The sequence below is a fragment of the Commensalibacter oyaizuii genome (genome assembly GCF_029953265.1).
Lineage (GTDB): Bacteria > Pseudomonadota > Alphaproteobacteria > Acetobacterales > Acetobacteraceae > Commensalibacter > Commensalibacter oyaizuii.
The window spans coordinates 576,715-692,057 of sequence record NZ_JASBAO010000001.1 but is presented as its reverse complement, the minus strand read 5'-3'; the positions used below and the strand labels follow the sequence as shown (position 1 = coordinate 692,057).

Here is a 115,343-nt window from a genome sequence, read left to right as displayed (position 1 = left end):
AAATGTTATGATGCCTCAGCTTATTGAAAATAAAACTCGTAAAGAGGCAGCATTACGAGCCAAATCATGGTTAGAAAAGTTTAATTTAGAACATCGCATTGATCATCAGCCAGGTAAACTATCAGGAGGTGAGAAACAACGGGTTGCAATCGCCCGGGCGTTGGCCAATTCTCCACACATATTATTGGCTGATGAACCGACGGGGAATCTGGATGAAAAAACAGCCGACCATGTTTTTGATTTATTGTTACAAGTGGTGCGTGAAGAGGGATTGTCTGCTCTGATTGTTACTCATAACAACGAGCTTGCGGCAAAAATGGATCGTGTCGTAACGCTGCATGAAGGAAAAATTGTTCCTTGTAATCTTTAATGGATAAAATATTCTATGGCCTTATCTCCGTTCATACATCTTCGCAATCACTCAGCTTACTCTCTTAGTCAAGGGGCATTGCGAATACCTAAAATGGTAGCATTAGCCAAAGAAATGCAAATGCCAGCCTTGGCCATTACTGATACAGGGAATTTGTTTGGGGCTTTAGAATTCTCTAAAACATGCGTTGATGCAGGAATACAGCCGATTATTGGCGCACAAATTGGTATACCTGCCATTGGCGAAAATACCGAATACACCCCCAGCTGGCCAATTGTTTTGTTGGCACAAAATGAAGCTGGGTTGTTGAATTTACAGTTTCTTTCTTCAGAAGGATTTTTGAAGAGTGACCCTGCAGATCCTGCGGTCAGTGTTGAAACATTGTGCCAGCATTCAGAAGGGTTGATCTTACTGACTGGGGGAACGCGAGGGCCAATTTTTAAGTTACTGGCAGATGGTCAGGAAAAGCACGCCACAGATTTATTAGAGCAATGGGCCAAGGCATTTCCCAATCGATTGGTTGTAGAATTAAATCGTCACAATTTACCTGACGAGCGATCCGTTGAACCGGGGGTAATTAGCTTGGCGGATCGTTTTGGTTTGCCATTGGTGGCAACGAACGAATGTTTTTTTCCAACCCCTGAATTGTACGAGGCCCACGATGCACTAATCTGTATTGCCCAAGGGTGTACCGTGGACATGCAGGATCGCTGGAAAGTGACACCCGAACATTGGTTTAAGCCGCCTCAAATGATGGCAGAGCTGTTTGCAGATGTTCCAGAAGCCATTTCAAATACGTTGGAAATTGCCAAGCGTTGTGCGGTTAAGGTTGAAACACGTAAACCAATGTTACCCCAAAGTCGAAAAATCAAGGATGGGATGACCGCAGATGAAACATTGCAACAAATGGCACAGGCAGGGTTGGAGGATCGTTTTAAAACCATTTCTGATTTAACAGAGGATCGTAAAAAAGAATACCAAGAACGGTTGGAATATGAAATTTCAGTCATTCAAAAAATGGGATTTCCGGGATATTTCCTTATCGTTGCTGATTTTATTCAATGGGCCAAAGAACATAATATTCCCGTGGGTCCTGGACGTGGGTCAGGCGCTGGTTCCTTGGTGGCGTGGGCTTTAACGATTACGGATTTGGACCCTCTGCGGTTTCAGCTGCTGTTTGAGCGTTTTTTAAATCCAGAGCGTGTATCCATGCCCGATTTTGATATTGATTTTTGTCAGGATCGACGTGATGAAGTTATAGAATACGTAAGGCATGCCTATGGATTGAATCAGGTTGCGCAAATTATTACCTTTGGTAAGCTACAGGCTCGTGCTGCGGTGCGTGATGTGGGGCGTGTTTTGGGATTACCTTTTGGAATGGTAAACAAGGTTGCTGAATTAATCCCCAATAATCCAGCCAGTCCCGTAACATTAGGGCAAGCGATTGCCACCGAACCCCGTTTGCAAGAAATGCGAGATAGTGATGAAAACATCAAGCGTCTATTGGAAGTGGCTTTGCAATTAGAGGGGTTGTATCGTCATGCGGGAACCCATGCCGCGGGGGTTGTTATCGGTGACAGGCCATTAGTTGAGTTGGTCCCTCTGTACCGAGATCCGCGCAGCGATATGTTGGTCACCCAATATAACATGAAATTTGTTGAACAAGTTGGATTAGTTAAATTCGACTTTTTGGGATTAACGACCTTAACCATATTACAACGTGCTGTAAACATGTTGGAAAAGCTGGGGCAGCATATCGATTTATCTACTATTCCTTTGGATGATAAGCTGACTTATGAAATGTTAAGTCGTGGTGAATCTGGCGGGGTGTTCCAGTTCGAAGGTGCGGGGATGCGTGATGTTTTGCGTCAAATGCAGCCCAGTCGAATTGAGGATCTAATTGCTGCGGTGGCGTTATACCGTCCTGGTCCTATGGCGAATATTCCTGATTATTGTCGCAGAAAGCATGGTGAAAAATGGGAACCCCCGCACGAGATGATCCGAGATGTTCTGGAAGAAACCTATGGCATTATGGTTTATCAAGAACAGGTGATGCAAATCGCCCAGAAAATGGCCAAATACAGTTTGGGAAGTGCTGATTTACTACGTCGCGCGATGGGTAAAAAAATTCGATCAGAGATGGATACACAGCGCGAAATTTTTACAAAAGGTGCTGTTGAAAACGGTATTGAACAAAAAAAAGCTATCGAAATTTTTGATTTGATGGCTAAATTTGCTGATTATGGATTTAATAAATCTCATGCTGCTGCATATGCATTGGTTTCTTACCAAACAGCGTGGATGAAAGCAAATTATCCAGTAGCATTTTTTGCTGCGTGTATGTCATTGGCTATTGAAAAGACCGATAAATTGGCTGTACTGCGTCAAGAGGCAAAGCGGATTAATATAGAGGTGCTACCTCCAGATATTAATAAATCTGGGGCAGATTTTGAAATTGAACAACAAGCTGATGGCAGTTATGCTATTCGTTATGCTCTGGCTGCGATAAAGCGAGCAGGATACAATGCCATGGAAGCTTTGGTAACTTCACGTGGACGCCGACCCTTTAAGGATTTAGTGGATTTTGCTGAGCGGATTGATTGTCAGAATTTAAATAAAGGACAGCTGGAAAATTTGGCCAAGTCAGGGGCATTTGATTCCATCGAACCTAATCGTCACAAAGTTTTTGCAGCGGCCGAGGTTATTTTACGTAGAGCCCATGCCCGTAAGGATGAAAAATCTAGTGGGCAGATTGGATTATTTCAGGTTGGGGGAGAAAAAACTGTAGAACCGTTAAAATTACCAGCCGTTTCTGAATGGCCTGAAATAGAACGATTAACGATGGAAGCCGAGGCCATTGGATACCACATGACCGCACATCCATTGGATTCATTTCGATCTTTGCTTAGCAAGATGGGAATACAGCCAGGCACAAACCTGGAACAATTAGCACGTTCAGGTGTTGGGCGTGTTAAAATTGCAGGTTGTATCTTAAATTGTAAAGAACGCCCCACGCGCAAAGGGACAAAAATGGCTTGGGTGGGATTATCTGATAAAACGGGTGCATGTGAAGTAACTTTTTTTTCAGAAAGTTTGGCTCGTTATCGGGATTTATTGGTTGCTGGACGAATGGTGATTATTACCGTTGATATGCGTATGGATGAAGAAAACTTACGGATTACCGCCCAACATGTTGAAGATCTAGAGGACGCAATTGCAGGACTGGTCAAAGAACTTAAAATTTGGGTAAAGGATTTAAAAGCAGTTGAGCAAATTTCAAACGTCTTGGAAAATACACAAAAGGGGCGAGGGCGGATCGTTTTAGTTCCTCAATGTGCTGATCAACAAGAAGTCGAGGTAATCTTACCCGATTTATATAATGTTTCTCCGATTTTGGCACAACATATTAAAGTCATTCACGGGGTCGAAAAGGTTGAGCAATATTAATTTTTAACAAGTCACAGCAATTGTTATTTGTACCGGTATTTAATAGCATGATTTTCAAATAAAAAGTTATTGAAAATAGAAAGGGTTAAGGAAATGTTTCCAAGTTTTCCTTAGTCCCTTATAATTATTCCAATGTTTTTAACCATTCTTGATGTGAAACTACATGCGAAAACAAGGGTAAATCATGGGTTAGGGCAGTACGATGGGCAGTCATATCTATTGTAGCACAACATGTATTCAGTGTTGTAACATCGTATCCTTTTTCGTATGCAGTTCTGACTGTAGATTCAACGCAGCAATTGGTTAAAAAGCCACAAATTACGGTATGTTTAATATTTAATTGACGTAAAATAAAATCCAAATTGGTGCTGTAAAAAGCATCTAACCCTCGTTTACCTTCAATAATAATATCATTAGGTTCTGGTTTGACATCATCAACGATTTCAGCCCCCCAGCTACCTTGGCGAAAAGCTTTATTATTAACAACATTTTGTAAGACACCATAAGTTGGTTTTCTGATTTCACGGTAATCTTCAGAAAACGTAATAGGTGAATAAATAATATGAACCCCTTTTTGACGGGCTTGTTGCAGGGCTTCTTTGGAATTGGCCAACATATTTGTTTGTTGCATACATGATTGTACCCCTTCGTGCAGGGCACCCCCCTTCGAAGTAAAATCATGTTGAAATTCGATTAAGATTAATGCTGTTTGGGAAGATATCATATTAAATTACTCTGTTTATAAGTTGAGATAAAGACGTTAACTTTAATGTTAAAAGTATATTATTGTATTAAAAGAATGAAGAAAAAATATTGTTCTTGTAGATCAAGTTGATAAGAGGCTTAATAAGGATAATTCCTAATTATTAAGAGAATTATAATAAGATTAAAGTGAAAAGATTGTTTTATGGATAATAATGATACGGTAAAAAGATTAACAGTTCCAGATATTATGGCGAAAAAAGGGAAAGATCCTGTTGTATCTTTGACAGCATATACAACACCAGTGGCACAATTAATGGATTCCTATGTCGATTTGGTTTTGGTTGGGGATTCCCTTGGGATGGTAATTTACGGATTACCGACCACTTTATCCGTTACAACTGAAATGATGATTGCTCATGGTCAGGCAGTTATGCGTGGTACAAAAAGAGCCTGTGTTATGGTAGATTTACCATTTGCCTCTTATCATGAAAGTCCACAGCAAGCGTTTCGTACGGCCGCCCGTATATTGCAAGAAACAGGGGCGGCGGCTGTTAAACTAGAGGGAGGTGAGGAAATGGCTGAAACAGTCGAATTTCTTACCAAGAGGGGGATACCCGTATGTGGTCACGTTGGTTTAATGCCTCAAGCTGTACAAATGATGGGTGGTTTTAAAGTTGCTGGTAAAAATGACATCCAAATACAAAAGGTTATTCAAGACAGCCATGCCATTGCCAATGCAGGGGCTTTTGCCATCGTTTTAGAAGGAATTATTGAACCTGTCGCACAAACAATTACACAGCAACTCTCTATTCCGACCATTGGCATAGGGGCATCCCCAACATGTGATGGTCAAGTTTTGGTTTGTGATGATATTTTTGGTGTTTTTCAGGGATTTAAGCCAAAATTTGTTAAACGTTATGCACAAGTTGGCCAAATAATGGAAGAAGCAGTTAAACAATATGCATCAGAGGTAAGATCTAGAAGCTTCCCAAGTATGGAATATTGTTTCCAACCTAAAAAATCCTAAGGCATAATAATTACGATTATTATCAGATATAAGTGTATGATTATAATCGTAATTCTTTTTTATAGAAATATTGCTTCTGAATTATTATTAAGAAAAGCTTTCGTTTGGTATTACCAGTAGATATGAAGCAATATAGCAGAGATATAGGTTATAGTTACGGATAATCTTTATTATGGCTTTTCATCTATTATAATTAAGTTTATATCATAATATCATATTGTACAAAGTAGAGAAAAGATCAAAAAATAGGATGCCAGTAGGATTAACCCAAACTGAATTAATCGCCGTATTAGTAGCAGTAATTGATTATCAGCCCTGTGTCATGACGATACGTCATGGCATGATGTTACCTTCTGGTCCGTTTGAGCTAAGCCATCCCAGTTTACAATCTGGTTTACGTGATTGGATTCATAAACAAACTCGCCATCCAGTTGGATTTTTGGAACAATTATACACATTTGCTGACCGTGATCGTATTCCTAACCGGCCCGATGTTCGAACGATTTCTATCAGTTATTTGGGATTGGTACGTCAACAACATTCGGCTGTGGATGATCTTGTTTGGCATAAATGGTATCAACATTTCCCGTGGGAGGACTGGCGAAATGGGAAACCAGACTCTTTTGACGATATTATTCGTGCATTACAAGAATGGTCAGTTCAAGACCGTGTTCAACGTTCGAAACGTGAGCGTCGTATCGCTTTTTTGTTTGGGTTAGATGAAAATGGATGGGATGAAGATCTAATCTTGCAACGTTATGAACTGTTGTACGAAGCTGGTTTGTTACAAGAAACAGGAAATTCTTCAACATTGGGTTTAGCAATGTATGCAGACCATCGACGTATTTTAGCCACAGCTATTGCGCGATTACGGGCTAAAATCAAGTACAAAGCCGTTGTTTTTGAATTAATGCCACAATGTTTTACCTTGTTACATTTACAAAAAAATGTTGAGGCAATCATTGGGCAACCTCTGCATAAACCTAATTTTCGCCGTATGATTGAACAACAAGGATTAATCGAAGAAACAGGGGAAAGCGAAAGTGAAACGGGGGGCAGGCCGGCAAAACTGTTTCGATATCGTCGTTCTATATTGGATGCAAGGGCATTATCAGGATCGAAATTACCGCTATCACGCAATTAAGTGAATTGACTTAATCTCAAATCGAGATTAAGCTGCATATTGAATATACTCAACATGAGTATAAATGGAGGCAAATATGCATGCTAATCAAGCTCAGTTGTTAACAGATAAAATTGAAAAGATCGTCCCTCGTTCTGAGCGGATGAGTTTGACACGAAAAATTCAACGCATTAATCAATTAAAACAAGAAAGAAATGCGGTAATTTTAGTCCACAATTATCAAATGCCTAAAATCTTTCATACAGTTTCTGATATTGTTGGTGACAGCCTTGCCCTGGCTAGAGAGGCTGAAAAAGTCGATGCAGACGTAATCGTGATGGCGGGCGTGCATTTTATGGCTGAAACTGCAAAATTATTAAATCCCAATAAAACAGTTCTTATTCCTGATACAGAGGCAGGATGTTCGCTGGCTGAATCTATTACTCCTCAAGATGTTTTAACATTGCGAAATAAATATCCTGGCGTGCCTGTCATTACTTATGTGAATACCTCAGCTGCGGTTAAGGCTGTGTCAGATATTTGCTGTACGTCAGGAAATGCTAAAAAAGTTGTAGAGGCCTTGGGTGTTCCGCGCGTTATTATGATTCCAGATGAATATTTGGCACAAAATATTGCACAGCAAACGAATGTAGAAATTTTAACATGGAAAGGGCATTGTCAAGTTCATGAGTTAATCGCCCCAGAGGATGTTGAACAAATGCGTCAAGATCATCCAAATGCCGCAATTCTTGCCCATCCAGAATGTCCACCCGAAGTAACGGCCGCTGCTGATTTTTCAGGATCAACAGCAGAAATGTCAGATTTTATGGATCAGAAAAGAGCACAAAATGTTATTTTATTAACTGAGTGTTCAATGAGTGACAACCTAGCAATCAATCATCCTGATATTAATTTTATTCGTTTGTGTAATTTATGTCCACATATGCAACGTATTACAATTGATAATATTCTAGATGCATTAGAAAACAACCGATATGAAGTCAACGTGGACCCGTCGATTGCTGAACCTGCGCGTTTGTCAATTAAACGGATGTTGGAAATATGATTACTTCCTTAAAAACCCAAATTGTTGTAGTTGGCAGCGGCCTAGCGGGGATGATTACGGCTCTGCAATGTGCCCCTAATTCTGTGATACTGATTACCCAAGGTAAACTGGGTCAACACACGTCCAGTGCTTTGGCACAAGGCGGGATTGCTGCAGCTTGTTGGGGTGATGATAGTTGTGATAATCACGAGCAAGATACAATGGCAGCTGGCGCGGGATTGTGTGATCCCAAAGTGGTGCATGATATTTTATCTATGGGTGGGGACGCGATAAGCTTATTGCAACAATATGGTGTTATTTTTGACCACGATGGGCAAGGTAATCCAACTTTAGGGTTAGAGGGTGCACATAGTCATCGTCGTATTTTTCACATAAACGGCGACGCTACAGGAAAAGGGATCATTCATGCGTTATGTGATGCTGTATTAAAAGCTTCTCACATTACGGTTATGTCTGATTCTTTGGTTACGCAGCTTATATTGGTTGACGGCGAAGTATCAGGGGTTTGCGTTCAGCATGGTGACCAACCGATTAAGATTTCAGCATCCCACGTTGTTTTAGCAACAGGAGGTATTGGGGGATTATATGGGGATAGTACAAATCCGTTAAGTAACTTTGGACAAGGAATTGCGTTGGCAGCAAATGCAGGAGCAACGCTGGCCGATTTAGAGTTTGTTCAATTTCATCCCACTGCTTTAGATACCCCCCGATTTCCAGAAGCATTGATTAGTGAAGCTGTGAGGGGGGAAGGCGCTATATTGCTTAATGAAAAGCAAGAGCGTTTTTTAAAAGATTATAAAGGGCAAGAATTAGCCCCCAGAGATGTGATTGCACGTGCAATCACCCGCGAAATCCAACGTGGTGGGCGTGTCTACCTAGACGCAACGAAAGCTTTAGGAGATCATTTTAAAGATCGTTTTCCTTCAATTGATGCTTTATGTAAAGAAGCAGGGATCAACCCAGCACAGGATTTAATCCCTGTAAAACCTGTTGAACATTTTCATATGGGGGGTGTGGCTACAAATAGCGATGGGCAAACTTCTGTAACAGGTTTATGGGCGGTGGGAGAGTGCGCTGCGACGGGATTACATGGTGCCAACCGATTGGCTAGTAATTCTTTGTTAGAGGCAACCGTGATGGGTATACGCGTTGCACGTTCTATATTGGCGCAGGGGGATAAAAACATTAAAGAGGATAGAGTGGTAAAGAATATCAGCCCCTTTGTTTTTGATTTATCACCAGTGCAAGGCGTTATGAATAACTTGTTAGGAATTATTCGTTATGAGGACGGATTAATTAAAGCCGTTCAAAAGTTATTAAGGATCATTCAATGTTCAAAAAATCACCATTATCCAGCCCAAGTTGCATTGATGATTTCGGTCAGTGCCTTTTTGCGCAAGGAATCAATTGGTTCTCATTTTCGGACAGATTATCCTGAAACCTTGCCCAAATCCCAGCGTTCCTTTGCAACTTATCAACAATGTTTATCGATTGCCCAGCAATTTATTTAATTTTTATGAAGAAAAGAGGTTTACCATGTCTCTTCCTCGTTTGTTAATTGAACCTATCATTCGTAACGCACTAACAGAAGATTTAGGATTAGCAGGGGACATTACCAGTCAAGCTGTTATTCCTGTTGAACATCAGTCAACTGTTGCTATGATATCCCGAGAAAGTGGTGTATTGGCCGGAATTGATGTCGCAGCTTTGTCTTTTGAACTGGTAGATAATTCTATTATATTTGAAAAGCACAAACAAGATGGGGATATCTTATTCCCAGGAACGGTAATTGCAACGGTTAAAGGGCCCTCACGTTCCTTATTAACGGGCGAGCGCACTGCATTAAATTTTATTAGCCATTTGTCAGGTATTGCCTCTGTTACCCATCAGATCGTAACGTCAATCAAAGAAACCAAAGCCCAAGTCGTATGCACTCGTAAAACAACCCCAGGGTTGAGAGTTATGGAAAAATATGCCGTTAAATGCGGTGGGGGTAGAAATCATCGTTTTGCACTTTATGATGGTATTTTAATTAAAGATAATCATATTGCAATTGCGGGCAGTGTAAGCAAAGCCTTGATGGATGCTAAAAGTTATGCTGGACATATGGTTAAAATCGAAATTGAAGTCGATACGTTGGAACAATTACAAGAGGCTTTGTCTGTAGGGGTTGATGTTGTGTTGTTGGACAATATGTCTCCTGATACATTGCGCAAGGCTGTTTCAATGGTTAATGGTCAAGCCATTACTGAAGCCTCTGGTAGGATTACCCCTCAAACTGCCCCAGCTATTGCAGCCAGTGGGGTTGATATGATTTCAGTGGGATGGATTACCCATAGTGCATCTATTTTAGATATTGGTTTAGATTTTATATAAAAAATTGAATTATGTATTCGCAAACTTCGTAACGCGTGTTTGCAAGTTTATTATATAACCTTGGATTATGTTTGATCAAGACATTGTTAGTGGGATCAGAAGAACAAAGCTGGTCGATAAATCATTGAATGAAATATTGATATAAAGCCATTCAATGCCTTACTCTTTGATCCCAAAAATATGAATCGTTTATGAAGGGCACTATATAAAAAAGTCGTTCTTATGATTATCAGCTGTCTTCATTACGTTCAAATATTGTATTAAATATTATTAATGAGACATTACAGTAAAAACTCTATTTCTTGAGTAAATTTCTGCAAAGATTCTTCAGACACCAGCATATCTCCTTCATAGGTCAAGTTTCTACCATAATAATAGATAAATTTAAAATCAATGACGTAACCTAAACCATTTTTATTTGTAGTAAAATCCAAAGCAATATCATCATCACGAGGACTCAAAAGCAACCACAATCTCCATTTTTTAATAAGCTTTTTAACTTATTATGAAACTCTTTTAACAAATCAAAACCAAGACTTATATTTCTGGACGTAAATACAATGTCAGCATTTCTGTAATAAAAATTACATTCGATATAATCACCATACCCCCACCATTTTTTGCTAGTTATAAATCGAAGAATATTAATCTGTATAAAGGCTGCGTTTCCTGCAATTTCAATTATTTCTATAATCGTTTTTTTATTCGTGAACCGTATAATACCTGGGGGGGCGTGTGAGATAAGAAATAGAATATGAACTGGAAGTTATCATTCACATACTCTATTCCTAAATAGGAGTTTTAGTAACAGTTAGTCTTTTTTGTTATATTTTGGTAAAGAAATGAGTCAATTCAGGACTGTAGATTATGAAATCTTTACTAGTTTTATGACATAATCATCAATTGGCATGACATTATTTTTAGTAATACGTTAAGAGTAGTTTAAGGAAATAGCGTGCTGATATTATGATTTTTTTGAACCTATAAAAGGTGAAGTTGCCAAGTGTTAATATTGTTGTGGCAAATCTAATGATGTATTAGGAATAATGCACATTCGTAATATGAAAAGACAATTTTAATGATACACCGTTATATGAATGATCAGTTAGCAACCCGTATTGTGTTTTTTATTACAGGGTTAATAACAGCAACTTGGGCTGTGATAGTACCTTTTGCAAAAGTGAATACTGGTATTGACGATGCTGTATTAGGGTTTTTATTATTATCATTGGGTATCGGGGCTATTATTGCGATGCCTTTGGCTGGACCATTGTCATCACGTTATGGATGTAGAAGACTGATTATCGCCTCATTTATTATTATGTTAATTTCCGCACCTTTTTTATCCTTTATTTCGCATGTTATTCTTTTGGCGGTGGTTTTGCTTATTTTCGGGGTGGGGGTAGGTATGACGGATTGTGCCATGAATATTCAGGCCATATTGGTTGAAAAGAAAGCTGGCAAGGCATTGATGTCAGGGTTTCATGGGATGTATAGTGTTGGTGGAATAGTTGGTGCTGGTTTAATGACTGGAATGCTTGCTTTGGGAATAAATGTTATTCCTTCCACTTTTATAATTTTAATGTTGATTACCTTTCTCTTTATCAGCAGTTTTTCACATTTATTGCCTTATGCCAATCCAGTAGAAGGTCCAGCATTTGCCATTCCAAAGGGAACAGTGCTGATATTAGGTATTATATGTTTTGTTGTTTTTTTGGTTGAAGGTACTGTTCTTGATTGGAGTGCTGTTTATTTGGTTGATGCCAAAAAGATTGATGACGCATTGGGGGGATTAGGATTTACTGTATTTGCAGTTGCAATGACCATTGGACGGTTAACGGGGGATTTTATCATTAATCGGTTCGGGGCTTTTCATGTTGTAATTTTGGGGACAATGATGGCTCTAGTAGGATTTTATTTTGTTATTACTGGACATGCGTTATCTGTGCTTTTGATTGGATATTTTTTAATTGGTGGTGGGTGTGCCAATATTGTCCCTGTAATGTTTAACCAAATAGGACGGCAGCAATCAATGCCTCAGATGGTTGCCGTACCTGCAGTCACAACGCTTGGTTATATTGGTGTTTTAGCTGGACCAGCAATCGTTGGATTTATTGCTCATCTCAGTTCATTGCCGTCTGCTTTTGTAATGATAGCTACATTATTGCTTGTAGTTCTATGTTTGACGTTCGTTTTACGTAAAAGAATAAATATGAGCTAGATTATTAGAGTTATTTATAAACAGCTAGTATTAAGTAATGTATAATAAATTAATATAGTAATTGATGGCTGTTAAGGTAAGTTGCCCCGAAAGAAACCAAATCTCTTCGAAAGTCGTTGTTTAGGGTTTGTTCACACTCTGATGCAACAGGTTTGGTTGCATCACTTATAATAAAAGTTTTCAATCCTGCTTTAATAGCATCTTTGGCAGAATAGGCAACGCAAACGTCCTCGGCAAGGCCCGTAAGAAAAATGCGTGTTATTCCCAGATTCTGCAGCCACCCCATAAGTCCTGTTGATGTTTTTTTGTCGTTTTCATAGAAGGCAGAATAGCTATCGATATTTTTGTGCATGCCCTTACGGATAATCAATTGAAAATATTGTTGATGCAAAGATGGGGCAAGGGCTGCCCCGTTTGTATTTTGAACAGCATGGGTGGGCCATAATCGTTGTTTGCCATAAGGTAAAATAATTTTATTGTTGCTGTGATTGGGATGATTACACTTAAAAGAGATATGATCTTGTGGATGCCAATCTTGTGTTGCAAAAGCTCGATGAAATTTTGAGGAAAGTAAATTGTTAATCACAGGAATAATTTGATCCCCATTTTCAACGCCCAAAAGCCCACCCGGTAAAAAGTCATTTTGCACATCAATGACAGCCAAAATATCGGTTTGTTGATTGATGTGCAATTTCGTCATAATTCTTCTATTCGTTTGTTAATGCGGTCGCAATACGACGGGCAAAAAGGGTTGGATCAAGGGGCATTTCACCATCTTGCACGCGGGCAAGATCTAGTAAAATAGCGGCTTCATCATCGATATTGGTGCCTGCTTTAACCTTAGAGATTAAAGACTTAATCCAAGGATGTTTTATATTAACCTCTAAGATAGGAGGAGTAGAGGGCATGCTTTTATCATTACGGCGCATTAAACGTTGCATTTGCAAGTCTGGGCCGTTTTCTGATGCAGCAAGGATCACTGGGCTATCAACCAAACGTTGGGTAGTACGTGCTTCGACGATTTTGTCTTTTAAAATTTCTTGTAAAGATTTTAAAAGATTTTCTTCCTCTTCACTATTGGTATGTTGAGTTTCCCCCATTAACTTTTCAAGGTCTTCCTTGGCTCGGGTTATGCTGCGCAAAGGTTTATCGTTGAATTTACCAACACGATCGGGCCAAAATGCATCTACTGCATCAGTGAATAATAATACCTCTATTCCTTGGGCTTTAAAACCTTCCAATTGAGGAGAAGATGTTAAGATTTCTTTTGAGTCCCCTGCTAGATAATAGATAGCTTTCTGATCTTCTTTCATACGGGATACGTAATCAGATAGGGTTGTGAACCCTTCTTGTGTAGAAGAATAGAATCTGGATAATTTTGCAATGGTTTCTGTATGTTCCCCATTTTCCCAAAGACCTTCTTTGAAAATTGCGCCAAATAGATTCCAGAATTTTTCGTATGTTTCCTTGTCTTCGGATAATTTTTGTAATTCAGAAATGACACGATTGGTTAATGCCTTGCGAATACGTGCCAACACGGGGGTGTTTTGCAACATTTCACGTGATACGTTTAAGGGCAGATCTTCGGTATCAACGATCCCTTGGATAAAGCGTAACCATGCAGGCAGCATTTCTGCTTCATCGGTGATAAACATACGGCGCACATGTAAGCGAACCTTGCTCTTTCTTTCTTGATCGACGGGTTCGAATGGGGAAATCATACCAGGCAGGAAGAGCAATGCTGTAAACTCAATAACTCCTTCTGCATGCCATAACAACGTTGCCAAAGGCTTATCAAATAAATGGGTTACGTGACGATAAAATTCTTCCATTTGTTCGTCAGTAATTTCACTGCGTGGTTTGCGCCAAATGGCTGTCCCTGTATTGGCGTTTGTTTCTTTGTCATCTTGTTTAATAACAATTGGCCATGCGATGTGATCTGCCCATTTGCGGATAATATTTTCTAGTCGCATACTTTCAAGATATTCATCAGCATCGCTTTTAATATGAAGAATAATATCTGTGCCAGCAGTGTCGCGTGTGGTTTGGATCATGCTATATTGACCCTTACCTTCTGATGTCCAAATCCATGCTTCGTCAGTTCCTGCACGGCGTGAAATGACCTCTACTTTGTCTGAAACCATAAATGCAGAATAAAATCCAACCCCAAATTGACCGATAAGGTTGGGACGATCTTCTGGTTTTGTATCTTTTAATTGTTTTTCAAAAGCACGGGTTCCAGAGCGTGCAATGGTTCCAAGGTTTTGGATCATTTCATCTTTGGTCATTCCCAGTCCATCATCACTGATGGTTAACAAGCGTGCTTCTTTGTCAATCGTAAGACGAATTTGAGGGGTTGCAGGGAGGGCACAAGCCTCGTTGGTTAGGGCTTCGAACCGTCTTCTGTCTGTAGCGTCAGCGGAATTTGCAATTAATTCGCGTAGAAATATTTCCCTTTCTGAATAAAGTGCATGTACCACCAAATCCATTAGGCGTTCAACTTCAGCACTAAATTGATGCTGTTCTTCTTGATGTGTCTCTGTGCTCATAAATTGGAAATCCTATTATTCTAGGTTAAAATATCACTATGAATATAAACTATTCGTTAAGTATGATTATAATTAATTTTTTAATTTTGTTGTAGTCCTATAGAAGGATTTTTTATTACATTAGTAGTATTCGCCAATATCTGATGGGTTAAAAATACATGGCACAGATTCTTATTCAAAATGCCGATATCATTCGTGCTTTGACACAGGTAAAAACCATTGCTTTGATAGGTGCATCCGCAAAACCTGATCGTCCAAGCTATCAAGTAATGGGTGAGTTACTTAATTATGGGTTCAAAGTCATTCCCGTAAATCCTGGCTGTGTAGGCGAGTTGATTTTACAGCAAAAAACAGTGGCCAGATTATCTGATATTAACGTTGCTATAGATATGGTGGATATTTTTCGTCAGTCCACGGCTGTGCCAAATATTGTAGATGAGGTTTTAACTTTACCTAATCGTCCAAGAATTTTGTGGATGCAGTTGGGGATTGTGCATGAGCAAGCTGCGACAAAAGCTATTAATCACGATATTGATGTCGTTATGGATCGGTGTCCAGTCATTGAGCTGGGATTGCATTAATAGTTTAACATCGACCTAAAATAGTATGTATTTGCGTTGAAAGCCATTGTAAATATCGATTTATTATAGTGATTAATGGTGAAAACCCAGAGTGAGTTTCAAGCGTCTCTTCATTCATATAAAGACTTTTGTTAATTTCGATTTGCATTGTATGAATATTTTTTCGTGGATTACCATAGTGGCGGGTAATATATCCACCTGCATAAGGCATATTTTTTAAGGTTTTTAGTCCTTGATTTTCAAAAAATTGCTGGCTGTTATTGATCAGTAAAGGCGAACAGGTTTGGGAAAAACCATCGCCTAACACAATATCGGCATAATACGGGGTATATTTATTGGGGGAAGGCATGGAATGAACATCCAATATAATGCATCCTTGATGAGATTGAGTAGAATAATAAATAAAATCTTGAATTTTCTGATGATATGGGAACCAGTATGTTTGTATTCTTTGTTGAATTTTTTTAAAAGATAAATAATATTTATAGATGGCCTTACGATTGCTGCCGATTTTATGAATAGTACCCAATCCTCTTTTTACTTGTGCAGTTTGCGAATTGCACCATGATGGTAAGGGGTCTTTATACATATCTGGGTCTAATTCCCAAGCTTCACGATTCAAATCACAAAAAATCCTAGGCAAGTCAGTTCGTAACAATGAGCCTCCAGCTTTTGTTGTTTGATTGAATAATTGATGAACGTAACAATCTTCACTTTTGCGTAATTCCGATAATGGTAATCGACATAGTGACAGTAAATCTTGGGTATAATGGGCCCCAGAGTGTGGAGAGCTGACTAAAATAGGATAAGAATTGGAAATATTGGGCTGGTGCAAAATAAAAGGTGCAGGTGGTAGAGAAAGGGATAAATTAAACAGTGACATTCCTGACCTAATAATCATAAATAATTTCGGTTAATTTAATAAATATTGTATTTTTTTTAATTTGACTACTTGCACTTTTAAAAGAACCTCGCTATTAACAATTATCAACTAAGATGGGTGTATAGCTCAGCGGGAGAGCACTACCTTGACATGGTAGGGGGCACAGGTTCAATCCCTGTTACACCCACCATCTTATATTTCCTAATAAATAAAAATATACAAAATCATATTGATTTTATTATCAATATATTTAGTATTTTGTGACAGTTATCAGTTTTATTAAACGTTTAGGTGTCACATGACCGAATTGCAGGTTAGTCGAAGGACAATTGCTGAATTATTAGGGACAATGAAGGATACGCAATTTATCGTACCTGATTATCAGCGTCCTTATCAATAGGATTATGAAAGATGCTCAACCCTATGGAATGATATTATTGAGTTTCATTCAAATGAGGGGAAAGATAGTAAGAACCAATACTTTCTTGGAACAATTGTTACCTGTAAGAATAGGGATAATGGTATAGAAATTATAGACGGACAACAAAGGTTAACTTCAATTTTGTTGCTGTTAAGAAGTTTTTATCGCCATTTAGAAAGCATGAGTAGCAGTAATATTGTTGTTAATCTTAAAAACAAAATTGCACCCTGTATTTGGGATTTAAACGATCTTACTGGAGAAGTTATTGAGGAAAGAATAAGGTTAAGGTCTTTAGTTGCTGCCGATGACGATGCCGATATTTTACATTTGCTTTTGCAAAAAGGTTTTTTTGAACCAGTTAACGAAGTCGTAGAAAGATCAATCTATTACAAAAACTATATGTACTTTTTAGAACAATGTCGTGAATATGCAAAAGATAACCCTACTGATTGGGAATATTTATGTTTAAGAATTCCAAATAGATGTATCTTATTACCAATAGAGTGTGAAGATATTGATTCTGCTTTGACAATTTTTTCGACTTTAAATAATAGAGGGATGCCCTTATCCGACGCAGATATTTTTAAGTCAGAGATTTATAAAACTTTGATTACTGATCATGAAAAGAGCAATTTTGTAAAAAAATGGAAAGATCTAATAGAAATTACAGAACTAGGTGGTTTTTCACTGAATGATATTTTTAGATATTATACTCATATCGAACGTGCTAAAAGAAAAATTACCGACAAAGAAATTGGTCTGAGACGTTTCTATACTGCTGTTGATAAAAATAATAACAAGATATTATCCTTTTCCTTGGTTGATAAATTAATTGATCTTGCGAAATTTTGGCAAGATATACTACTTAATAGTAATGATAATATTTTTTTGGATATAGATGGTGCAAAGTGGTTGCAATGTTTGAAATTGTATCCCAATGAATTTTGGAGATATATTGTTAGTGTTTATTATGCAGCCAATAAGAAAGATTTTAATTCCTCTAAATTTACGTTGTTTTTAAAGGAGCTTTTAGCTTTTTTGTACGCGAAATTTTTAATTTCGCCAACCAGTTCTGCAATCAAAACTGATATTTACAAAGCATGTGTGGAAATTTACCATAATAATTTTAAAAGTTTTAATCAGCTTGTTCCAGAAAAAATTCATTTTAAGAATAACTCTTCTGGTAAGTTAACAAAGGGCATCTTGTTATTGTATGCCTATATGTATTCCGATAAGCAAGAGCTTTTGCCTGATAATATTGAAGTTGAGCATATTTGCCCCAAAAAATGGCAAAATACGAATTATAACGGATGGTCTTATGAAAATGCGCAAAAATATTTAGAGGCCTTAGGTAATAAAATTGTTTTGGAGAAAAAACTTAATATACAATGTGGTAATAATTATTTTGGTAAAAAGAAAGAGAAGTATGCAGAATCAATTGTAATTGAGGCGAAAGAATTTTTAGCTAATTATCAAGACAATATGGATTGGAATGAAGAATCTATTATTTTACGTGAGCAGAAAATGATCGAGAAATTACAATATTTTTTCGAGAGTTATCAAAAGAAGCAAAAGTGAGTAATTTTTTGCAATTTCTAAAGCAACAATGAAGGTCTAAAGTCTGATACTGTTGCTTTAATTTCAGACCTTTAATAAATAATTTTATTTAAAAAGCATAGATTTCATAACAGTATCTTTATCAATAAAATGATGTTTTAGGGCGGTCAAAATGTGTCCAACAATCATTAAACCAACAAACCAAGATAGATAAATATGAATAGGTTTCAGAATTGAGGCGAGTTGTGTATTTTTATTTATAAATGCGGGGATATCAAATAAATACAATACTGGGGCAGTTCGTCCAGCACTCCAACTTAATAAGCAGCCTGTCAGTGGCATCAATAACAAGACGATGTATAGAAATACGTGCATTATATGTGCTAATATTTTCATAATATTTGGCATTGTTTTTGGTAATTTTGGTGCTGGATGTGTATATCGCCAAAATAAACGAATAAAGAAAAGAAAGAGAATGGTTGTTGCAATATTTTTATGCAACATAATCAAATTTAATTTCAAAGATGATTGATTAGGTGAAAAAATAAAATGATCTCTGTAAAATGCAAGGCACCACACAAAAATAAAAAGAGTCGCCATAAGCCAGTGTAAAATCTTGGCAGTGTTTGTATATGAGTGGTTCATTAATATATCCTGTAGATGCAAGAAATTATTAATATTATGTATTATTTTCTTTCTTAAGAAAATCAAATAATATTCACCAACATAATAAACAAAAGGGAGAGAGAAATGATCAATAATATCTATTGTGTGGGCAGAAATTATACAGAACATGCAAAAGAATTAGGAAATAATGTCGAGGCAGAACCCATTATTTTTAGTAAACCAAATTCTTCTTTGATCACCGATGGGATGGCTACATTGCCAAATTTTTCGGATGATATACATTTTGAAACGGAAATTGTCGTTAAAATTAACAAAGATGGCTTTCAAATCGATCAACAAGATGCACCGTCATATTACGATGAAATTGCAGTTGGATTAGATTTAACTGCTAGGGATTTACAAACGAAATTAAAAGATAAGAAACTGCCTTGGTTTTTATCAAAAGGGTTCAAGGATTCTTGTTACGTCTCACCCTTTGTTTTAAAATCAAGTTTGCCCAAAGATATAATGTTTCATATGACAATTAATAACAAGGAACGTCAACGCGGATCGACCAAAGATATGATATTTAGTATTGATCAGATCATCGTTTATTTAAGTCGTTTTATTACTTTGAAAAAAAATGATTTAATTTATACAGGAACTCCCAAGGGGGTCGGGAAATTATATCGTGGTGATGAAATAACACTATTCTTGGAAAATAAGGAAATAGGAAAATTAAAGATTACGATATAACTCGATATCATTTATGATATGCAATGGTAAATATCTGGGTTGTAAGAAAAAACCGTTTGGATATAGCAAGATTATATGATCAATGTTAGGGTGTAATTTATTATATAAAGTTACTATCAGATAAGGATTTTGAATGTTAGAGCGTCGACAGTTTTTAATGGGTGCAGGGGCGGTTACAACCTCTTTGATTTTGTCTGATTCCCTGCTGCCTCAAGCGGTTGCTCAAAGTTCTGCAGGATATTCAGGATTTTTAAAACAAATTTACCAACAAGCAGTTCAGCAAGGTATGGATGCTTCTATTATGAAGCGTGCTTTACTTAGTCTCTCTACCCCTAATGCCAAAGTCATTCAATTGGATCGTAAACAACCAGAATTTACATTGACATGGGATCAATATTTTCAAAAAGTAATTACCCCTACAAAGATTCAACAGGGTAAAGCCGCATATCGATCTTTACAGGGAACATTATCCAAGATTTGGAAACAATATCAGGTCGATCCAAGAATAGTTTTAGGGATCTGGGGGCTTGAATCGGCTTATGGAAAACATACTGGTAAATTTAACGTTATTGATTCATTGGCAACTTTGGCCTTTGAAGGTAGACGAGCCAAATTTTTTAAATCAGAGTTAATGAACGCTCTAAAAATTCTTAATAACAGAGATATAGCTCCAGAACAAATGCTGGGAAGTTACGCAGGGGCGATGGGACAACCGCAATTTATGCCCAGCGCTTATTTACGATATGCAGTCGATTTCTCTGGAACTGGTCAAAGAAACATTTGGACGAATGTTCCTGACGTTTTGGCTTCAATAGCAAATTATTTGGCAAAGTGCGGGTGGAAGGCCTCTGAACCTTGGGGACAAGAAATCACTATTCAGGGGAATATACCACAAAGTATGATCGGTCGTAAAAATGTTAAAACCCTTGGACAATGGGAGGCATTAGGGGTGCGTCGTAAAAACGGTACTGAATTTTCTAATCGTTCCGTTTCTGGGGCAGTCATCAGACCTGATGGTGTTGGGGGACGGGCATTTATGGTTTATCATAACTTTAACGTTATTCGTCGTTACAATCCTTCGGACTATTATGCTTTGGGTGTCGGATTATTAGGGGATGCAGTTGCTTAAACAAAGTCAATTGTATTTTTTTAAATAGAGGCGTAAAGCTAAAATTATTGTATATTAATTTATGAATGGCTGCATATCTTGATGAATAACAATATTTTAAAAAGATGTGGTTTCTTAATTGTAGCACTAGTCTTAGCTTCTTGCTCAAAAGATAACCATCAGCCTGAACACAAGGCTGAAATTCATTATATAATTGGACAACCTTACCAGTTGGGTGAACGCTGGATGTATCCAGAGGAAAATTTTGCCTATAAAGGGACTGGTATTGCGGTTGTTTCAAAAGAAAAAGTTGGCAAGATAACTGCTGATGGTGAAATTTATAATCCTCAATTAATGACAGGTGCGCACCCTACGTTACAATTGCCTGCAATTGTTAAGGTGCGTAATCTTGATAATGGTCGTGAAGTCGTTATTCGGTTAAATGATCGTACGACGTCTGCCCCACCTAGGGAATTGGAAGTGACACCAAAAGTTGCAGAATTGCTTGGATTTACGGTGCAATCCCCTGCAAAAGTTGAAATTATCGAGGACGAAGCTCAAAGTCAAAAAATAGCTCTTGAAATGCCTAATGGTCCACAAACGCAAATGCAGGTTGAAACGGCCCCCTTAGACACGATAAAGGTTGAAAATTTAGATGGATCATCTTCTATACAAAATCATTCTCTTGAACAACCAAAAGATAATGGTATAAAAACACCTATGTCTTTACCCGAATTCCCTGCTGTCTATACCCAAGGTGTTGCGACAGGGGGGCAGTTATGGATTGATGGTGGATCGTTTACCTCTAAGATTTATGCAGATCGCTTAGCTGCAAAAATGGGGGGGCATTTGGCTTATACCTATACTGGTGGAAGACGTGTGATTAGGGTTCGTTCTGGGCCTTATTCTACTGTGGAACAGGCAGATCAGAATTTAGATTATTTGTTAAAATCTGGCATTAAAGGTGCCAAAATTATCGTTGAATAGGATTGGGCGTGCATACTCGTAGATCATTATTAGCTGGTGCCAGTGGCCTTGCTGTCTCTTTGGCTGTATTACCTTTCTCATCTGCTGATGCTGTGCGCCGTAAAGCACACCGTCAAGCAGCATCTCAAACTGCTGCGCAAACAGCTGTATCAAATGGCCCCCCAGCAATGACGCCAATCGGACCTTTTGATACGTCTGCTCAATATGCCTTTGTCATGGATTATAATACCGGAACGGTGTTATTGGATAAATTGGCTGACCAACCAATGCACCCATCTTCTTTAACCAAGATTATGACCTGCTATATTGTTTTTGGAATGTTACGCAGTGGTCGTTTAAGGTTGGATCAATTATTACCTGTCAGTGAAAAAGCATGGCGTATGCAGGGTTCAAAAATGTTTGTGCCTTTGAATGGTCAGGTTTCTGTTCAGGATTTAATCCAGGGTGTTATTATCCAATCCGGAAATGATGCGTGTATTGTTCTAGCCGAGGCGATTGCAGGATCAGAACAGCAATTTGCGAATATGATGAACGAGCTTGCCCCTAAAATGGGATTGCGTAATTCCCATTTTGTGAATTGCACGGGATGGCCTGACGATAATCATTTAATGTCTGCGCGTGATGTGGCTTTGGTTGCCTATCATCTTATCCATGATTATCCAGAATATTATCACTTTTTTTCTGAGAAAGAATTTACTTTCAATAAGATTACTCAGGGTAACCGTAACGTATTAGTCGACAAAGGACTGGCGGACGGATTAAAAACGGGGCATACTTCTGCTGGGGGATATGGGCTATGTGCCAGTTCAGAGCGAAATGGCCGTCGTGTCATTATGGTGGCCAATGGGATGAGCTCTATGAACGTACGTGCCCACGAAAGTGAACGGTTATTACAATGGGCTTTTAATCAGTTCGAAAATGTAACATTGTTCCATAAGGGAGAGGTCGTGGAAACGGCACCTGTATGGATGGGGGTTGCACCGACTGTGCCTTTGGTAGCTGGCGCAGATCTTGTAATGACATTACCAATGGGATGGCAAAACAAAATACAGGTTACCTTGGATTATAATGCCCCTATTCCTGCGCCTGTTGTTAAGGGACAAACTGTACAAGCTTCGTTATCGATTCAAAACGGGGGTAATGCTATCCAAGTGCCTATTATCGCTGGCGAATCTGTTGCAAAATCAGGGTTCATCTCGCGTGCATTTAAGAATGTCGGTTATCGATTTGGTAAATAATGCTGACCCTCAACAATTTCAAAGATTGAATTTATATATCATTCTTTGAAATTGTAAGAAAGATTTATAAGAAAGATATGATGATAATATGACAGGATACATGATTACCTTCGAAGGGGGCGAAGGAGCTGGTAAATCAACCCAAGCAAGACTTTTATACAATACATTAAAAGAGCAAAATAAAAAGGTTCTGTTAACCAGAGAGCCTGGTGGTACCAAAGGTGCTGAAGCTATTCGAGAAATGTTATTGTTTGGGGGGCATCAATTCTCATTGCGTGCCGAAATTATGGCGCATTTTACGGCTCGTTGTGATCATGTTGATAATGTTATCAAACCAGCCCTAGATCAGGGATATATTGTTATTTGTGATCGTTATATTGACTCTACCTTAGCATATCAAGGATATGGACTGGGGCAAGGAGACAACAGTCTGATTGCCTATATCCAACAATTGTCAGGTCTGATAGGGGTTAAACCTGATCTTACTTTAATTTTTGAAGCCCCTTACGACGTTATGCTAGCACGTTGCAAAGCCCGTCAGGGTAAAGTTGATCGATATGAACGTTTGGATGACGCATTTCATTATCGGGTTTTAAATGGATTTCAACAAATTTTGCAAGATAATCCAGATCGTTGTATATTAGTTGACGCCAACAAAGATTTAGACAGTATCCATCAAGATGTCTGTACTATTATAGTTAATAAATTACCTGAATGAAGCCAATGCTACCCAGAGAAAATAATCACTTATGGGGCCATCAAAAAGAATACGCATATTTCAAACAAGCGGTTGCACAAAACAAGTTGCATCATGCGTGGTTGATCAGTGGTGAAGAGGGCATAGGTAAAGCAACATTCGTTTATCATTTAATTCGCTTGATTTTAGGTACAGATGATAAAGCAATCAGCCGGATTAAGGCAGGCAGCCATGCTGATTTATTAGTAATTGGTCGGCGATTTGATGATAAGAAAAATCGTTTGCGTGCTGAAATTTTAATTGAAGATATTAGATCAGTAGCCGAGTTTTTACGTCTGACCCCAGCAGAAGGGGGGTGGCGTGTCGTTGTTATCGAAGACGCCGATAAAATGAATCGAAATGCAGCAAATAGCTTATTAAAATTATTAGAAGAACCGCCTCAAGCTGCATTATTGTTTTTAATTACAACCCATCCCAATCGATTGTTACCAACAATTTTAAGTCGTTGCCGAAAAATGCCTTTGCACGGATTATCGGATCAGGAAATGATTGCTGGATTATCAGTTTTATCCCCAAATTTACCGTTTATCGAGCAACAAACAGCTATTGATTTGGCTGATGGATCATTGGGTAAAGCATTACAATTATTAGAAAGTGGTTATTTAAATATAAAAGATATTATTGATACATTGCTAAACAATCCCATCACAGGGAAAGAGATATACGCACAAGTTGAGATGATATTACAAAAAGAAAATGGTTTTTCTTTGTTTCTAAATTTGCTAACGGATGCTATTTCTGATCGCATTCGTCATGCTGTAAGAGAGGGCAAAACCCAATTTGGTAACCCGTCCAGAACCATTCCGCAGTGGATCGATCTGTGGCAAAAACTTTTAAAGTGGCACAAAGATACAGAATCCTTTAATTTAGACAAAAAACAGACCCTAATTTCTGAATTTAACCTTGTAAGTGAACTATGAAACCTCATTATATGATTACTACCCCAATTTACTATGTGAATGGGGCCCCTCATGTTGGTCATGCTTATACCTCTATTGCTGCGGATGTCATGGCGCGCTTTAAACGGTTGGATGGGTATGATGTGTTCTTTTTAACAGGCACAGATGAACATGGACAAAAAGTCGAACAGGCTGCACAAAACCAAGGACAGACACCACAAAAATTCGTGGATATGGTTTCTGCTCAGTTTAAGAATATGGCTGATCGCTTAGAAATTACTTATGATGATTTTATTCGTACAACAGAAGATCGTCATAAAAAAAGTTGCCAGGCATTATGGAAAAAAATTGCTGATGCAGGTTATATCTATCTTGGAGCGTATGAAGGGTGGTATTCGCTGCGTGATGAATGTTATTATGGTGAGGATGAATTAGAAACAACTCCTGATGGACGCAAAATTGCCCCTACAGGTGCCGAAGTAAAGTGGTTGAAAGAACCCTCTTACTTTTTCAAGCTTTCAGCTTGGCAAGATAAATTGTTGGAATTTTATGAACAAAATCCACAATTTGTCGGCCCAGAAAGCCGTAGGAACGAATTATTAAGCTTTATTAAATCAGGATTACGAGATTTATCGATCAGTCGCACCAGTTTTAAATGGGGTATTCCCGTTCCTGGTGACGATGATCACGTTATGTATGTTTGGTTTGATGCCTTAACGAATTATATTTCTGCATTGGGGTATCCTGATGTTGAACAATCGGATCTATGGCGTTTTTGGCCTGCTGATTTGCATCTTGTTGGTAAAGAAATTGCCCGTTTTCATGCGCTATATTGGCCAGCTTTTTTAATGGCTGCGGGGCTCGATGTAACAAAACGTATATACTCCCATGGGTGGTGGACTGTTGAGGGTGAAAAAATGAGCAAATCCGTTGGCAATGTTATCGAACCTTTAAAATTGGTTGAAGAATTTGGATTGGACCCTGTTCGCTTCTTTTTATTACGTGAAGTTCCCTTTGGTGGGGATGGCGATTACAGCAGGCAGTCTTTGATTAATCGTATGAACAACGAATTGGCCAATGATTTAGGGAACCTAGCACAGCGTACGCTAACACAAGTAACGCGTAATTGTGATGGTAAAGTTCCAGAAATCGGTAAACGTAATGCAGATGACGAGGCACTGTTATCCAAAGCTGTGTTATTGCCTATTTTATTAAGAGAACAAATTGATCGTCAGGCACTGCACGAGGCTTTGGAAACAATTTGGAAGATTATCCGAGCTTCGAATGCTTATATTGATCACCAAGCCCCTTGGACGTTGAAAAAGACAGATCCTGAACGAATGGTTGTTGTTTTAAGAGTTTTGGTTGACGTAATCCGTATTGTTGCAACATGTTTACAACCCTTTATGCCTGGGGCTATGGACAAATTGCTAACTCAACTTGGGGTATTAGAAACAGAACGCCAATTTGCTGATTTAGAGAATGTTATCCCTAGTGGCCGTGATCTTCCCAAACCTGCTGGTATTTTTCCACGTTTTGTAGAGGCTGAATAAGTTCTATGTATTTAGTTGATACCCATTGTCATCTAGACTTTTTTTCAGACGAAGAAATTTTGCAATTATTGGATCATGCCAAAGATGCAGGGTTGGGGGAGGTTGTAACAATTGGCACGCGATTATCCAAAGCAGATCAGCAAAAACATATTGCGACTTTCTCTAGATCTGATTTAAAATTATGGTGCACGGTGGGGACGCATCCTGAATATGTTAAAGATGAGATTCCAATGCCTGTCGATCAGATCGTTGCCTTGACCAAAGATCCCAGCATTATTGGTATTGGCGAAACGGGCTTGGATTATTTTTATGGTGAACCCCACGTTTTTATTCGACAGCAAGAATTTTTCAGAACGCATATTCAGGCTGCTCAACAAGTGCAGTTGCCAGTTTGTATTCATGCCCGTGAAGCAGATGATGATGTTGCTAGAATTTTGCAAGAAGAAACCCAGCAGGGTGGCAGTTTTCCATTTTTAATTCATTGTTTCACGTCCAGTTGGGAATTAGCACAGGCTGCGTTGGATTTAGGCGGATATATCAGCATTTCTGGAATTGCAACCTTTAAAAATGCCAAAGAATTACGCGATGTAATAGTTAAATTGCCAAGAGATCGGATTTTGGTAGAAACTGATGCACCTTATTTGGCCCCTGTTCCTTATCGTGGAAAGCGTAATGAACCTGCTTATGTTGCACATACGGCGCGCTATGTGGCAGAATTAATTGGGATGAATGAAGCAGCGTTTATTGATCAAACAACTGAAAATTTCCATCGTTTGTTTAAAAAGGCCCAATGGTCATGAAAGTTACTTTTCTTGGGTGTGGTGCTTCTGCTGGTGTTCCAATGGTGGGGGGTGAGAACGGACAGGGGATTTGGGGTGCATGTGATCCTTTAGAACCCAAAAATTATCGAACTCGATCTTCTGTCTTAATTGAATTGAAAAGTCATCAGCGTATTTTAATCGATACTAGCCCCGATATCAGAACGCAATTACTAAGAGAACAAATTAGTAAAGTTGATGCGGTTATTTATACTCATGCTCATGCTGATCATATTGCTGGCTTGGATGAATTACGTTCTATTAATCGAATGATTGGGAAACCTATTCCTATTTATGGTACGCTTGAAACCATCGAAGAAATCAAAAGTCGCTTTTCTTATGCTTTTAAACCCTGGACAACAGCACCGCATTTTTTTCGTCCTGCATTAAAGGTTAATATTCTTCAATATGGCGATGATATTGAGGTCGTGGGAGAGCATATTCAGACCCTTGAACAATATCATGGATTTGGCAAGACTTTGGGAATACGCTTTGATCAGGTTGCATATTGTACTGATGTAATGGATATCGATCAGAAAGGATTAGATATTTTAACAGGGGTTGATACTTGGATTGTCGGATGCTTACAACGTCGACCTCATCCTGCACATGCTTGGCTGGATAAAGTGATGGAATGGCGAGAAATTATTCGTCCGCGTCGAACTATACTGACCCATATGGGGCAAGATTTGGATTGGAAATGGTTATATCATAACTTGCCTGACGCGGTAGAAGCAGCTTATGATGGCTTAAAAGTATTTATTTGATAATGATTTTATTTTGATTAAATAATAAATATTGTAGTCATAACTAATAATTCCTAATAAAAATACAATTAGATTCCCTATCTCTAATTGAAGTAGAGCTATATCTTTCGCGGATATAAAATTATTGATATTTGTAACATTTCAATAAGATATGTCGTATTGCTTAGAGAATAATTCTTTCAATTTTTTGTAAAGTTTTCTATGTTTTTTCAAGATAATTTTGCTTTATAAATTTTTTTGATCAATTAGATTTTAGCTAATTATAGCATTGAATATAAATGAAAATTCAAAAAATTTTCAAAAACATAAGAGAAATTATTTATGATTTCAGTAAATTTAACAACGACTTCTTCAAGGTTAGGCCTTTGTAGCGCAACAATATGGTCGTTGATTCATCAAACCAAGAAACCAGATAAAATTGTCTTATGGATATCACAAGAAGCATATTTAGCAGACGAAGGTATAAAAGCAATACCGAGTTGGATTGATGAGCTGAATAGTATATTAAATATAATAGAAGTTAAATTTGTAGAAAACACAGGGCCATATAGAAAAATAATTAATGCCATAAGATCTGCAAATCAATCTGATATATTATTTTATGTTGATGATGATGTTATTTATGGCGACAAGTGGTTAGAGACATTATTACAAGATTTTTATGAAAATGGATCTAAATTAGCCATAGCATCAAGAGTTCGAATAATTAGAAGAAATATTTTTGGACGTTTGCAATCATATAGTCGGTATAGAATTTGTAAAAAACCAATTAAATTTAGTCGTGATTATATAATTACAGGTGTTGGTGGTTGTGTTTTAACCAAAAGCATGATCAGTCAAGCATTGATAAATAATGATGATTATATTTTACTTGCCCCCAAAACAGATGATATATGGATAAGCAAAATATTGGAGTTGTCTGGTACAATGGTAAGGGCATGTCCCAAAGCCTTGGCTTACGTTGATGAAATAGATCATAAAAATAATGCGCTTAATTTATTAAATACTTATCAGATAAAAGGATCAAATTTAATTGCTAAATTAATGAATGGATTGGTGCAAAAGGTTTTGTCCTACCTTGGTTTGCAAAAAACAAACAATGATATATCAATTAAAAAAATATCATCTTATTTTAAAAATAAATAACTTTCAATTATTGGATTTCAATGAACTTATTTCATAACGTAAAATGGCTCTCATTTTCCCAAATTATCAAAGTAGCTTGTCAGTTATTGGGATTGGTCATTTTTGCAAGATACCTAACACCAAAAGATATTGGTGTAATGTCACTGACGATGATTGTCGTAAGTTTCGTAAATATCTTAAGAGACATGGGATCTTCTGCGGCGATAATTCAAAAAGAAGAAATTGATAGTAAATTGATAAGCTCGGTGTTCATATTAAACACGATAATGGGCTTTTCTTTGGCTATAACTTTTTATTTTCTATCTTATTATATTGCCCACTTTTTTAAGCTGGAATTATTAAATTATACTATCAAGTTAATAAGCATTACGTTTATATTAAACAGCATAACGTCCGTTCATTTGGCGATTTTAGAAAGGAAATCGCAATTCAAAACGGTGGCACTTACGGAAATAGTATCTTCGATAAGTGCATTGGGAACGGGTATATATTTTGCAGTTCATGGTTATGGTGTATATAGCCTTGTTTTTCAAACACTGGCCTTTTCACTTTTAACTTCTATCGCTTTTTGCTTTTTTTCAGGCTGGAAAATAACATTTATATTTGATCTGGATAAAATTAAATCCATTTTTAAATTTAGTTCAAATTTGGTTTTATTTAACTTTGTTAATTATTTTTCAAGAAATAGTGACGAAATGATTATAGGTCGATTTTTCACCGCAGCAATATTGGGTGAATATTCCCTAGCATACAAAGTAATGTTGTTTCCTGTTCAAAATATGAGGTCAATATTAACCCGATCTTTATATCCAATTTTAAGCCGATTACAAACATCGTCTGATGAGGCTGTTGAGGTTTATTTTAAATCTATCAAAGCCATTGCCATGATTGTTCCACCAGTTATGTTAGGTTTATCAGCGGTAAGTCATGAATTCACACTTTTGGTTTTTGGTCCCCAATGGTTGCTTTTACCAAGGTTGTTAGTTTGGTTATCAATTGTAGGTGCCATGCAAGCAATAGTAAGTACAACGGGTGCAGTTTTTATGTCCAGAGGTAAAACAGATTTATTGTTGTATATTTCAATTTTTAATTCTGTTTTACAAGTCGGTTCATTTATTATTGGAGGGTTTTATAATATCGAAGTGCTGGTTAAATTATATTTACTGGCAAACGTTATTATGTTTTTTCCAAATACCATGTTGGCTGTAAAGTTGTTGGGTGGACGTTTTTTTGACTTTATGTTGTGTATATATAAACCAGTATTATGCTCTGTTTTAATGTTTTTCTTTGTTAAATTGATAGGATTTTATCTTGAAGGTTTTAATATTTCATCCTTAGAAGCTTTTGTTATTAAAGTTTTCCTAATTTTTGTAATATATACTTCGTTATTATTAGCAACACATCACGATTTGTATTATTCACTAAAGAGAAAATTGTTAATCGCATCTTAAATCTTGCGTAAGGGCTGACCATATCTTCTATGGCATTATCTAAAGTAACACTCGGTAATGAATTAAGCTCTAATATTCCAATTTATTCATAGTTGGATTTTAAACTGAAAGAACTTTGCCTTCAGATTATCATGGATACAAATGTGATGTAACATGTGTGAATATTGATTTAGAGATATTGCCTAAAGAACTACAAGGTTAATGTTTATTACATTTTTTATTCATCTGAATCATGTTAAATATAATGTTAATTATTTGTATGATTCCTTACTATTAAAAGCATAAAATTTGTAATAAATACATACATATCTAACTGAAAAAAACGTGTAATAATCTCCCTTATTATAAAAATATATTTTTGTAACTGAATAACAAGAGCTTGGATAATGACGATCGAAACCGAAGGCTTAATTAAAGAAACCCCATTGGCAACAGCGTTAAGTGAGCGTTACTTGGCTTATGCGTTGTCAACCATTATGTCTCGATCTTTGCCTGATGTTAGGGATGGATTAAAACCCGTTCATCGTCGTTTGGTTTTTGCCATGCGTCAGTTAAAGCTAGATCCAAAGTCAGGGTTTAAGAAATGTGCGCGCATTGTTGGCGATGTTATTGGTAAATATCACCCCCATGGAGATGCTGCAGTTTATGAAGCATTGGTGCGTTTGGCACAAGATTTCGCAGTAAGATACCCTTTGGTAGAAGGGCAGGGCAATTTCGGATCAATTGATGGCGATAATGCTGCGGCCATGCGATACACAGAATCCCGTATGACCATGATTGCCCAGGCGTTATTGGAGGGAATAGACGAAGATGCCGTTGATTTTCGCGATACTTATGATGGTGAGGAAGAGGAACCTATCGTTTTACCAGGGGCATTTCCAAATTTATTAGCCAATGGTGCCAGTGGGATCGCCGTTGGAATGGCTACTAATATCCCCCCCCATAATGCAGGCGAGATATATGCGGCTGCTATGCATTTGATTAAACATCCCAATGCTACCACTAAAGAATTGCTGCAATTTATTCAAGGGCCTGACTTCCCCACAGGAGGGGAGATTGTAGAAAGTCATGACACTATTTTACAAACCTATGAAAGTGGCCGTGGTTCATTGCGGTTACGTGCAAGGTGGGAGGTCGAGCAAGGTCGGTTTGGAACATGGCAGATTATTGTTACAGAAATTCCTTATCAGGTTCAAAAATCAAAATTGATCGAGCAAATTGCTTCTTTGATGGATCAAAAGAAACTAACTTTATTAGCTGATATTCGTGATGAAAGTACAGATGAAGTTCGGTTGGTGTTAGAGCCTAAAAACAGAACGATAGAACCCGAAGTATTAATGGAGTCATTGTTTAGAGCCACAGCATTAGAGGGACGTTTTGCTTATAATATGAATGTTTTGGATGCCAAGGCCGTCCCTGGTGTTATGGGGGTTAAGGCAATATTACGTTCGTGGTTGGATCATCGTTACGAAGTTTTAGTCAGGCGCAGCCAACATCGTTTAGGTGTATTAGATCGCCGTTTAGAAATTTTACAAGGCTTATTGGCAGTTTATCTTAATCTTGACGAAGTGATCCGTATCATTCGTGAAGAGGATGAGGTCAAGCCCGTATTAATTAAGACGTTTGAGTTAACGGATTTACAGGCTGAATCTATTCTGAATATGCGTTTGCGCAGTTTGCGCCGTTTAGAAGAAGAAGCTATTCGTCACGAGTTTGATGAGCTATCATCTGAGCGTAACGATTTAATGGCTTTGTTAAACAATGAATCTCTATGTTGGAAAAAAATTACTCAACAATTAAAAGAGGGTCATAAGTTATTTGGATCTGGGCCATTGGGAAAACGTAGAACCATAATCTCTGGTGAACCAGCGCCCGTTGATGTTGTTGAGGTTTTAGAAGAAGTTGAACGTGAACCTTTGACTGTTATTTTATCAAACAAAGGATGGATCAAAGCGTTAAAAGGTCATAATTTGGATTTAACGACGCAAAAATTCAAAGAGGGCGATCATTTACACATGTTTTTGGAATGTCAAAGCAACGATCGGCTTTGTATTTTTGGTAGTGACGGAAAGAGTTTTAATATCAAGGCGTCTGATCTACCAAAGGGGCGAGGGGATGGTCAACCTATTCGCTTATTAATTGATTTGGCTAATGATGCGATGATGCTTGCGTTATTTGTATTGGATGAAACAGCGAAATATTTGTTGGCGTCAGACAGTGGACGAGGCTTTATTATAGAAGGGAATAATCTTTCAACTGATAGAAAAGTTGGTAAACAATTATTAAATCTGAAAGATAATGAAAAAGCAGCCTATTGTTTACCTGTTCAAGGGGATTATGTTGCTATTGCCAGTACTTTAGGTAAGTTTTTAATTTTTCCAGTAGAACAAATTCCAGAGCTTAAAAAAGGAGCTGGAGTAATATTACAAAAATTAGGAAAAGCAAAACCAAAATTTATGACCATCTTTGCATCCGAAGAAGGATTAATGATTTCTGATAAAAGTCGTAAACGTCGTTTTGAAGAGTTGCAAGATTTTGTTGGAAATCGAGCAGGCGTCGGAAAGAAATCCCCTAATTGGTTAAGAGGTTAATTAATATAACGTAAATATAAGAATGATAAAAAATTACTTTATTATCATTCTTAATTTTTTATCGAGGTAAAAAGGTATCTGATGGAATCAATATTAGCTACAGTAATTCTTGCATTTTTTCCATTTTTACTTATTGCTTTGATTATACGTTTGTTTTTTAGCCAACATAAAAGAAAGATCATACTGGCAATCAGTATGATTATTTTCGGTAGCGTAATTGCTACTATTGGTTTTTTCTTATTTATAAGTAATGTTGCTCGTGTCACTGGGGGCGGAACGCATGGAAAAGACTATGTTTTTCTCCCTTATTTGTTTGTAGATGGAATAATATTAGTTCTTTCAATTCCTTACGCTTTTTTTGCTTTGTTTAAAAAAAAATACAGTGTCATAAAGTTGTCTGCCAATAGCTATTAATGAAGTATTCAGCGGGTTGGTACCTGATTTTATAAGCCATTTGAGGGCTATTTTTAATCCAATATCCTAGATATAAGTATGGATATTTACAGTCTTTTGTTAATTCTATTTGGTACAAGATTGTAAATGTTCCCAACGAACGTTTGGTTAATAAAGCATCATAGAACGTATAAACAGCGGAAAAACCATTATTTAATTCGTCCATCAAACTAACGGCTACCAAGCGGTTAGATAGCCTATATTCGATCAAATAAGTCAAAACAGGACTATGTTCAATCATGTGTTGATAATCGACAAAATTCATTTGTCGCATTTTGCTTTGTTCGTGTCTTTGCTTAAGATAATCATGAAATAATATATATTGTTCCATCGTTGCTTGAAGAGGGACTAAATACATTTGTATATCTTGATTTAATTTTAATATTCGTTTTTGCGTTTTATTTAATGAGAAATCATTAACCAGTAAACGTATGGGGACGCATGCTTTACAAGATATACAACGATGAATATAGGCAATATTGTGTGATCGTCTAAATCCCATATTTGCCAGATGGTTGTGCAAGTAATTGGCGTTTTCACCGGTCAAACAGGTCATGATCCGTTGTTCTGTTTGACCTGATAGATATGGGCAACGGTTTCCTGGAGTGGTATAAAATTTTAGTGTTTTAAAAGAATAATGAAATACCATAATGATATAAAAATAAATGTATTATTTTTATATCTTATAGTAGTTCTCATAAAAAACAAATATTAAATATGCCTATTTTTGAGTCAAGAATACCCAACCAATAGACATCTTTTAATATCTTTCATCATTAGTTTTGCAAAATTTTTGCTGCTTCAATAGCAAAATACGTCATAATAGCGTTTGCGCCTGCACGCTTAAAACATAGTAAAGTTTCAAGAATCGTTTCCTCGTGTTTTAGAAAGCCACTTTGAATTGCCCCCATTAGCATCGCGTATTCACCAGAAACTTGATAACTGACAATCGGTATATCAAATTTATCCCGAACTGAACGAATAATATCAAGATATGGCATGCCTGGTTTAATGATGATAGAGTCAGCTCCTTCTTTGATATCCATTTCTACCTCTGACAAGGCTTCTGCTCGATTAGCAGGATCCATTTGATACGTTTTTTTATCTCCCTTTAATAACCCACCAGACTCTAATGCATCTCGGAAGGGGCCGTAATAAACACTTGCGTATTTGGCGGCATATGACATTAATTGCGTATTAATGAAACCATATTGATCTAATGCCTGCCGAATAGTACCAATACGACCATCCATCATGTCCGATGGGGCGATAATATCAATACCTGCTAGGGCTTGATTAATGGATTGTTTAACTAAAACTTCAACCGTTTCATCATTAATCACATATCCGTCTTTTACAATACCGTCGTGACCATGGCTTGTATAAGGGTCAAGGGCAACATCACCAATTAATAAAAGATCTGGAAATTGATTTTTTAGTTCTCTAGCTGCACGACAAATCAAGTTGTCAGGGTTATAGGATTCACTGCCAGTAGGATCTCTTTTTTCTTTGGCGGTGACAGGAAATAGTGCAACAGCAGGCACCCCTAGTCGGGCGGCTGGCTCTACATATGCTCCTAAGCGATCAATTGAAACCCGTTTAGTACCAGGCATTGATGAAACTTCGGTTTCGATATTATTACCTTCAACGATAAAAATGGGCCAGATGAGATCATCAACACTTAATTTATTTTCGGAAAATAACCTTCTTGTCGTATGATTAATACGATTGCGACGCATACGGGTTGAGGGAAAGTTACCAATCATGAAATATTTACCTTAACTGTTGAGTTGTTTTGAAAATTCAGAACTATTATTCATTATATTGCGATTAAGTTTACTGTGAGAATATCCATAGAAATAGTAAATCATTAAACCGACCCCAACCCATGACAACATCACAATCCATGTTAGTCCATTTAGTGAATACATCAAGATTAAACTGGTCAATGTGCCAATGGTTGGAATAATAAACTTGCCAGGAATTTTAAAGGTTCTTGGATAATCCTTATAAGTTTTACGTAAAATCATTACACTGATGCAAACGAATGTAAATGCAAATAATGCCCCAATTGAACACATATTCCCTAGTACACCCATTGGGAAAAATGCGGATAAAATGCATATAATCACCATAAAAAATATGTGTGAATAACAAGGCGTTTTATATTTTTTATGAGTTTTTGCAAAAAATTTCGGAATTAAGCCGTCCTGAGCCAAAGAAAAGAAAATACGTGTTTGGCCAATCAGTAATAAGAAAATAATAGGAATATAGCCAAAAATAATACTAAATTTAACAATTGGTTGTAACCATTTAAATGGCGTATGGTCAATCGCTGTGGCGACAGGCGCAGCGTCATTAACCAGATCAGTATAATAAACCAATCCAACAATAACAAAAGCAAAAGCAACGTAAATAATGGCACAAATACTGATAATGATTAAAATTGCCCGAGGAATATTTTTTGATGGGTTTTTCACTTCTTGTGCAGTAGATGAGACGCTGTCAAAACCTATATAGGCAAAAATAATCATTCCCGCAGCTTGCATGATGCCTGAAAAGCCAAAATGCCCAAATTCACCGCTTGTATTTTCAGGAATAAAAGGAACGAAGTTATGGGGATTAATATATGGGATACCAAAAGCAATCAAGACGAGTATGACAAGAATTTTAATAACAACTACCACGTTATTTAATGTCATTGATTCTTTCATACCTTTCATCAATAATAATGATAAAATAATGACAATAAATGTTGAAGGGATGTTAATAATGCCATTTACGTAAGATCCATCAGATAGTTTAACCATTTCAAAGGGCGATGCTATAAACCTAGGATCAAGATGAATGTTGAATCCTTCTAATAGTGACAACATGTATTTTGACCAACTGACGGCAACGGCCCCAGCACCCACAGCGTATTCTAATACTAAATTCCAACCAACCATCCAGGCAATAAGTTCACCGAACGCAATATAGCTGTAACTATATGAACTGCCAGCAACTGTTATCATTCCTGCCAATTCGCTGTAACATAAGCCAATAAAGCCACAGGCTATGGCCCCAATCAAAAATGAGACAATGACAGCTGGCCCAGCATGAACGGATGCTGCGATACCTGTGATGGAAAATAAACCTGTTCCAACAATTCCGCCAACCCCAAAGAAAATCAAAGTTGGCATGCCCAAAACACGAGCTAGTTGTTCTTCTTTATTTGTATCATCAATGTCAATGGATTTCTTTCTGAATAAAGAATTACAGGTAAATTTTCCCATAAATTCGCGTCCTTGTGATTTTGTGTTGAAAAGTAGCCACCAAAAACTGCTTTTAAATAAGTAAATACAATATGAAAATCAATTTTTTAAATTTTAAGTATTTTAAAAACAATTAATATATTTTATTTATAAGGAACGTAAAATATATAAAAATCCCTTTGGTTTGTTATAGCAGGAATTTATTAATGCCCGATACACAAATTTATGATCAGTTTTTTCATTCTGATTTATCAAGTACTGATCCTGAAGTTAATGCAGCTATCCATAGCGAACTTGTTCGTCAACAAGATGGAATTGAATTAATTGCCAGTGAAAATATTGTCTCTAAGGCAGTTTTAGAAGCACAGGGGAGCGTATTAACCAATAAATATGCCGAAGGGTATTCTGGACGTCGTTATTATGGGGGATGTAGCGAAGTCGATAAGGTTGAAGTTCTTGCTATTGAACGTTTAAAGAAAATTTTTGGTGCTGAATTTGCTAATGTTCAACCTCATTCAGGCGCGAACGCAAATTTAGCCGCTTTCATGGCTACTGTTAAACCTGGTGATAAGGTTTTGGGAATGAATTTGGCGTCTGGTGGGCATTTAACCCATGGTGCAGCCCCTAATTTTTCAGGGAAATGGTTTCATGCTTTACATTATGGTATTCGTCGTCAAGATGGATATCTAGATTATGACGAGATGGAGGCAGTTGCTCGCGCCGAAAAACCAAAATTAATTATTGCTGGAGGATCTGCTTATCCACGGTTTATTGATTTTGAACGTTTCCGAAAAATCGCTGATGAAGTTGGTGCTTATTTAATGGTTGATATGGCCCATTTCGCAGGATTAGTTGCAGCAGGTTTATTCCCTAATCCAGTTCCATATGCTGATATTGTAACGAGCACAACCCACAAGACATTGCGGGGACCACGGGGTGGGATCATTTTAACCAACAATGCTGATTTAGCTAAAAAGATAAATTCTGCTGTGTTCCCAGGTTTGCAAGGCGGGCCTTTAATGCATGTCATTGCTGCAAAAGCCGTGGCTTTTGGTGAGGCTTTGCGTCCAGAATTTAAAGAATATCAAAAATCTGTTGCTAAAAATGCTAAGGTTTTGGCTGAAACTTTGATTGAATGTGGTTTTGATATTGTTACCGAAGGGACAGATTGTCACTTATTATTGGTCGATCTACGTCCTAAAAAAGTAACGGGAAAACAAGCTGAAGAGAGCTTAGAAAGAGCAGGGATCACAGCTAATAAAAACGCCATTCCTTTTGATCCAGAAAAACCTGCAATCACTTCAGGGATTCGCTTGGGAAGCCCTGCTGGCACCTCTCGTGGTTTTGGGGAAGTTGAATTTCGAGAAATTGGGTTACTAATCAACGAAGTCTTGACAGCACTTTCGAATGCTTCTGATGGGGATAATAGTAAAACAGAGCAGGAAGTACATAAAAAAGTTATTGCACTTTGTAAACGCTTTCCCATTTACGCATAATCAAGTCTGTTTTAATGGAGATTTCTCCTGATTAAGCCATTACATCAGTTATGGCGTTTACTGCCCCCACACACTCGCCGTTATGGATTGGCTAGAGTGGGGGCTTTTTTTGCGCCCTCACTTTCTTCAAATCCTTTGATAGACCCCCATGTAATTATTGGCGGTGAAGTGTCTAGGGCTTCTGGTCTGGGGGAAGGAGCAAGAGTGATGTTCCAAGCCTTACAAAAACATCATATTTCTTCCTCTTTGCTTGATATTTCACCATATTCTTTGTCATTACGTCATTATCAAAGAGCGTATAGAGTGTTATCGACCCATCGATACGCACCATTGATTTTACATATCAATGCACCCCAGATACCTTTTGCTTTATTATCGTTGCCGCGTTCCTTATTAAAAAAACGTAAGATCATTGGATATTGGGCATGGGAATTGTCAGTGCTTCCTAAAGATTGGGAGGCTGGGTTTAGGTATGTTCATGAGATTTGGGTACCATCCCTTTTCGTAGCCGAGGCGGTGAAACCTTTGGCGACGAAATATCATAAAATTGTAAGAATTATTCCTCATCCAATTGCAGATCGAATTAATTATCCAGTCGAGCATATTACGCGCGCGCAATTGGGTTTGCCTAAAGATAAATTAGTCATTTTAGTTTCTTTTAGTTTATCTTCCAGTTTTGCTAGAAAAAATCCTATCGCTTCAATTTTGGCGTTCAGAAAAGCATGTGGTAATGATCCAAATATTTGTTTGATCTTAAAAATAACCTATGGTGATGAATATCAAGAAGATTTAAAATTAATTAAAAAAGCCATTCAAGGTTATGATAATATTATCATAAATAAAAATATTTTATCCCCTCAAGAGAATCAAGCTTTGATTTATCATTCCGATATTGTAATGTCATTGCATCGAAGTGAAGGTTTTGGATTGGTTCCCGCTGAAGCAATGTTGGTTGGAAAAGCTGTTATTGTGACAAATTGGTCTGCGACCTTTGAATTTATAGACCAAACTTGTGGTATGCCAGTTGATTACCAGTTGGTCCCTGTAAAAGATTCTCGTCAAGTTTATGAACTAAAAGGAGCATATTGGGCGGAACCAGATAGTGATATGGCTGCACAGGCAATTAAGAAATTAATTCAAAACCCTTATTATCGCCTTGCTTTAGGAAGAGCCGCATGTCAAAAGACATTACAAACATTTAACTCACAGTCTTTATTAGAGGGGTTATCCGCAATTGGCGTGATAACGGATCAGGGATGAAAAAAACCGACAATATTTTGGTTTGGCAATGGGGGCGTCGGGGTGCTGGACCAAAAATTGCTGTTGAATTTTCAAATGCTTTGCGCTCTGTTGTGAATTCAAATGTCTATCTATCTTTATCAACTCATGCAGAAATTATTGCTCAAAATTCATCATTTAAAAATGATATTCCAGTCAAGACATACCAATCCATTGGCGGATATCTAAAACGTGTGGTTCAATCTCCTTTGTTGATGATTTACTTATACAAAAAGATAAAAAATCTAAAAATTAGTTTAGCGATTTGTACGATGCCTGGCCCACTAGATTTACTAATGGTTGCTACTTTAAAATTATTGCGAATTCCCTGTGTTGTTATAATTCACGATGTTTATCCCCATCCTGGCGACGGATACATAGGTCAGCATTTTTTGCAAAATCAGCTAATTAAACAGTCAAGTTTAGTTGTAACTTTTTCGCAATATATTTATGAAAAAATATTATCTGAAAATATAGTGAATCAAAATAAGGTTATTGCTGGCTGGCATCCTGCTTTTTCATATTCAGCGCAAAAAAATTATGAGAAATCTAGGGGAAAAGAAGTTCGTTTATTAAATTTCGGCCGTTTACTATTTTATAAAGGCCTAGATTTATTGGATGAGTCTTTAAAAAAAATCTCTAGTAATCAACCTTATATAATGCGTATTGTTGGTTATGGCCCGCAAACTGTTGTTTTGGATCGATTAAATGAACATCCCAACGTTGTTGTAGAAAATCGATGGGTGCCTGAAAATGAAATAGCTGATTTAATGGAATGGGCGGATGTTGTCATTCTTCCTTATCGTGAGGCCAGTCAAAGTGGAATAGCTGCAACAGCATTGGCTTTTGGTAAGCCGATTTTGATTACGAATGTTGGTGGTTTGGCTGAACAGTTTAAGCATGAAGATTTGGTTTTTTTATGTGAACCGACCATTATTGATATAGCTAAAGGCCTTGAAACCATTTTAAAACTGTCCTTTCCTTTGACTAGGAAAAAGCATGATGCGGAAGAAGAATGGAAAAAATTAGCACGGCATGTTGTGGATACTGTTACGTCAAAATTGGCATGATGTGCAGCGAGGGGTAAGATGTCGAGAGCTGTAATTTTAACTGAAAATTTTGCAGGAATGAAATCTCAGGCGATTGGCTTCGCTCAACGTGCAGGGTTTCAAACGGAGTTATGTCATCTAACCCCTAAATTACCATGGAGCTTGATATCAGCACCTTATTGGCCTTTTCCATTAAGCTCTGTTCAGTCTTTTGAAGTTGCAGATAGTTCAATTTTAATAAGTGTCGGTAGTGTTGGTGGGGTCATTAATGCGGCGTTAAGAAAGAAAGGGCGGCCGTCAATTCATATCCAAAACCCACGCATTTCTGCATGCAAGTTTGATTTAGTTGTTGTTAATCCGCATGATAACCTAACCGGTGAAAATGTTTTGGTATCGAGAACAGCTTTGCATCATATAACCTCAGAGTTATTATTGAAAAATAAAAATTTGTGGTCAGGTCATTTCAAAACAGATGAACAATATTTGGTTACTGTTTTAATTGGGGGAAATAACGGCAGATTTATTTTAGGAGAGAAGGAAGCGCATCATATTGCTGATCAACTTACCGAATTGATAAAAGTTGAGAAGATACAAGTTGCGCTGACGCCTTCTCGACGCACTAATCCACAGGTTATAAAAATTTTTCAAGATCGTTTGGTTCCGCTAGGTGCCTATATTTGGGATGGAAAGGGTGACAATCCTTACTTAGGGTTGTTGGCATGTGCTGATACTATATTAGTAACAACAGACAGTGTCTCAATGATATCTGAAGCTGTAGCAACACCCGTCCCCGTAATGGTTCTTCCTTTGCCTGGTAAATCGAAACGAATCCTCTCTTTTATTCAATCGATGCAAGAGCAGAATAGGATAAAAATATTTGATGGACACCTTGAAGAATGGGCGGTCAAACCTTTAGATGATACGGAAGAAATCGTATTCAAAGCAAAAAGATATTTGCATCTATTATAAATAAAAGAAGTATTATAAATATATCATTTGCATTTTTTCTAAAAAATATGTATAAAATATATATCTTTTAAAAGACTCTGAAGCTTCGCATTATTTTTAACAACTACGCTGTCGTAAAAGATGTATTTTTAATACATTTTACCAGAAGCAAATTGATAAAGGTTCTTTTCAATGTTGACTGATACTCAAAAATCTATTGTAAAATCTACAGTTCCAGTTTTGAGGGAACATGGCGTTGCTTTAACTTCTCATTTTTATAAAAGAATGTTGAGCATTAATCCCGAATTAAAACAGGTATTCAACAGAGGTCATCAAGAAGCAGGAAAACAACAACACGCACTGGCAACCGCTGTTTTAGCTTATGCGGAACATATTGATAATCCTGAAATTTTAAAAAATGCGCTTGTTCATATTGCCAATAAACATGTCAGTCTTGGGATCCGTGCCGAACATTATCCTATCGTTGGTAATCACTTACTAGCCTCAATTAAAGAAGTATTAGGAGACGCTGCCACTGATGCATTGATCGATGCTTGGGGTGCTGCCTATCAGCAATTAGCAGATTTATTAATTGGCATGGAAACAAAGTTATATGCAGAAAATATAAAACATGGATCGTGGACGGGATGGAGAGGGTTTAAAATTGTCAAAAAAGTTCCTGAAACCGATCAAATTACTTCATTTTATTTACAACCTGTAGATGGTGGGCAACTACCTCAATTTAACCCAGGTCAATATATTTCTGTAAGGGTTTATGTTCCAGAGTGGGATTTGATGCAGCCCAGACAATATACGTTATCTGATGCACCGGGCAAAGAAACTTATCGTATTTCTGTAAAACGTGAAGATCAAACCGAACAAACACCAGCAGGAAGAGTTTCAAATATTTTACACCATCATTATGATGTTGGGGACATTATTGATCTTGCCCCTCCAGCTGGAGAGTTTTGTTTAGATAATCAAAATGATAAGCCTGTATATTTAATCAGTGCAGGTGTTGGTATTACTCCAATGATTTCAATGCTAACATATTTGGCTGAACAAGATAATAAACGTCCAGTTGCGTTTATTCATGGAACCCGTAACAGAAAAACCCATGCTATGTTTCAGCATCTAAATGAAATTGTAACCAAACATCAAAATATGAAAAAAATCGTTTTTTATTCAAATCCATCAACTCAGGATCAACCAGGTCTGCAATTTGATCATGTGGGTAGGGTGAATCTGAAAATGATTGAAGATAAACTTGTACCAGATGCAAATTACTATCTATGCGGTCCTGTCGAATTTATGAAAGAACAAGGCAAGATATTAAAGAATCTTGGGGTTCCTCCTTGTAATATTCATGTCGAGGCGTTTGGAACGGGAAGTTTAACCATATAATTCGTAAAAGAAAAAGATTGGCCTGATCCATAGTTGTAAGGTCAAAATTGTCAAAAGGGATTCTTTTCAATATTTAGTCAATGCGTTAATCTATAATTCATTAGAGTATAGTTGTTAAAAGAATCCCAGGATCAAAATGACCAAGTTTTTTTCGTCTTTAGCTTTAGGTATTTTATGGATCTTTGCCACTTATTGTGCAAATGTGCAAGCGCAAGAAAAGCAGCAGCAACAATTTCCTGATCATAAGCCAGTTTCACTTGTTTACGATGTATATAACAAAGGGTTGCACGTTATTACGGTAAAAGCCACGTATACTCTAACCCCTGATCAATATAGTGTAAAAGCACATTTTATCTCTGCAGGTCTTGCCAGCATTGTTTTTAGTTTGGATACATATTCAACTGTGTCTGGTATATTTAAAAATGAAAAAGCAATCCCAACTATTTTTAATTCTCATGGAAAATCGAAAAAAGAAGATTTTCACATAGTTATTGATTTTAACCATGGGCAATTGCCTATTATTAAAACACTAACACCAGCACGAGACCCAGAAAGAGATCCTTTAACTGATGCGCAAATGCAACATAGTTTAGACATTATGAGTGCAATGGCTGAATTGATTTATCGTGTTCGTACTACAGGAAAGTGCGATGATCAATTTCGTTTGATTGATGGACTGCGTGTCTACACATTTCACAGCGAAACGGTAGGAGAGAGGGAAATGCCTTCAACTTGGACCAGTCCCTATAGAGGTCAAGCTTTATTTTGCAAAGCAGTGGCGCAACAAATTGGTGGTCTAAAGCATTCTCGTCATCGTGCTTTGATGGCTCAACCTCAACCAGGCAGTATTTGGTTTAAAAATATTGATCAAGTTGGAATTTTACCGGTTAGATTTGATTTTCAGCATCCTAAAATGGGTATGGTTACTGGAGTTTTAAGAAAAATACCTATAGATAAATAAGAATAGTGTGGCTAAGGAATAATATTGAAATTCTGTTTAGCCACTTAGTATATTTTAGTTATTAGTTTTTTATTGCAAATGTTTTCCTTAGGAAATTCAATGATTGGATAATATAATTGTCCATCTGCTGGGGTGTTGCATTATTACTTAAATCTCGCCATACTCGAATAGCATTTCCCACAGATCCACCGTTTAAAATAAATGGTTCCATGACAACACCTTTGTCATAACCAATATCGTGCAAGGCTGCAGCGACTGCTGGCCAATCAATAGTGTTATTCATGCCAGGCAATTTACGGTTATTTTCACCAACATGTAGATGTGCGAGCCAATCGCCAGCATATCGAATTGCATCTGGGATACTATCTTCCTCGATGTTCATATGATACGTATCTAAAAGTATTTTTACAGATTTACTATTGATTTGTTTGCAGTAATCAACGGCCTCCTGACAATTTGTCAAGATATAGGTTTCATTACGATTTAGTACTTCAAGAGCTATTGTGATATTCAAATCTTCTGCTATTTGTCCTAAGTGACGTAGGCAGGCTATACTATTTTTCCAAGCGAGTTCTTTATTCGTACTGGTAAAATCACATGGCCAATAAGAATAAATTGCACCGATAAGTGTATTTGCCTTTAATAAAGGCATTTTTTCTAGGATCTTGGTGTAATATTGAATGGCTTGTTGGCGGATAACTTTATTATCTGATGCCATATCATACTCTTTGGATGGGCCACTATTTAAAGTGAATTTCAATCCGTGCTGGTTACGGAGATCATTTAATTTTTTAAGATCACTTTCAGGCATATGATAAACATGATCAGCGTTAATTTCGAGAATATCAAAACCAATTGAAGAAATTTTTTCAATAAGTTTCAAATAATCTGCAGTATTACAATCCCATTCTTTATTCCAATAAGAATATAAAGTTCCAAATTGCATGGTGTACTCCCAGAAAAAGTAAGTTTAAATCTTAATATGACACAAAAAGATCAAATATCATTATTTTTTTGTACATTATTTTACAAATTACCTTCAATTATTTGCATATCTAAAAATAATTTTACAGTAAAAATAATGATATAGATGAAAAATGAATTATGGTGGAATTTTTAGTAAAATTTTTGTGATTATAGACGCAAATAATTTTGTTGCATTAAAATACAAAATAAGCTTTATTATGATGAAATTAGGTTTTAGATATTTAAATTAGATCATAAAATTTTTATTTTTGTTATAATTTTGTTGTCTAAAACTATATAATATTACGGTTATTGTTATTATGAAAAAGTCATAAGTTTTATAAATGGATGATCTTAGTTTACAGTTTAATGCTTCTAGACGCATAAGACACAGCAACGAATTGATTGCACTGCAAGCTTTGCACCGATTTGGCGCATTAAGTCGTGCAGAAATTGCCAGAAAAATGGGACTTAATCGGTCATCGTCTGGTCATATTATTGTTGATCTGATCAATAACGGCTTCGTAAGGGAAATTACTAGAAGTGGTGATCAAACTGCAGAGACCTATCAACGTGGTCGTCCAGGTATTTTGTTAGAGCTTATACCCGAAGCTGCTTATTTCCTTGGGATTGAAATAGGGGTCGAATACATAACCATTATTTTAATTGATATGACCGCAACGGTTGTCGATATCAAACATCAATCTCTTGATTGTAAAATGCAAGACGTTGAAATGACAATTGATCAATCAATAAAAATGGCATTATCAATGTGTCACAACATCATGATGGATAATTTATACGGTATTGGTTTTTCCGTTCCCGGGCAAATGAATGACAAGGGATATATTTATAATGCTTCATTATTACGATGGAAAAATATTGATTTTCTAAAAATTGTAGAAAGTAAGTTGCCCTTGGATTTGCCTGTAGCTGTTGAAAATGATGCGAATGCTTTTGCAATAGGTGCTTTGTATCAATCCAATATAACACAGGGTGTTATTCTTTTTTTAGTTCTTGAAAGTGGTATTGGTGGTGGATTAGTCGTCGATGGAAAGTTATTTAGAGGTGGCAATGGTCTGGCTAGTGAAATAGGACATTTAATTATTCAAAATGAAGAAAAAGAAAAGAAAAGCCTTGAGTCAATTATAGGGTTAGAAGAACTTTTATCCCGATATCGTGTTCTTTCTGGTTGTTCAGAAGTTACAATTGGCTCGTTTATTGAATGTGTTAATAATCGTGAACCTATTGCTGTTAATCTAGCTGACGAGTGGGCTAAATATTTAGGTTTAGCCTTGGTTCAAGCGTGCAGGATTGTAGATCCTAATAAAATTATCCTAGGTGGGGCTATGGCTGAGTTGTATAGCTTAGTTTCCGCACGCGTTAATTTTTATATCGAATTACATCAAGATATGCCTTTTCCAATCCCTGAAATTATTCTGAATAAAAATCCAGAATCTGGTTCAGCCTATGGGGCGGCATGTATCTTACATCAACGTTTTTTATCCTAAATCTGATTAATTATTTCTGATCTCGTCATTCAATTCGTTATATTTGGAGTAAATTTGATGCCCACGAATTCTACATTGGCCCCTAACGAGTTAGGTCCAACAATCACAATAGGGGAAATACTGGTTGAAATCATGGCTTCTGAAATTGGGGAAGGGTTTGCCCCTCCGCTAACGTTTAAAGGACCTTTCCCTAGTGGCGCCCCTGCAATTTTTATCGATCAGTGTGCAAAAATAACTAAAAATACAGGTATCATTGCAACCATCGGTCAAGATGCTTTTGGACAATTGAATATCGAGAGATTGGAAAAAGATGGTGTTGATATTTCTGCCATTTCTATTGATCCATACTTGCCAACGGGCAGTGCTTTTATCAGATATCAAGAAAATGGCGAGCGTGATTTTGTTTTTAATATCGTTGCCTCTGCAGCGGGAAAAATTACCAGAAATGACAACACAGATGCGTTGATCTCAAGGGCTGGGCATATTCATATTATGGGAACGTTACTAGCAATGCCTGGGGCATGGGATATTGTTGAATATGCAGTAAATACCATAAAAAAACGTGGGGGCAGTGTCTCTTTTGATCCCAATATCAGAAAGGAATTAAAATCAGACGCAACATTCACGCATCGTCTTAATTACCTATTAACCCAAACGGATCTGTTACTTCCTTCTGGTGAGGAAATACTAACCATTACAGATACAACAGATATTCAGGTAGCAATAAAGAAAGTATTTTCAGTAGGGGTAAAAGAGGTTGTGCTGAAGCAAGGTGACAAGGGGGCAGTATCTTATGATTATTATGGAAATATAACGTCATGTGAAGCATTCGAGGTTAAAGAGATTGATCCAACGGGTGCGGGTGATTGTTTTGGCGGTGCTTATGTTGGCTGTAGAAGATTAGATTTACCTCTAGAAGATTCATTATTACTGGCGAATGCTGCAGGTGCTAGAAATGTTCAGTTCCTTGGGCCAATGGAAGGAACGGCAAGTTTAAAAGAATTGCAAATGTTTATCAAAAATACCCCAAGGAGAATATAATGAAGGTTACGCTTGAAGGATTAAAAGACTATCGTGTTAAGGGACAATCCAGAGGGATTACCTCTGTTTGTTCTGCTCATCCATTAGTTTTGAGAGCTGCCTTACGACTTGGTCGTGATACGAATAGTAGCGTATTAATTGAAGCAACCTGTAATCAAGTTAACCATCGGGGTGGATATACGGGTATGCAACCTATTGACTTCGCCCAATTGGTCTTCTCTTTGGCAAAGGAAGAAGGATGCCCAAAGGACATTATTATTTTAGGAGGGGATCATCTGGGGCCAAACCCATGGAAAATTCTTCCTGCCGATGAAGCGATGGGTGAAGCAGAAAAAATGATTGCTGCTTATGTCAAAGCTGGTTTTCGTAAACTTCATATTGACACATCAATGGGGTGTAAAGGGGAACCAATAGCTTTGGATGATGAATTGGTTTCGCAGCGTGCTGTTCGTTTAATTAAAAAGGCTGAAGAGATCGCAAAGGATAGTGATCAATCCTTGCCATTATATATTATTGGTACCGAGGTTCCACCGCCTGGCGGTGCTGATCATGATATCACGTCTCTTGAACCTACTCGACCAGAAGCAGTTAAAAGGACATATAGCGTTCATCAAGATGCCTTGCATAAAGCAGGTCTTGAGGACGTCATCAGTCGTTTGCTTGGTATAGTTGTTCAACCTGGTGTTGAATTTGGTAATTGGAATATTGTCCAATATGACAGTGCCAAGGCACAACGATTGTCAACGTTTCTAAATGATAATCCTAATCTTGTTTTCGAGGCACATTCAACGGATTATCAAGGAACATGCTCTTTGTCACAGCTTGTGCAAGATGGCTATGCTATTCTTAAAGTTGGCCCTGAGTTGACTTTCGCAGTTAGGGAGTGTCTGTTTGCATTAGATCTGATTGCTAGTGAATTGTTTGAAAATTATCCCAATCGCAATCTGTCTAACAATCTAGAACAATTAATGTTAGAAAAACCAGATTATTGGAACAGTCATTATCATGGTAACGATCACGAGCGTTACTTATTACGTCATTACTCTTTTTCAGACCGTATACGTTATTACTGGACTGATCCAGTAGCACGAAATTGCGTTGAAAAATTACTGACAATACTGAACGGGGTGATAGTACCTCTTCCTTTAATAATGCAGTATTTGCCAGGGGCAGAACATTTTGCCCAAAACAATTTTGACCCTGAAGAAGTAATCATTTGGTATGTCCAAAAAGTACTAGGTTCTTATAACCAAGCATGCCATCTCAATTAAAATATTCTTAAATTATTTATTATAAAAGGATAATATTTATGTCTCAATCTTTACAAAACAAAGTTGCTGTGGTCACTGGTGCAGCATCTGGTATTGGACGTGCATCAACCGAAGCTTTGGTTGCTAGTGGTGCAACAGTCGTTATGGTGGATCGTGATCTTGCAGCTATGGAAAAGATTAAAAAACAACATAATGATAAAGTAATCCCTCTTGTTACAGATTTGTTAGATACGAAAAGTTGTTCAGAATTAGTTCCTAATATTTTGGAAAAAACAGGTAAAATTGATATTTTTCACGCAAATGCAGGATGCTACATCGGTGGTGATTTAATTGACGCCGATCCAGATGCAATTGATCGGTTAATTAATTTGAATGTATCAACAGTTATGAAGAATGTACATGCTGTTTTACCGCATATGATTGAAAGAGGTAACGGTGATATTATTGTTACCAGTTCGGTCGCAGGACATTATCCTGTGCAATGGGAACCTGTTTACGCAGCATCAAAATGGGCAATGACCTGTTTTGTTCAGACTGTTCGTCGCCAAATTAATAAGCATGGCCTTCGTATTGGCTCTGTATCCCCAGGGCCCGTAATTACGGCATTATTGGCCGATTGGCCAGAAGAAAATCTTAAGAAAGCCAAGGAAATGGGCAGTATTATTGAACCTTCTGAAATTGCCGAAGCAATCATTTTCATGTTAACACGTCCACGTAATGTTACAATCAGGGATATTGTTATTATGCCATCAGCACAGGATTTATAAGACTTATAAATCTATAGCCAATAACATTTCGAATAGAGGATAAAAATTTATCTTCTATTCGAAAAATTAGGTAATCTTTAATGAAATCACAAAAACTTTTATTTGGTTTTATGCCACCATCACTTGTTTGGGGGTATATAGCTATTGCAATATTCATGGCCGGTGATGGCTTTGAGGCCGCATTTTTATCAAAATATATAACAGATATGGGTTTTTCAGAAGCACAATCTGGTTTTGTATTTACATTATATGGCTTATTTGTTGCAATCTCAGCTTGGTGTTCAGGCGTTGTTGCAGAAGTTATTACACCACAAAAGGCAATGTTTATTGGATTTGCATTATGGGCTGTGATGCATGTCTTTTTTATGTTTTTTGGTATTGGATTACATAATTATCCGTTGATGGTTATATGTTATGCTATTCGTGGTTTTGGCTATCCATTATTTTTATATTCTTTTGTAATTTTAATTATTCAAAATGTCTCAGAAAGCAAAGTTTCCACGGCAATGGGATGGTTCTGGGCTGCATATTCTATTGGATTTGGCGTTTTGGGGGGATATCTTCCAGGTTATATTAATCCTATTATCGGCGAGCATAATACTTTATGGATGGCATTAGGATGGGTCATTGTTGGTGGTCTGATTGCTTTGATTGCCCTTAGAAATGTTAAAACAGATAGATCGAAAGCAAATCTATCTTTTGCAGAAAAAACTGAGGAGCTATCGCGAGCTGTAACAATTTTATTTTCTAATAAAAATATTTTTATGTCTGCTTTGGTGCGGATTATTAATACAACCCCAATTTTTGGATTTGCAGTTGTTATGCCTTGGTTACTTGTTGGAGCAAACGTAAATGATCATGGATTAGGATTTACCAAAACAGAGTGGCAAAATATTTGGACTGTATTTATGTTTGTAACTATTTTTACCAATGTAATGTGGGGTATTTTAGGTGATCATATAGGATGGTTGCGTCAGGCCCGTTGGTTTGGGTGTATTGGTGGGGCTGTTGCTTGTTTTGCTTTTTATTATATCCCTGTAACTTTTGGTCATAATTATTGGATGGCTATGATCCCAGCTGTATTATTTGGTTTTACAGTTGCGGCTTTTGTTCCTATGACTGCTGTGTTTGCTGCATTGGAGCCTAATCACAAAGGGGCTGCAATTTCTATTTATAATTTATCGGCAGGGCTAAGCAATTTTGTTGGACCTGGAATTGCAACATTAATGGTACCTTTATTTGGTATTGCTGGGGCAATTTGGTCTTATATCGGATTATATATATTTGCAGCGATTTTGACCTTGTTCATCGAAGTGAATCAGCCGAAAATTAAAAAAGTTTAAAAAATAGTTTTTAATTGATGAAAAATTTCAGGGAGTAAATACAAAGGATTTCTTGTTGTATTTACTCCCTAAATTCTAATTTATTTTTTTATGATTTTTTCAGCTAAGTCTGGCAATTCAATAATTGAATTTGCGGTACAAGTGGCTTGTTTCCCAATTTCACTTGATCCATACCCCCATGCGGCATAGATGCTGCCTGCTATTTTGGCGTGTTTAGCCACTAAAATGTCATTCATATGATCACCAACCATCACCGTTTGTGCAGGATCAGCATGAAGAAGGTTGATAACTCCCTCTAAATGACATGCATTTGGCTTTTTATCAGCAAAGCGATCCCCACCGCCAATAATATCGAAATAATAGCCTAATTGTAATTGTTGTAAAATGAGATCCGCAGCACTGGTAATTTTGTTTGTACATAGGGCAATAAGCCAATCACGTTTTTTAAATTCTTCCAGACATTTTATTGTACCATCAAATGCGTGTGAGTAATCGGTAGAATGGTCAACGTAATAAGTAATGAACCGTTGAGTTGCTTCGTGTAAATCAATTGTGGTGTTTCCTGCGTGATTTAATAGCCTTTCTACTAATATTTTGATACCATCCCCAATCATAGAGCGAACAGTTTGGTCATTAACTGAAGGTAATTGATAAGATTGTAACAAATAACGACTACTATCAGCTATGTCTGGTAGGCTATCGATTAAGGTACCATCCATATCAAATACAATTAAAGGGCGGGAGTGGGCGTTCATGATATTTGCTTTCTTAAAAAATAGAATTCATTATAACGGATATAATTTCCAAACCTTTATTGATATTATGGCGAGTTATGAATAAATCCACAAACATTTTTCAAAATTCCGTTGCTGTTATCTTGGCTGCAGGAATGGGCACCCGTATGAAATCCAAACAACCAAAGGCGATGCATCCTTTGGCGGGCAAGCCGATGTTACGGTATCTATTAGACACAGTTGAAACTGTATTTGATCGTGTAGTTGTGGTTGTTGGTCCTGATATGGATGAACTCGCACAACTAGCATCACCCCATCAGGTTGTGGTACAACAAGATCGCTTAGGGACAGCACACGCAGCTATGCAGGCAGAACCCTATTTTGGGGATGGCACAGTAACGTTTTTATACGCTGATAACCCATTAATTACGACTGATACATTACAACGTTTATTAAATTGTAAACAACAAGACGACGTTGACATGGTTTTAATGGCAATGGATTGTATCGATCCCAAATCATATGGTCGTGTTATAGAAAAAGGGGGCTGGGTACATCGTATTGTTGAGACAGCTGATGCAACGGAAGCAGAAAAACAGATAAAATTATGCAATGCTGGGGTGATGTGTGCATCAGCCTTAATGTTTAAAAAATGGTTACATCAGATTGATAATCATAACAGCAAGAATGAATATTATTTAGTAGATGCTGTTTCCATAGCGGTCGATGAAGGAAAACATATCAAAGCTTTACGGGCTTCAGAAGCGGAATTAAGTGGTATTAACTCAAAATCAGAACTTGCAATTGCGGAAAATATTGTTCAACAACGTCTAAGAAAGCAAGCAATGGATAATGGGGTAACGATGATCGCCCCTGAGACAGTATTTTTATCTGCTGATACAATATTGGATGCTGATATTTTAATATATCCTCACGTAGTTTTTGGCCCAAAAGTAAGAGTATATTCTGGTGTAGAAATTCGCTCTTTTAGTCATTTAGAGGGCTGTATTGTTTATCAAAATGCAACCATTGGACCATATGCCCGTATACGACCTGCCGCGGTGGTGGGTAACGAGGCCCATGTTGGAAATTTTGTAGAGTTAAAAGCAACGACATTGGGAGAGGGTGCCAAAGTTAACCATCTGACCTATTTGGGGGATAGTGTTGTAGGTCGCAAAACTAATATTGGTGCGGGAACAATTACATGTAATTACGATGGAGTAAATAAACACAAAACTATTATTGGTGAAGAGGCTTTTATTGGCTCAGATTCTATTTTAGTGGCCCCTGTAGAAATCGGTAATAAAAGTTTAATTGCAGCTGGTAGCGTAATTACTGAGAATGTACCAGACAACGCATTGGCTTTTGGTCGAGCCAGACAAGTAAATAAACCAGAAGCCGCCCAAATTGGACGTAAGAAATAATTTAAAGGAGTTGAATCAATGTGTGGAATTGTTGCGGTTTTAGGAAACCAGCCAGCCGAACCTGTTATTCTTGCAGCATTACGCCGTTTGGAATACCGCGGTTATGATTCATCTGGAATAGCAACCTTAGAAAATTCAGTGATTGATCGCCGAAGGGCCGCTGGAAAGTTGGATAATCTGGCAAGTATTTTAGAACAACATCCGTTATCAGGCCATGTTGGTATTGGTCATACACGGTGGGCAACCCATGGCGCACCTACTGAAAATAATGCACATCCTCATGCAACCCAACAAGTGGCCGTAGTGCATAATGGGATCATTGAAAATTATGAAACTTTAAGGCAGGAACTTGTTAATCTTGGACAAGATTTTAATAGTGAAACAGATAGTGAAGTTATTGTTCAGCTAGTTGATTATTATCTTAAACAAGGTAAAGCCCCTAAGGAGGCTGCCTTTGCGGCATTACAACGTTTAGAAGGTGCATATGCAATTGCTATGATTTTTGCAGGCGATGATAATATTATGATCGGTGCCAGACATGGTGCCCCTTTGGTTGTCGGATATGGCGAAGATGAAATGTATTTGGGATCTGATAGTTTGGCCGTGGCCCCAATGACCCGTAAAATTGCTTATATGCCTGATGGGGTTTGGACTGTTCTATCCAGAAAAGGTGCTGAATTTTTTGACATGGATGGAAATACAGTTGAATGTCAGGTTCAAACGACAGCGTTAATGGCTGGTGCTATTGGCAAAGATGGTTATCGTCATTATATGGAAAAAGAGCTCCATGAACATCCTGTTGTGATTGGCCAAACATTAAGACGGTTTGTTAATCCAGTAACGCACAAGATTGAATTACCTGAAATGCCATTTGATATGGCAACCCTAAAACGTGGAATTATTACAGCGTGTGGCTCTGCCTTTTATGCTGGAGTTATTGGTCGCTATTGGTTGGAAGAATATGCACGTTTACCCATTGATTTAGATGTGGCCAGTGAGATGCGCTATCGTAATCCACCATTTGAAGCAGGTGGGATGGGATTATTGGTTTCCCAATCGGGGGAAACAGCCGACACATTGGCAGCATTACGTGCACTAAAGCAAGAAAAACAGAAGATTATTTCTGTTTTAAATAACGAACACAGCAGCATGGCCCGTGAAAGTGACTTGGTTTTAGGGATGGATGCAGGGGTTGAAATTGCTGTTGCTTCTACCAAAGCATTCACTGCTCAGTTAACAGTACTGGCATGTTTGACTTTGGTGATGGCACAGGCGAGGAGGACAATATCCTCTGAACGGGCTGATGAGTGTTTAACCGCATTATTAGATTTGCCCAGCCGGGTTGCTGAGATCTTACAAATGCAAGAACAAATTCAAGCAATGGCTCAAATTATTTCTAAGGTTCAAAGTGTTATCTATCTAGGGCGTGGTATTATGTTTCCCGTAGCGATGGAAGGAGCCTTGAAATTAAAGGAAATTTCTTATATTCACGCCGATGCTTATGCTGCTGGTGAAATGAAACATGGTCCAATTGCATTAATTGATAATACCGTGCCAGTGATCTCGTTATTGCCTTCGGGGCCTTTGTTTGAAAAAACATTATCAAACTTACAAGAGGCAAAGGCTAGAGGGGGGCGTATACTAGTCTTTACCGATGCTAAAGGGGCTGAGCGTGTTAAATCAATCGCTGAACAGATTGTTGTATTGCCTACAGTTCACTCTTTTGTTACGCCACCGCTTTATACAGTGCCTGTGCAAATGTTGGCTTATGAAGCTGCCTTATTAAAAGGAACTGATGTTGATCAACCAAGAAATCTGGCAAAATCAGTTACTGTGGAATAAGGGGATAATACTTTAGACTAACTATAAATAACTATCATGCCTATATACATATAGTGTTTATTTTTATATCCTTAATATAAGTAAAAACAATATTAAGGATATCGTAATGAATCGTTTAGAAGTTACTGAAAAAATTATTGCAGCCAAAGTCAATCAAGGTTTGAAATGGGCGGATATTGCTCAAAAGGTTGGGCGTAGCAAAGAATGGGTTACCGCTGCCTGTTTGGGACAAATGACAATGAATGAAGAACAAGCATCCGTTATTGCCGATATTTTTAAACTAAGCGAAGAAGAAAAAAAGTGGTTAATGGTGACCCCATACAGAGGCAGTTTACCAACCACGGTGCCAACAGACCCGACTATTTATCGGTTTTATGAATTAATAAGTGTTTATGGAACAACTTTCAAAGAGTTAATTCATGAAGAATTTGGTGACGGAATAATGAGTGCCATTGATTTCAAAATGGACTTAAAACGTGAAAATGACCCAAATGGCGATCGTGTTAATATTGTGATGAGTGGTAAATTCTTACCTTATAAAGTATATTAGGTTTGATTTTTATTAAAATATTGTGGGCTGGATCAAACGATCCAGCTTTTTTATTTTAATTTTCTATCAATTCACTATTATAAAATATGAAATTAAGAATTAATTTCATATAATATTGATAATCGTTCTCATTTGTGGTTAATATGACCTAATTAGATTCATATGGAATTTTCAACTTGTCTTTATTAGGTCATCTAAATGAAATCAACCTATCAACACTATCTGGCATTAAAGTCAGAAAATCCACGGAGATATGCTCGTGATCTTGCCACTATGATGGCGATCAGTGAAGCTGAATTAGCACATATTCGTATTGGTTATGATGCTAAACCTATGAAAAAGGATTTTGTAGCCTTATTACAGGCATTGCATACGGTGGGGGAAACCAAAAGCATCGTTCGTAATGAATATGCAGTGCATGAGCAGGTTGGACGATATGATAACGTAAAGCTTAGCAATCATACAGGTTTAATATTAAATCCACGCGCTTTGGATCAACGTATTTTTATGCGCCAGTGGGCCAGTGCTTTTCTCTTAAAAGAAGATACGCATCATGGTGAACGTCAATCAATCCAGATTTTCGACACACATGGGGATTCAGTTTTAAAAATCTATGCTATCGAAAAAACAAATATAACAGCATGGAATGAAATTATTGCACAATTCACTCTTGAATCTATCAGTAATTTTTCTGTGACCCCTGTCGGCAAAACTTTATTGAACACGGCATTCGATGCGGAAAAGGTTGAAGAGGAATGGCGCGCAATGACAGATGTGCATCAATTTTTTAAACTATTAAATAATCATAATATTACTCGCCAACAAGCTTTTGCTTCTGTAAGTAATAAACTGGCAAGTAAGGTTGAAAATACAGCACTATCCCGACTCTTAGATATGATTCAAAAAGATCAAAATGAAATAATGATTTTCATAGGTAATCGAGGATGCGTACAGATTTTTACAGGTGTTGTTGAACAATTTATACCCAAAGGTGGATGGTTAAATATATTTAATGCTGATTTTACAATGCATTTAATGGAAAATAAAATTACGGAAACCTGGATTACTCGTAAACCAACGAAAGAAGGGTATGTGACCAGCCTTGAATTGTTTGCTGAAGACGGTACTCAAATCGCTCAATTATATGGTCAGCGCACAGAAGGTAATTTGGAACAACAACGTTGGCGCAATCAAATTGAATCCTTACTGGTTCAGGATCAAGTCGCATGAGAATATGGACGTTTTTGACTTGTTTTATGTTTTCGATGGTGATGGTTTTTCAAGCCAACGCTAAAGAACGCATTGTTTCTATTGGTGGAGATGTAACAGAAATTATTTATGCCTTGGGTGCTCAAGATGAATTGGTTGGACGTGATAGTACTAGTACCCATCCTGATGCAGCACAGCAAGTTCAAAATATTGGATACATGCGTCACTTAAGTACTGAAGGGATTTTATCCTTAAAACCAACGTTGGTGATCAGCAGTAATTTGGCACAACCTTCGACAGTTCTTGAACAGATTAAAAAGGTTGGTATTCCTGTAGTCTTTATATCTGGGAAACATTCTTTGTCTGTTATAAATGAAAAAATTTCTACGATTGGGAATGCTGTACATCGTCAGAAAGAAGCGAAAGCCCTGCAAGACAAAACCAATCAGAACATTGCTCAGTTATCTGGTTCTAAGCTTCCTATACGGGTTATTTATATCATGGCCCATACAGGGATGAGCAATTTAGTAGCTGGCAAAGGAACAGCAGCTGACGAAGCCATCCATGCGGCAGGGCTGGTGAATGCCATGGGTAATGTGATGAATTATCAACCCATGTCACAAGAGGGAATGATTGCTGCTGCACCTGATGTTATTATTACAGATCAAGATGCAATTAAAACCATAGGTGGTGAGGAAAATTTATGGAAACTTCCTGGGTTATCTTTAACACCAGCAGGAAAAAATCATCAATTGATCATTATTGATCAGATGGCTTTGTTAGGTTTTGGTATTCATACACCTCAAGCAATTCAAGATTTGCGTTCCAAGGCACAAAATTTTAAGCATGGATAGACGTTATCACGGTTATATGGTTGGATTATTACTGATATTATTAATATCAGTAATAGCTTCGGCCAATATTGGGGCGGTGCATTTACCATGGTCATCGTTTTTTTCTTTTGATTCTCAGAACATAGAATGGCAAATCTGGTTCAATATTCGCTTACCCAGAATAATATTGGCAATTGTTATTGGTATTGCCTTGTCTGTCTCCGGGGCTGTGATGCAAGGATTATTTCGCAACCCACTTGCTGATCCTGGATTATTGGGAATTAGCAGTGGTGCTGGGCTTGCAGTATCTGTTGCACTAGTAATTCCAATGGCTTTGCCAGCTTTTATATCTTTGTGGCTTCCTGTGATTGCAGCGTTTGTTGGCAGTTTATTCGTAACTATTTTGATATTTAAATTAAGTTATCTTACAAAGGGGCATTTATCGCGCTTATTGTTGGTAGGTATTGCTATTAACGCCTTAAGTGGGGCTTTGGTGGGTATTTTATCATGGGTCAGTAACGATCAGCAATTACGGCAATTATCCTTATGGGGTATGGGCAGCTTAGGACAAACGAAGTGGTCAATTGTGATCATAGCCTCTTTATTAATTACGGTTACGACAATTATTATTCAATGTTATGCAACCAGGCTCAATCTTTTGCAGCTGGGCGAGGAAGACGCTCATTATTTGGGTGTTGACATACAGAAAACACAAAGATCCTTGTTAATACTCAGTGCTTTATTAGTGGGCACGGCTGTATCAGTTAGTGGTATCATTGGTTTTGTAGGTTTAGTTATTCCAAATGCTGTTCGATTAATTTTAGGCAGTGATCATCGGATGCTTTTGCCAATTTCAGCATTAAGCGGTGCAATTTTATTGTTAATTGCGGATACTATTGCCAGAACAGTTGTACAACCTGCTGAAATGCCCGTTGGGTTGTTAACAAGTTTATTAGGAAGTCCATGGTTTTTTTGGTTAATTTTTAAACAGCAGCGCGAAGAATAATCGAAATGGATAATAATCTTACTGCTCAAAATATATCATTTTACAGGAATAAACAGGCTATTTTGTCTGAAGTTTCTATATCTTTGTCTTTGGGACAATTTGTTGCTTTAATTGGACCAAACGGGGCAGGAAAATCGTCTCTTTTAAAGTTGTTGACAGGGTACCATTTGCCAACTCATGGTTCATGTTTATTACAAGGCAAAGCTTTGACGGCCTGGTCACGGGATGATCTAGCAAAAAAACGCGCAGTTATGAAACAATTAAATGGGGTTAGTTTTGCCATTCCTGTTATTGATGTGATCAAGTTAGGGCGAACCCCATGGTCAGAGCCATTAAATAAAACGACCATTGATCATGTAATTGAATTAATGCAATGCCAGTCCTTATTACATAAGAATTATATGCAACTATCAGGGGGGGAACAGCAGCGTGTACAGTTAGCTCGGGTATTGGCGCAATTATGGCACAAGGATGGCCCGTCGGGCTGGTTATTTTTAGATGAGCCAACATCAGCTCTTGATTTGTATCATCAACAACAAATTTTACGAACGCTTCGACAGCTGACACAGCAATATTTGCTGAATGTTTGTATGGTGGTGCATGATTTAAACCTAGCATCGTTATGGTCTGATATGATTTATTTGTTAAATGAAGGATCCATTGTTGCGCAGGGGACACCATCAGATGTGTTAACGAAAGAAATATTAACGCGTTGGTATCAAGCTGATTTACAGGTTATTCACCCTACGGATACCTTAAAACCTTATGTCATGTTATCAGCATAGATAAAATAAAGTTTTCGAAACGATTTGAAATGTAAAATTCAGAAGCATGAAAAATAATTTTGATAAAAAAACTTTATAATTCTTAATAAAATATGTTCAAAAACATCTTTTTTTAAAATAATATTAACGCTTGTGAATTAAATATAATGAATAATTTTATTTTATAAGTGATATTTTATGATGGAAAAAGAGATTAACGACCCCATTGAACGAATGCCAAAATGGAGATCTTCCGACACAATTTGGATGCTGAGTTTATATGGGACAGCAATTGGTGCAGGGGTTTTGTTTTTACCTATTAATGCTGGGGCTGGCGGATTAATCCCTTTGTTAGTATTAGCTGTTTTAGCTTTTCCTATGACTTTTTTAGCGCACAGAGCTTTGTGTCGTTTTGTTCTTTGTGGAAATGCTGCTGATATTACGGTCGTTGTTGAACAACAATTTGGCAAACATGTGGGATATTTTATAACTTTATTGTATTTTTTCGCAATTTATCCAATTTTATTGGTTTACAGTGTTTCTTTAACCAATACAGTTGAAAGTTTTTTTCAATATCAATTACATATACAACCACTCCCCAGATCAATAATTGCATTATTATTAATTGTATTTTTGATGGGGATTGTACAATTTGGAGAACAGCTTATTGTTAAAGTTATGTCAACATTGGTTTACCCTTTTGTTGCTATTTTAATGATTATTGCGTTATTTCTAATTCCTCAATGGACAGGGGAAATATTCCATCACGTAAGTTTTTCTGGTGCAGCGTCAAGTGGGGGAACAGGATTAATATTAACATTATGGTTAACAATACCTGTTGCTGTATTTTCTTTTAATCATTCGCCAATTATTTCCTCTCTGGCTGTTGCAAAACATAAAGAGTATGGCCAATTTGCTGAAAAAAAATGCTCTAAAATCATTGAGTACAGTAACATTATGATGGTTGTGACTGTGATGTTTTTTGTATTCAGTTGTGCATTATGTTTAACTCCAGCAAACTTGCAAGAAGCTAAGGTCGAAAACGTTTCAATTTTATCTTATCTTGCTAATCATTTTAATACACCTTTTTTGAAATGGGTTGCTCCTATTGTTGCTTTTGTTGCAATTTGCAAGTCGTTTTTGGGCCATTATCTAGGCGCTAGGGAAGGGATACATGGTGTCGTAATCAAGACATTAAATTTTGCAGGTATTGGTGTTAAGTCCAATAGATTGTTACAAAATGGCAGTTCTATTTTTATTTTGCTAACTGCTTGGATTGTAGCAACATATAATCCCAGTGTTTTGGGAATGATTGAATCCATTGGCGGGCCTGTATTGGCTATAATTTTATTTCTAATGCCGATGTACGCTATTCACACTGTACCTGTACTTGCGAAATATAAAGGGAAACCCAGTAATATTTTCGTAACTATTATGGGGTGTATTGCCGTTTCCGCAGCAATATATAGATTTTTTGTTTAGATGACAGTTTATAATAAACAAAGTAAGTAGATGCTTACTTTGTAAAAGAAAGTTTAACTTTGCTTAAGCTTTTCAATAGTAATTAAGATATAGTTTTTTAATTTTATTATTTTTTTAAAAGTGGATCAAACCCAATTAAAGTAGATTTTTTAAAGAGAAATAATTATTACAACATATATAAAGAGTTAGTACGGATAAAATTTACCAACTCTTTTAAGTAATTTAAGCAAGATTAAAACATTATCCTAGAGCTCTAAAGGTTTCAAAGGCTGTGGCATACCATTATCGCCGCACCCAATAATTCCTTGTTCGAAATCAATTAAACTGCCTGTCATAAGTCCTGACTCTTTTGAAAGTAAAAATAAAACGGTCTTTGCAATTTCTTGTGGTTTGATTAAACGTCCAAAAGGTTGTTTTTTGCTTTCTTCTTCAAATTCTTGCTCTGAAACGTTATGATACTTTTCTTGAACTTTGCGTTCGGTTACTGTATCCATCCAACCAACATTTATGCCATTAACACGGATACGGTTGCGCATCGCACTAAAAGCAACATTTTTTGTTAATGTTGCCAATGCTCCTTTTGATGAAGAATATGCTGCAAGTTCAGATTGACCGCCGTGGGCATTCATTGACAAAATATTTACAATTGAACCTTCAATCTTTTTTTGCAGCATTAACTTTATGGTATATTGCATTAGGAAAAAAGGGGCTTTGACATTGATGCTGAATATTTGATCAAATAAATCAGGTGTTGTATCAATAATGGTTCCTCGATTGGATATTCCAGCGCAATTTACCAAACCATGAATGGCGTTAAATCGTTTTTCCGCTGCGTCAATAACCAATTGACAATTTTCAAAACGGGTAAAATCCGCTTGAACAAAATAAGCATCACAGCCTTTATCCCTCAAGAGTTGCTCTTGCTTTTCACCCTTTTCCTTTGATACCCCACAAATAATGATGCCTTTTGCACCACGACAGGCTAAAAGATTTGAGACTTCAGCGCCTAGTCCTTCGTTACCACCAGTTATAATAAAATATTGATCTTTAAACATATTAGTAAAGTCTTGCATATTCTTTATCCTTGTTTAGAGACAAAAGATTAATTTACCAGAAGCGATAAAGGCGATCTGGTAAATTATGAGGTTTATTTGTAATTATTTTTTAAGCACGTATTGTATTTGTTTGTAAGATCTAGCGACCGATCTTGCGTAAGGGCTTGCCGTCCATTAGATTTTCTTCGATTTTTTCCAAACTGACTTTTGAGGTTTCAGGAATGAACATAAATGTTACTGCAATAAAGATAACATTTAAAAGCGCATAAAGTAAAAATGTTTTCGAAGAACCCAGATTATTATTCAACGTCAAGAATGTATAGCCGACGACAAAATTGGCCAACCAGTTCGTTACCGTTGAAGCTGCAATCCCAAAATCACGCCCTTGTAAAGGTTGTATTTCAGAACACAGAGTCCATACCAATGGCCCTGCAGACATGGCAAAACCAACAATAAACATCAATAACATAGCAACACAAAAATACTGAGTTGTTGGATCAGCAATATGGCCATTTCTCATTAAAAAGCTAATAATTCCCAGGCCTAATGCCATGACAAAAAAACCAGCATACAGGGTTGGTTTACGACCATACTTATCGCAAGTACCAATGGCAATAAAGGTTGCAGCCACATTAACCAATCCGACAAGGGCTGTGAACCATAATTGCGCGCTGCCTTGATATCCCATATCAGCAAAGATACGAGGGGCGTAATACATGACGACATTCATACCCGTAAATTGTTGAACAACTTGTAATAAAATACCAAGACCAACCGAGCGTCTGAAATTACTGTTTGTTTTAAATAACTCAAATCCCTTTGTTGGTTTTTGTAATTGCTCTTCAATATCACTGATTTCCTTACTGACAACCTTTTGATCACCAGCACGTAATCCCAACAAAACGTCGTATGCCTCTCTTTTACGATTGTTCATAACCAACCAACGAGGACTATCTGGTAAGGATAACAGACCAATTAAGAACATAATAGCGGGGAAGGCAATTATACCCAGCATCCATCTCCATGCGCCGTAATACCCTAGAATTGTATCCGACACAAAGGCCAAGAAAATTCCGATCGTAACCATCAATTGATAGGTCGATATCATAGATCCACGTTTTTCTTCGGGCGCAATTTCAGCTATATACAAAGGCGCAGTTGTACTAGCAATACCAATGGCAACCCCTAAAATAAAGCGCCATGCGATTAAATCAACGATACCTCTGGATAATGCACATCCAACAGCAGATGCAATAAAAATTAAGGCACTAACAATCAGACATCGATTTCGTCCGAATTTTGCAGATGCCCATCCACAAGATAACGCGCCCAGAGCGGCCCCGAACATCATGCTACTGACTATTGTTTCAATATCGTGATCAGTTGCTACAAATTCTTTTTTAATAAATTCATTTGCCCCCGACATAACACCGATATCAAGACCGAACATCAATCCTGCCAGTGAGGCAAGAAAGCCAACCATCATAATGTTATAGGAAGTGTTTTGTGTTGTTTCAGGCGTATTTTTTGTCATCATACACTCTCTTTTTTATAATAATATGCATAAGAGTGTATAGCGAAATAGAAACAAGGTAAGTTTAAAAATAGTTGATTTGATATATATATTTGCAGCGTTGCTAAAGAGCTTCTATTTTACTAGAAGCTTAGTTTTCAAAGTGAAAATTTAAAATAAAAAAACAAGTAAACTAATTGATCCTAAAGCAATACAATAAAAGCTAAAGGGGGTTAACGCCCAATTGTCATGATCACGGAAAAATTTCATTAAAACAGCAGTGCTGAGTAATGCAGTGATTCCACCAATGATTGTAGCAATTGATAATGTGCCAATATTCTCAATAGGGATATGATGGCTGTGAATTTTCCATAATTGATGAACAGAAGCTGCTAAAATGATAGGAAGTGCAAGTAGAAATGAAAATCTAGCTGAATTTTCATGTGATAAGTTGCGTAAAATTCCACCTACGATGGTTGCCCCCGATCGAGACAACCCTGGGAAGAATGCCAGACACTGAAAACATCCAATAACGAGCGCATCTTTGGGGGTCATATTTGCAATAGCCATGGTTGTTGTTGGATGAGATCGCTTTTTTAAACGCTCTGCAAAGAATAACATAAACCCGTTACAAATTAAAAAAATAGAAACCATTTCTGGGGTTGAAAAAAGTTGACGAATATAACTTTCTAAAATTGCTCCTATTAAGATGGCGGGTAAGGTTGCTATGATCAATAGTAATACAATATAAATACTTTGCTGTTGAATAGCTGCACCATCTTTACCCAAAACACCGCGAAACAAAGCGTGCCAATCCTTCCAAAAAAAGATCAACAGTGCAAAGGCAGTTCCAAAATGCAACATGACAATAAAAGGTAAAAAAGTCGGATCTTGTGGGCTGATAACCCATCCCAGCAGGGCAGGGATAATAACAGCATGGCCAAGACTGCTAACAGGGAAAAGTTCTGTTGCACCTTGTAAAATGGCAATAAAAATTGCTTGAAGGAATGACATATTTGAAGGCCCGTTTTTATTTTTCTGCTATTTTCTTTGTATATTTTTAATAAGTATTTTAAAAGGTTAAATGTAGCTAAAGAATAGGCTATAATGTATTTATTCCGCAATAAATATAAATTTGTATATTTTGATAAATAGTATTGAAGATGAATAAAGATGGAGGCAATACATGAAAAGCAATAAAATCAGTGCCTATGTAGCAAGTACATTGGTGCTAGCCGTTGCTGTTGGTTTTTATTCATACTCAAAATTAATGTTATTTGGGGTAAAAGGGGAACGATATCCTTTGCATGCCCAATTTTTATCTGCCAACACTATTGAACCAGGGGGCAGTGTCATTTTGGCCGGCGTACCAATTGGTATTATTCGCTCTATTCGATTAAATAATCAAACATTTATGGCCGATGTTAAAATTGAAATTAATAAGGATATTCTTCTTCCAAAAGATAGTCAGCTAAGTATTGGTTCGACCAGCATGACAGATGATGGATCAGTAATGATTAAACCTGGGAAATCAAAGGAATACTTTAAACCAGATGATTTTATAACCAATACAATACCTTATACTAGTGTCGAGCAGCAGATCAGTAATTACATATTCAATAGTGGTAATCTTTCTTCCAAGTAAAATGGTTGTAATAAATTGAAAGGGGAACTGTATAATTCCCCATGACAAATTTAAGATTTTAATTTTTGTAACAACGATAGATGCGTGCGGTCAAAGGTAAGGGGAGTAATGGCAATTGATTTATTATTAATTGCCTGGGTTTCAGTTTCATTGTTATCGGGTTTGATGGGGCGGGAAAAATTAAGCCAATAGTAGGGTTGTTGGCGGGTATCTGTTTTCTTGACGGCACCAACATCTTCAATATATCCAATCCCTTGGGTGGTAAATTCAACGGATTTAACTTCATCATAAGGGCAATCAGGGAAATTTATATTTAAGCAACTTTGGGGTTGATACCAAGATCGTTTAGATAGATCTTCGAGTATTTTTGGACCATGATGATAAGCTGTTTCCCAACAGATTTCTTGTCCATCCGTAAAGTTTTGACTTAATGCAATTGAGGGAATATTAAGCAAACATCCAGTCATTGCAGCGCCAACGGTTCCAGAAAAAATTGTTTCAATTCCAAGATTTCCACCACGATTAACGCCCGATAATATCAGATTGGGTGGGTTGGACATAATTTGTTTTACCCCCATAACTACACAATCTGCTGGGGTTCCGCTGACTGCATAGTGACGTTCTTGTTTTTTTGTGGCTCGAAGAGGGTGGTGAATACTAATGGATTGGGAGGTTCCACTTTGATCGCGTTCGGGAGCAACGATCCAAACTTCTTTAGCAATTTTATTGGCGATATTTTCTAGAATTTTTAGACCTGGTGCATCAATACCATCATCGTTGGTGAGTAAAATACGATCATAAAGATAAGTCATTCAATATTTTCCAAGCGTAGTTAAATTTCGTAATAAATTAAATTAACACAATTTTATAATTTCTGTAATCAAAGGCAGGCGGTTAGTTCATTATAACAAAAACGTATAATATATATTATGCCAACTAAAATTATGAAATTACAATTATAATATTATATATGGCTCCAGCCTGTTTTGTTAAAGCTAACAAGATTATTTTGCTCATCATAAAAAGCTATTGATTGATTTTGATCCGTGCAATAACCAATTTTAGTCAAAGTGATGTTTGCTTTTTTACTGTTCATCAGTGCAGCATGTTCACGTTCTGGTGAAATAGTTAAGAGTAACTCGTAATCATCACCACCCGTTAAGCATGTTTCCAAATATGATGGACCTAATGCTTTCGCTGCGTTAGATAAAGGAATTCTGTGGGTATAAATAACAGCACCAACATGACTTTCACGAGTTAAATGTCCAAGATCCTGTATAAATCCATCAGAGATATCCATACCAGCAGAAGCAATATTATTTAGGTTTAATCCAAGTCTAGGCTGTGGTAAATGGTAACGTCGTGTCAAAAATCCGCTTTTGTCTACAATTTTATTTTGTAATGCAAGCAAACCTAAAGCACTATCGCCGATCGTTCCAGTTACCCAAATACCGTCTCCTGCTTTGGCGTTATTTCTGCGTAAGGCCATGTTTTTTATAACTTTTCCCGTCATCGTTACAGAAAAAACCATATGCGATGGGTTCTTGGTGGTATCTCCACCCAATAGGGAAAAATTATAAAATCTTTGATCTTGTAATAACCCATCTGTAAATTTTTCGAACCATGATGCATTAAAACAAGTAGCAGGTAAAGACACGGTTAACAAATATCCAACTGGATCAGCCCCCATACCAGCCAAATCTGACAGATTGCATCTTAGTAACTTCCTTGCAATCAAGTCAGTCGGATCATTTGGAAAAAAATGAACTCCTTCTATCATAGCGTCAGCAGTTATAACTAATTCGTAATTAGGATCGATAGATAATAATGCGGCATCATCAGCCAGATCTAAAGCCCCTGCTCCAGCTAGTCTTTTAAAATACTGATGAATATATTGAAATTCAGGTGCTAATCGTATTGGCATAAAGACAGCTATTAACTATTGGAAGATAAAGAATCTAAATCATTATTATGACGTAATTGACGACCTAAATGATCCAAAATCCCATTAATCATAGCAGGTTCATCGCCGTCACAAAAAGCGTGGGCAACATCAATATACTCATTGATAATTACTTTTGTAGGAGGTTCGTTTTGATTATTTAAAAATTCGGTAACTGCAGCACGTAAAATTGCACGGATGATGGGATCTAAACGATGAATGGGCCAATCTTGGGGTAAAGCTTTAATAATAATTGCGTCAATTTTTGAGTGTTGATGGATATAACTTTCAATGATATTTTTAAACAAATCTATATTTGGTATACAAGCATGTCCTTCGTTATAAATATCCTCGTGACATTTTGGATCAAGGCGATGTAGCAAAAACTGTTCTATAATTAAATTTGCCGCTTTTTCTGTGCCCTGCTCCCATTGAAACAAAGCTTGTATGGTTGCAATACGTGTTAAGGTACGGGGGCGTTTTACGGTTAATTTAGTATTTGTCATCTTCATTTAAAATTCAGTTTGTATGTATAAATAATTATTTTTCATGATGTTCCATAGTCTGTAATATTTCTGCAAAATCTTTAATAACTTGGAAATCACAATATACGCTGGCAAATCGAACATAGGCAACTTTATCAATGTCTTTTAGCATCTCCATTGTTGCTGTGCCAATTGATTCTGATGAAATAATATTTTCACCAGAATCAACAAATTGTTTTTCCAGTTTATTGGCAATTTGATCAATTTCTTCTGCGGATATAGGGCGTTTACGCATTGCCAAATCGATGGATTTTATTAGTTTTTCTTTATCAAATGGAACGCGTTGTCCGTTACGTTTTAAAACCATAATATCACGTGTTTGTATTCGTTCCAATGTCGTAAAGCGTTGATTACACTGGGTACAAACCCGTCTGCGTCGAATAGCTGTTCCATCTTCTGTGGAGCGGCTATCTTTTACCATGGTGTCTTCGTTTCCACAAAAAGGACAAAACATGAACTCAGCCTTTATATACAGCTTAAACTTAATTTAAGCACTATGAATAGGAGTTGCTAGAAAATCCTGTCAAAAATAAAGATTTCTTTAAAAATTGAAATCTTTATTTTCGTAAACAGTTAAATATTAAATATCTAAATTGGCGACCTTTAATGCATTATTGACTATAAACTCTTTTCTAGGTTCAACGACATCCCCCATAAGGGTTGTAAAGACTTGGTCAGCATCCTCAATATCCCCTATTTTTACTTGTAACAAAGTACGGGTTGCAGGATCCAAGGTTGTATTCCATAATTGATCATCATTCATTTCGCCCAATCCTTTAAAGCGGTTGATCGCCAGCCCCTTTTTCCCACTACTTAGCAAACGTTCATAAATGACACTGGGGCCACTAACTTTTTCTTCTTTATTGTCTATATGAAGGACGGCACTCGTATGGAAATCTCTAATTAACAGGTCTTGGTGTTCGTTAACCCAATGAACATTTTTCCCTTTTAAAATTGACATGGGTAAGTAATATGCCTCTTTAACACCACGAACTTTACGAGCTACCTCTAAACCTGTGTCGTTATAGGTTGCTTTCCACCCCTGCTCGCTGGCAAGAGACAGAGTATCCAATCGATTTTGAAAATCTGGGATATGAACCATACCTTCGGCTGGATCTGGGGTTAGAATTTTGCTGATAACTGCTTGCTCCAAAATCCACAAAGGTGCGTATTTTTCTAAGACACGTAATTTTTGCGTTATCTTGGCATACATTTTAACTTCGTTTTCTAAATGTTCCCCTGCCAATAATTGACCATTAGACAAAGTTAAAGACGTATTATTCAAAGCTTTATTTAATAAATATTGCTCTAAGGCTGGGTCATCTTTTAAATAGCGCTCATCGTTGCCTCTTTTGGCACGATACAAAGGCGGTTGAGCAATATAGACAAAGCCCTTTTCGATAAGTTCTGGCATTTGTCGAAAAAAGAAAGTCAATAACAGTGTGCGGATATGAGATCCATCAACGTCAGCATCTGTCATAATAACAATTTTATGGTATCGCAATTTCTCAATGGAAAAACCACCTTGATCCACGTCCCCACGCCCAATGCCTGTCCCCAAAGCCGTAATTAAAGTTCCAATTTCTGCAGAATTAAGCATTCTGTCAAAACGAGCGCGTTCAACGTTTAAAATTTTTCCGCGCAAAGGTAAAATTGCTTGGAAACGGCGATCTCTGCCTTGCTTTGCGGTTCCACCAGCTGAATCCCCCTCAACAATAAAGATTTCAGATTTTGAAGGATCTCTTTCTTGGCAATCTGCAAGTTTGCCAGGCAAAGATGAAATATCCAACACCCCTTTTCTACGGGTTAATTCCCTAGCTCTACGGGCAGCTTCTCGTGCAGAGGCAGCGTCCAATGCTTTTGAAACAATAATTTTTGCCTCTTTGGGATGTGTTTCAAACCAGTGTCCTAGTGAATCAGCGATACAACTGTGAACAACAGGTTGTACTTCCGAAGACACCAATTTATCTTTAGTTTGAGAAGAGAATTTTGGATCTGGAACCTTAACAGATAAAATTGCCGTTAGCCCTTCTCGCATATCTTCACCAGATAAAGCCTGCATGTCTTTTTTGTTGACAGTACTTTCTGCGTATTTTGTAACAATACGCGTTAATGCCTGTCGAAACCCTGCCAGATGAGTACCACCATCTTTTTGTGGGATGTTGTTGGTAAAACATAAAACTTGTTCATTATAACTGTCGTTCCATACTAGTGAACATTCAACCCTGATATTACTTTTTTCGTGGAATGTGCTGCCTGTAATTGGATCGGTTAAGTTATTTTTGGATCGCGTAAGCCATTTTACGAATTCCTCCAATCCTCCTTCGTAAAAAAAACGTTCACTTTGGACTTCGTCTTCTCTCTCATCTGTTAAAGTGATTTCCATACCTGAATTTAGGAATGCAAGCTCTCGCACACGTTTTGTAATGATATTAAGTTCGAAAATAATATGGGTAAAAACTTGAGCGCTGGGTTTAAATCGAACTTCCGTGCCTGTGGGACTGTCGCTTTTGCCAATAACCTTTAGTGGGTCAACGGTTTCACCGTCTTCAAAACGGATCATATGTTCTTGGCCGTTGCGCCAAATGCGCACTTCCATCCATTCTGACAATGCGTTGACCACAGCGGCCCCCACACCATGTAACCCCCCGGAAACCTTATAAGAATTCTGGTTGAATTTACCCCCGGCATGTAACTTTGTTAATACGACCTCGGCAGCACTGATCCCTTCTTCTGGATGGATATCTGTAGGAATTCCACGCCCGTTATCCCGAACGGTAACACTGCCATCGTTGTTTAAGGTTATAAAACATTGATTGGCATATCCAGCTTGTGCTTCGTCAACGGCATTATCAATAATTTCAAATATCATATGGTGCAAGCCAGAGCCATCATCCGTATCACCAATATACATGCCAGGTCTTTTTCTAACGGCTTCTAACCCTTTTAAAACAGAAATAGAAGAAGCACCATATTCATCGTGGTCATTTTCGTTAGAATTAGGGGATGAATGTAGTGAAGAATCGTGCGAGGTGACCATATTTGATAGGGCTCCGAAAATGAGTAGTTAGGTATCTGTAAAATTTATAGATAAATTAAGAAAAACTGGAGAAAATCATAGCAGATTTTCGATGAAAAAGGAAATATTCACATGATTTTTCCTTGATTTATTTGTAAAAATTCTGCTTTTCCTAAACATGGGCTAAAAATAGTTTTGTCTGTGCCAGTCAAAACAATAAAACCATCTAAATTTAATAAAGTGGAAAGCAATATATGGCGATGATTTTCGTCTAAATGAACCAATGGTTCATCTAATAATAACAGCGGTAAGGTAACATTTTGTTTTTTTATTAATTCGGTTAATTTTAGGATAATCCCAATTAATAAGGCTTTTTGTTGACCTGTACTAGATAAATATGCAGGCATGTTGGTTTTTCTTTCGATAAACATCACGTCGGTTCGATGAATACCCAATTGTGTGGATTGATTTTCAGCGTCAACTAATCGATCCTTTTTCCATTGTTGACGCAGGTAATCCTCTACAACGATGGCTGGATCATGGTGCAACCTATCAGCAATCGGACATACTAATTTTAAATGAGCTTCTGGAAAAGCATCGTCAATGACAGTTAGTTTATTTAATTGACGAATGAAATTTATTCGTGTGGCTGTTATAGCCACGGCATGTCGTGCCATTGATTCTTCGATAGCATTTAACCAGTTTGTATCAAAAGTCGCGCTGCTAAGTAATTTATTACGTTGACTTACAGATTTTTCATAAGCAAATATTTCTTTGGTATGGTAGGTTTCAATACTAATAATCAACCGATCTAAAAAGCGTCTGCGCCCTGCTGCCCCTTCTAAAAATAATCGATCCATCTGTGGGGTCAACCATATGGCAGACAAATATTGTGATAGCTCTTGCTGACTGCGCAAGATTGTATTATTTAACCGAAATTGGCGTTTTAAAGAATATGGGGGGCAGCCCGTGGCGATTTCCATAGTATCCATAACAGGATGGTCAAATTCCCCGATAATACCCCATCCTTTTTGTTGTTGACCAATTTTAGCAATATCTTCGATACGGCTTTTACGTAGTCCTCGCCCTGGTACAAGTAAGGACAAGGATTCTAGTAAATTGGTTTTACCACTACCGTTTGGTCCGCAAATAACCACTTTCTGAGCGGTTGGTGACCACACAAATCGATCGTAATTGCGAAAATTGGTTAAGGTAAGACGGAGTAATGACGTCATCCCTATTATTGTCGAACGTTAAAACTAAGCATCTACACGCGCATAGGCATCAGAACATATAACGCTGACGGATCATCGACATCGCGCACAATGGTTGGGGCTGAGTTATCTGACAAAACAAACTCAACCTGGTTATCAATTTGATCCGTTATGTCATTTAAATAGCGAGCCTGAAAGCCAATTTCCAAGGGATCAGAGTCATACTGTACTTGGGTTTCATCTAATTCCTCTTTGGCATTTCCTTGATCAACGCTGCTGGCAGAAAGGATTAAAGAATTAGTGTCCAAAGATAATTTTACAGGACGAGATCTTTCCATACTGATTGCAGCGACACGAGCCACGGCCATGGCGAAATCTTGTTTGCCAACACGTAGAACTTTGGTGTTGTTTTTGGGTATAACCCGTTCATATTCTGGGAAAGTTCCATCAATTAATTTTGATGTAAGCGTAATATCACCAAACTTAATTTGAATGCGCGTATCAGACACCAAGATTTGAATAGTGTCATTGGCCTCTTCTAATAATTTATATACTTCATAGACCGTTTTGCGGGGAATAATGATCCCTGGAATGTTTTCTGCCCCTTCTGGCATTGTACTTTCTACTCTGGCCAAACGATGACCATCTGTTGCAACAGCACAAAGTTTCTTTTCCCCGTCGCTATTATCCATAATATGAAGGTAAATTCCATTTAGGTAATAACGTGTTTCCTCTGTTGAAATAGCAAAGCGTGTTTGTTCTATCAGCTTTTTTAAGGTTTCCGTTGGAATATTAAAATGGTGAGGAAAATCACCAGAGGTCATAGATGGAAAATCATTTACACTTAAAACATTGAGGCTGGTTGCATATTTGCCTGCTCGTAACGATAATGGCATGTCATCATTATTATGGCTCAACTCGACGAGGGCTGTATCAGGTAACTTTCGAACAATCTCATATAAAACAGAAGCAGGTGCAGTTACAGAGCCGTTTTCTAAGGATTCAGCTGGTATGGTCTCGATGATAGCAATTTCCATATCTGTTGCTGTCAATGTCATCAAACCATCTTGTACTTCAATTAAAACATTGGCAAGGATGGGAATAGTGTTTCGCTTCTCTGCAACACTTTGAATATGTGCCAGGGCTTTAAGTAAAATAGTACGATCAACCTTCAGCTTCATTAACTATGACCTATTCTGTAAAATATACATGTAAAATTATGCTATGAATCTTCATTAAATATCAGAATTTGTCATTAATTTCTATAAAAAACTAACTAATTTTCTAACATTTTGCGCAATAATTCGACATCTTCTGCAAAAGAACTGTCTTTTTCCATTAACTCTGAAACACGGCTGATGGCGTGCATGACGGTTGTATGATCTCTGTTTCCGAATTTTCTACCAATTTCGGGTAAGGAACGGCTAGTAAGTTGTTTTGCTAAATACATTGCAATTTGACGAGGTCTAGCCACAGCGCGTGCTCGACGTGCAGAGGTCATATCCGTTTGACGAATATTGCAATGTTCTGATACTTTTCGTTGAATTTCTTCGATCGTTACCCGACGTTCGTGGGATTTTAAAATATCATGTAAAACTTCTTGGGTTGCCTCTAGGGTAATGGGACGACCAAATAAATTAGCATGAGCAATCAATCGATTTAAAGCTCCTTCTAATTCTCGAACGTTGGTTGTGATTTTATGGGCTAAAAATTCCATAACTTTAGGCGAAATAACAACTTTTGCCGAGGCTGCTTTTGCTTCCAAAATTGATATACGCAATTCATATGTGGTAGCGTGAATATCCGCCACCATTCCACATCCCAAACGAGTTCGTAGACGGTCTTCCAATCCTGAAAGGTCAGAGGGGGATTTATCAGCTGAAACAATAATCTGTCGACCTGCATCAATCAAAGCATTGAATGTGTGGAAAAATTCTTCTTGTGTATTGTCTTTGCCAATTAAAAACTGCAAATCATCAATCATTAATACATCAACAGACCTTAACTCTTCCTTGAACTCAATGGTAGATTGAGAGCGAATAGAAGCAATAAAACGATACATGAATTTTTCTGCAGACATATAGGAAACAGAAATATTTCCAGCTTTGGCTAGTTCAAAGCCGATGGCGTGCATTAAGTGTGTCTTTCCAAGCCCTACCCCACCATAAAGAAACAACGGATTAAATCCAGGGCTGGAAGGGCGTTCGGCCACCCGCCTGGAACAGGCATAGGCAAATTCATTGGGTTTCCCAACAATAAAATTGTCAAATGTAAATCGAGGGTCCAGTTGGGTTTGCAAAGGAATTTTACCTTCATCTGCTTCTTTTATTTCTGGCTCTTCAATCACAGTTGGGGGTGCTTGTTTTTGTGTTTTTTTTATAGGATTGAAATCGTTAGTTTTTGATGCTTGGCTAGGTATTTCCTCTTGTACAGGTGAGGTGTTCGCAGGAGTATCAGAAGTGGGCGTTAAAGCAAGCTCAACCCGACGAATTTGAGGCAGCTCGGTGTTCCATAATTGATTTAATTTGCTGTTATATTGCGACCTCACCCAGTCACGCAAAAAACGTGTTGGCAGATACAGTGTTAATTCGTCCTCTTCAATTCCACCAAGGGTTATTTGTTGTAACCAAGTGCGGTATTCAACCTCACCTACCTCGGCTTTCAGACGATTACAAATGCGGTCCCAGTGAATTTCTAGAATAGATTTTAATGTTGTTGAATCTGCATCTTGTAGGGATAGATGAAACTCTTTTGATTCTTCAGTAAATTCAGACATGGGTTCAGAGAGCTTTTGTTACAAAGTTGGAAACAAGTATGGATTTGATAGAATACACCCCTTCAACCTTTTTATAAAGTACCAAAAAAATCTTTAATGTTTTGTGAAGGGGTTGTACAAAAAAAATCCGATGAATGGTAACATTCGCCGGCTTCTTTTCTCTATTTAAAATAGACAAGTTTAGCAAAAGATATAAACCTTTTGCTAAGATAATTTAAGTGTTAGTTCAAAAAATTAAGCAGAAGCTAATTTTTTAATTTTGCTGGATAAACGGGAGATTTTGCGTGCAGCTGTATTTTTGTGCATGATCCCCTTACCACAAGCTCTTTGTAGTTCTGGTTGAGCATTGCGAAGCGCAACTAATGCGTCTTCTTTATTGCCAGCTAAAAGTGCTTCTTCAACTTTTTTAACAAATGTACGCACCCTTGACTTACGAGCTTTGTTTCGTTCAGTGCGTTTCAAAGTTTGACGTATACGCTTACGCGCAGATGCGATATTCGCCATGGATTTCCTGTGTACTTCTTTTATAAAAACAAACTTATATCACGATGATATATTATTTAAAGCTTGGTTTTTAACCTTTTATTCGATCTTCGTCAAGATAAAAAACTTTTTATCGTTGGCATGTATCGCAATAAAAACTTGAACGACCAGCTTGTGTTGTTCGTTTTATTAATGTTTTTTTTCCTTTTGTCAAACATTTTGAGCAATTTTCCTTTTCTTTTCCATAAACATTCCATTGCATTTGGAAATACCCCCGCTTACCATCGGAATGTACATAATCACGCATACTGGACCCCCCTGCTTTAATGGCTTTGGTCAATATCGTTTGAATGGCTTTAACGATATGGAATGTTTCTTCCAAGGTTATAGAATTTGAGGGGCGCAAGGGTGAAATTTCGGCCAAAAACAATGCCTCACATACATATATATTTCCCAAACCAGCAATAAGATGTTGATCTAATAGGCTGCTTTTAATGGATTGCTTTTTCTTTTGCAGTTGATTGTATAAATAAGAAGAAAACTGGGAATATTTTGTTTTTGGTATAATCGGTTCTGGTCCCATACGAACTAATAATCTATGGGTCTGATTACTTGGAAATATATCGATCATACCAAAACGTCTGGGATCTATATAACTTAAGCATTGCCCCTCTTTGGTAAGAACAGTTAAATGTTCATGTTTTTGTAAGATATAAGATGAATTATGGGGACGGACAATCATTTTCCCTGACATCCCCAAATGAATTAAAATAGTCTGTTGGTTATTTAGGTGGATTAAGATATATTTACCTCGTCTGGTGAAATTAATTATCTGCGCATTCATCAAAACAGAATCCAAATTTTTTGGAATGGGGATGCGTAAATGATCACGATGGCATTTCACAGAAACAATGGTTTGGTTGATAAGGCTTTGTTCTAATCCACGTTTGATTGTTTCAACTTCTGGTAATTCTGGCATAGGGTTTTCTAAGTTAATTAATTATGAATAATAATAGTAATCATTCTTCTTTTGAAGCAGAAGATCAAGTCACAGATTTCGGGTTTCGCAAGGTTGATCAAAAAGAAAAACCTTCGATGGTCAAGGCTGTATTCGACAGTGTTGCACCCAAATATGATATCATGAACGATTTGATGTCGCTGGGTATTCATCGTGTATGGAAACAGATTTTTATTCAGGAACTGGCACCGCGTCCTAATTTAACCTTGTTGGATTTGGCTGGTGGAACAGGGGATATTAGTTTTGGCTGGTTAAAACGTGGTGGTGGCACAGCATACCTAACAGATATTAATTACAGTATGTTAAGTGTTGGCCAAGGTCGTGCATTAAACAGGGGATATGTTGACAATATTCGTTTATTTTGTGTTGATGGAGAAAATATTTGTTTGCCTGATCGCTCTGTTGATCGGGTTACGATTTCTTTTGGGTTGCGTAACTGCACGCACAAGGAAAATGTTTTGGCTGAGGCGCGGCGCGTTTTAAAGCCAGGGGGACGGTTTTTGTGTCTAGAGTTCTCAAAACTTATTATTCCGATGCTGCGACCTTTATATGATGCTTGGTCCTTTCAAGCGTTACCTCGTATAGGTCAAATTATTGCAAAGGACAGCGAAAGCTATCAATATTTAGCTGAGAGTATCCGAACATTTCCAGATCAAGAAACCTTGAAATCTATGATGGAAAATGCTGGTTTGGAACGGGTAACGTATCAAAATCTTTCAGGTGGTATTGCGGCCATTCATTCTGGGTGGCGTATTTAAAAAAATTATATTTCAAGGAATCATGGTTTGGTATGTGGACTATAATCTTGCCCATATAAGAAAATAAAGATATTTGATAAAGGTGAAACCGCAAATATCTTTATGATTTATTTTGAGTCTTCAAAAAATACAAAACTTTAAAAACAGTTAATGTTGATAATTTATCTGAGATATTAATATATCATCGCTATTACGTCGTGAATCATTATCCCAGATATAAAGGAAAAGATTATTTTATACTGGGAGTGTTGTTTAATCTTATAAAAATGATCTACTAGATTTTATTAGTTGTTTTGTTAAAGAGGACGATCTGACTATTCCACTGATTATCGTTCCTATTACAGATGATATTGCTCTTGATTGGACTGTAATTACGCAAGGTATGGTTATTGTCACTTAAGAATACCCCGATTTACAGCTATGATAAAAGCATAGATTTCTTACTTTTTATAAAGTTTTATAGAGATTGGTTACGATGAAAAAAAGAATTTTATTGATTATTAGTGGTGGTATAGCAGCTTATAAAGCGCTTGAGCTTATTCGATTATTACGTGGCCAGGGAATGGAGGTGAAGTGCATTTTGACCCAAGGTGGTGCGGAATTTATAACACCTCTTTCTGTACAAACTTTAAGCGGACAAGAAGTCTATCAAGATCTATTTTCCTTAACCCAAACAAATGAAATTGAACATATATGGCTGTCCCGTCAGGCCGATATGGTGGTTATTTATCCTGCCAGTGCTGATTTAATGGCAAAAATGTCGACGGGTTGTGCTGATGACCTAGCCTCTGCCTTGTTGCTGGCAACACCGTCAACATGTCCTGTATTTATCGCCCCAGCAATGAATGTTGCCATGTGGGAAAACGTTGCTACTCAGGAAAATTATCAGCGTCTTTGTAATCGTGGTTATCATTTTATTGGTCCTGATTGTGGTGATATGGCATGTGGCGAATTTGGTTATGGTCGCTTGGTTGCCCCAGACGTGATGATACAGGCTATTCAAGATTATTTTCTATCTTCTCAGGCACTGATAGGCAAAAAAGCACTAGTAACTGCGGGGCCAACTTATGAACCTATTGATCCTGTTAGGTTTATAGGAAATTATTCTTCTGGCCGTCAGGGATATGCAATCGCTGAGTGTTTGCGCGATGCAGGTGCAGAGGTAACATTGATTTCAGGTCCCGTTGCATTAGATGCGCCCACGAATATAAAAGTGGTATCTGTTACAACTGCACAGGAAATGTTGGATGCTTGTGCTGCACATTTGCCAGTTGATATTGCTGTTATGACGGCTGCAGTATCAGATTGGCGGGTCAAAGATTTTTCAAATGTGAAAATAAAAAAGGGCGAAAATGCCCCTCCTCCCACTTTTGAAATGGTGACAAATCCAGATATTTTGGCTTGGATCTCTCAAGATGCCCCTATCCGCCCCCAACTGGTTGTCGGATTTGCTGCTGAAACAAATGATTTACTGGACAATGCACAAGTCAAAAGAAAACGTAAAAATTGCGACTGGATTGTTGTCAATGATGTTAATCCCAATACAAAAATTATGGGAGGAGTCGAAAATGAGGTGACAATTTTATCATCCTCTGGTAAGCAACACTTGAAAAGGGCCAGTAAAAAGGATATTGGTCGTTTGTTAACCCAAAAAATCATCCAGTTTTTCAACGTCTAAACCATGAAAGGGTAATGTTATGACATTAACACCCTTCCCGACTATTTTGGTGAAACGTTTGGCACATGCCAAAGATTTGCCTCTGCCCGCTTATGCGACTGCTGGTGCGGCAGGTATGGATTTATTAGCCGCTGTAACCGAATCGCTTACTTTGTTACCTCAACAAAGAATTTTGATTCCAACAGGTTTACAAATTGCTTTGCCAGCAGGCTATGAATTACAAATTCGCCCTCGCTCTGGATTGGCATTAAAGCACGGAATAATCCTTCCCAACTCCCCAGGGACGATTGATGAGGATTACCGCGGGGAAATTAAAGTTATTATTTTAAATACAGACAAAGAAGCTTTTGTTATTGAACGCGGCATGCGCATTGCGCAAGCTGTGCTTGCCCCTGTGGTTCGAGGTGTGTGGCAGGAAAGCGATATTTTAGAAGATACAGAACGATCGTCTGGCGGATTTGGTAGTACTGGGACTAGTATCCTAAGGTAATCGTTCTAAATAAAAGACCTTACCAATCTTTTTGTTTTAGATACATTTTTCGTTTCTTTAAATTTCAACTATAAGGACATAGGCGGGTTCAATGGCAAGAGATAATATCCCCGCCAGCGTTACAGCGCGTGGAAAACCAAACGTTTTTGATGTGATCACAATTCTTTGTGTAATGGCATTAGGCGTTTATGTGGCATCTGTAACGCGGCAAATCTTACAACCCATGAATATGCCTCAAGCTCAGGCAATTCATCTTGATTTATCCTATTTACCAGAATATTCATTGCGCACAATGTTGCGTATGTTCTTGGCATTGATTGCTTCTGTTGTTTTTACGTTTATTTTTGCGACAATGGCAGCGAAAAGCAAAAGAGCAGCAAGAATCATTATTCCGATTTTGGATGTTTTACAATCCGTTCCTGTATTAGGGTTTTTAACTTTTACCGTTACTTTTTTCTTGGCATTATTTCCTGGTCGTGTCTTGGGACCTGAATTAGCGGCAGTTTTTGCTATTTTTACTAGCCAAGTCTGGAATATGACATTCAGTATGTATCAGGCACTAAAAACGCTGCCAAGTGATTTGGATGAGGCTGCAAAATGTTTCGGGCTAACCAGTTGGCAACGTTTTTGGAAAGTTGAGGTTCCCATTGCAATACCAGGGTTAATTTGGAATACAATGATGTCCATGTCTGGTGGATGGTTTATGATTGTATATTCCGAAACCATTACTATTGGGGATACGAATATTATATTGCCAGGTATTGGATCGTATGTTGGTGCGGCGATTGATCACAAAGATATTCATGCAATATTTTATGCAGTAGCAGCGATGTTTTTGGTAATTCTGGCCTATGATCAATTGCTTTTTAGGCCTTTGGTTGCATGGTCAGAGAAATTTCGTTTTGAAAATGTTGCTGCCGAAAAAGACACCACCCCTTGGTTATTAAGACTGATGTATAATACCAGTTTTATTCGTTGGGGGACAGATCGTATTGCGGATATATGTCATCAAATCGCAATACTACCCATAGGTAAAAAACCATCAAGTAAGTCATTGTTCAGCCGTAGTGGTGGATCACAATTAACCACCATACTATACGCGTTGTTGTGCATCGCTATTGGTGCTGGTGCAGCCTATTACATATATATTACGGTATATACAGAGCTTTCGATATCAGAAGTGATTTATGCCTTTAAATTGGGATTAATCACATTATTACGGGTTGTTGTAATGGTTGGGGTTGCAACGGTTATCTGGTTGCCTGTGGGGATTTGGTTAGGACTTCGTCCGAAATATGCGAAAATTACTCAAATTGTTGCACAATTCATGGCTAGCTTCCCGGCCAATCTGTTATTCCCCTTCGTCGTAATGGGTATTGTTCATTTCCATCTAAGTACGAATATCTGGTTGACACCACTAATTATTTTGGGAACTCAATGGTATATTCTCTTTAACGTTGTGGGGGGAGCCTCTACTTTTCCTGGTGATTTAAGAGAAGTCGCCATTAATTTTAAAGTTAAAGGTTGGTTGTGGTGGTTTAAAGTCATGATCCCTGCAGTTTTCCCTTATTACGTTACGGGGGCTTTAACTGCTTTTGGTGGAGCTTGGAATGCTTCTATTGCTGCTGAATTGGTCAGTTGGGGATCAACAACGCTAGAGGCCGAAGGTTTAGGGGCGTATATTGCTCAGGCAACTAATGATGGCAATGGCTTTAAAGTTGGTTTGGGAATGATTGTCATGTCGACATTTGTTATTTTGTTTAATCGTGTTGTTTGGCATCCTTTGTATGACTATGCTCAACGCCGTTTGTCCTTGTCGTAAGGGAATGTTTTTATGAATAATCAAGAAATTCTAGTTCAAATTAAAAATTGTCAACAGGCCTATCCAAAAGACAATAATTCCCAATTGGTTGTTTTGGATGATGTCAATATCACCATTAAAACAGGCGAGATTGTTGGATTGTTGGGACGTTCTGGTTCTGGTAAGTCAACATTATTGCGTATTATGGCAGGATTACTTACCCCCACCCAAGGAGAGGTGAAATGGAAGGATAAATTATTGTCAGGCCCTGCTGAGGGGATTGCGATGGTTTTTCAATCTTTTGCTTTATTTCCTTGGTTGACCGTGCAAGACAATGTGCAGTTAGGATTAGAGGCCAAAGGTGTTGCCCGTAAAGAACGTGAACAATTGGCCGAGGATGCAATTGATTTGATCGGTCTTGGGGGATATGAAAAAGCATACCCAAAGGAATTATCTGGAGGTATGCGTCAACGGGTTGGTCTGGCCCGAGCCCTAGTGGTGCATCCTGATTTATTGTTAATGGATGAAGCCTTCTCGGCGTTGGATGTATTGACTGCCGAAAATCTTAGAACGGATTTGATTGACTTATGGATGGAACAAAAACTTCCTGTTAAATCAATGTTAATGGTTACCCATAATATTGAAGAAGCTGTTTTAATGTGTGATCGCATATTAATCTTCTCTTCAAATCCAGGTCGGGTTGTTCATGAATTGGAAGTTAAATTCCCCCACCCTCGTAACAGGGAAAATGCAGCGTTTCGTCAATTCGTTGACCATGTTTATACATTGATGACACATCGTGATCCGACTACAAATTTAAACACGTTGAATGCCCAAGCAAACGATCAAAAAGGCTTTCAAGCCCTGCCCCGTATGTCAATGAACTTAATGATTGGGATGCTTGAGGCTTTGCAAGCTGAACCTTATTTGGGTCGTGCAGATTTGCCCAAACTAGCGCAAAGCTTACAGATGGAACTGGATGATTTGCTGCCTATTGGGGAAACACTGCAAATTTTGGAATTTGCTGATGTTGCTGAAGGGGATATCACCCTGACTGAACTAGGAAAACAGCTGGTAAATTCTGAAATTGATGACCGTAAAGACATATTTAGAAAAACAATTGTAAAGAACATAGCTCTTATTCGTTCCATTCGTAATGTATTAGATGAACGGGGAAATCATAAGGCCAGTGCCGAGCGATTCAGAGACGAGTTGAAAGATACAATGTCTCCTGAATATGCTCGACACACGTTGTCAACCATCATTGGTTGGGCACGTTATGCCGAGATATTCGACTTTGATGAAGAGTCCGATCAATTCTTCTTGGACGAAGATGACAAAACGGTTCGGGAATAAAATTATTTTTTTAAATAATCAGAGAATTCTTTTCTAACTTTTAGCACCTTGGGGGCAATAACTGCTTGGCAATAAGCAACTTCGGGGTGCAATTCAAAATAGTTTTCATGTTCCTTTTCAGCAGGGTAAAAATGATCCAGCAATTTTATCTCTGTTACGATGGGGTTCTCCCAAATTTTGGATTTGGTTATTTCATTTTTAATAAAAACTGCCGACTCTTCTTGTTGTTTTGTTGCTGGTAAAATAATTGAACGATAGCGCGTTCCCTTATCATGACCTTGAGCATTTAAAGTGGTTGGGTCGTGGATCAGAAAAAATAAACGCAGCAGATCCTCCAGTGAAATTCCAGAGTTATCGAATGTTACCTTAACAACTTCTGCATGCCCTGTTGTATCGGTATATACTTCCTTATAAGTCGGATTTAACGTATGACCGCCTGCGTAACCTGGTTGAATTGCGTGAATGTGTTGAAAATTCTTTAACATTGCCTCAACGCACCAGAAACACCCACCACCAAAAACGATGGTCTCTATAGAGGTTGAATTTGTTTGTTGTTTCATTTTTTTTCCTAAAAACGGTTAAAGTGATAAGATACCGTCTGCATATCAGTTAAAATACTAAAGTTTTCAGGAAAATATAAGAGAGAAATCGTTAAATGCTGTAGAATTACTCTACAGCATTTTTTGAATTATTATTCAAAATGTTTTAAGGCGTTTTGAATGCGATGTTGGTCGTTGGTTAATTCAGCCAACCGACCACGACTTTCTTGAATAACGTCAGGGCGTGCTTTTGCCAAGAAGTTTTCATTTGATAATTTGGTATTTAATTTCTCAATCTCATCAGAAGTTTTTGCTAATTCCTTAGTTAATCGTTTTTTCTCTTCTTCTATATCAATGATGTCGCCCAAAGGTAAGATAACGGTCGCCTCATTAATAATAGCTTGGGCAGATCCTTGTGGAATAGAATCAATAAGAGGTTTAATAGTATCGATTCTTGCCATACGTCTGATGGCATCAGCCCATACGGTTGCATAATGAACGGTCTGTTGATTTGCATCTTTTAAAAGCGCTGGAATGAACTTAGCTGGTGGTACATTCATTTCTGCGCGCAGTGTTCTTATTTCTGAAATAAATTTAATTGCCCAATTTATTTCAGCAGTCGAATCATCTGTAATTACGGACGTAAAAGATGCAGCCTTTGGCCATTCAGAAACCATTAATGACCCCTTACGTCCAAATTTAAATTCTGCCCATAGGGTTTCTGTAACAAAGGGAATAACTGGGTGAAGAATTTGTAATAAGGTTTTTAATACAATTCCCGCCACAGCACGGGTTTCGTGAACAACTGTGCGATCAGCATTTTGAAAAGCTGATTTTGCAAATTCAAGGAACCAATCACAAAATTTGTCCCAAGTGAAGTGATAGCAAACAGATGCATACTCATCATAACGAAAAGATTCTAAAGCAGCAGTAGCATTTTCGATTGCTTTTGATAACTCGCCCAGAATCCATCGATTTAAAGCAAGTTTAACATCGTTAATAGAGAATTTAGCATCGTAATGGACTTCATTCATCTCGCAAAAACGTGCCGCATTCCATAATTTGGTTATAAAAGAACGGTATTCCTCAATACGTCTTTTGCCAAGCTTGATATCCCGACCTGGTCCGGTCAAAGCGCATACTGTAAAGCGCATTGCATCTGCGCCGAATTCTTCAATGACTTCTAAGGGATCAATTCCATTTCCCTTAGTTTTGGACATTTTCTGCCCTTTTTCGTCACGAACCAATCCATGCAAATAAACTGTCTCAAAAGGAACGTCTTTCATAAAGTGCATTCCCATCATCATCATTCTGGCCACCCAGAAGAAAATGATATCAAATCCAGTAATTAAAACGTTTCCTGGATAATAACGGTTCAACTCTGCGGTTTGATTTGGCCAACCTTGAGTTGAAAATGGCCATAAAGCAGAAGAAAACCAAGTATCTAAAACATCTTCATCGCGACGTAATATTTCTTCTTTACCGTAATGGTTAAAAGCTTGTTCTTTTGCTTCCTTTTCATCGTAGGCAACAAATACAGTATTATCTGGTCCATACCATGCAGGTATTTGATGCCCCCACCATAATTGTCGGCTGATACACCAAGGTTGCAGATCCCTCATCCATGAGAAAAATGTATTTTCCCATTGTTTAGGAACAAATTTAATCTTCCCTGTTTGCACGGCTTCAATTGCTGGTTTTGCAAGTGTCTTTGCATCGCAGTACCATTGGGTGGTCAGCCTTGGCTCAATAATCGCCCCGCCTCGTTCGGCATGGGGAACTTGATTTTTGTGCGGTTCAATTTTCTCTAATAGGCCAAGTTTTTCGAGTTCAGCAAGAATTTTTTTCCTTGCTTTATCACGAGGAAGCCCTGCTAAAGATTTAACAAACTCAGATTGCTCACCAACCTCAAGCTCGCTTAGATCAATAGCAGCACTTTCATCTAAGATCGTAATTAGTTTTAAATTGTGTCTTTTACCAACTTCAAAGTCATTAAAGTCATGAGCCGGTGTAATTTTTACTGCACCTGTTCCTTTTTCAGGGTCAGAATACTCATCTGCAATGATGGGGATTATGCGACCAGTTAGGGGCAAAACGATCATTTTACCAATAAGGTTTTTATATCGTTCATTCTCTGGATGGACGGCAACAGCGACATCACCCAACATTGTTTCAGGGCGGGTGGTGGCAATGGTAATAAATTCATCAGTGCTGTTTTCAATGGGATATCGTATATACCAAAGGCTTCCATTAACTTCCTTGTTTTCAACTTCTAAATCAGAAACTGCTGAACGGAAATTGGGATCCCAATTTACTAATCGCTTATCTTGATAAATCAACCCTTCTCGATAAAGGGTAACGAAAACTTTTTTGACAGCTTCTGATAATCCTTCATCCATTGTAAAGCGTTCACGCTGCCAATCTAGTGAAGCCCCCAGACGTCGGAGTTGCTTTGTAATTTCTCCACCTGATTCGGCTTTCCATTGCCAAACATGGTCTATAAATTTTTTGCGTCCAATTGTTTTACGATCAATTCCTTGTTCATTTAATTTACGATCAACAACTAATTGGGCTGAAATCCCAGCATGATCTGTTCCTGGCTGCCATAAGGTGTCATATCCTTGCATTCGACGCCAACGAATTAAGGTGTCTTGCAATGTCATGGTTAAGGCATGCCCAATATGTAATGTACCTGTTACATTTGGTGGGGGGATCATAATAGCAAATGGTTTTTTGTTGTTATCTTCAGGATGTGCAGAGAAAAAACCTGCCTCCTCCCAAATCTGATATAGATCATTTTCAACAGCAGAAGGCGTAAATTTTTTGTCTGACATAGGTACAATATTTTAAATATTAAAAGGATATGTAATGAAAAGAATACTAACGTCCAGGTTGGTCTTGTGCATAGTCGTTAATGCCCCACCATCTGTTTTTAACGGCGTTATAATAGGCGGTATAATCATAATGTGGTACGTTTAATTTCAAGTCTTGTGCCGTAAGACGCCCCATAGCGGCCGCTACATCATAAGATGCAGTAACCATCGTACTCAGATTTTGGATTAAAGCAGTTTGAGAGTTAAGTAAACTTTGTTGTTGTTGCAACATTTCCAATGTTGTACTGGTTCCAACCACCACTTGTTTTTCCACGCCAGCCAAAGCAACAATATTCGCAGCGATAGAAGATCGATTACTTGCGATAGAAGCTTTTGCAGCCTGTAATTTTTGCCAGTTACTGGATGCCAGTTGCATTGCAGCACGACGTTGTGCATCCACTTGTTTATGCGCTGCTTGTGCTTGTTGGCGGGCTTGTCGTACAGCAGAGTATTCAGAACCACTTTGATAAATAGGAAGAGTCATTTGTAACGTACCCATTTTATTATCGGTTTCGTAATTTCCTGTCCCTTGATTGGCTGTTCTTTGATAAGTGAGTTGTGCATTTACTTTGGGCATAAGGGCAGAGATCGCAACATTGACAGCTGCTTTTTGAGCTGCTTCTGTAAAGAGTGCAGTAATAACATCTGGATTATTTGATGTCGCAATTGCTATGGCTTCTTGTTCTGTTTTTACAGGTAAAACTAAAGGTTGGGGTGGGGTTAAATTGGGTGGAGGTGCAATGCCAACAACTTGGGCATAGTTTGCTTGTGCTTCTCTTAATGCACCTTCAGCAGTTTGACGTTGTGCTCTTGCAGAAGCCAGAGCACCTTCTGCTTGGGCTGTGTCAGTACGAGTGATTTCGCCCAGTTTAAAGCGTTGATGTGTTGCTTTAACCTGCTCGCTTAGAACTTTTTCGTTATTAATATTAATTTGTAATAGTTGTTGTCCTTGGATAACACCAACATACGCCTGCACAACTTTTTGGAAAATTTGTTGTTCTGTTGATAGTAATTTTGCCCGTTCGGCCATTACTTGGTTTATAGCTTGGTGCGTTTGTGCTGTTGTTTTTCCGCCTTGATAAATTGGCTGCGATAAAGTTACCCCAGCATTATATCCCAATTGACCTCTTGCTTTTTGAACATAGTCACCTCTAACAACGCGTCCTGTATTTGGATCTATAGTCTGTGCTTGTCCAACAGATGTATTGGTCATATTACCGATGGAACCAGCAAGGTTGGTTTGGATAGTTGGTCGCCAACCAGCATGGGCTGTTGAAACGTTTTCGTCAGTTGCTCTTAACGTTGCCCGTTCTTGTTGAAGCTCAGGGTTCGTAAGATAGGCTGTAGCCAGTGCTTCTTCTAAGGTATGTGGTACAAAATTTGGTGATCCTGAGCCATCATAATTTTGTGCCCAAGCTGTTGAACTTACTAAAAAAGTAAGCAAACTAATCCCTAAGTACCGACAATTTAACATGACAACGACCTTCTATCAAAATCTCTAATGCGATATCTACTATCAAAGTAATAAACAAAAGAAAATGGTTTTATTAATTTTTTAACTCGGGTAAAAGGGGTAAACTTGCGTAAAAGCATCGGCGCGTTGTCAATCCATTGGTTGTTTTTTTGATAATGGTGGCATAACTGGCTTGTCCCTCTTGTTTTAAGACAGTCACTATCTGTCCATTCATAGCCAATTGATCAATTAATGATCGAGGAATATCGGTTATAGCACCATCGATAATTATTGTATTAAAAGAATCTTGTTCCGGAAAACCATCAGACAGCTTGCCCATATGCCAGTGAACATTACATGCATATTTCTGGCAAAAAGCTTTCCCTTTTGTTGAAAGTTGCTCGTTTTGCTCAACTGCGAATGTTTTTGCTTTCAACAAGAAAGCAATTGCAGCCAAATACCCAGTACTAGCCCCTATAATTAATATTTTTTGATCAGGAATGATTTCTGCAAGCTGAACCAATCGGGCAACTACTCGAGGCTCACTTAGAAAACGTTCTTGGGTCAGAGGAATATTAATATCAGCATATGCAATTTCGCGTTGAGAGTCATCAACGCATTCCTCACGAGGTAACGCACGCATGATTTCAATGAGTTGGGTATTATTTACATCAGCAGGACGAAGTTGATTTTCAACCATATTCTGTCGTGCCTGAGCAAAATCAAAGTGAGAGTGATTCATTGTTCCCTAAGATCTTTAACATAGTTTGTGTTTAAATAGCATGAAATCGCCAAAGATGAAAAGTAAAGTTTTAATACATTTTTTTCTTGACCTTTTTTCAATAGTAGAAGATATAAGCAGATATCAAGCGTATAAACTTGGTCCGGTGGCAGAGTGGCTCATGCAGCGGATTGCAAATCCGTTTACGGGGGTTCAATTCCCTCCCGGACCTCCACAAGTCATCGTTACTTTACTGTTTTAATCCTGTTTCACTTTAATATTTGATAAGATAAAGTCCTTGATACTTGCAGGTGCCAAGCGATCTATCCATTTTAATATGTTAAATATGCTTGGTAAAATAAGCTCTCTTTTATTATTATCAATTGCGTCTGTGATTTTTAAAGTGGCTTCGTTTAAGCCCATCAAAAATGGTTTATCGCAATCCAAGCGTTGACTCATCGGGGTATCGATAAAGCCAGGAGAGATCAATGTAACACTAACTCCGCATTTTTTGACAGCTAGTCTTAAGGAATCGGCAAAACGGGCGATTCCTGCTTTTGAACTGCTGTATCCCGTTGCAAATGGTAACGAGTGAAATCCAGCAACAGAGCCTATTAAGACGATCTTACCTTGAATGTGCCTCGTAATCATTTGATGGGCAATAATATTGGCCATTAAGCTTGGGGTCGTATAATTTAACTGGGTCAGTTGTAGTAAATTTTCAGGGTCTTCTAACAATTCGGCTTCGCGTTTGATGTCGCCTGATCCTGCGGCTAGTATTGCCATGTCAATTGTGTGTTCAGTCAGTATTTTATTGAGTAATTTTATTGCATCAGAAGGAATTGATAGATTTATAACATAGATATGAACGTCTGCGCCTTTGTCCCGACATAATTGGGCTGTTTTTTCCAGTTTGTCAGTTGACCGGCCCCATAAAAAAAGTGTTCTTCCTGGTTGCGCATAAAACCGAGCCAAGGATTGACCTATACCACTGGACGCACCTGTAATTAGAATTGAATGTGCTGAAAAAGATTCTTTTTTATTCAATTTTTTTATTTTTTTTTTTGATAAAGTTATATCTATCAAGATAAAAACCCTCTATATAATATTGCAATGCTCAATTTTATACTGTTTCTATATTAAATCTCAAAAAAATTAAAATATTAATTTTAATTGATCTTAAATGGTTCTCCTATGATTATGAATACTTCTTCGCCGAATGATTTAAAAGTCCTTCCTGTTCGTAACGCTAAACAATTATCACTATTTATTCGGTTGCCAAGATTGCTTTATAGTCATTATGCTAATTATACTCCCCCTTTAGACTTTCAGGAAAGTAGCATGCTACACCCTAGAAAATCTGCATTTTTTAGATATGGGATAGCACAATATTTTATTGCCTATAAGAATAATCAGCCTGTGGGACGTATTTCAGCCCAAGTTGACCCGAATGCCTTGCGTGTTTGGAAAGAACCAATTGGATTGTTTGGGGCATTGGATGCTATTGACGATCCGATTGTCGTTGCAGAATTAATTAAAGCAGCAAGTTATTGGGTTCAAAAGCAAGGGATGGAAAAAATACGTGGGCCGTACACTTTAAATGCAAATTCTGAGATCGGTACAATGGTTAGGGGATTTGACGCCCCTGCTATGATTGCTATTCCTTGGCATCCTGAATATTTAGCTGGTCATATTGAGACTGCAGGGTTAAGCAAAGCAATGGATGTTGTGTCTTATCAAATGCAAATGGGGCAAGAAGCGCGTGATGCTCACAAAATTCCATCAGGAATGCAAATGGGAACGGGCCGTTTGGGAAATATCACCACACGACAATTAAATATGAAAGAGATTACCAGAGATGGTGAGATTTTGCGTCAGCTTTATAATGATGCATGGCAAGGGTCATGGGGTTTCGTTCCCTTAACGCCTACAGAGATGTCGTTTTTAATTCGTGATTTGAAACAAATGCTACGACCAGAAGACTATGTTTTAGTTGAACAAAACAAAATGCCTGTTGCGGTCGCATTGGTTATTCCCAATGTTTACGATTTAATTGGTGATATTGGACCGACCCCCTCACCATTGGGTTGGGCAAAATTGGGATATCGTAGTGTTTTTCACAAATTTAATTCTGCCAGAGTTATTTTATTGGGGATAAGCCACGCAATTCGCGATACAGCATTGGGCGCTTTGATGCCTTCTTTGGTCATTGCTGAATTATTTAAACGAGGTGAAGTTTTGCCTTATAAAATGATTGAATTGGGCTGGATTTTAGAAACAAATACAGCAATGCGCAATCTAATTGAACGCATTACCCCTGAACCCTGCAAAATACACAGAATATTTGAAAAGAAGTTATAATGTAACCTCTTTAATAAGAATGGGCTTGTTCAAAACGGGCCCTATTCTCTGGGGAAAGACGAACGACAAGGTTTAAATTTTCTTCGTCATCACGCCGATCAATGATTTCACCGTGATCATACAACCATGATAAAGCTGCTCCGTCACTGACTGGTATGGTATAGGTTACTTCCTCCATCATTTTTGTTAAACGATCATCAATCATTTGAACAAGCACAGGCAGATTCTTTCCTGTTAATGCCGAAACTCCAACCAAGTCTTCGCCTTGATGCGTTAAGGTAATATTACCAACTAAATCAATTTTATTTAATACTTCGATAGTATGCTTTTTCCAGTCTATGTTTAAAATACCATCCTTAACCATCGTATCTAAAACTGAAAAAACATCTTGGCGCTGTTCTGTTGTTTCTGGGTGAGAGATATCTCGTACGTGTAAAATAATATCTGCTTCTGCGGTTTCTTCTAAAGTAGCCCTGAAGGCTGCGATAAGTTCAGTGGGTAGATCACTAATAAATCCAACAGTGTCTGATAAGATAACCGTCTTACCTGAAGGTAATTTTAGTTTACGCATGGTTGGATCAAGTGTTGCAAATAGTTGATCTTGTGCGTGCACGTCTGCACCTGTTAGATTATTAAATAGGGTCGATTTTCCAGCGTTGGTATAACCGATAAGTGCGATAATTGGGAAAGGAACTCTGCGTCTTGCTTTGCGATGCAGACCACGCGTTCTGCGTACTTGTTCCAAATCCTTTTTTAATCGAATAATACGTTCATCAATCAAGCGGCGATCTGCCTCGATCTGGGTTTCCCCAGGTCCGCCCATAAATCCAAATCCGCCCCTTTGACGTTCAAGATGGGTCCAAGATCTAACCAAACGGCTGCGCTGATATTGCAAATGTGCTAATTCAACCTGCAACGTCCCTTCTCTGGTTTGTGCTCGTTCTCCAAAAATATCTAAGATTAATGCTGTCCGATCAATGACTTTACAACCTAAAGCCTTTTCAAGGTTACGCTGTTGGATAGGACTAAGACGTGTGTCAAAAATAGTAATATCAATTTCTAGTTCTTGGATGCTATTTTTGAGCGTTTCGATGTGGCCTTGACCAATTAATGTAGCAGAACGATAAGAGCGTATATTAATGATTTCTTGATGTAGAATCTCTAATCGAATAGAGGAAGCAAGACCAATAGCTTCCTCTAATCTTGATTGAGAATTACGATTATTGGATTGTCGATTAAGAGTGTCCCATGGGACAATGACTGCGGCGCGTGTTTTTGGTTGTGCCGAATCAAGATCGATCATCAATAAACTCTTTCTTTTTATTTATCTTCTGGGGTATTAAAAGGCAGTTGCACAGGCGTTGAAGGCATGATCGTACTAACCGCATGTTTATAAACAAGCTGGGAATGATTGTCTCTTCTCAGTAATATAGAGAAATTGTCAAAACCAGAGACAATCCCTTGTAATTTTACGCCGTTAACTAAAAAAACAGTAACCGATGCTTTTGATTTTCTAAGCTGATTTAAGAAGACATCTTGGATATTTTGATATGTATCTTTTGACACAATTAGAACCTTTATGAAATCAATGTGAATTTATTGAGAATTTGTATTATTATTATTTTTTTCTTCTGAAGATGTCACCCCTAGTTGTTTTAATTTCCTGTGCAATGCACTGCGTTCCATTCCAACAAAACCTGCTGTTCTACTGATATTACCACCAAAGCGCATTAATTGGGCTTGTAAATATTGGGTTTCAAAAAGATCCCTGGCCTCTCTTAATGGCAGGCTGATAATATCAGTTTGGCTGTCAACTTTCAATAAACTAGGCGCATTTTGACCAATATTATTAGGCAACATATCTGTGCGAATAGCATCATTAACATTTGCCGGCATCATAATCATTAGCCGTTCCATTAAATTACGTAACTCACGCACATTGCCTGGCCAATCATAGGTTTGTAAGGTCGTTAATGCATCAGCTGATAAATCAATTAATGGTAAGCCTGTCATCTCAGAACAGCGTTTTAAAAATAATTTAGCTAATTCTGGAATATCTTCACGACGCTCTTTTAAGCTGGGTATTTTTAGAGGAACAACCGCCAAACGATAATACAGATCCTCTCTGAAATGACCAGCGGCAATTTCAGCATTTAAATCACGATTAGTGGTTGCAATCACTCTTACATCGACTTTGACCCTTGTTGAACCACCAACACGTTGAAAGGTTTGATCTTGTAGGGCACGAACGATCTTACCTTGGGTTTCAAGAGGCATATCGGCCACTTCATCTAAGACCAATGTCCCACCGTGAGCACGTTCTAGGACCCCTGTTCTTCGATTTTGACTGCCATCTGCAGAACCTTCAATACCAAATAATTCTTCTTCGAAACGATTTGGGGAAAGAATTGCGCAATTCAAAACCAAGAAAGGTCCGTCAGCTCGCTTTGATAAATTATGAATAGATCTTGCTGCAATTTCTTTACCAGTTCCCGGTGGACCAGAGATAAGCACACGAGATCCCGTAGGCGCAACACGATCTATTTGACTTTTAACAGTATTAATGGCTGGACTTTGACCGTCAAGTTGAACCTCTAGTCCACTACGCAATCGCAATTCAGCATTTTCTTGGGTAAGTTTGGCAGCTTCTAGAGCACGTTTTACAACCACAAGCAAATGATCAGATTTAAAGGGTTTTTCAATAAAATCATATGCCCCATGTTGCAATGCTGCAACAGCAGTTTCAATTGTTCCATGTCCAGAAATCATAATAGTTGGCACAGCTGGTTTTTCACTTTGAATAAACTTCAAGATTTCTAAACCATCTAATCTAGACCCCTGTAGCCAGATATCTAAAATAACTAAAGATGGTCTTCTGGCGTGAAACGCGTTAATCGCAGAATCAGCATCCCCTGCTAAACGGGTTGAATATCCTTCATCTTGTAAAATCCCTTCGATGAGAAGCCTAATATCAGGTTCGTCATCAACGATTAGAATTTCATGCGCCATGTTTTCCTCGTATTTGAAAAGTCAAAATCGATGTAGTACCTCTTCCCTCGGCACGGTCTTTTAATTGTAACGATCCTGAATGATCTTCCATAATTTTTTTTACAATCGCAAGTCCTAATCCTGTGCCTTTTGGTTTATGAGTGACATAGGGTTCCGTTAAACGTAATCTATCCTCTTTTGGTAAACCAATACCATCATCTGTTACAGAAATGCATATATTATTTTCTATTTGTTCCAAACTTATCCATATATTCCCTTTTATATCTGTTTGATTATTACCTTCTTTGGCAATCATAGCAATAGCATCTGCCGCGTTTTGGAACAAGTTTGTTAATGCTTGGCTAATTAATCTTTGATCACATTCAATTTCGGGGCCATGATTGGGTAAATTGACATGGAACATAATTTCTGGATGTGCGTTTTGTTGTAAGATAAGTGTCTCTCGGATAATTCTTGATAGATCGCTAGACTTCATGACGGGTTGAGGCATACGCGCAAAGGATGAAAATTCATCAACCATTCGGCCAATATCCCCAACATGACGGACAATAGTATCGACACATTGACTGAATATTTGGCTATCGGTTTGGATTTCTTTTAAAAAACGTCGCTTTAAACGTTCAGCAGCCAATTGAATGGGGGTTAACGGGTTTTTAATTTCATGAGCAATTCTTCTGGCGATATCAGCCCATGCAGCTTTTCTTTGTGCGGATTGTAATTCGGTAATATCATCGAAAGTAATAACAAATCCTTCAATTTCAGCACCTCTTATTTCAGGACCTATTTGAGCTAAAAATACTCGGCTACTGCTTTTGGTTTTTATATGAATTTCTTCTTGATGGATTTGTTTAGGCATATCCACATTTTTTTGTAATAAAGATGTGAATTCAGGAACAATATCCGTAATTTTATGTCCAATATATTGAATAAGATCAATTTCTAGAAGTTGACTAGCAGAACGATTCGGTAATTCTATAACAGTCTGTCGATCAAGCCCAATAACACCACTGGAGACCCCTGCAAGAACAGCTTCGGTAAAACGTCTTCTCTCATCGATTTGTCGATTAGCCTCGATAAGTTCGGTACGTTGAGCAGCCAATTGATTGGTCATCTGATTAAATGCACGTGATAGATCGGCTATTTCATCGTCCTTACGTAATTCTGGAACACTGACCTTTAAATTTCCCTGACTTACCTTTCGTGCTGCAAGGGTTAACAATCCAACAGGGCGAGCAATTTGCGTAGCTAAATATAATCCTAATAAAACAGCAGCGGCCAAAACCAATAATGCAATTAATCCAAAAATAATAACAAACATAATTTGTATTTTGGATCGATTATTACTGAGTTGATTATATTGGTTAACGACCTTCTCGGTTTTATACATATGATTTAGAATTGAGGGATCTACGGGTCTGATAATTAATAATATTAATGGCGGCGTGTCACTTAATGAAATGGCCGCTCTAACGGTTTGTTCATCTGATGAATCAAGAATAGCAACATCATTATGGGTCATCATTGTTGTTGTGATGTTATGTGGCAGTTGTTTAATATAAGATAAACTATTTAATAATCCACCCGAAGCAACTACTTGTTGCGTAGATGTATTATAAATTATTGCTGCGTTTAATCCTCGTAATGTTGCTTGAGAGTCGAGAATTTGATCTAATACATTGGGATCATCGAAAAGATCTTGCCCTGCTTGAGCTAGATTGTTTTGCATTCCTTGAATATAATTTGCCAAGGAGAAAGCTTCAGTACGTATATTGGCATTATGTTCTTGTAAGTAACCCCTAGAGGCTTGTAAGGCCTCATTTAACGCAGTGCTCACCCGGTTATTGAACCATATTTGTATGCCGTAATGAAATAATATGGTGGCGAAAATCCCCACTAAAATTGTTGGAATTGTTGAAATAATTCCAAATAACATTACAAGCTTTACATGAAGTTTTGACCCTGCCATTCCCCGTCTGCGTTCTGAAAACAGACGCATAATGCGAATAAACAATGTTGCAACTAATAAAAGTAGAACGAACAAATTCAACAGTGAAATAACAAGCTGAATATAATGTTTATGTGAGGTAACAATACCACCTGATAAGATGATAAAGGTAGCAACCCCAAATAGTAACGCCAAAGCTACTAGTGTTAAGGTTGCTTTTCTACCAGAGAGTTTTTCAATAAAATTTATAAGTTTACGTTTATTTGTTTTTTTCAACGCAATAAGCCTTCAACTATCTTTTTTATACGTAATATTGAGGTCTTTTATTTTTTTTCGCAATGTATTTCTATTAATTCCAAGGATCGTTGCAGCTTTAATTTGATTGCCTTCTGTCTCAGCAAGAGTAAGTTCAATAAGAGGTTTTTCAACTTCAGCAATCATGTAAGCATACAACTTGTTAATAGGCAGTCCTCTATTTTCTATAAAATAGCGTTGGATATGGCTTTTGATCTCTACTGACAAAGGGATGTCTTCTTGTGATTTTATATTTTTCTTACTTGTATGAGATAAATTTTGTATATTTCTGGCAACTAAATCGTCTTGTACTGTTTGATTAGGATATAATGCCGATAGCCTCGTAACTAAATTTTGTAACTCTCGAATATTTCCTGGCCAATGATACTGCTTTAATTGATCAAAAGCTGTATCTGAAAACACTGTCGTACTGGCATTTTCTTTTTGAAAATATTGTACTAACAAAGGAATATCTTCTATTCTCTCTTTTAGTGAAGGTAGATGAATAGGAACAACATTTAAACGATAATATAGATCTTCCCTAAATTTTCCATTTTGCACTAACTCTATTAAATTTTTAGTAGTTGCACAAATAATCCGTAGTCCTAAAAACTGATCATTATTAGAATTTTGATGCTCTAGTGCGTGAAATAAACGTGTTTGTATGGGCAATGGCATTTCGTCAATTTCATTTAAAAACAAAGTTCCATTGGAAGTGTGATGCAAATATCCATTGTTATCTTTCGTTAAACTAGAAGTGCCAAAAAGAAGATGTTCAATTTCTTCAGAAGTAAGAGCAGCAATATTTACAGTTAAAAATGGTTCATTTCTTTTGTTGCCATAATCGTGTAATGCCTTAGCGACAACGTCTTTACCAGTTCCATTTTCACCTGAAATAATAATACTAAGGTTAAGATTGCTTAATCTTGCTATCATACGATAAATATTTTGCATTACAGATGACTTACCAACAAGGGGTAATTTTTCTTCTGCCAACGAATGTTGGGCCAGATGATCTTTGGGTATATTCAATGCATGCTTAATTGTCGTGATTAATTTTTCGAGATCAAAAGGTTTAGGCAAATATTCGAAAACGTTTTCTTTTTCAGCTTGAACGGCAGTTGATAAAGTTGACAATGCACTGATGACGATAATGGGCAATTCAGGATTTAATTTTTTGATTTTAGGAATAACTTCAAACCCATTCATATCTGGCATAGAAATATCCGTAATAACAACATCCCCTTTCCCTGCGCATACCCACTCCCATAATTCTGTAGCTGTATCTGTCAGTTGAACGTTATATTTTGCACGTATCAATGCTTGTTTTAGAACAGTACGAATAGAACGATCATCATCAGCGACAAGAATTGTCGGGGTTTTATTTACCATTTTTATAATTAAATCCAGTGATTAACAATCAGTAAGGGGTAGAAATATTTTTACATCAGTTTGATCTTTTTGGCTATGAATATCAATAATACCACCATGATCATTGATGATTTTACCGCATAAGGCTAGCCCTAATCCAGTCCCGTTGGGACGACTACTGACGAAAGGCTCAAATAAACGAGGTTTTATATGATCGGGTATTCCAGGACCATTGTCACGAATAATGATAACCAAAGGTAGGGTGACACGCTTCTTATTTTCAGAAATATTCATAACGAGATTTGGCTGATACCCTATTATTAATGTTATTTCCCCTTGAATTTTAGCATTTTTAATCGATTCAGCTGCGTTTTTAATTAAGTTAATAAAAACTTGAATCAACAGATCTTTATCAGCACGAATTAAAGGTAAGGAAGGATCGTAAATTGTTTTAATTGGAATATCAGCAGCAAAGCCATTTTCAGCAATTTTTTTGACATGTGCTAATATGGAATAAATATTTACAAGGCTAAAGTGTAGATGTTGATTGTTAAAAACAGCAGTGCGATCAACAAGCTTTTTTATCCGTTCTACCTCATCGCAAATTAAGGTTGTTAATTCTTGATCTTGTGTATTAAGTGTCGTTTGCAGTAATTGCGCAGCCCCTTTTATCCCTGATAAAGGGTTTTTGATTTCATGAGCTAATAAAGCAGCCATATTGGCCACACTACGTGATATTTTATGGAAACTTGCTTTTTCCCCGATTGTTTTGGCAAGTGTATAATCGTGTATTGTCAAACATATTAATTGTTCATTTTTTATAAATGGAGCAATATATAGCGTAATTTCTTTGCTAATTTGCGTATAAGTTAAAATTTCAACTTCATATTCAACAATAGCTCTTTTTTTTACCTTTACCTTTTTAATAAGGTCGTAAACTGAATGATTGCTTGAAAAAAAAGCTTTTAGATCACAATGTTGAACATTTTTTTTTGAAATAACTAAAAAATCTTCTGCCGCACCGTTGATGTAGATAATATTTAATTGAGCATCTACGACTATTAACGGCGTTGGCAGAGATTCAACAATATCATAACCATCCAAGGGAGGGTATAGTTTAGTGTTCGTCATGATCTTAAATATGAAATCAATGTGTTAGCATACTATTTTGAATATTAAGATCATAGAATTCATTTATTGCTTTAATAACATCTGCTGAACGATCCATTTGGTTAATAGAGGCTCGAAACACAGCAGATCCATGCAGTCCTGATGAATACCAAGAAATATGTTTTCGTGCTAGGCGAACGCCTGATCGTTCACCATAATAAGACAGCATCATGTCGTAATGGGCCAAAATGGTTTCTTTGATTTGTGGTAAAGTTGGGTCTGGTAATATAGATTTATGTTGAAAAAAGTGACCTAATTGGGCAATAAACCAAGGTTTTCCATAACATCCACGACCAACCATCAATCCATCAGCACCCGATAGATTTAAAGCTTGGGTTGCTGTTTCAATATCAATAATATCTCCATTGACAATCACAGGTATAGAAATGGCATCTTTAACCTGACGAATAAATGCCCAATCTGCCGTTCCCCTGTATAATTGTTGACGTGTACGACCATGTATCGTCACCATTTTTACACCGCATTCTTGGGCAATTTTTGCAAGTTGTGGGGCATTAAGTGAATTTTGATCCCATCCCATACGCATTTTTAAAGTTACTGGAACATCGACAGCTTTTACAACAGCTTCTAAAATAATCGCAGCTTTTTGCTCATCTTGCATCAAAGCAGATCCTGCTTGTTGACCCACCGCCACTTTTTTAACAGGACAGCCAAAATTAATATCGATAATATTCGCACCATGATCAACAGCAATACGTGCGGCCTCAGCCATGGCCTGGGGATCTGATCCTGCTAGCTGAGTAGAATTTAAACCGTCAGTGATGGGCTCAGCCATTTGTAATGTAGTTTTATTTTCACGAATCATTGCCCATGACGCAATCATTTCAGAAACTACCAATCCTGCACCAAATTGTTTGACTAACTTTCTGAAAGGAAAGTCAGTAACACCTGCCATTGGTGCCAATATGATCGGAATATCAATAATCTTGTTTTTATCCAAAATGATTGGCTTTAAAGTAGGGATAGTTTCTGATAAATTAGTCACGGCTGTTACTCGGTTAAGATGTAAAGAGGTAAACTTATCACAATGATTTTATTATTCAATCTGCAATATTTAAATAAAAATGCTTGACGAAATGTATAATAAGTCGCATTCCCCAGCTATGATGCGTATAGCCGTTATTCTTCTTGCTGCTGGTATGGGCAGACGTTTTAATAAACAAGGTACTGTTCCCAAACAATATGTTCATTTGTTGGGACATCCTGTAATTTATCATGCAGCAAAAGCGTTTTTACCACATGTCCACTATATTCAACCTGTGGGCGATCCTGAATTGCTACACGCAATTTTGTCCCCTTTGGATAGCCAACGTATTTTGCCCCCTGTTACAGGCGGTGCAGAACGACAAGATAGTGTCCGTGCAGGTCTAGAGGCACTGGCCAGCCTACCACAAGAATTAAAACCTGATATTATTTTAGTACATGATGGTGCGCGTCCTAACATCTCTGCTGAGATTATTCATCGTGTCGTAGAAGCGTTACAAGAATATCCTGCTGCCATTCCTGCCATTCCTGTCTCTGAAACGTTGAAACGTAACAAACAACAGCTTATTGAAGAGACTGTTTCTCGTGATGGGTTATATAGAGCACAAACACCGCAAGGATTTAGATTTCAGCCCTTTTTAGAAGCACATCGTAATCCAACCATCCGCGGTGCAACTGATGACGCATCTTTGTTTGAACAGGCAGGTTTAGATGTTGCATTGGTCTTGGGGGACGAAAATAACATCAAATTAACTTATCAAGATGATTTAAAACGTTTGGAGCGATTAATGACAAATGTAATGTTGCCCAGAATTGGATCAGGTTTTGACGTGCATGCCTTTGAAAAAGGTCGTCCCTTGTTTTTATGTGGTATAGAAGTGCCTCATGAATTTGGACTGGCAGGTCATTCTGATGCGGACGTGGGCTTACACGCATTATGTGATGCAATTTACGGTGCCTTGGCTGAAGGAGATATTGGGGCGCATTTCCCACCCTCGGATACACAGTGGAAGAATGCAGATAGTAAGCAGTTTCTGGTTCATGCAGGGGAACGGGTCAGACAACGCGGTGGTAAAATTATTAATATCGATTTAACGCTTATTTGTGAACGTCCTAAAATGCGTCCACATATCGAACAAATGCGCGAAAAAATTGCGGAATTATTACAAATAAGTTTTAATCGTGTTTCAGTCAAAGCAACAACGACAGAAAAGTTAGGGTTTACTGGACGTGAGGAAGGGATTGCCTGTCAGGCTGTTACAAGTATTTTATTACCGGAATGATCCAGTTTTGGTGATTTTTGTAATGATATACGTAACTAAAGTATATGGCAGCGACAATAATTACAGTGTTTATGCCATATACCCCAAAGAAGATAATTTTTTAAAGAATATTATAAAAATTTATATTATCGATAGTCAGTGGGATGTTAAATCTTTATAAATACCGTCCCACAGACGAATACGATGATTTACAGCATCAAGCGCACTTTGAAGTAATTTAGTGTATGTTTCTGTATCGCTTTTGATGTTGGAAATAATACTGTTGACGGCAGGACCATGGGAATCACCATCAAGTTCTATATGACGTTTCAGGTAATATACGAACTTAGGATATTCATTCTCTTCTAATCCCCATTCCTTCAGCAAACTGCTGAACATTTCTGGGATGGCATCCTCACGTCCATAAAAAAAGGAGCCTAATACCTCAGCCTGTTCCCCGTTAATTGCTGTACCTAAGGAATGATTAACAAAATCTTTTACATAACTAGGAATATTTTGTTTGTTAACAATGTCTTTGAATGGTGCTTTAGGTGTATTTTCAAAGCCCTTGACCATTGATAACACAGGGGTCGTGTTACTTTTTATATCGTTCATGGCGTTTAAATACATTTCAAAATGAGAAATGTGTGAACCATCTACATCGACATCCGTTTCCTCGCCCAAAATGATTTCATTCATTGCTCGACAGGCTTTATGATTGGATTTTGGTGTCCAAGGCAAAGAAACACAAGTGAAATCCATCTGAAGCCTTTTGGCAAGACTCATAAAATCCCAAACCGCAAAGACATGATACTGCATAAAGTATCTTAAATCGTCAATTGTACGTATATGACGAAATAATATATGATGTCTCATATTTTTGTTGGCTTCTTTGAGCGCATCTTCATAATGTGTAATAGAATTATGCATTTATTTTACTTCTTTATAATTGAAAAATACTACCAGTAATAGATATACACCAATTATTATTACGATACAAAAATAAAAAAATATAATCTTAAGAATTACTTATTAACTCTAGGAATTCCGAGGCCTCTTCGATATCTTTGCAAATTTTATCAAGTCGACCTTGTTGTTGAGAATCGTAACCCCAAATTTCAGCTTGAACAGTTTCGTCAAGATAAGCTAACTCAAAAGCATATTTTGCATTAATCTGATTTTCTTTCATAGCGCAGGTCAAGATAATGCTTCCTAACAAAGGAACCAAAACAGCAAATGCTGTTAACTCTCCATCTGTCAAATTGGAAAGATAGTTTTGCACAGTTTGAACTGTAATTGGTGATTGAGTAATGGGCATAATGCCTGTTTTGGTTATCAACTGCACTGAAAAACGTTCTTGAAACCAGTGAACAAGTGGCAGCCAATATTCTTGTTGTTTGTTAACCAATTGTTTGGGTGTATCTGCGTGATAACAGAGTAAGTCCCCGTTCAAATAAGGAATTAAGACATCAACATACATATTTCTGTTTGGAATGATTTTCTCGATCATTGTTCCAACCATACGTGTCAAAGGAAGTTGTTCAAAGGAAAACACATCCCCTTTTTTGCTTCCAGCTTGTTCCCATTCTTTGACTATTTTTTGTGCTAATACTTTGTTTTTAATATGTAAAACTGTTTTTTGTGGAAGTTTAACAGGACGTGTGTCCAACAATATTTGAAATCCATTTTCATGCTCTTGAAGATGAACATGATCCCAAAAACGACGTAATTTTATGGCTTCGCTCATAAGTATTGTCCAGTTATATGTTTTTTTAAGGTGTTCTTGCTTTGATCAAAGCTTGATTACAGTAATTTGTCGGCGGTTTTGCTTTGTTTAATGGATTTATGTTTAATGTAAACACCTTGTTTTTATTCATATCAAATGATGTGCGCGGATCTGATAACGTCCCAGTAATCCGCAAAGGTGCAGAAGCATTAATTGCCCCTAGGGTAACGTCAGGGATAAGATGTATATTCAGCAGTTGGTTTGGAATATTAAAAGTACCATTACCATTTAATGCAAATTGTTTTGTTTGCAAAGTTAATGTATCAAAATGTAATTGACCTTCATCAATCATTGCATGAATGGCCAAGCATTGTGCTGTTAGACTGTTGTTTAAAGGTAATGTCTGCGCAGCCTTGCCAATATAGTGTTTTAGCCCTGCTAGTTCTAGTTTGCCATCAACACCGGACAATCCGATGTGGCCTTTAATATTCTTTACCCACTGAGATATTGATAATCCTTGTGTAGATAACCTTCCCACCAATTCAATGGGACCAGAATAAAGGTTAGATAGATCAAGTTGGTTTTCTACCCATTTCATCGGGACTTTAGAGTTATTGATATTAATAGTTAATACAGGGATAACTGACTTTAAAGAATAGACTAACGATCCTTTCAAGGATGCTTTTTGATTATGTAAAATAAATTGATTTAAAAATAATTCTCGTTGTTTCCAACGAATGTCTGTTGAAAAATCTTCAAATTTATACTGATTGATTTGTAGAAGGCTGCTAGTTAATTTCCCGTCAGTCTCAATCGCAGGTAATACTAGCTTAGATAAATTTAGCAGTGATTTTATTTGATATTTAAAAAGTATTATCATTCGTCCTGCATAACGAATGTCTTGTGCTTTAAAGTCACCTATATCCTTAAAATACTGGTTATAATTTAATAAATTTACTTTTACATCTAAGGATGGATTATAATCACCAATGGTCCCATCTAGTTGCGCATTATAAGTATCAGAAGAGACTTTACCCGTAATAGGAATGGATTGTTGAACAGAACCTTTTAATATATTTTGTAAATTATCCAAACTTCCTAAATTTCCTGACCAACGAAACATCTTATCATGATATTGACCAGTTATTTGACTGTTTACGGTTTCATTCAAACTATTGGCAATAAGATGGGTACTGGTAATACGAACACCAGAAATCGATGGAAGTTGCAAATTACCCGTATGGACCTGTAATGTTTTAATTTGTGGATTAGCTTTTGGATCTGTCTTGTTAGCAATATCCGTAACGGCAGCATTTAAGGTTATATTCTCAATAGAGGGTAAATTTGCATGTGGGAAAAGTTTATTTAGATCGTTAAGATTTAGAATAGTTCCAATAACGGCTAGATCATATCCCCTTGCCTTTATTAGATCTTGGATACTACCACTAATACGCAATACACCTATTTTTTGATTGTGAATATATTCTGCAAAACTAATTTGGAATTTTATTGGTGATGGTAATGATCCTTTATTATCTAATAACTCATTAAAATGATTAATACGGCCTGAAATTTTGAAATCCGCCTGATGATGCGAACCGTCAAGTTCCAAACGAACTTTGTTTGTTTCTAATTGATTTAACTCAATTTGATTAAAATGCAGATAAGCATTCTTGTGATTTTGTTGGTCATCGAACCAACATTGTACGTTATTGAATTGGATTAAGTTAAATCTTAATTTCCATTTTTTATGAGCAATTGATTGGGTGGAAGTATGTTTTGCAGATGAATCAACCTGTACGGTATTAGTAAAATCCCAATTTTTTTCACCATTTTGATTTCGTTCTAGATGAATATTAACGTTGGATAAAACTAACGATTTAAAATGAACTTTTTGACGCCACAAAGACCATAGATCGACCTTGGCAGTTAAACTATCTGCCACAATCATGTCTGGATTAGCACTGTTTGGTATATTTGATAATTTTATATTCGACGCTTTAATTTCCGGCCATGGTAAGAAATGAATATTAAAATGTTGTAAAGTAATTTTCCTGCCAGTTTGTTTTTCAAGCGTATCATAAAGTTGGGTTAATATAATATTACGGTCAGCAAAGTGCTGAATAGCAACAACCCCCACCCCTGCTAAGCCAATAACAGCGCCACAAATTGTTAAAAAAATTTTCTTTTTGTTCATTTTTTAGTCCGAATAGCCTTTTTTTCACTAGGAATGACAAATCCTAATTGCTCGAACGTTTCTTTCATATGTGTTGGTAAACTGGCTTCAATAATCAATCTGCCACCAGCAGGATGAGGCATATCCAGTTGACGCGCATGAAGATGCAATTTCTGTGAAAATCCTTCCATAAAGGGCATTTCTTCATTATATTTTTTATCTCCTAAAATAGGCGCTTTCATAGCAGCACAATGAACGCGTAATTGATGCATACGCCCCGTTAATGGATACAACTCGACAAGGGCTAGCTTCCGTGCTGCAAAATCTTTGACTTCATATTCTGTAACAGCGCGTTGGGCTTCTTTATTTTTTGCATCAGCTGGCTCAATATGGGAACCATTTTGATATTCCACTTTTAATAAGGGTAAATCAATACGACCACTTAATGGTGATGGCCGACGCGTTGTAATAGCCCAATATATTTTTTTCATATCTCTGCTGCGAAAGGCTGCGGCCAATTTGGCTGCAGAGGCAGGATGACGTGCTATTAACAATAAGCCAGACGTGTCTTTATCCAAACGATGCACCAAAGAAGGTCGGTATTTACTTTCACCTTGCAGAGCTTCTAATAACCCGTCAATATGTTTGGTAACATTACTACCCCCCTGCACTGCAATTCCAGAAGGTTTATTCAATACAAATAAATCATTATCTTGATAAATTATCCAATCTTTGATTTCTTTGGCAAGTTTGGGGTCAATAGATTTGGGTTGTTTGGCCAGTTGTTGATCAATCTCAACCATTGGTAATCTTACATTATCGCCTGAAGTAAGATGAGTAGAGGTCTGAACACGTTTACCATTAACACGAATTTGTCCTGTACGGCATAGTTTTTGTACTATTCCTTGGGTAATATTTGGGTTTTGACGTTTAACCCAACGATCCACTCTGACATCGCCATCTTCTTTTTGAACAGTAATATTTAAAATTTTCATACAGAACGCTTTTTTCTTATTTTATTCCAATGGGCTATACGCTGGTGAATTGTTTCTTCCATCCCACGTTGGGTTGGAAAATAAAATTGTTCACGTCGCATCTGATCGGGAAAGTAATTTTGCCCTGAAAATCCTTCCTCAGTATCGTGATCATATTCATATCCTTGGCCATAGCCCAAATCTTTCATCATTGATGTTGGTGCATTTAAAATATGAGCAGGCGGCATAAAGCTGCCTGTTTTTTTGGCAACCTCTCTTACTTTATTATACGCCTTATACACAGCATTAGATTTCGGAGCTGTTGCCAAATACACAACGACCTCTGCCAGTGCGACCTCCCCTTCTGGTGATCCCAAACGTTCAAAGGTTTCCCACCCTGCAACAGCCAAAGTTAATGCATTTGGGGATGCTAATCCTATATCTTCTGCGGCAAATCGAGTTAATCTGCGAGCAATGTAACGGGGATCTTCGCCTCCTTCTAACATTCTTGCAAACCAGTATAAAGCTGCGTCTGGGTCAGATCCACGTAAAGATTTATGAAGTGCAGAAATTAGATTATAGTGTTCGTCTCGATTTCGATCATAAAGAGAAGCCCGACGGCTTAAGATTTTAGCTAAGTCCTTACTTTCTAAAAGGTTGCTTTTTGCATGTAAAGTAATTTGTTCGATCATATTCAATAAATATCGACCATCCCCATCTGCCATTGAGATTAAATCTTGGCGTGCTTTATCAGACAGAGGTAATTTTTTTCCTAACTGTTGCTCTGCTCTATATAAAAGTTGACTTAATGCGGTATCTTCTAGTCTGCGCAAAACGAGTACTTGGCAGCGGGAAAGTAGGGCACTATTTAAAGTAAATGAAGGATTTTCAGTGGTTGCACCAATTAAAATAATAGTGCCATCTTCAACCACTGGTAAAAATCCATCTTGTTGAGCACGATTAAAACGATGAATTTCATCAACAAATAATAAAGTACTTTTGCCAAGATGTTGATGATATTTTTTTGCTTCGTCAAAAGCTTTTTTTAGGTCATTAACCCCAGAGAAAATAGCAGAAATCTGGACAAAGTGCAATTGGGCATAATGTGCCAAGATGCGGGCAATCGTTGTTTTTCCAGTACCAGGCGGTCCCCACAAGATTAAGCTGGACAAGGCTTGATGATCAAGCATATTTTTTAAGATACCATCATCCCCAAGCAGATGGTCTTGTCCAATAACATCCTCTAATGTTTTTGGACGCAACTGATCTGCCAATGGTGCCTGCTTTTTTGAAGAAGACATCATTGGTTTAGAAGCATCGCTATGGGTTAGATCTGAAGCAAATAAATCTGTTTCAGAGAAAGATACTTCTGATTTAAAGGGGGATGATGACATTCGTTATATTAAAATATAATTATGAAGCGTGGACATTACCATAAGAAGCAGCACCGACACCAGGACAACTGCAAGGAGATCCAAGAGGTACTGGATAAGGTGTTTTACAAGAATACATCCCTGCCTTACAAGACGAACCATAGCCCGCTGGGGATTCAGTTCCTGGTGGAACAGGGGTTGATGCAGTACCAGAACATGCAGCAAGTAAAAATAAGCTGCCCAACAAAGAAGATTTTATACAAAATGACAGCTTTTTTTTCATATTTTTATGCGTAGACATTGTTTTCTCCATTATAAACTTACTTATTATGAATCAGTAAAATATCATATATTTTACATTCATCATCATGAAAAAATTAAAAATTATCAATCATTGAAGCATTAATTACTAGTTTTTAAAAGTTATCCACATTTTCGGGGATAAATCTGAGGAAGACCCTGTGTATGAATACAGGATAATAAAAGAAAAGACTGCATAAAATCGATCATTGTGGTATAACACGGCAGAAAACAAAGGATTTTTGAGCCTTTGAAAATAGGGATAACAAAAACATTCTGATTTTAAAATAAAGAAATTCGGATTGGATATCTAGGAAAACAGGAATGATAAAAGCTATTTCTTTGGGAATATTGTTGGTGCTGGGTATGTCCGATATTGCTTTTGCACAATCAAACGATGAATCTGCAGTGCAGTTTTCTACAGAACGATTACAAACAATGTTTCAAATTCTAAAGACACAATCAAGTCAGATCAGTCCATCTTGTATTGAATCTTTGAAAAATCTAAAAGAATTCAAAACTAAAGTTGCTAATGATAAAAGTAATAATAATACAAGACAAGAGATTAACGTTTCAATATTGAGATCTCTTTATGCAAATTCTATACAGCTGTGCGAGGTCGACGTACAAAAAATATGCAGCCACAGAGTAGCCTCCTCTATTCGTAAGAGTTGTAAAGAATTATTGAACTAAGGAAATAAACAGCAGTTGTAGACTGGTTTACCAACTCAATATATGACACTAGTAAAGGATGTATTAGTCATTTATACCGTGTCGAAGGTTTTAAATGACTAATTCGCTTATGATCAGGCCTGTACTTTTTCTTTTTTGATCATGTCTAGTATATCTTTTAGTATTATAGATTCCTCGTTTGTTGGAATAATTTGTACCAGCACTTTGCTGTTTGGGGTACTAATAACCTCTTGGTGGGCTTTATTGGCATTTTCATCAATTTCCACGCCTAACCATTTTAAGGACTTACATACCGCATTTCTCATATTCGGTGCATGGGCACCAATTCCAGCAGTAAATATTAATCCATCTAATCCTTCAAGCGACGCGCTTAATCGACCAATTTCACCAATTAATTTATAAACGAATAAATCAAAGGCTTGCTTTGCATATTCGGCTTTGGGTCCTTGATTGATAACTTCTTGTAAAATATCGCGCATGTCGCTGGATACTTCTGAAACCCCTAATAATCCAGATTTTTTCCAAATCAAGGATTCAACCTCTTCAGGTGATAATTTTTCTTCTTGCAACATATATAAAATAATAGCTGCATCAATATGCCCAGTCCTGGTTCCCATAACCAAACCATCCAAAGGGGTAAAACTCATAGAAGTGTCGATACATTGACCCTCTTTAATTGCTGCGACACTGGCACCATTGCCTAAATGGGCAACAATTGTCTTACCTTTGGCAAGGGGGGATTGGGTTTGATTAAGATAGTGAACTATATATTGATAGGATAACCCATGAAATCCATAACGTCTTATACCCTCATCATAATATTTTCTGGGCAAAGCAAAACGTTTCGCTTTGTCTGGCATGGTTGCATGAAATGCTGTATCGAAACATGCAATTTGAGGAATATTGGGTTTCTTACGCATCATTACACGCATTGGCGATAAACTGCCGGGTTGATGTAAAGGTACGAATGGGGTCAGATTTTCAAGATATTGATATATTGCCTCATTAATGAATACTGGTCTGGAATATTTTGCCCCTCCGTGTACGACACGATGCCCCACAGCGATAATTTCATCATCCCCAATGTGATTAAAAATCCATTCCAGCGTTTCATCAAATAAAATATCTCTAGCACTGGGCTGAGATAATTTAGGATCTGTCCAAATTTTATCAACAAGAGTTGTATTATTCTGATCCGATACGATCAAATGCGGTTTGGTTCCTATTCCTTCAAGTAATCCCTTGGCATATTGAATAAATTCGCCATTTCCATCTTCATGATAAAGAGAGAATTTCAAACTTGACGAACCTGCATTAATAATTAGTACCGAATCTGCCATACAAAAAAAGAACCTTGTTAAAAATTATGTCATATCTAAATTTATTAAATAATAGAAATTATCAAGGGTTTGATATAAATTATTAAATACGTAACAATATTAAAACAATTTAAAAAACCTTTCCCCCTTGATCCTTTTAATATTTTGCCAGCAATTATGATGAAGATTTATTTTAGCTTTGTCAAAAAAATCTTACATAAGTTATTATTTATTTCTAAGTAATCTGGCTTTGTCACGTTTCCAATCTCGATCTGCAATAGCCTGACGTTTATCTGCCTTCTTTTTACCTTGACCAAGACCAAGGCTGACCTTGGCAATGCCTCTGGCGTTGAAGAATATATCCAAAGGAACTAAGGTCATCCCCTCTCGGGTAATGGCACCAAGAAGTTTATTAATTTGTTTTTGATGCAGCAATAATTTGCGAGGGGCTCTGGGATCGAATTTAGAAAATACCCCACCTTGATATTCAGGAATATAGCTATTGAAAAGCCATATTTCTCCATCTCGTTCACCAGCATATGCTTCATTAATTGTGGCACGACCATTACGCAAACTTTTAACCTCTGGACCTTTTAACATGATACCAGCCTCAATTTTCTCAACAATAGAATAATTGAAGGTTGCTTTGCGATTTTTAGCAACATTTCCAAATGAGATTAACGTGCTTTTTTTCTTCTCAGCCATGCTTCTAACTCAGTAATCCAACAAATTCTAATGCTTCTTTAACTTGTTTTCGTGAAGATTGTGCAATAGGAACCAAAGGTAAACGGCAGGTTTCGTTCATCAACCCTAAGACAGAAGCAGCAAATTTAACTGGCCCGGGATTGCTTTCACAAAACATTGCATCATGTAAAATAGATAAACGATCTTGCATGGCGATAGCGTTAGCAATATGACCATCTTTCCATGCACGTTGTAATTCAGCACATAATTTAGGGGCAATATTCGCGGTTACGCTAATACACCCATCCCCACCTGCAGCCAAAAATGGAACGGCTGTTCCATCTTCACCAGAAAGCTGATTGAATTGTTTTTTTACAGCACGTCGGGTCTGAATAGGACGCAATAAATTTGCAGTCGCATCTTTAACCCCAACAATATACGGGTTTTGTGCCAATCGTGCCATTGTTTCAACAGACATATCAATGACCGAGCGACCAGGAATATTATAGATATAAATAGGAAATTTGCTGGCATTGGCAATTGTTGTATAGTGTTGGAATAGTCCTTCTTGGGTGGGTTTATTGTAATATGGGGTAACGACCAATGCTGCATCTGCACCAATTTTTTTGGCAAACAAGGCCATTTCAACAGCTTCGGCAGTGCAATTAGACCCTGCCCCAGCAAGTACGGGAACTCTGCCATTTGAAACTTTAACCGCTACTTCAACAATTTTTTTATGCTCTTCATGGGATAATGTAGGGCTTTCACCTGTGGTCCCTACTGGAACCAAGGCAGAAGTCCCTTCTTGAATTTGCCAATCTACGAATTTTTCGAACGTTTTAATATCTAATGAACCATCTTCGTTCATTGGGGTAACTAGGGCGGTTATTGAGCCTTCAAGCCAAATATTCGTCATGTAAATGATCCTTGGTTATTATTATGTAAAATACAGTCATCTTATCAAGATTGACGATATTTTGATGCAGGATATACACCTAAGATAATACACTCTTCCGAGTAAAATTGTAATTCATTAATTGCACGCTTTAAAGCAGGTTGATCTATATGTCCATCGACATCAACCAAAAACTTCGTAGCAATAAAATTGCCATCAGCCATACAACTTTCAAGGCGGGTCATGTTGATATTATTGGTTGCAAAGCCTCCCAAAGCTTTATAAAGAGCGGCTGGAATATTTTTCGTTTTAAATAACAATGTTGTTACGATATGATTTTCGTTGGTGGGGGGGATCTCGCGATCTTTGGCAACGATATAAAATCGTGTGGTGTTATAAGATTCATCTTCGACATTATGACGTAAAACGTCTAATCCGTTTAGGTCTGCTGCTAAGGAGGATGCTATGGCTGCGTCTTCTTTGCTGTTAAGTTTAGCAATAATTTCAGCCGAGCCAGCCGTATCAAATTCAACAATAGGCTCAACCTGTAAAGATTGAATTAATCCTGCAACTTGCCCCATTGCTACGGGATGGGTGTGAATTCGTTTAATATCAGAGATTTGTGTACCTTTAATGCCTAATAAACAATGTTCAACACGTTGAAAATGTTCCCCGACAATAAACAACCCTGAAGAGGGAAGCAGCGTATGAATATCAGGAACGCGCCCTACTAAATTATTTTCGCAGGGTAACATGGCTTGATTGGCACGTCCCATTTGTACTGCTTTAATTGCTGTATAAAAGTCTTCACAAGGTAAAGTTATCCAGCCAGGGCGTGCTAAACGACAGGCCAAATCCGAATAGGCACCAGGTCTTCCTTGAAAAGCAATGATTTTAGCAGATGTCATTTTTAATATTCTCTTTTATTATTGTTCTTACATTATCAAGGTCCTGTGGGGTATCAACCCCCAAAGGTGCATGCGAAATTGTTGCGCACCCAATTGTCATACCTGCTTCTAAGGCTCGTAACTGTTCTAATTTTTCACGCTGTTCCAATGGTGATGCAGGTAAGGTAATAAATTGTTTCAATGCTGTTTTGCGATAAGCATAAATGCCCACGTGATGCCATAATATTCCTTCCCCCCACGGAATGGGTGATCGAGAAAAATAAAGCGCTTTGGCAAGTGTAGTAGAATCTTTATAAAAACTACAAGCGACCTTAACAACAGAAGAAGCATTTTTTTCTTGCTCTGATTGTATAGGGGCAATCAAAGTTGCGATGTCAACGGTGGGATTGTTTAAAGGTAACAAAGATTGAAGAATATCTTGGGGACTGATCAAAGGCAAATCCCCTTGTAAATTAATGATGGTTTCGTATTCTTCGTGGTTATCAAGTTGGCATAAGGCATCATAAACACGATCTGATCCAGAAGGCAATTTGGGATTGGTATCTATAGCCTCCCCCCCAACGCTACGAATAACTGCTGATATTTCAGGATCACCAGAAGCCACAATTACTCGACCGATATTGGCCTTTTGTGCTTGTTCCATGACCCTTACAATCATGGCTTTTCCATTGATATCAGCCAAGGGTTTATTTGGCAGACGAACAGAGGCAAGACGAGCTGGAATAATAATTAACGCATTCATCAGATCAAGGTCTCAAAAAATTAAGTCTGTTGTTATCTTTATCTTGTATAGCTGATAACGTGCCTTTATTCTATAAACAAGTGCGGATTGTATAGATCATTTTAATTTATGAAGAAAATTATTCAAAATGGACAGTTTTGATTGGAATCGATTACTCGCTGCTTGTGTATTTTCTGCCAGTGTTTTTGCCAGCGCATGGGGTATAGGATATTTATTGATCAAAGATACAACACCTATAAAATCAGCGTTATTTTTAGATAATGATGACAAGAAAATTAATCTTGCAAGTGCAAATATTTCCAAAGGTAAGCAAATAGCGGCTAATCAATGCGGTCTATGTCATAGTTTTAATAAAGATGATTCCCATAAAATCGGTCCCTATTTATATGATATTATGGACCGTCACATTGCATCGGTTCAAGGATTTAATTATTCCCAAAGTTTAAAAAAACATCGTAAAGAACAATGGGACATTCAAAATTTAAATCAATGGTTAATTCGTCCATCTGCTTTTGCCTCGGATACAAATATGGCCTATCCTGGAATGCCGTCAAAACAGGATCGTATCGATTTAATTGCTTATTTAAAAACGCTTTCATCAAATCATCAAGACAAGGAAATATTATCTATTCAATATGACCCAGCGAAATCCCCTGATATTCAACGTGTTACAAATTTGTCGGAGAAATCAAAAACGACTCAAATCTCTGAAAAAAATATTGTGACAGGAAAACAAAATTTCGAACATTTTTGTGCTGTATGTCATAGTGTTAAACCAAATGGGACACACGGTCTGGGGCCTAATTTGTACGATATAGTTGATAAACCAATTGCGTCCAAAGGGAATTATACTTATTCTAAGGCCCTAAAAGCAAAGCAAGGTGATTGGACAGAAAGTAGTTTAGATCAATGGTTAGAAAATCCAGAGAAATGGGCGCCAGGAAATAAAATGATTTACAATGGCATAGCATCCCTCGCAGTCAGAAAAGAGATTATATTGTATTTACGTTCTCTTTCCCCACAGGAAAATCATTAAATATTATGACTAAACTTCAATTAGATTCTTTCTTACAAATTGCCCAAGAAGCGGTTCAAGAAGCAGGTAAGGTCATTCGTCCTTATTTTCGTCAATCTATAACGACTGACATAAAATCAGATGATTCGCCTGTTACTCAGGCTGATCGTGAATCTGAACAAGTAATTCGAAAAATCTTACAACGTGAAACACCTGATTTTGGAATTATTGGGGAAGAATATGGCAGTAGCAATAAAACACAGTCAAAATACCAATGGGTGATTGATCCAATTGATGGAACACGAGCTTTTATCACAGGGCGTCCCTTGTTTGGGGTGTTGATTGCGTTGTTATATGAAGGCAGGCCCGTTTTAGGAATCATTGATCAACCAATGACCAAAGAACGTTGGATAGGTGTCGAAGGGCAACCCTCTCAATTCATTTCGGAATTGGGTGGGAAAATTGGAACCAGAGCATGTCCAGAATTACGTTTTGCTGAGGCGTCTTGTACCGCGCCAGAAATCTTAAATGAAGCCCCCAATCCAAAATGGGTGCGGGTATGTGATAAAGTTAAAAGAATGACTTGGGGGGGCGACTGTTATGCCTATGGTCTGTTGGCATTGGGTCAAATTGATTTAATAATTGAACATGGCAACCAAATATGGGATTGGGCAGCTTTGGTTCCTATTATAGAGGGTGCAGGTGGCAGTATTACCGACTGGCAAGGCAATCCATTGAATTTAAGTAGCAATGAAACTGTTTTGGCTCTTGGTGACATCAGCTTAAAACAACAGGTCATTGAGTTATTAAATGATGATATTTAAATATTTTAGTTAAGGAAAATATAATGGCTTCTAATCTATCTTTACCCAAGGACAAAATTCGTATCTTGTTGTTGGAGGGGGTTCACCAAAGTGCTGTTGATTTATTAAAACAACACGGATACACAAACATTACCCATTTAAAAACCGCTTTGGAAGGGGATGCTTTAAAAGAAGCAATCAAAGGGGTTCATCTGGTTGGAATTCGTTCACGCACGCATATTACTGAAGAAGTATTGGATGCTGCAGATAAGTTAATAGCCATTGGATGTTTTTGTATTGGCACCAATCAGGTAGATCTAGAAGCAGCCAGAAATCGTGGTATTCCAGTATTTAATGCACCGTTCAGTAATACACGTTCTGTTGCTGAATTGGTGATGGGTGAGATTGTAATGTTATTGCGTCGTATTTTCACCCGTTCAGAAGAATGCCATAAAGGGTTATGGGATAAAAGCAGCGATAATAGCTGGGAAGTAAGAGGTAAAACACTGGGTATTGTTGGATATGGTTCGATTGGATCACAGCTGTCTATCTTGGCGGAAGCTTTTGGATTACAGGTCATCTACTATGACGTGGTTGATAAATTATCCCATGGCAACGCAAAACCTGTTGGATCTTTGGCTGAATTGCTACAGCAAAGTGATATTGTCAGTTTACACGTCCCTCATTTAGACAGTACGGTAAATTTAATTGGTGAAAAAGAAATTGCCATGATGAAGCCAGGGTCTTTTTTAATTAATAATGCACGGGGCCAGGTCGTGGACATTGATGCCCTAGCAGCAGCACTGAAAAGCAAGCACTTATTGGGTGCTGCCATTGATGTTTTTCCCAAAGAACCCAAAGTAAAAGGGGAAGAATTTATCTCCCCCCTACGAGGTTTAGATAATGTTATTTTATCCCCTCATATTGGTGGATCAACGATTGAGGCCCAAGAGCGTATTGGGCGTGAAGTTAGTAATAAATTTGTAGAATATTCTGATATCGGTTCAACTTTAAGTTCTGTTAACTTTCCTGAGGTACAATTACCTATTCGTCTCAGAGGCACACGCTATATGCACGTACATGAAAATGTGCCAGGAATTATGCAGAAAATTAACAATATATTTACACAGGCAAATGCCAATATATCTGCACAATATCTACAAACTGACGGTGAAGTTGGATATGTTGTGATCGAAGCAACCACTGAAGGCAATCATGATATTGAAATTTTGCGTTCTTTACGTGCATTAGACGGCACTATCCGTGCACGTATCCTATACCGCCCTACAGATAAATAATCTTAAGTCCAGAGAACTGTGGAAAGACGTTTCATCCACAGTTCTTACAACCAGCTTACAAAAATATTTTATTGAATACTCGCTATAAATAACTAATACTTCGGTCTTGCTGAAATCTGAATATGGATTATGCTATTTATTTTGAAATAAAAACATTATTTTATACCAAATTATATAGTGTAAAGCAGGATTATTTAAAATGACAATTACCAGAGTATCAACCTTTTCATTTTCTGGTATTGATCCTGTATGTGTAGAAGTCCAAGTCCAGATTACACGTGGTTTGCCAGCATTTATCATGGTTGGGCTGGCAGATAAAGCTGTAACAGAATCTCGCGAACGAGTCAGGGCAGCATTAATTTCCATGGGCATTGCAATGCCACCAAAACGCATCTTAATTAATTTGGCCCCAGCCGATATTGTAAAAGAAGGCACACATTACGATTTACCAATTGCATTGGGAATTTTATGTGCCATGGATATTATCCCCCAAGAAGAACTGCTGCATTATGCAGCTGTTGGTGAGTTATCGTTGGACGGACAACTAAGTCC

At 37.5% G+C, this 115,343-nt stretch carries 102 protein-coding genes, 2 tRNA genes and 1 pseudogene (2 of these 105 only partly in view); 58 read left to right on the top strand and 47 right to left on the bottom strand.

The genetic code is table 11. The annotated features are described in order from the left end of the window. Together QJV27_RS03035 and dnaE are read left to right on the top strand one after the other, a co-directional pair. Nucleotides 1–370 carry the 3' portion of an ABC transporter ATP-binding protein gene (locus QJV27_RS03035; protein ID WP_408869613.1) on the top strand. Its footprint begins 344 nt before the window's first position, so 370 of the gene's 714 nt are visible here — the last part of the coding sequence; the start codon falls outside the window, past its left edge; the stop codon is at nucleotides 368–370. Between the two features lie 15 nt (nucleotides 371–385). Continuing rightward, on the top strand, nucleotides 386–3,817 hold the full coding sequence (gene dnaE / locus QJV27_RS03030) for a DNA polymerase III subunit alpha (RefSeq protein WP_281447511.1): 3,432 nt from the start codon (nucleotides 386–388) through the stop codon (nucleotides 3,815–3,817). 124 nt (nucleotides 3,818–3,941) lie between these two features. Here dnaE and QJV27_RS03025 read toward each other — a convergent pair whose 3' ends face one another. Then, the gene (locus QJV27_RS03025) at nucleotides 3,942–4,541 is read right to left on the bottom strand and encodes a cysteine hydrolase (RefSeq protein ID WP_281447510.1); all 600 of its coding nucleotides are present in this window, start codon (nucleotides 4,539–4,541) and stop codon (nucleotides 3,942–3,944) included. Nucleotides 4,542–4,724: 183 nt separating this feature from the next. Here QJV27_RS03025 and panB point away from each other — a divergent pair, with 183 nt between their 5' ends. The 5 genes from panB (at nucleotide 4,725) to nadC (ending at nucleotide 10,114) form a co-directional block, all read left to right on the top strand. Then, entirely contained in the window at nucleotides 4,725–5,549 is an 825-nt protein-coding gene (gene panB / locus QJV27_RS03020) for a 3-methyl-2-oxobutanoate hydroxymethyltransferase (protein WP_281447509.1), read from the top strand. Between the two features lie 250 nt (nucleotides 5,550–5,799). After that, nucleotides 5,800–6,693 (top strand): NUDIX hydrolase, encoded by an 894-nt coding sequence (locus tag QJV27_RS03015; RefSeq protein ID WP_281447508.1) that lies wholly within the window; start codon nucleotides 5,800–5,802, stop codon nucleotides 6,691–6,693. A 76-nt stretch (nucleotides 6,694–6,769) separates the two neighbouring features. Then, on the top strand, nucleotides 6,770–7,738 hold the full coding sequence (gene nadA, locus QJV27_RS03010) for a quinolinate synthase NadA (RefSeq protein WP_281447507.1): 969 nt from the start codon (nucleotides 6,770–6,772) through the stop codon (nucleotides 7,736–7,738). Beyond that, nucleotides 7,735–9,249 carry an L-aspartate oxidase gene (locus tag QJV27_RS03005; protein ID WP_281447506.1) on the top strand — a complete coding sequence of 505 codons (1,515 nt, stop codon included), beginning with the start codon at nucleotides 7,735–7,737 and terminating at the stop codon, nucleotides 9,247–9,249. The genes nadA and QJV27_RS03005 overlap by 4 nt, the downstream gene beginning before the upstream one ends. A 25-nt stretch (nucleotides 9,250–9,274) precedes the next feature. After that, nucleotides 9,275–10,114 (top strand): carboxylating nicotinate-nucleotide diphosphorylase, encoded by an 840-nt coding sequence (gene nadC, locus QJV27_RS03000; protein WP_281447505.1) that lies wholly within the window; start codon nucleotides 9,275–9,277, stop codon nucleotides 10,112–10,114. 281 nt (nucleotides 10,115–10,395) lie between these two features. On the opposite strand, the gene QJV27_RS02995 is transcribed toward nadC, so the two are convergent. Continuing rightward, complete coding sequence (locus QJV27_RS02995; protein ID WP_281447504.1) at nucleotides 10,396–10,581, bottom strand: hypothetical protein; 186 nt, start codon at nucleotides 10,579–10,581, stop codon at nucleotides 10,396–10,398. Between the two features lie 611 nt (nucleotides 10,582–11,192). Between QJV27_RS02995 and QJV27_RS02990 the strand changes: the two genes are divergently transcribed. Further along, nucleotides 11,193–12,335 (top strand): MFS transporter, encoded by a 1,143-nt coding sequence (locus QJV27_RS02990; protein WP_281447503.1) that lies wholly within the window; start codon nucleotides 11,193–11,195, stop codon nucleotides 12,333–12,335. Between the two features lie 49 nt (nucleotides 12,336–12,384). Here the strand turns inward: QJV27_RS02990 and pncA are convergent, their stop codons facing one another. Next, the gene (gene pncA / locus QJV27_RS02985; RefSeq protein ID WP_281447502.1) at nucleotides 12,385–13,035 is read right to left on the bottom strand and encodes a bifunctional nicotinamidase/pyrazinamidase; all 651 of its coding nucleotides are present in this window, start codon (nucleotides 13,033–13,035) and stop codon (nucleotides 12,385–12,387) included. Nucleotides 13,036–13,042: 7 nt separating this feature from the next. Beyond that, on the bottom strand, nucleotides 13,043–14,884 hold the full coding sequence (gene htpG / locus QJV27_RS02980) for a molecular chaperone HtpG (protein ID WP_281447501.1): 1,842 nt from the start codon (nucleotides 14,882–14,884) through the stop codon (nucleotides 13,043–13,045). A gap of 158 nt (nucleotides 14,885–15,042) precedes the next feature. On the opposite strand from htpG, the gene QJV27_RS02975 reads away from it, so the two are divergent. Further along, on the top strand, nucleotides 15,043–15,465 hold the full coding sequence (locus QJV27_RS02975) for a CoA-binding protein (protein WP_281447500.1): 423 nt from the start codon (nucleotides 15,043–15,045) through the stop codon (nucleotides 15,463–15,465). A gap of 4 nt (nucleotides 15,466–15,469) precedes the next feature. Here the strand turns inward: QJV27_RS02975 and QJV27_RS02970 are convergent, their stop codons facing one another. Next, nucleotides 15,470–16,348, bottom strand: a complete 879-nt coding sequence (locus QJV27_RS02970; RefSeq protein ID WP_281447499.1) for an N-formylglutamate amidohydrolase — start codon at nucleotides 16,346–16,348, stop codon at nucleotides 15,470–15,472. Nucleotides 16,349–16,463: 115 nt separating this feature from the next. Between QJV27_RS02970 and QJV27_RS02965 the strand changes: the two genes are divergently transcribed. The 3 genes and pseudogenes from QJV27_RS02965 (at nucleotide 16,464) to QJV27_RS02955 (ending at nucleotide 18,347) form a co-directional block, all read left to right on the top strand. Further along, a tRNA-Val gene (locus QJV27_RS02965) sits at nucleotides 16,464–16,538 on the top strand. A 228-nt stretch (nucleotides 16,539–16,766) separates the two neighbouring features. Beyond that, nucleotides 16,767–17,354, top strand: a pseudogene (locus QJV27_RS02960) (DUF262 domain-containing protein); the annotation flags it as partial. After that, nucleotides 17,328–18,347 carry an HNH endonuclease family protein gene (locus QJV27_RS02955; RefSeq protein WP_281448957.1) on the top strand — a complete coding sequence of 340 codons (1,020 nt, stop codon included), beginning with the start codon at nucleotides 17,328–17,330 and terminating at the stop codon, nucleotides 18,345–18,347. The pseudogene QJV27_RS02960 and the gene QJV27_RS02955, both read left to right, overlap by 27 nt. Before the next feature lie 84 nt (nucleotides 18,348–18,431). Here QJV27_RS02955 and QJV27_RS02950 read toward each other — a convergent pair whose 3' ends face one another. After that, nucleotides 18,432–18,971 carry a cytochrome b gene (locus QJV27_RS02950; RefSeq protein WP_281447498.1) on the bottom strand — a complete coding sequence of 180 codons (540 nt, stop codon included), beginning with the start codon at nucleotides 18,969–18,971 and terminating at the stop codon, nucleotides 18,432–18,434. Nucleotides 18,972–19,076: 105 nt separating this feature from the next. On the opposite strand from QJV27_RS02950, the gene QJV27_RS02945 reads away from it, so the two are divergent. The 13 genes from QJV27_RS02945 to QJV27_RS02885 all read left to right on the top strand — a co-directional run bounded on the left by QJV27_RS02945 (nucleotide 19,077) and on the right by QJV27_RS02885 (nucleotide 33,417). Continuing rightward, a complete protein-coding gene (locus QJV27_RS02945) occupies nucleotides 19,077–19,688 on the top strand; it encodes a fumarylacetoacetate hydrolase family protein (protein ID WP_281447497.1) in 612 nt (203 codons plus the stop codon). Between the two features lie 133 nt (nucleotides 19,689–19,821). Further along, entirely contained in the window at nucleotides 19,822–20,817 is a 996-nt protein-coding gene (locus QJV27_RS02940; protein ID WP_281447496.1) for a lytic murein transglycosylase, read from the top strand. An 81-nt stretch (nucleotides 20,818–20,898) separates the two neighbouring features. Then, the gene (locus QJV27_RS02935; protein WP_281447495.1) at nucleotides 20,899–21,783 is read left to right on the top strand and encodes a septal ring lytic transglycosylase RlpA family protein; all 885 of its coding nucleotides are present in this window, start codon (nucleotides 20,899–20,901) and stop codon (nucleotides 21,781–21,783) included. Between the two features lie 8 nt (nucleotides 21,784–21,791). Next, nucleotides 21,792–23,021 carry a D-alanyl-D-alanine carboxypeptidase family protein gene (locus tag QJV27_RS02930; protein ID WP_281447494.1) on the top strand — a complete coding sequence of 410 codons (1,230 nt, stop codon included), beginning with the start codon at nucleotides 21,792–21,794 and terminating at the stop codon, nucleotides 23,019–23,021. Between the two features lie 100 nt (nucleotides 23,022–23,121). After that, nucleotides 23,122–23,739 carry a dTMP kinase gene (gene tmk, locus QJV27_RS02925; protein ID WP_346771180.1) on the top strand — a complete coding sequence of 206 codons (618 nt, stop codon included), beginning with the start codon at nucleotides 23,122–23,124 and terminating at the stop codon, nucleotides 23,737–23,739. After that, complete coding sequence (locus QJV27_RS02920; RefSeq protein WP_281447492.1) at nucleotides 23,736–24,698, top strand: DNA polymerase III subunit delta'; 963 nt, start codon at nucleotides 23,736–23,738, stop codon at nucleotides 24,696–24,698. Before tmk ends, QJV27_RS02920 begins: the two co-directional genes overlap by 4 nt. Then, on the top strand, nucleotides 24,695–26,230 hold the full coding sequence (gene metG, locus QJV27_RS02915; protein ID WP_281447491.1) for a methionine--tRNA ligase: 1,536 nt from the start codon (nucleotides 24,695–24,697) through the stop codon (nucleotides 26,228–26,230). The genes QJV27_RS02920 and metG overlap by 4 nt, the downstream gene beginning before the upstream one ends. Before the next feature lie 5 nt (nucleotides 26,231–26,235). Then, nucleotides 26,236–27,030, top strand: coding sequence for a TatD family hydrolase (locus QJV27_RS02910; protein WP_281447490.1), 795 nt, complete (start codon nucleotides 26,236–26,238; stop codon nucleotides 27,028–27,030). Further along, on the top strand, nucleotides 27,027–27,815 hold the full coding sequence (locus QJV27_RS02905) for an MBL fold metallo-hydrolase (protein WP_281447489.1): 789 nt from the start codon (nucleotides 27,027–27,029) through the stop codon (nucleotides 27,813–27,815). Before QJV27_RS02910 ends, QJV27_RS02905 begins: the two co-directional genes overlap by 4 nt. Before the next feature lie 321 nt (nucleotides 27,816–28,136). Next, nucleotides 28,137–28,961 carry a glycosyltransferase gene (locus QJV27_RS02900; protein ID WP_281447488.1) on the top strand — a complete coding sequence of 275 codons (825 nt, stop codon included), beginning with the start codon at nucleotides 28,137–28,139 and terminating at the stop codon, nucleotides 28,959–28,961. 20 nt (nucleotides 28,962–28,981) lie between these two features. Continuing rightward, a complete protein-coding gene (locus QJV27_RS02895) occupies nucleotides 28,982–30,412 on the top strand; it encodes a lipopolysaccharide biosynthesis protein (RefSeq protein WP_281447487.1) in 1,431 nt (476 codons plus the stop codon). Between the two features lie 386 nt (nucleotides 30,413–30,798). After that, on the top strand, nucleotides 30,799–33,003 hold the full coding sequence (gene parC, locus QJV27_RS02890) for a DNA topoisomerase IV subunit A (protein WP_281447486.1): 2,205 nt from the start codon (nucleotides 30,799–30,801) through the stop codon (nucleotides 33,001–33,003). A gap of 81 nt (nucleotides 33,004–33,084) precedes the next feature. Beyond that, nucleotides 33,085–33,417, top strand: a complete 333-nt coding sequence (locus QJV27_RS02885) for a hypothetical protein (RefSeq protein WP_281447485.1) — start codon at nucleotides 33,085–33,087, stop codon at nucleotides 33,415–33,417. On the opposite strand, the gene QJV27_RS02880 is transcribed toward QJV27_RS02885, so the two are convergent. The 3 genes from QJV27_RS02880 to QJV27_RS02870 all read right to left on the bottom strand — a co-directional run bounded on the left by QJV27_RS02880 (nucleotide 33,389) and on the right by QJV27_RS02870 (nucleotide 36,731). Beyond that, entirely contained in the window at nucleotides 33,389–34,105 is a 717-nt protein-coding gene (locus tag QJV27_RS02880; RefSeq protein ID WP_281447484.1) for an arginyltransferase, read from the bottom strand. The genes QJV27_RS02885 and QJV27_RS02880 overlap by 29 nt on opposite strands. Nucleotides 34,106–34,232: 127 nt before the next feature. Beyond that, a complete protein-coding gene (gene hemB / locus QJV27_RS02875; RefSeq protein ID WP_281447483.1) occupies nucleotides 34,233–35,222 on the bottom strand; it encodes a porphobilinogen synthase in 990 nt (329 codons plus the stop codon). Between the two features lie 12 nt (nucleotides 35,223–35,234). Beyond that, on the bottom strand, nucleotides 35,235–36,731 hold the full coding sequence (locus tag QJV27_RS02870; RefSeq protein WP_281447482.1) for an APC family permease: 1,497 nt from the start codon (nucleotides 36,729–36,731) through the stop codon (nucleotides 35,235–35,237). 185 nt (nucleotides 36,732–36,916) lie between these two features. On the opposite strand from QJV27_RS02870, the gene glyA reads away from it, so the two are divergent. The 6 genes from glyA (at nucleotide 36,917) to QJV27_RS02840 (ending at nucleotide 43,846) form a co-directional block, all read left to right on the top strand. Further along, nucleotides 36,917–38,206: a serine hydroxymethyltransferase gene (glyA, locus tag QJV27_RS02865; RefSeq protein WP_281447481.1), complete on the top strand. Its 1,290-nt coding sequence runs from the start codon at nucleotides 36,917–36,919 to the stop codon at nucleotides 38,204–38,206. A gap of 96 nt (nucleotides 38,207–38,302) precedes the next feature. Then, on the top strand, nucleotides 38,303–39,466 hold the full coding sequence (locus QJV27_RS02860; protein WP_281447480.1) for a glycosyltransferase family 4 protein: 1,164 nt from the start codon (nucleotides 38,303–38,305) through the stop codon (nucleotides 39,464–39,466). Continuing rightward, complete coding sequence (locus QJV27_RS02855; protein WP_281447479.1) at nucleotides 39,463–40,554, top strand: glycosyltransferase family 4 protein; 1,092 nt, start codon at nucleotides 39,463–39,465, stop codon at nucleotides 40,552–40,554. The genes QJV27_RS02860 and QJV27_RS02855 overlap by 4 nt, the downstream gene beginning before the upstream one ends. A gap of 18 nt (nucleotides 40,555–40,572) precedes the next feature. Continuing rightward, nucleotides 40,573–41,502 carry a mitochondrial fission ELM1 family protein gene (locus QJV27_RS02850; RefSeq protein ID WP_281447478.1) on the top strand — a complete coding sequence of 310 codons (930 nt, stop codon included), beginning with the start codon at nucleotides 40,573–40,575 and terminating at the stop codon, nucleotides 41,500–41,502. A 171-nt stretch (nucleotides 41,503–41,673) separates the two neighbouring features. Beyond that, the gene (gene hmpA / locus QJV27_RS02845; protein ID WP_281447477.1) at nucleotides 41,674–42,885 is read left to right on the top strand and encodes an NO-inducible flavohemoprotein; all 1,212 of its coding nucleotides are present in this window, start codon (nucleotides 41,674–41,676) and stop codon (nucleotides 42,883–42,885) included. Between the two features lie 136 nt (nucleotides 42,886–43,021). Then, entirely contained in the window at nucleotides 43,022–43,846 is an 825-nt protein-coding gene (locus tag QJV27_RS02840) for a DUF3108 domain-containing protein (protein ID WP_281447476.1), read from the top strand. 61 nt (nucleotides 43,847–43,907) lie between these two features. On the opposite strand, the gene QJV27_RS02835 is transcribed toward QJV27_RS02840, so the two are convergent. Then, entirely contained in the window at nucleotides 43,908–44,792 is an 885-nt protein-coding gene (locus tag QJV27_RS02835; RefSeq protein ID WP_281447475.1) for a D-psicose 3-epimerase, read from the bottom strand. 364 nt (nucleotides 44,793–45,156) lie between these two features. On the opposite strand from QJV27_RS02835, the gene QJV27_RS02830 reads away from it, so the two are divergent. The 5 genes from QJV27_RS02830 to QJV27_RS02810 all read left to right on the top strand — a co-directional run bounded on the left by QJV27_RS02830 (nucleotide 45,157) and on the right by QJV27_RS02810 (nucleotide 50,745). Next, nucleotides 45,157–46,323, top strand: coding sequence for an ROK family transcriptional regulator (locus QJV27_RS02830; RefSeq protein ID WP_281447474.1), 1,167 nt, complete (start codon nucleotides 45,157–45,159; stop codon nucleotides 46,321–46,323). Between the two features lie 57 nt (nucleotides 46,324–46,380). Then, nucleotides 46,381–47,364 carry a tagatose kinase gene (locus QJV27_RS02825; RefSeq protein ID WP_281447473.1) on the top strand — a complete coding sequence of 328 codons (984 nt, stop codon included), beginning with the start codon at nucleotides 46,381–46,383 and terminating at the stop codon, nucleotides 47,362–47,364. Further along, nucleotides 47,364–48,635, top strand: coding sequence for a D-tagatose-bisphosphate aldolase, class II, non-catalytic subunit (locus tag QJV27_RS02820; protein ID WP_281447472.1), 1,272 nt, complete (start codon nucleotides 47,364–47,366; stop codon nucleotides 48,633–48,635). Before QJV27_RS02825 ends, QJV27_RS02820 begins: the two co-directional genes overlap by 1 nt. Nucleotides 48,636–48,673: 38 nt before the next feature. Next, nucleotides 48,674–49,402, top strand: a complete 729-nt coding sequence (locus QJV27_RS02815; RefSeq protein ID WP_281447471.1) for an SDR family oxidoreductase — start codon at nucleotides 48,674–48,676, stop codon at nucleotides 49,400–49,402. An 80-nt stretch (nucleotides 49,403–49,482) separates the two neighbouring features. Then, the gene (locus tag QJV27_RS02810) at nucleotides 49,483–50,745 is read left to right on the top strand and encodes an MFS transporter (protein WP_281447470.1); all 1,263 of its coding nucleotides are present in this window, start codon (nucleotides 49,483–49,485) and stop codon (nucleotides 50,743–50,745) included. A gap of 80 nt (nucleotides 50,746–50,825) precedes the next feature. Here the strand turns inward: QJV27_RS02810 and QJV27_RS02805 are convergent, their stop codons facing one another. Next, complete coding sequence (locus QJV27_RS02805) at nucleotides 50,826–51,500, bottom strand: HAD family hydrolase (protein ID WP_281447469.1); 675 nt, start codon at nucleotides 51,498–51,500, stop codon at nucleotides 50,826–50,828. Nucleotides 51,501–51,577: 77 nt separating this feature from the next. Between QJV27_RS02805 and glmU the strand changes: the two genes are divergently transcribed. The 8 genes from glmU to QJV27_RS02765 all read left to right on the top strand — a co-directional run bounded on the left by glmU (nucleotide 51,578) and on the right by QJV27_RS02765 (nucleotide 60,589). Next, nucleotides 51,578–52,903: a bifunctional UDP-N-acetylglucosamine diphosphorylase/glucosamine-1-phosphate N-acetyltransferase GlmU gene (gene glmU / locus QJV27_RS02800; RefSeq protein WP_281447468.1), complete on the top strand. Its 1,326-nt coding sequence runs from the start codon at nucleotides 51,578–51,580 to the stop codon at nucleotides 52,901–52,903. An 18-nt stretch (nucleotides 52,904–52,921) separates the two neighbouring features. After that, nucleotides 52,922–54,745: a glutamine--fructose-6-phosphate transaminase (isomerizing) gene (glmS, locus tag QJV27_RS02795; protein WP_281447467.1), complete on the top strand. Its 1,824-nt coding sequence runs from the start codon at nucleotides 52,922–52,924 to the stop codon at nucleotides 54,743–54,745. Between the two features lie 106 nt (nucleotides 54,746–54,851). Further along, a complete protein-coding gene (gene cynS / locus QJV27_RS02790; protein WP_281447466.1) occupies nucleotides 54,852–55,295 on the top strand; it encodes a cyanase in 444 nt (147 codons plus the stop codon). 198 nt (nucleotides 55,296–55,493) lie between these two features. Beyond that, nucleotides 55,494–56,525 (top strand): hemin-degrading factor, encoded by a 1,032-nt coding sequence (locus tag QJV27_RS02785; RefSeq protein WP_281447465.1) that lies wholly within the window; start codon nucleotides 55,494–55,496, stop codon nucleotides 56,523–56,525. Beyond that, nucleotides 56,522–57,358: a heme/hemin ABC transporter substrate-binding protein gene (locus QJV27_RS02780; protein ID WP_281447464.1), complete on the top strand. Its 837-nt coding sequence runs from the start codon at nucleotides 56,522–56,524 to the stop codon at nucleotides 57,356–57,358. The genes QJV27_RS02785 and QJV27_RS02780 overlap by 4 nt, the downstream gene beginning before the upstream one ends. Continuing rightward, on the top strand, nucleotides 57,351–58,343 hold the full coding sequence (locus tag QJV27_RS02775) for a FecCD family ABC transporter permease (RefSeq protein ID WP_281447463.1): 993 nt from the start codon (nucleotides 57,351–57,353) through the stop codon (nucleotides 58,341–58,343). The genes QJV27_RS02780 and QJV27_RS02775 overlap by 8 nt, the downstream gene beginning before the upstream one ends. 5 nt (nucleotides 58,344–58,348) lie before the next feature. Next, nucleotides 58,349–59,128 carry a heme ABC transporter ATP-binding protein gene (locus QJV27_RS02770; RefSeq protein ID WP_281447462.1) on the top strand — a complete coding sequence of 260 codons (780 nt, stop codon included), beginning with the start codon at nucleotides 58,349–58,351 and terminating at the stop codon, nucleotides 59,126–59,128. Between the two features lie 177 nt (nucleotides 59,129–59,305). Beyond that, nucleotides 59,306–60,589: an aromatic amino acid transport family protein gene (locus tag QJV27_RS02765; RefSeq protein ID WP_281447461.1), complete on the top strand. Its 1,284-nt coding sequence runs from the start codon at nucleotides 59,306–59,308 to the stop codon at nucleotides 60,587–60,589. A gap of 245 nt (nucleotides 60,590–60,834) precedes the next feature. Here QJV27_RS02765 and QJV27_RS02760 read toward each other — a convergent pair whose 3' ends face one another. The 3 genes from QJV27_RS02760 to QJV27_RS02750 all read right to left on the bottom strand — a co-directional run bounded on the left by QJV27_RS02760 (nucleotide 60,835) and on the right by QJV27_RS02750 (nucleotide 64,171). After that, entirely contained in the window at nucleotides 60,835–61,662 is an 828-nt protein-coding gene (locus tag QJV27_RS02760) for an SDR family oxidoreductase (protein WP_281447460.1), read from the bottom strand. Between the two features lie 121 nt (nucleotides 61,663–61,783). After that, nucleotides 61,784–63,181, bottom strand: a complete 1,398-nt coding sequence (locus QJV27_RS02755; RefSeq protein WP_281447459.1) for a sugar porter family MFS transporter — start codon at nucleotides 63,179–63,181, stop codon at nucleotides 61,784–61,786. A 147-nt stretch (nucleotides 63,182–63,328) separates the two neighbouring features. Then, complete coding sequence (locus QJV27_RS02750; protein WP_281447458.1) at nucleotides 63,329–64,171, bottom strand: undecaprenyl-diphosphate phosphatase; 843 nt, start codon at nucleotides 64,169–64,171, stop codon at nucleotides 63,329–63,331. Between the two features lie 172 nt (nucleotides 64,172–64,343). On the opposite strand from QJV27_RS02750, the gene QJV27_RS02745 reads away from it, so the two are divergent. Next, entirely contained in the window at nucleotides 64,344–64,802 is a 459-nt protein-coding gene (locus QJV27_RS02745) for an MlaD family protein (RefSeq protein ID WP_281447457.1), read from the top strand. A gap of 50 nt (nucleotides 64,803–64,852) precedes the next feature. Here QJV27_RS02745 and surE read toward each other — a convergent pair whose 3' ends face one another. The 10 genes from surE to mutM form a co-directional block, all read right to left on the bottom strand. Further along, nucleotides 64,853–65,614 carry a 5'/3'-nucleotidase SurE gene (gene surE, locus QJV27_RS02740; RefSeq protein ID WP_281447456.1) on the bottom strand — a complete coding sequence of 254 codons (762 nt, stop codon included), beginning with the start codon at nucleotides 65,612–65,614 and terminating at the stop codon, nucleotides 64,853–64,855. Between the two features lie 152 nt (nucleotides 65,615–65,766). Beyond that, the gene (thiL, locus tag QJV27_RS02735; RefSeq protein WP_281447455.1) at nucleotides 65,767–66,726 is read right to left on the bottom strand and encodes a thiamine-phosphate kinase; all 960 of its coding nucleotides are present in this window, start codon (nucleotides 66,724–66,726) and stop codon (nucleotides 65,767–65,769) included. A gap of 11 nt (nucleotides 66,727–66,737) precedes the next feature. Further along, nucleotides 66,738–67,256: a transcription antitermination factor NusB gene (nusB, locus tag QJV27_RS02730; protein ID WP_281447454.1), complete on the bottom strand. Its 519-nt coding sequence runs from the start codon at nucleotides 67,254–67,256 to the stop codon at nucleotides 66,738–66,740. A 28-nt stretch (nucleotides 67,257–67,284) separates the two neighbouring features. After that, complete coding sequence (nrdR, locus tag QJV27_RS02725) at nucleotides 67,285–67,743, bottom strand: transcriptional regulator NrdR (RefSeq protein WP_281447453.1); 459 nt, start codon at nucleotides 67,741–67,743, stop codon at nucleotides 67,285–67,287. Between the two features lie 126 nt (nucleotides 67,744–67,869). Then, entirely contained in the window at nucleotides 67,870–70,329 is a 2,460-nt protein-coding gene (gyrB, locus tag QJV27_RS02720) for a DNA topoisomerase (ATP-hydrolyzing) subunit B (protein WP_281447452.1), read from the bottom strand. 107 nt (nucleotides 70,330–70,436) lie between these two features. Next, entirely contained in the window at nucleotides 70,437–71,543 is a 1,107-nt protein-coding gene (gene recF, locus QJV27_RS02715; RefSeq protein WP_281447451.1) for a DNA replication/repair protein RecF, read from the bottom strand. A 32-nt stretch (nucleotides 71,544–71,575) separates the two neighbouring features. Beyond that, nucleotides 71,576–72,703 carry a DNA polymerase III subunit beta gene (gene dnaN / locus QJV27_RS02710; RefSeq protein WP_281447450.1) on the bottom strand — a complete coding sequence of 376 codons (1,128 nt, stop codon included), beginning with the start codon at nucleotides 72,701–72,703 and terminating at the stop codon, nucleotides 71,576–71,578. A 95-nt stretch (nucleotides 72,704–72,798) separates the two neighbouring features. Further along, the gene (dnaA, locus tag QJV27_RS02705) at nucleotides 72,799–74,298 is read right to left on the bottom strand and encodes a chromosomal replication initiator protein DnaA (protein WP_281447449.1); all 1,500 of its coding nucleotides are present in this window, start codon (nucleotides 74,296–74,298) and stop codon (nucleotides 72,799–72,801) included. Between the two features lie 234 nt (nucleotides 74,299–74,532). Then, a complete protein-coding gene (gene rpsT / locus QJV27_RS02700; RefSeq protein WP_281447448.1) occupies nucleotides 74,533–74,802 on the bottom strand; it encodes a 30S ribosomal protein S20 in 270 nt (89 codons plus the stop codon). Nucleotides 74,803–74,911: 109 nt separating this feature from the next. After that, a complete protein-coding gene (mutM, locus tag QJV27_RS02695) occupies nucleotides 74,912–75,760 on the bottom strand; it encodes a bifunctional DNA-formamidopyrimidine glycosylase/DNA-(apurinic or apyrimidinic site) lyase (protein WP_281447447.1) in 849 nt (282 codons plus the stop codon). Nucleotides 75,761–75,783: 23 nt separating this feature from the next. Here mutM and QJV27_RS02690 point away from each other — a divergent pair, with 23 nt between their 5' ends. The 5 genes from QJV27_RS02690 to QJV27_RS02670 all read left to right on the top strand — a co-directional run bounded on the left by QJV27_RS02690 (nucleotide 75,784) and on the right by QJV27_RS02670 (nucleotide 81,882). After that, the gene (locus tag QJV27_RS02690) at nucleotides 75,784–76,557 is read left to right on the top strand and encodes a class I SAM-dependent methyltransferase (protein ID WP_281447446.1); all 774 of its coding nucleotides are present in this window, start codon (nucleotides 75,784–75,786) and stop codon (nucleotides 76,555–76,557) included. A gap of 475 nt (nucleotides 76,558–77,032) precedes the next feature. Then, a complete protein-coding gene (coaBC, locus tag QJV27_RS02685) occupies nucleotides 77,033–78,235 on the top strand; it encodes a bifunctional phosphopantothenoylcysteine decarboxylase/phosphopantothenate--cysteine ligase CoaBC (RefSeq protein ID WP_281447445.1) in 1,203 nt (400 codons plus the stop codon). A 19-nt stretch (nucleotides 78,236–78,254) separates the two neighbouring features. Further along, on the top strand, nucleotides 78,255–78,725 hold the full coding sequence (gene dut / locus QJV27_RS02680) for a dUTP diphosphatase (protein ID WP_281447444.1): 471 nt from the start codon (nucleotides 78,255–78,257) through the stop codon (nucleotides 78,723–78,725). 91 nt (nucleotides 78,726–78,816) lie between these two features. After that, the gene (locus QJV27_RS02675) at nucleotides 78,817–80,547 is read left to right on the top strand and encodes an ABC transporter permease (protein WP_281447443.1); all 1,731 of its coding nucleotides are present in this window, start codon (nucleotides 78,817–78,819) and stop codon (nucleotides 80,545–80,547) included. Between the two features lie 12 nt (nucleotides 80,548–80,559). Next, nucleotides 80,560–81,882, top strand: a complete 1,323-nt coding sequence (locus tag QJV27_RS02670) for an ABC transporter ATP-binding protein (protein WP_281447442.1) — start codon at nucleotides 80,560–80,562, stop codon at nucleotides 81,880–81,882. Nucleotides 81,883–81,884: 2 nt separating this feature from the next. Here QJV27_RS02670 and msrA read toward each other — a convergent pair whose 3' ends face one another. From msrA to QJV27_RS02650, 4 genes are all read right to left on the bottom strand, one after another. Further along, entirely contained in the window at nucleotides 81,885–82,442 is a 558-nt protein-coding gene (msrA, locus tag QJV27_RS02665) for a peptide-methionine (S)-S-oxide reductase MsrA (protein WP_281447441.1), read from the bottom strand. A gap of 131 nt (nucleotides 82,443–82,573) precedes the next feature. Continuing rightward, nucleotides 82,574–85,255 (bottom strand): valine--tRNA ligase, encoded by a 2,682-nt coding sequence (locus tag QJV27_RS02660; RefSeq protein ID WP_281447440.1) that lies wholly within the window; start codon nucleotides 85,253–85,255, stop codon nucleotides 82,574–82,576. A 46-nt stretch (nucleotides 85,256–85,301) separates the two neighbouring features. Beyond that, nucleotides 85,302–86,768: a TolC family outer membrane protein gene (locus QJV27_RS02655; RefSeq protein WP_281447439.1), complete on the bottom strand. Its 1,467-nt coding sequence runs from the start codon at nucleotides 86,766–86,768 to the stop codon at nucleotides 85,302–85,304. Nucleotides 86,769–86,841: 73 nt separating this feature from the next. Then, a complete protein-coding gene (locus QJV27_RS02650) occupies nucleotides 86,842–87,489 on the bottom strand; it encodes a protein-L-isoaspartate O-methyltransferase family protein (RefSeq protein WP_281447438.1) in 648 nt (215 codons plus the stop codon). 139 nt (nucleotides 87,490–87,628) lie between these two features. Between QJV27_RS02650 and QJV27_RS02645 the strand changes: the two genes are divergently transcribed. After that, a tRNA-Cys gene (locus tag QJV27_RS02645) sits at nucleotides 87,629–87,703 on the top strand. Between the two features lie 23 nt (nucleotides 87,704–87,726). On the opposite strand, the gene QJV27_RS02640 is transcribed toward QJV27_RS02645, so the two are convergent. Then, the gene (locus tag QJV27_RS02640; protein WP_281447437.1) at nucleotides 87,727–88,515 is read right to left on the bottom strand and encodes an SDR family NAD(P)-dependent oxidoreductase; all 789 of its coding nucleotides are present in this window, start codon (nucleotides 88,513–88,515) and stop codon (nucleotides 87,727–87,729) included. 153 nt (nucleotides 88,516–88,668) lie between these two features. Between QJV27_RS02640 and QJV27_RS02635 the strand changes: the two genes are divergently transcribed. Then, complete coding sequence (locus QJV27_RS02635) at nucleotides 88,669–89,829, top strand: hypothetical protein (protein ID WP_408869612.1); 1,161 nt, start codon at nucleotides 88,669–88,671, stop codon at nucleotides 89,827–89,829. A gap of 10 nt (nucleotides 89,830–89,839) precedes the next feature. On the opposite strand, the gene hflX is transcribed toward QJV27_RS02635, so the two are convergent. From hflX to dusB, 7 genes are read right to left on the bottom strand one after another with little or no spacing between them, the layout of a single operon-like run. Further along, nucleotides 89,840–91,132: a GTPase HflX gene (gene hflX, locus QJV27_RS02630; protein WP_281447435.1), complete on the bottom strand. Its 1,293-nt coding sequence runs from the start codon at nucleotides 91,130–91,132 to the stop codon at nucleotides 89,840–89,842. A 17-nt stretch (nucleotides 91,133–91,149) separates the two neighbouring features. After that, complete coding sequence (gene hfq, locus QJV27_RS02625; protein ID WP_281447434.1) at nucleotides 91,150–91,395, bottom strand: RNA chaperone Hfq; 246 nt, start codon at nucleotides 91,393–91,395, stop codon at nucleotides 91,150–91,152. Nucleotides 91,396–91,425: 30 nt separating this feature from the next. After that, on the bottom strand, nucleotides 91,426–92,838 hold the full coding sequence (gene ntrX, locus QJV27_RS02620) for a nitrogen assimilation response regulator NtrX (RefSeq protein ID WP_281447433.1): 1,413 nt from the start codon (nucleotides 92,836–92,838) through the stop codon (nucleotides 91,426–91,428). Beyond that, entirely contained in the window at nucleotides 92,828–95,059 is a 2,232-nt protein-coding gene (locus QJV27_RS02615) for a sensor histidine kinase NtrY-like (RefSeq protein WP_408869611.1), read from the bottom strand. Before QJV27_RS02615 ends, ntrX begins: the two co-directional genes overlap by 11 nt. 12 nt (nucleotides 95,060–95,071) lie before the next feature. Continuing rightward, nucleotides 95,072–96,469: a sigma 54-interacting transcriptional regulator gene (locus QJV27_RS02610; protein WP_281447432.1), complete on the bottom strand. Its 1,398-nt coding sequence runs from the start codon at nucleotides 96,467–96,469 to the stop codon at nucleotides 95,072–95,074. Nucleotides 96,470–96,490: 21 nt separating this feature from the next. Beyond that, nucleotides 96,491–97,579, bottom strand: a complete 1,089-nt coding sequence (locus tag QJV27_RS02605) for a two-component system sensor histidine kinase NtrB (RefSeq protein WP_281447431.1) — start codon at nucleotides 97,577–97,579, stop codon at nucleotides 96,491–96,493. A gap of 16 nt (nucleotides 97,580–97,595) precedes the next feature. Further along, nucleotides 97,596–98,624, bottom strand: a complete 1,029-nt coding sequence (dusB, locus tag QJV27_RS02600) for a tRNA dihydrouridine synthase DusB (protein ID WP_281447430.1) — start codon at nucleotides 98,622–98,624, stop codon at nucleotides 97,596–97,598. A 121-nt stretch (nucleotides 98,625–98,745) separates the two neighbouring features. On the opposite strand from dusB, the gene QJV27_RS02595 reads away from it, so the two are divergent. Then, entirely contained in the window at nucleotides 98,746–99,906 is a 1,161-nt protein-coding gene (locus tag QJV27_RS02595; RefSeq protein WP_346771193.1) for a bifunctional 2-C-methyl-D-erythritol 4-phosphate cytidylyltransferase/2-C-methyl-D-erythritol 2,4-cyclodiphosphate synthase, read from the top strand. Between the two features lie 135 nt (nucleotides 99,907–100,041). On the opposite strand, the gene QJV27_RS02590 is transcribed toward QJV27_RS02595, so the two are convergent. The 6 genes from QJV27_RS02590 to QJV27_RS02565 form a co-directional block, all read right to left on the bottom strand. Further along, nucleotides 100,042–100,761, bottom strand: coding sequence for a DUF3050 domain-containing protein (locus QJV27_RS02590; RefSeq protein WP_281447428.1), 720 nt, complete (start codon nucleotides 100,759–100,761; stop codon nucleotides 100,042–100,044). A 142-nt stretch (nucleotides 100,762–100,903) separates the two neighbouring features. Continuing rightward, nucleotides 100,904–101,632 carry an ATP12 family chaperone protein gene (locus tag QJV27_RS02585; RefSeq protein WP_281447427.1) on the bottom strand — a complete coding sequence of 243 codons (729 nt, stop codon included), beginning with the start codon at nucleotides 101,630–101,632 and terminating at the stop codon, nucleotides 100,904–100,906. A gap of 25 nt (nucleotides 101,633–101,657) precedes the next feature. After that, nucleotides 101,658–103,808 (bottom strand): AsmA family protein, encoded by a 2,151-nt coding sequence (locus QJV27_RS02580; RefSeq protein ID WP_281447426.1) that lies wholly within the window; start codon nucleotides 103,806–103,808, stop codon nucleotides 101,658–101,660. Continuing rightward, a complete protein-coding gene (locus tag QJV27_RS02575) occupies nucleotides 103,805–104,782 on the bottom strand; it encodes an RluA family pseudouridine synthase (RefSeq protein ID WP_281447425.1) in 978 nt (325 codons plus the stop codon). The genes QJV27_RS02580 and QJV27_RS02575 overlap by 4 nt, the downstream gene beginning before the upstream one ends. Next, a complete protein-coding gene (locus QJV27_RS02570) occupies nucleotides 104,779–106,065 on the bottom strand; it encodes a replication-associated recombination protein A (RefSeq protein WP_281448955.1) in 1,287 nt (428 codons plus the stop codon). The genes QJV27_RS02575 and QJV27_RS02570 overlap by 4 nt, the downstream gene beginning before the upstream one ends. 109 nt (nucleotides 106,066–106,174) lie before the next feature. After that, nucleotides 106,175–106,435, bottom strand: a complete 261-nt coding sequence (locus tag QJV27_RS02565) for a hypothetical protein (protein ID WP_281447424.1) — start codon at nucleotides 106,433–106,435, stop codon at nucleotides 106,175–106,177. 323 nt (nucleotides 106,436–106,758) lie between these two features. Here QJV27_RS02565 and QJV27_RS02560 point away from each other — a divergent pair, with 323 nt between their 5' ends. Next, nucleotides 106,759–107,127, top strand: coding sequence for a hypothetical protein (locus QJV27_RS02560; protein WP_281447423.1), 369 nt, complete (start codon nucleotides 106,759–106,761; stop codon nucleotides 107,125–107,127). Nucleotides 107,128–107,240: 113 nt separating this feature from the next. Here QJV27_RS02560 and QJV27_RS02555 read toward each other — a convergent pair whose 3' ends face one another. From QJV27_RS02555 to QJV27_RS02535, 5 genes are all read right to left on the bottom strand, one after another. Beyond that, nucleotides 107,241–108,467: an acetate/propionate family kinase gene (locus tag QJV27_RS02555; protein WP_281447422.1), complete on the bottom strand. Its 1,227-nt coding sequence runs from the start codon at nucleotides 108,465–108,467 to the stop codon at nucleotides 107,241–107,243. 204 nt (nucleotides 108,468–108,671) lie between these two features. Beyond that, a complete protein-coding gene (smpB, locus tag QJV27_RS02550; protein ID WP_281447421.1) occupies nucleotides 108,672–109,151 on the bottom strand; it encodes an SsrA-binding protein SmpB in 480 nt (159 codons plus the stop codon). Between the two features lie 4 nt (nucleotides 109,152–109,155). Further along, nucleotides 109,156–110,046, bottom strand: coding sequence for a 4-hydroxy-tetrahydrodipicolinate synthase (gene dapA, locus QJV27_RS02545; RefSeq protein WP_281447420.1), 891 nt, complete (start codon nucleotides 110,044–110,046; stop codon nucleotides 109,156–109,158). A gap of 44 nt (nucleotides 110,047–110,090) precedes the next feature. Next, complete coding sequence (locus QJV27_RS02540; RefSeq protein ID WP_281447419.1) at nucleotides 110,091–110,933, bottom strand: prephenate dehydratase; 843 nt, start codon at nucleotides 110,931–110,933, stop codon at nucleotides 110,091–110,093. Next, on the bottom strand, nucleotides 110,920–111,675 hold the full coding sequence (locus QJV27_RS02535) for a 3-deoxy-manno-octulosonate cytidylyltransferase (RefSeq protein ID WP_281447418.1): 756 nt from the start codon (nucleotides 111,673–111,675) through the stop codon (nucleotides 110,920–110,922). The genes QJV27_RS02540 and QJV27_RS02535 overlap by 14 nt, the downstream gene beginning before the upstream one ends. 127 nt (nucleotides 111,676–111,802) lie before the next feature. Here QJV27_RS02535 and QJV27_RS02530 point away from each other — a divergent pair, with 127 nt between their 5' ends. The 4 genes from QJV27_RS02530 to QJV27_RS02515 form a co-directional block, all read left to right on the top strand. After that, nucleotides 111,803–112,711, top strand: coding sequence for a c-type cytochrome (locus QJV27_RS02530; protein ID WP_281447417.1), 909 nt, complete (start codon nucleotides 111,803–111,805; stop codon nucleotides 112,709–112,711). A 5-nt stretch (nucleotides 112,712–112,716) separates the two neighbouring features. Then, complete coding sequence (locus QJV27_RS02525; protein WP_281447416.1) at nucleotides 112,717–113,514, top strand: inositol monophosphatase family protein; 798 nt, start codon at nucleotides 112,717–112,719, stop codon at nucleotides 113,512–113,514. Nucleotides 113,515–113,537: 23 nt separating this feature from the next. Beyond that, nucleotides 113,538–114,791: a phosphoglycerate dehydrogenase gene (gene serA / locus QJV27_RS02520; protein WP_281447415.1), complete on the top strand. Its 1,254-nt coding sequence runs from the start codon at nucleotides 113,538–113,540 to the stop codon at nucleotides 114,789–114,791. Nucleotides 114,792–114,990: 199 nt separating this feature from the next. After that, nucleotides 114,991–115,343, top strand: partial view of a YifB family Mg chelatase-like AAA ATPase gene (locus tag QJV27_RS02515; protein ID WP_281447414.1) — the beginning only. Its footprint extends 1,123 nt past the window's final position; only the first 353 of its 1,476 coding nucleotides appear in the window; its start codon is at nucleotides 114,991–114,993; the stop codon falls past the right edge of the window.

Excerpts from the sequence above, each read along its gene's own strand:
- dnaE (WP_281447511.1), top strand. The coding sequence starts at position 386 with ATGGCCTTATCTCCGTTCATACATCTTCGCAATCACTCAGCTTACTCT.
- QJV27_RS03025 (WP_281447510.1), bottom strand. The coding sequence starts at position 4,541 with ATGATATCTTCCCAAACAGCATTAATCTTAATCGAATTTCAACATGAT.
- panB (WP_281447509.1), top strand. The coding sequence starts at position 4,725 with ATGGATAATAATGATACGGTAAAAAGATTAACAGTTCCAGATATTATG.
- QJV27_RS03015 (WP_281447508.1), top strand. The coding sequence starts at position 5,800 with ATGCCAGTAGGATTAACCCAAACTGAATTAATCGCCGTATTAGTAGCA.
- nadA (WP_281447507.1), top strand. The coding sequence starts at position 6,770 with ATGCATGCTAATCAAGCTCAGTTGTTAACAGATAAAATTGAAAAGATC.
- QJV27_RS03005 (WP_281447506.1), top strand. The coding sequence starts at position 7,735 with ATGATTACTTCCTTAAAAACCCAAATTGTTGTAGTTGGCAGCGGCCTA.
- nadC (WP_281447505.1), top strand. The coding sequence starts at position 9,275 with ATGTCTCTTCCTCGTTTGTTAATTGAACCTATCATTCGTAACGCACTA.
- QJV27_RS02990 (WP_281447503.1), top strand. The coding sequence starts at position 11,193 with ATGATACACCGTTATATGAATGATCAGTTAGCAACCCGTATTGTGTTT.
- pncA (WP_281447502.1), bottom strand. The coding sequence starts at position 13,035 with ATGACGAAATTGCACATCAATCAACAAACCGATATTTTGGCTGTCATT.
- htpG (WP_281447501.1), bottom strand. The coding sequence starts at position 14,884 with ATGAGCACAGAGACACATCAAGAAGAACAGCATCAATTTAGTGCTGAA.
- QJV27_RS02975 (WP_281447500.1), top strand. The coding sequence starts at position 15,043 with ATGGCACAGATTCTTATTCAAAATGCCGATATCATTCGTGCTTTGACA.
- QJV27_RS02970 (WP_281447499.1), bottom strand. The coding sequence starts at position 16,348 with ATGTCACTGTTTAATTTATCCCTTTCTCTACCACCTGCACCTTTTATT.
- QJV27_RS02955 (WP_281448957.1), top strand. The coding sequence starts at position 17,328 with ATGCCCTTATCCGACGCAGATATTTTTAAGTCAGAGATTTATAAAACT.
- QJV27_RS02950 (WP_281447498.1), bottom strand. The coding sequence starts at position 18,971 with ATGAACCACTCATATACAAACACTGCCAAGATTTTACACTGGCTTATG.
- QJV27_RS02945 (WP_281447497.1), top strand. The coding sequence starts at position 19,077 with ATGATCAATAATATCTATTGTGTGGGCAGAAATTATACAGAACATGCA.
- QJV27_RS02940 (WP_281447496.1), top strand. The coding sequence starts at position 19,822 with ATGTTAGAGCGTCGACAGTTTTTAATGGGTGCAGGGGCGGTTACAACC.
- QJV27_RS02935 (WP_281447495.1), top strand. The coding sequence starts at position 20,899 with ATGAATAACAATATTTTAAAAAGATGTGGTTTCTTAATTGTAGCACTA.
- tmk (WP_346771180.1), top strand. The coding sequence starts at position 23,122 with ATGATTACCTTCGAAGGGGGCGAAGGAGCTGGTAAATCAACCCAAGCA.
- QJV27_RS02920 (WP_281447492.1), top strand. The coding sequence starts at position 23,736 with ATGAAGCCAATGCTACCCAGAGAAAATAATCACTTATGGGGCCATCAA.
- metG (WP_281447491.1), top strand. The coding sequence starts at position 24,695 with ATGAAACCTCATTATATGATTACTACCCCAATTTACTATGTGAATGGG.
- QJV27_RS02910 (WP_281447490.1), top strand. The coding sequence starts at position 26,236 with ATGTATTTAGTTGATACCCATTGTCATCTAGACTTTTTTTCAGACGAA.
- QJV27_RS02905 (WP_281447489.1), top strand. The coding sequence starts at position 27,027 with ATGAAAGTTACTTTTCTTGGGTGTGGTGCTTCTGCTGGTGTTCCAATG.
- QJV27_RS02900 (WP_281447488.1), top strand. The coding sequence starts at position 28,137 with ATGATTTCAGTAAATTTAACAACGACTTCTTCAAGGTTAGGCCTTTGT.
- QJV27_RS02895 (WP_281447487.1), top strand. The coding sequence starts at position 28,982 with ATGAACTTATTTCATAACGTAAAATGGCTCTCATTTTCCCAAATTATC.
- parC (WP_281447486.1), top strand. The coding sequence starts at position 30,799 with ATGACGATCGAAACCGAAGGCTTAATTAAAGAAACCCCATTGGCAACA.
- QJV27_RS02885 (WP_281447485.1), top strand. The coding sequence starts at position 33,085 with ATGGAATCAATATTAGCTACAGTAATTCTTGCATTTTTTCCATTTTTA.
- QJV27_RS02880 (WP_281447484.1), bottom strand. The coding sequence starts at position 34,105 with ATGGTATTTCATTATTCTTTTAAAACACTAAAATTTTATACCACTCCA.
- hemB (WP_281447483.1), bottom strand. The coding sequence starts at position 35,222 with ATGATTGGTAACTTTCCCTCAACCCGTATGCGTCGCAATCGTATTAAT.
- QJV27_RS02870 (WP_281447482.1), bottom strand. The coding sequence starts at position 36,731 with ATGGGAAAATTTACCTGTAATTCTTTATTCAGAAAGAAATCCATTGAC.
- glyA (WP_281447481.1), top strand. The coding sequence starts at position 36,917 with ATGCCCGATACACAAATTTATGATCAGTTTTTTCATTCTGATTTATCA.
- QJV27_RS02855 (WP_281447479.1), top strand. The coding sequence starts at position 39,463 with ATGAAAAAAACCGACAATATTTTGGTTTGGCAATGGGGGCGTCGGGGT.
- QJV27_RS02850 (WP_281447478.1), top strand. The coding sequence starts at position 40,573 with ATGTCGAGAGCTGTAATTTTAACTGAAAATTTTGCAGGAATGAAATCT.
- hmpA (WP_281447477.1), top strand. The coding sequence starts at position 41,674 with ATGTTGACTGATACTCAAAAATCTATTGTAAAATCTACAGTTCCAGTT.
- QJV27_RS02840 (WP_281447476.1), top strand. The coding sequence starts at position 43,022 with ATGACCAAGTTTTTTTCGTCTTTAGCTTTAGGTATTTTATGGATCTTT.
- QJV27_RS02835 (WP_281447475.1), bottom strand. The coding sequence starts at position 44,792 with ATGCAATTTGGAACTTTATATTCTTATTGGAATAAAGAATGGGATTGT.
- QJV27_RS02830 (WP_281447474.1), top strand. The coding sequence starts at position 45,157 with ATGGATGATCTTAGTTTACAGTTTAATGCTTCTAGACGCATAAGACAC.
- QJV27_RS02825 (WP_281447473.1), top strand. The coding sequence starts at position 46,381 with ATGCCCACGAATTCTACATTGGCCCCTAACGAGTTAGGTCCAACAATC.
- QJV27_RS02820 (WP_281447472.1), top strand. The coding sequence starts at position 47,364 with ATGAAGGTTACGCTTGAAGGATTAAAAGACTATCGTGTTAAGGGACAA.
- QJV27_RS02815 (WP_281447471.1), top strand. The coding sequence starts at position 48,674 with ATGTCTCAATCTTTACAAAACAAAGTTGCTGTGGTCACTGGTGCAGCA.
- QJV27_RS02810 (WP_281447470.1), top strand. The coding sequence starts at position 49,483 with ATGAAATCACAAAAACTTTTATTTGGTTTTATGCCACCATCACTTGTT.
- QJV27_RS02805 (WP_281447469.1), bottom strand. The coding sequence starts at position 51,500 with ATGAACGCCCACTCCCGCCCTTTAATTGTATTTGATATGGATGGTACC.
- glmU (WP_281447468.1), top strand. The coding sequence starts at position 51,578 with ATGAATAAATCCACAAACATTTTTCAAAATTCCGTTGCTGTTATCTTG.
- glmS (WP_281447467.1), top strand. The coding sequence starts at position 52,922 with ATGTGTGGAATTGTTGCGGTTTTAGGAAACCAGCCAGCCGAACCTGTT.
- cynS (WP_281447466.1), top strand. The coding sequence starts at position 54,852 with ATGAATCGTTTAGAAGTTACTGAAAAAATTATTGCAGCCAAAGTCAAT.
- QJV27_RS02785 (WP_281447465.1), top strand. The coding sequence starts at position 55,494 with ATGAAATCAACCTATCAACACTATCTGGCATTAAAGTCAGAAAATCCA.
- QJV27_RS02780 (WP_281447464.1), top strand. The coding sequence starts at position 56,522 with ATGAGAATATGGACGTTTTTGACTTGTTTTATGTTTTCGATGGTGATG.
- QJV27_RS02775 (WP_281447463.1), top strand. The coding sequence starts at position 57,351 with ATGGATAGACGTTATCACGGTTATATGGTTGGATTATTACTGATATTA.
- QJV27_RS02770 (WP_281447462.1), top strand. The coding sequence starts at position 58,349 with ATGGATAATAATCTTACTGCTCAAAATATATCATTTTACAGGAATAAA.
- QJV27_RS02765 (WP_281447461.1), top strand. The coding sequence starts at position 59,306 with ATGATGGAAAAAGAGATTAACGACCCCATTGAACGAATGCCAAAATGG.
- QJV27_RS02760 (WP_281447460.1), bottom strand. The coding sequence starts at position 61,662 with ATGCAAGACTTTACTAATATGTTTAAAGATCAATATTTTATTATAACT.
- QJV27_RS02755 (WP_281447459.1), bottom strand. The coding sequence starts at position 63,181 with ATGATGACAAAAAATACGCCTGAAACAACACAAAACACTTCCTATAAC.
- QJV27_RS02750 (WP_281447458.1), bottom strand. The coding sequence starts at position 64,171 with ATGTCATTCCTTCAAGCAATTTTTATTGCCATTTTACAAGGTGCAACA.
- QJV27_RS02745 (WP_281447457.1), top strand. The coding sequence starts at position 64,344 with ATGAAAAGCAATAAAATCAGTGCCTATGTAGCAAGTACATTGGTGCTA.
- surE (WP_281447456.1), bottom strand. The coding sequence starts at position 65,614 with ATGACTTATCTTTATGATCGTATTTTACTCACCAACGATGATGGTATT.
- thiL (WP_281447455.1), bottom strand. The coding sequence starts at position 66,726 with ATGCCAATACGATTAGCACCTGAATTTCAATATATTCATCAGTATTTT.
- nusB (WP_281447454.1), bottom strand. The coding sequence starts at position 67,256 with ATGAAGATGACAAATACTAAATTAACCGTAAAACGCCCCCGTACCTTA.
- nrdR (WP_281447453.1), bottom strand. The coding sequence starts at position 67,743 with ATGTTTTGTCCTTTTTGTGGAAACGAAGACACCATGGTAAAAGATAGC.
- gyrB (WP_281447452.1), bottom strand. The coding sequence starts at position 70,329 with ATGGTCACCTCGCACGATTCTTCACTACATTCATCCCCTAATTCTAAC.
- recF (WP_281447451.1), bottom strand. The coding sequence starts at position 71,543 with ATGACGTCATTACTCCGTCTTACCTTAACCAATTTTCGCAATTACGAT.
- dnaN (WP_281447450.1), bottom strand. The coding sequence starts at position 72,703 with ATGAAGCTGAAGGTTGATCGTACTATTTTACTTAAAGCCCTGGCACAT.
- dnaA (WP_281447449.1), bottom strand. The coding sequence starts at position 74,298 with ATGTCTGAATTTACTGAAGAATCAAAAGAGTTTCATCTATCCCTACAA.
- rpsT (WP_281447448.1), bottom strand. The coding sequence starts at position 74,802 with ATGGCGAATATCGCATCTGCGCGTAAGCGTATACGTCAAACTTTGAAA.
- mutM (WP_281447447.1), bottom strand. The coding sequence starts at position 75,760 with ATGCCAGAATTACCAGAAGTTGAAACAATCAAACGTGGATTAGAACAA.
- QJV27_RS02690 (WP_281447446.1), top strand. The coding sequence starts at position 75,784 with ATGAATAATAATAGTAATCATTCTTCTTTTGAAGCAGAAGATCAAGTC.
- coaBC (WP_281447445.1), top strand. The coding sequence starts at position 77,033 with ATGAAAAAAAGAATTTTATTGATTATTAGTGGTGGTATAGCAGCTTAT.
- dut (WP_281447444.1), top strand. The coding sequence starts at position 78,255 with ATGACATTAACACCCTTCCCGACTATTTTGGTGAAACGTTTGGCACAT.
- QJV27_RS02675 (WP_281447443.1), top strand. The coding sequence starts at position 78,817 with ATGGCAAGAGATAATATCCCCGCCAGCGTTACAGCGCGTGGAAAACCA.
- QJV27_RS02670 (WP_281447442.1), top strand. The coding sequence starts at position 80,560 with ATGAATAATCAAGAAATTCTAGTTCAAATTAAAAATTGTCAACAGGCC.
- msrA (WP_281447441.1), bottom strand. The coding sequence starts at position 82,442 with ATGAAACAACAAACAAATTCAACCTCTATAGAGACCATCGTTTTTGGT.
- QJV27_RS02660 (WP_281447440.1), bottom strand. The coding sequence starts at position 85,255 with ATGTCAGACAAAAAATTTACGCCTTCTGCTGTTGAAAATGATCTATAT.
- QJV27_RS02655 (WP_281447439.1), bottom strand. The coding sequence starts at position 86,768 with ATGTTAAATTGTCGGTACTTAGGGATTAGTTTGCTTACTTTTTTAGTA.
- QJV27_RS02650 (WP_281447438.1), bottom strand. The coding sequence starts at position 87,489 with ATGAATCACTCTCACTTTGATTTTGCTCAGGCACGACAGAATATGGTT.
- QJV27_RS02635 (WP_408869612.1), top strand. The coding sequence starts at position 88,669 with ATGAATACTTCTTCGCCGAATGATTTAAAAGTCCTTCCTGTTCGTAAC.
- hflX (WP_281447435.1), bottom strand. The coding sequence starts at position 91,132 with ATGATCGATCTTGATTCGGCACAACCAAAAACACGCGCCGCAGTCATT.
- ntrX (WP_281447433.1), bottom strand. The coding sequence starts at position 92,838 with ATGGCGCATGAAATTCTAATCGTTGATGACGAACCTGATATTAGGCTT.
- QJV27_RS02610 (WP_281447432.1), bottom strand. The coding sequence starts at position 96,469 with ATGGTAAATAAAACCCCGACAATTCTTGTCGCTGATGATGATCGTTCT.
- QJV27_RS02605 (WP_281447431.1), bottom strand. The coding sequence starts at position 97,579 with ATGACGAACACTAAACTATACCCTCCCTTGGATGGTTATGATATTGTT.
- QJV27_RS02595 (WP_346771193.1), top strand. The coding sequence starts at position 98,746 with ATGCGTATAGCCGTTATTCTTCTTGCTGCTGGTATGGGCAGACGTTTT.
- QJV27_RS02590 (WP_281447428.1), bottom strand. The coding sequence starts at position 100,761 with ATGAGACATCATATATTATTTCGTCATATACGTACAATTGACGATTTA.
- QJV27_RS02585 (WP_281447427.1), bottom strand. The coding sequence starts at position 101,632 with ATGAGCGAAGCCATAAAATTACGTCGTTTTTGGGATCATGTTCATCTT.
- QJV27_RS02580 (WP_281447426.1), bottom strand. The coding sequence starts at position 103,808 with ATGAACAAAAAGAAAATTTTTTTAACAATTTGTGGCGCTGTTATTGGC.
- QJV27_RS02575 (WP_281447425.1), bottom strand. The coding sequence starts at position 104,782 with ATGAAAATTTTAAATATTACTGTTCAAAAAGAAGATGGCGATGTCAGA.
- QJV27_RS02570 (WP_281448955.1), bottom strand. The coding sequence starts at position 106,065 with ATGATGTCTTCTTCAAAAAAGCAGGCACCATTGGCAGATCAGTTGCGT.
- QJV27_RS02565 (WP_281447424.1), bottom strand. The coding sequence starts at position 106,435 with ATGTCTACGCATAAAAATATGAAAAAAAAGCTGTCATTTTGTATAAAA.
- QJV27_RS02560 (WP_281447423.1), top strand. The coding sequence starts at position 106,759 with ATGATAAAAGCTATTTCTTTGGGAATATTGTTGGTGCTGGGTATGTCC.
- QJV27_RS02555 (WP_281447422.1), bottom strand. The coding sequence starts at position 108,467 with ATGGCAGATTCGGTACTAATTATTAATGCAGGTTCGTCAAGTTTGAAA.
- smpB (WP_281447421.1), bottom strand. The coding sequence starts at position 109,151 with ATGGCTGAGAAGAAAAAAAGCACGTTAATCTCATTTGGAAATGTTGCT.
- dapA (WP_281447420.1), bottom strand. The coding sequence starts at position 110,046 with ATGACGAATATTTGGCTTGAAGGCTCAATAACCGCCCTAGTTACCCCA.
- QJV27_RS02540 (WP_281447419.1), bottom strand. The coding sequence starts at position 110,933 with ATGACATCTGCTAAAATCATTGCTTTTCAAGGAAGACCTGGTGCCTAT.
- QJV27_RS02535 (WP_281447418.1), bottom strand. The coding sequence starts at position 111,675 with ATGAATGCGTTAATTATTATTCCAGCTCGTCTTGCCTCTGTTCGTCTG.
- QJV27_RS02530 (WP_281447417.1), top strand. The coding sequence starts at position 111,803 with ATGGACAGTTTTGATTGGAATCGATTACTCGCTGCTTGTGTATTTTCT.
- QJV27_RS02525 (WP_281447416.1), top strand. The coding sequence starts at position 112,717 with ATGACTAAACTTCAATTAGATTCTTTCTTACAAATTGCCCAAGAAGCG.
- serA (WP_281447415.1), top strand. The coding sequence starts at position 113,538 with ATGGCTTCTAATCTATCTTTACCCAAGGACAAAATTCGTATCTTGTTG.